Annotated in this window: 78 protein-coding genes and 2 pseudogenes; 49 read left to right on the top strand and 31 right to left on the bottom strand. The window is 36.8% G+C overall.

Annotated elements, in window-relative coordinates:
• Nucleotides 1-32: 32 nt before the first annotated feature.
• Together GWI59_RS02885 and argS are read right to left on the bottom strand one after the other, a co-directional pair.
• Nucleotides 33-1,375 (bottom strand): IS3 family transposase gene (locus tag GWI59_RS02885; RefSeq protein ID WP_442958892.1). Its coding sequence is split into 2 segments (ribosomal slippage): nucleotides 33-925 and nucleotides 925-1,375, totalling 1,344 coding nucleotides; the frame shifts between segments, so codons are not numbered across the junction.
• Nucleotides 1,376-1,466: 91 nt separating this feature from the next.
• Complete coding sequence (gene argS / locus GWI59_RS02880; protein ID WP_109847393.1) at nucleotides 1,467-3,197, bottom strand: arginine--tRNA ligase; 1,731 nt, start codon at nucleotides 3,195-3,197, stop codon at nucleotides 1,467-1,469.
• Nucleotides 3,198-3,369: 172 nt separating this feature from the next.
• Here argS and GWI59_RS02875 point away from each other — a divergent pair, with 172 nt between their 5' ends.
• Nucleotides 3,370-3,924: a VOC family protein gene (locus GWI59_RS02875; protein ID WP_006536584.1), complete on the top strand. Its 555-nt coding sequence runs from the start codon at nucleotides 3,370-3,372 to the stop codon at nucleotides 3,922-3,924.
• A gap of 154 nt (nucleotides 3,925-4,078) precedes the next feature.
• The gene (gene cutC / locus GWI59_RS02870; RefSeq protein WP_109400513.1) at nucleotides 4,079-4,831 is read left to right on the top strand and encodes a copper homeostasis protein CutC; all 753 of its coding nucleotides are present in this window, start codon (nucleotides 4,079-4,081) and stop codon (nucleotides 4,829-4,831) included.
• A gap of 56 nt (nucleotides 4,832-4,887) precedes the next feature.
• Here the strand turns inward: cutC and GWI59_RS02865 are convergent, their stop codons facing one another.
• The 5 genes from GWI59_RS02865 to GWI59_RS02845 form a co-directional block, all read right to left on the bottom strand.
• Nucleotides 4,888-6,462, bottom strand: coding sequence for an ATP-binding cassette domain-containing protein (locus GWI59_RS02865; protein WP_109847394.1), 1,575 nt, complete (start codon nucleotides 6,460-6,462; stop codon nucleotides 4,888-4,890).
• 235 nt (nucleotides 6,463-6,697) lie between these two features.
• Nucleotides 6,698-7,513, bottom strand: coding sequence for a hypothetical protein (locus tag GWI59_RS02860; RefSeq protein ID WP_006536590.1), 816 nt, complete (start codon nucleotides 7,511-7,513; stop codon nucleotides 6,698-6,700).
• A gap of 129 nt (nucleotides 7,514-7,642) precedes the next feature.
• Nucleotides 7,643-8,617, bottom strand: coding sequence for a tRNA 5-methoxyuridine(34)/uridine 5-oxyacetic acid(34) synthase CmoB (gene cmoB / locus GWI59_RS02855; RefSeq protein WP_109847395.1), 975 nt, complete (start codon nucleotides 8,615-8,617; stop codon nucleotides 7,643-7,645).
• Nucleotides 8,617-9,369: a carboxy-S-adenosyl-L-methionine synthase CmoA gene (gene cmoA, locus GWI59_RS02850; RefSeq protein ID WP_072064240.1), complete on the bottom strand. Its 753-nt coding sequence runs from the start codon at nucleotides 9,367-9,369 to the stop codon at nucleotides 8,617-8,619. Before cmoA ends, cmoB begins: the two co-directional genes overlap by 1 nt.
• 187 nt (nucleotides 9,370-9,556) lie before the next feature.
• Complete coding sequence (locus tag GWI59_RS02845) at nucleotides 9,557-9,955, bottom strand: MAPEG family protein (RefSeq protein ID WP_006536594.1); 399 nt, start codon at nucleotides 9,953-9,955, stop codon at nucleotides 9,557-9,559.
• 265 nt (nucleotides 9,956-10,220) lie between these two features.
• On the opposite strand from GWI59_RS02845, the gene aspS reads away from it, so the two are divergent.
• From aspS to ruvB, 6 genes are all read left to right on the top strand, one after another.
• Complete coding sequence (gene aspS / locus GWI59_RS02840; protein WP_006536595.1) at nucleotides 10,221-12,005, top strand: aspartate--tRNA ligase; 1,785 nt, start codon at nucleotides 10,221-10,223, stop codon at nucleotides 12,003-12,005.
• A 3-nt stretch (nucleotides 12,006-12,008) separates the two neighbouring features.
• Nucleotides 12,009-12,443: a dihydroneopterin triphosphate diphosphatase gene (gene nudB, locus GWI59_RS02835; RefSeq protein ID WP_161671505.1), complete on the top strand. Its 435-nt coding sequence runs from the start codon at nucleotides 12,009-12,011 to the stop codon at nucleotides 12,441-12,443.
• A 27-nt stretch (nucleotides 12,444-12,470) separates the two neighbouring features.
• The gene (locus tag GWI59_RS02830) at nucleotides 12,471-13,226 is read left to right on the top strand and encodes a YebC/PmpR family DNA-binding transcriptional regulator (protein WP_006536597.1); all 756 of its coding nucleotides are present in this window, start codon (nucleotides 12,471-12,473) and stop codon (nucleotides 13,224-13,226) included.
• 124 nt (nucleotides 13,227-13,350) lie between these two features.
• Nucleotides 13,351-13,872: a crossover junction endodeoxyribonuclease RuvC gene (gene ruvC, locus GWI59_RS02825; RefSeq protein ID WP_006536599.1), complete on the top strand. Its 522-nt coding sequence runs from the start codon at nucleotides 13,351-13,353 to the stop codon at nucleotides 13,870-13,872.
• A 103-nt stretch (nucleotides 13,873-13,975) separates the two neighbouring features.
• On the top strand, nucleotides 13,976-14,596 hold the full coding sequence (gene ruvA / locus GWI59_RS02820; RefSeq protein WP_072064017.1) for a Holliday junction branch migration protein RuvA: 621 nt from the start codon (nucleotides 13,976-13,978) through the stop codon (nucleotides 14,594-14,596).
• Between the two features lie 12 nt (nucleotides 14,597-14,608).
• Nucleotides 14,609-15,619 carry a Holliday junction branch migration DNA helicase RuvB gene (ruvB, locus tag GWI59_RS02815; RefSeq protein ID WP_161723926.1) on the top strand — a complete coding sequence of 337 codons (1,011 nt, stop codon included), beginning with the start codon at nucleotides 14,609-14,611 and terminating at the stop codon, nucleotides 15,617-15,619.
• A gap of 231 nt (nucleotides 15,620-15,850) precedes the next feature.
• Here the strand turns inward: ruvB and znuB are convergent, their stop codons facing one another.
• Together znuB and znuC are read right to left on the bottom strand one after the other, a co-directional pair.
• Nucleotides 15,851-16,636: a zinc ABC transporter permease subunit ZnuB gene (znuB, locus tag GWI59_RS02810; RefSeq protein WP_109847398.1), complete on the bottom strand. Its 786-nt coding sequence runs from the start codon at nucleotides 16,634-16,636 to the stop codon at nucleotides 15,851-15,853.
• Nucleotides 16,629-17,354 (bottom strand): zinc ABC transporter ATP-binding protein ZnuC, encoded by a 726-nt coding sequence (gene znuC / locus GWI59_RS02805; RefSeq protein WP_161669354.1) that lies wholly within the window; start codon nucleotides 17,352-17,354, stop codon nucleotides 16,629-16,631. Before znuC ends, znuB begins: the two co-directional genes overlap by 8 nt.
• A gap of 74 nt (nucleotides 17,355-17,428) precedes the next feature.
• On the opposite strand from znuC, the gene znuA reads away from it, so the two are divergent.
• From znuA to lpxM, 3 genes are all read left to right on the top strand, one after another.
• Entirely contained in the window at nucleotides 17,429-18,373 is a 945-nt protein-coding gene (gene znuA, locus GWI59_RS02800; RefSeq protein WP_006536605.1) for a zinc ABC transporter substrate-binding protein ZnuA, read from the top strand.
• Between the two features lie 12 nt (nucleotides 18,374-18,385).
• Nucleotides 18,386-19,711 carry a murein DD-endopeptidase MepM gene (gene mepM, locus GWI59_RS02795; protein WP_161723924.1) on the top strand — a complete coding sequence of 442 codons (1,326 nt, stop codon included), beginning with the start codon at nucleotides 18,386-18,388 and terminating at the stop codon, nucleotides 19,709-19,711.
• Between the two features lie 105 nt (nucleotides 19,712-19,816).
• Nucleotides 19,817-20,791, top strand: a complete 975-nt coding sequence (lpxM, locus tag GWI59_RS02790) for a lauroyl-Kdo(2)-lipid IV(A) myristoyltransferase (protein ID WP_006536607.1) — start codon at nucleotides 19,817-19,819, stop codon at nucleotides 20,789-20,791.
• 74 nt (nucleotides 20,792-20,865) lie between these two features.
• On the opposite strand, the gene pyk is transcribed toward lpxM, so the two are convergent.
• Nucleotides 20,866-22,308: a pyruvate kinase gene (pyk, locus tag GWI59_RS02785; RefSeq protein WP_072064013.1), complete on the bottom strand. Its 1,443-nt coding sequence runs from the start codon at nucleotides 22,306-22,308 to the stop codon at nucleotides 20,866-20,868.
• Nucleotides 22,309-22,539: 231 nt separating this feature from the next.
• Nucleotides 22,540-23,382 (bottom strand): MurR/RpiR family transcriptional regulator, encoded by an 843-nt coding sequence (locus GWI59_RS02780; RefSeq protein WP_006536609.1) that lies wholly within the window; start codon nucleotides 23,380-23,382, stop codon nucleotides 22,540-22,542.
• Nucleotides 23,383-23,734: 352 nt separating this feature from the next.
• Between GWI59_RS02780 and zwf the strand changes: the two genes are divergently transcribed.
• From zwf to GWI59_RS02760, 4 genes are all read left to right on the top strand, one after another.
• A complete protein-coding gene (gene zwf / locus GWI59_RS02775; RefSeq protein ID WP_109397573.1) occupies nucleotides 23,735-25,210 on the top strand; it encodes a glucose-6-phosphate dehydrogenase in 1,476 nt (491 codons plus the stop codon).
• 575 nt (nucleotides 25,211-25,785) lie between these two features.
• Nucleotides 25,786-26,226 carry a multidrug/spermidine efflux SMR transporter subunit MdtJ gene (gene mdtJ, locus GWI59_RS02770; RefSeq protein ID WP_072064011.1) on the top strand — a complete coding sequence of 147 codons (441 nt, stop codon included), beginning with the start codon at nucleotides 25,786-25,788 and terminating at the stop codon, nucleotides 26,224-26,226.
• Nucleotides 26,227-26,228: 2 nt separating this feature from the next.
• Nucleotides 26,229-26,561, top strand: coding sequence for a multidrug/spermidine efflux SMR transporter subunit MdtI (mdtI, locus tag GWI59_RS02765; protein WP_006536614.1), 333 nt, complete (start codon nucleotides 26,229-26,231; stop codon nucleotides 26,559-26,561).
• A gap of 314 nt (nucleotides 26,562-26,875) precedes the next feature.
• Nucleotides 26,876-27,739, top strand: a complete 864-nt coding sequence (locus GWI59_RS02760; protein WP_197939074.1) for an SDR family oxidoreductase — start codon at nucleotides 26,876-26,878, stop codon at nucleotides 27,737-27,739.
• Between the two features lie 34 nt (nucleotides 27,740-27,773).
• On the opposite strand, the gene GWI59_RS02755 is transcribed toward GWI59_RS02760, so the two are convergent.
• Nucleotides 27,774-28,118: a RidA family protein gene (locus tag GWI59_RS02755; RefSeq protein ID WP_006536617.1), complete on the bottom strand. Its 345-nt coding sequence runs from the start codon at nucleotides 28,116-28,118 to the stop codon at nucleotides 27,774-27,776.
• An 85-nt stretch (nucleotides 28,119-28,203) separates the two neighbouring features.
• Between GWI59_RS02755 and GWI59_RS02750 the strand changes: the two genes are divergently transcribed.
• From GWI59_RS02750 to rnd, 5 genes are all read left to right on the top strand, one after another.
• Nucleotides 28,204-30,147, top strand: a complete 1,944-nt coding sequence (locus tag GWI59_RS02750; protein WP_161723922.1) for an ATP-dependent DNA helicase — start codon at nucleotides 28,204-28,206, stop codon at nucleotides 30,145-30,147.
• A 92-nt stretch (nucleotides 30,148-30,239) separates the two neighbouring features.
• On the top strand, nucleotides 30,240-30,941 hold the full coding sequence (gene tsaB / locus GWI59_RS02745; protein WP_161723920.1) for a tRNA (adenosine(37)-N6)-threonylcarbamoyltransferase complex dimerization subunit type 1 TsaB: 702 nt from the start codon (nucleotides 30,240-30,242) through the stop codon (nucleotides 30,939-30,941).
• 92 nt (nucleotides 30,942-31,033) lie between these two features.
• Nucleotides 31,034-31,633 carry a Slp family lipoprotein gene (locus GWI59_RS02740; RefSeq protein ID WP_072064007.1) on the top strand — a complete coding sequence of 200 codons (600 nt, stop codon included), beginning with the start codon at nucleotides 31,034-31,036 and terminating at the stop codon, nucleotides 31,631-31,633.
• Nucleotides 31,634-31,934: 301 nt separating this feature from the next.
• Complete coding sequence (gene fadD / locus GWI59_RS02735; RefSeq protein ID WP_072064006.1) at nucleotides 31,935-33,623, top strand: long-chain-fatty-acid--CoA ligase FadD; 1,689 nt, start codon at nucleotides 31,935-31,937, stop codon at nucleotides 33,621-33,623.
• Nucleotides 33,624-33,721: 98 nt separating this feature from the next.
• Nucleotides 33,722-34,840, top strand: coding sequence for a ribonuclease D (rnd, locus tag GWI59_RS02730; protein WP_006536627.1), 1,119 nt, complete (start codon nucleotides 33,722-33,724; stop codon nucleotides 34,838-34,840).
• Between the two features lie 368 nt (nucleotides 34,841-35,208).
• Here the strand turns inward: rnd and minE are convergent, their stop codons facing one another.
• From minE to minC, 3 genes are read right to left on the bottom strand one after another with little or no spacing between them, the layout of a single operon-like run.
• Nucleotides 35,209-35,478 carry a cell division topological specificity factor MinE gene (gene minE, locus GWI59_RS02725; RefSeq protein WP_006536628.1) on the bottom strand — a complete coding sequence of 90 codons (270 nt, stop codon included), beginning with the start codon at nucleotides 35,476-35,478 and terminating at the stop codon, nucleotides 35,209-35,211.
• A 3-nt stretch (nucleotides 35,479-35,481) separates the two neighbouring features.
• A complete protein-coding gene (gene minD, locus GWI59_RS02720) occupies nucleotides 35,482-36,294 on the bottom strand; it encodes a septum site-determining protein MinD (RefSeq protein ID WP_006536629.1) in 813 nt (270 codons plus the stop codon).
• Nucleotides 36,295-36,316: 22 nt separating this feature from the next.
• Nucleotides 36,317-37,018: a septum site-determining protein MinC gene (gene minC / locus GWI59_RS02715; protein ID WP_072064004.1), complete on the bottom strand. Its 702-nt coding sequence runs from the start codon at nucleotides 37,016-37,018 to the stop codon at nucleotides 36,317-36,319.
• A 133-nt stretch (nucleotides 37,019-37,151) separates the two neighbouring features.
• Between minC and GWI59_RS02710 the strand changes: the two genes are divergently transcribed.
• From GWI59_RS02710 to GWI59_RS02695, 4 genes are read left to right on the top strand one after another with little or no spacing between them, the layout of a single operon-like run.
• Nucleotides 37,152-37,439 (top strand): YcgL domain-containing protein, encoded by a 288-nt coding sequence (locus tag GWI59_RS02710; protein WP_069369136.1) that lies wholly within the window; start codon nucleotides 37,152-37,154, stop codon nucleotides 37,437-37,439.
• A 24-nt stretch (nucleotides 37,440-37,463) separates the two neighbouring features.
• Nucleotides 37,464-38,591 (top strand): lytic murein transglycosylase, encoded by a 1,128-nt coding sequence (locus GWI59_RS02705; RefSeq protein ID WP_072064003.1) that lies wholly within the window; start codon nucleotides 37,464-37,466, stop codon nucleotides 38,589-38,591.
• A 52-nt stretch (nucleotides 38,592-38,643) separates the two neighbouring features.
• Nucleotides 38,644-39,300, top strand: coding sequence for a fumarylacetoacetate hydrolase family protein (locus GWI59_RS02700; RefSeq protein WP_006536634.1), 657 nt, complete (start codon nucleotides 38,644-38,646; stop codon nucleotides 39,298-39,300).
• Between the two features lie 36 nt (nucleotides 39,301-39,336).
• Nucleotides 39,337-39,780 carry a YcgN family cysteine cluster protein gene (locus GWI59_RS02695; RefSeq protein ID WP_072064002.1) on the top strand — a complete coding sequence of 148 codons (444 nt, stop codon included), beginning with the start codon at nucleotides 39,337-39,339 and terminating at the stop codon, nucleotides 39,778-39,780.
• 60 nt (nucleotides 39,781-39,840) lie between these two features.
• On the opposite strand, the gene fetB is transcribed toward GWI59_RS02695, so the two are convergent.
• The 4 genes from fetB to GWI59_RS02675 all read right to left on the bottom strand — a co-directional run bounded on the left by fetB (nucleotide 39,841) and on the right by GWI59_RS02675 (nucleotide 43,483).
• Nucleotides 39,841-40,620: an iron efflux ABC transporter permease subunit FetB gene (gene fetB / locus GWI59_RS02690; RefSeq protein ID WP_109847401.1), complete on the bottom strand. Its 780-nt coding sequence runs from the start codon at nucleotides 40,618-40,620 to the stop codon at nucleotides 39,841-39,843.
• Nucleotides 40,621-40,670: 50 nt separating this feature from the next.
• The gene (fetA, locus tag GWI59_RS02685) at nucleotides 40,671-41,321 is read right to left on the bottom strand and encodes an iron efflux ABC transporter ATP-binding subunit FetA (protein ID WP_006536637.1); all 651 of its coding nucleotides are present in this window, start codon (nucleotides 41,319-41,321) and stop codon (nucleotides 40,671-40,673) included.
• Nucleotides 41,322-41,465: 144 nt separating this feature from the next.
• The gene (locus GWI59_RS02680; protein ID WP_161706467.1) at nucleotides 41,466-42,386 is read right to left on the bottom strand and encodes an acyl-CoA thioester hydrolase/BAAT C-terminal domain-containing protein; all 921 of its coding nucleotides are present in this window, start codon (nucleotides 42,384-42,386) and stop codon (nucleotides 41,466-41,468) included.
• A 182-nt stretch (nucleotides 42,387-42,568) separates the two neighbouring features.
• A complete protein-coding gene (locus GWI59_RS02675) occupies nucleotides 42,569-43,483 on the bottom strand; it encodes a helix-turn-helix domain-containing protein (RefSeq protein ID WP_161706466.1) in 915 nt (304 codons plus the stop codon).
• A gap of 90 nt (nucleotides 43,484-43,573) precedes the next feature.
• On the opposite strand from GWI59_RS02675, the gene GWI59_RS02670 reads away from it, so the two are divergent.
• The 3 genes from GWI59_RS02670 (at nucleotide 43,574) to GWI59_RS02660 (ending at nucleotide 46,857) form a co-directional block, all read left to right on the top strand.
• Nucleotides 43,574-44,194, top strand: a complete 621-nt coding sequence (locus tag GWI59_RS02670) for a TetR family transcriptional regulator (RefSeq protein ID WP_109847403.1) — start codon at nucleotides 43,574-43,576, stop codon at nucleotides 44,192-44,194.
• Nucleotides 44,195-44,260: 66 nt separating this feature from the next.
• Nucleotides 44,261-44,737 carry an NUDIX hydrolase gene (locus GWI59_RS02665; RefSeq protein WP_109400495.1) on the top strand — a complete coding sequence of 159 codons (477 nt, stop codon included), beginning with the start codon at nucleotides 44,261-44,263 and terminating at the stop codon, nucleotides 44,735-44,737.
• Between the two features lie 521 nt (nucleotides 44,738-45,258).
• Nucleotides 45,259-46,857 (top strand): methyl-accepting chemotaxis protein, encoded by a 1,599-nt coding sequence (locus GWI59_RS02660; RefSeq protein ID WP_115065378.1) that lies wholly within the window; start codon nucleotides 45,259-45,261, stop codon nucleotides 46,855-46,857.
• 87 nt (nucleotides 46,858-46,944) lie between these two features.
• Here GWI59_RS02660 and GWI59_RS02655 read toward each other — a convergent pair whose 3' ends face one another.
• Nucleotides 46,945-47,943, bottom strand: coding sequence for a 2-hydroxyacid dehydrogenase (locus tag GWI59_RS02655; protein ID WP_109847404.1), 999 nt, complete (start codon nucleotides 47,941-47,943; stop codon nucleotides 46,945-46,947).
• 149 nt (nucleotides 47,944-48,092) lie between these two features.
• On the opposite strand from GWI59_RS02655, the gene GWI59_RS02650 reads away from it, so the two are divergent.
• Genes GWI59_RS02650 through GWI59_RS02640 form a run of 3 tightly spaced genes read left to right on the top strand, consistent with a single transcriptional unit; the run spans nucleotide 48,093 to nucleotide 51,275 of the window.
• Entirely contained in the window at nucleotides 48,093-50,729 is a 2,637-nt protein-coding gene (locus GWI59_RS02650; protein ID WP_161669339.1) for a YdbH family protein, read from the top strand.
• The gene (locus GWI59_RS02645; protein ID WP_006536650.1) at nucleotides 50,726-50,932 is read left to right on the top strand and encodes a YnbE family lipoprotein; all 207 of its coding nucleotides are present in this window, start codon (nucleotides 50,726-50,728) and stop codon (nucleotides 50,930-50,932) included. Before GWI59_RS02650 ends, GWI59_RS02645 begins: the two co-directional genes overlap by 4 nt.
• A gap of 10 nt (nucleotides 50,933-50,942) precedes the next feature.
• Nucleotides 50,943-51,275, top strand: a complete 333-nt coding sequence (locus GWI59_RS02640) for a YdbL family protein (RefSeq protein ID WP_109400491.1) — start codon at nucleotides 50,943-50,945, stop codon at nucleotides 51,273-51,275.
• Nucleotides 51,276-51,353: 78 nt separating this feature from the next.
• On the opposite strand, the gene GWI59_RS02635 is transcribed toward GWI59_RS02640, so the two are convergent.
• The 5 genes from GWI59_RS02635 to GWI59_RS02615 all read right to left on the bottom strand — a co-directional run bounded on the left by GWI59_RS02635 (nucleotide 51,354) and on the right by GWI59_RS02615 (nucleotide 56,301).
• Nucleotides 51,354-51,935, bottom strand: a complete 582-nt coding sequence (locus GWI59_RS02635) for a fimbrial protein (protein WP_161671513.1) — start codon at nucleotides 51,933-51,935, stop codon at nucleotides 51,354-51,356.
• Nucleotides 51,936-51,974: 39 nt separating this feature from the next.
• On the bottom strand, nucleotides 51,975-54,386 hold the full coding sequence (locus GWI59_RS02630) for a fimbria/pilus outer membrane usher protein (protein WP_161723918.1): 2,412 nt from the start codon (nucleotides 54,384-54,386) through the stop codon (nucleotides 51,975-51,977).
• The gene (locus tag GWI59_RS02625) at nucleotides 54,379-55,080 is read right to left on the bottom strand and encodes a fimbrial biogenesis chaperone (protein WP_109847407.1); all 702 of its coding nucleotides are present in this window, start codon (nucleotides 55,078-55,080) and stop codon (nucleotides 54,379-54,381) included. Before GWI59_RS02625 ends, GWI59_RS02630 begins: the two co-directional genes overlap by 8 nt.
• 109 nt (nucleotides 55,081-55,189) lie before the next feature.
• A complete protein-coding gene (locus tag GWI59_RS02620; protein WP_157955968.1) occupies nucleotides 55,190-55,768 on the bottom strand; it encodes a fimbrial protein in 579 nt (192 codons plus the stop codon).
• Between the two features lie 353 nt (nucleotides 55,769-56,121).
• Nucleotides 56,122-56,301, bottom strand: a complete 180-nt coding sequence (locus GWI59_RS02615; RefSeq protein WP_109847408.1) for a hypothetical protein — start codon at nucleotides 56,299-56,301, stop codon at nucleotides 56,122-56,124.
• A gap of 125 nt (nucleotides 56,302-56,426) precedes the next feature.
• On the opposite strand from GWI59_RS02615, the gene hrpA reads away from it, so the two are divergent.
• A complete protein-coding gene (hrpA, locus tag GWI59_RS02610; RefSeq protein WP_161723916.1) occupies nucleotides 56,427-60,323 on the top strand; it encodes an ATP-dependent RNA helicase HrpA in 3,897 nt (1,298 codons plus the stop codon).
• A gap of 249 nt (nucleotides 60,324-60,572) precedes the next feature.
• On the opposite strand, the gene GWI59_RS02605 is transcribed toward hrpA, so the two are convergent.
• Both GWI59_RS02605 and ydgH read right to left on the bottom strand, forming a co-directional pair.
• Nucleotides 60,573-61,967, bottom strand: a complete 1,395-nt coding sequence (locus GWI59_RS02605) for a basic amino acid/polyamine antiporter (RefSeq protein WP_109847410.1) — start codon at nucleotides 61,965-61,967, stop codon at nucleotides 60,573-60,575.
• Between the two features lie 264 nt (nucleotides 61,968-62,231).
• On the bottom strand, nucleotides 62,232-63,185 hold the full coding sequence (ydgH, locus tag GWI59_RS02600) for a DUF1471 family protein YdgH (RefSeq protein ID WP_161723913.1): 954 nt from the start codon (nucleotides 63,183-63,185) through the stop codon (nucleotides 62,232-62,234).
• A gap of 386 nt (nucleotides 63,186-63,571) precedes the next feature.
• On the opposite strand from ydgH, the gene pntA reads away from it, so the two are divergent.
• Nucleotides 63,572-65,101 (top strand): Re/Si-specific NAD(P)(+) transhydrogenase subunit alpha, encoded by a 1,530-nt coding sequence (gene pntA, locus GWI59_RS02595; RefSeq protein WP_006536661.1) that lies wholly within the window; start codon nucleotides 63,572-63,574, stop codon nucleotides 65,099-65,101.
• Nucleotides 65,102-65,112: 11 nt separating this feature from the next.
• The gene (gene pntB, locus GWI59_RS02590; RefSeq protein WP_006536662.1) at nucleotides 65,113-66,501 is read left to right on the top strand and encodes a Re/Si-specific NAD(P)(+) transhydrogenase subunit beta; all 1,389 of its coding nucleotides are present in this window, start codon (nucleotides 65,113-65,115) and stop codon (nucleotides 66,499-66,501) included.
• Nucleotides 66,502-66,579: 78 nt separating this feature from the next.
• Here the strand turns inward: pntB and uspE are convergent, their stop codons facing one another.
• Nucleotides 66,580-67,530 carry a universal stress protein UspE gene (uspE, locus tag GWI59_RS02585; protein WP_072063983.1) on the bottom strand — a complete coding sequence of 317 codons (951 nt, stop codon included), beginning with the start codon at nucleotides 67,528-67,530 and terminating at the stop codon, nucleotides 66,580-66,582.
• 141 nt (nucleotides 67,531-67,671) lie between these two features.
• On the bottom strand, nucleotides 67,672-68,430 hold the full coding sequence (locus GWI59_RS02580; protein ID WP_036936742.1) for an FNR family transcription factor: 759 nt from the start codon (nucleotides 68,428-68,430) through the stop codon (nucleotides 67,672-67,674).
• A 572-nt stretch (nucleotides 68,431-69,002) separates the two neighbouring features.
• On the opposite strand from GWI59_RS02580, the gene GWI59_RS02575 reads away from it, so the two are divergent.
• From GWI59_RS02575 to ahpF, 12 genes are all read left to right on the top strand, one after another.
• Entirely contained in the window at nucleotides 69,003-71,393 is a 2,391-nt protein-coding gene (locus tag GWI59_RS02575) for a DMSO/selenate family reductase complex A subunit (RefSeq protein ID WP_161723912.1), read from the top strand.
• Nucleotides 71,390-72,019: a DMSO/selenate family reductase complex B subunit gene (locus GWI59_RS02570; protein ID WP_072063982.1), complete on the top strand. Its 630-nt coding sequence runs from the start codon at nucleotides 71,390-71,392 to the stop codon at nucleotides 72,017-72,019. The genes GWI59_RS02575 and GWI59_RS02570 overlap by 4 nt, the downstream gene beginning before the upstream one ends.
• Complete coding sequence (locus tag GWI59_RS02565) at nucleotides 72,016-72,888, top strand: dimethyl sulfoxide reductase anchor subunit family protein (protein ID WP_109400481.1); 873 nt, start codon at nucleotides 72,016-72,018, stop codon at nucleotides 72,886-72,888. The genes GWI59_RS02570 and GWI59_RS02565 overlap by 4 nt, the downstream gene beginning before the upstream one ends.
• A 14-nt stretch (nucleotides 72,889-72,902) precedes the next feature.
• Nucleotides 72,903-73,787 carry a 4Fe-4S binding protein gene (locus GWI59_RS02560; RefSeq protein ID WP_109847413.1) on the top strand — a complete coding sequence of 295 codons (885 nt, stop codon included), beginning with the start codon at nucleotides 72,903-72,905 and terminating at the stop codon, nucleotides 73,785-73,787.
• Between the two features lie 128 nt (nucleotides 73,788-73,915).
• The gene (locus GWI59_RS02555) at nucleotides 73,916-74,935 is read left to right on the top strand and encodes an NAD(P)H-quinone oxidoreductase (protein ID WP_006536671.1); all 1,020 of its coding nucleotides are present in this window, start codon (nucleotides 73,916-73,918) and stop codon (nucleotides 74,933-74,935) included.
• Between the two features lie 515 nt (nucleotides 74,936-75,450).
• Nucleotides 75,451-77,286, top strand: coding sequence for a tyrosine decarboxylase (locus GWI59_RS02550; RefSeq protein WP_109847415.1), 1,836 nt, complete (start codon nucleotides 75,451-75,453; stop codon nucleotides 77,284-77,286).
• 421 nt (nucleotides 77,287-77,707) lie between these two features.
• Nucleotides 77,708-78,520, top strand: a complete 813-nt coding sequence (locus GWI59_RS02545) for a PadR family transcriptional regulator (RefSeq protein WP_006536675.1) — start codon at nucleotides 77,708-77,710, stop codon at nucleotides 78,518-78,520.
• Nucleotides 78,513-78,668, top strand: coding sequence for a hypothetical protein (locus GWI59_RS17370; protein WP_006536676.1), 156 nt, complete (start codon nucleotides 78,513-78,515; stop codon nucleotides 78,666-78,668). Before GWI59_RS02545 ends, GWI59_RS17370 begins: the two co-directional genes overlap by 8 nt.
• 607 nt (nucleotides 78,669-79,275) lie before the next feature.
• Complete coding sequence (locus GWI59_RS02540) at nucleotides 79,276-80,799, top strand: carbohydrate porin (protein WP_161723910.1); 1,524 nt, start codon at nucleotides 79,276-79,278, stop codon at nucleotides 80,797-80,799.
• A 215-nt stretch (nucleotides 80,800-81,014) separates the two neighbouring features.
• A complete protein-coding gene (locus tag GWI59_RS02535) occupies nucleotides 81,015-81,665 on the top strand; it encodes a hypothetical protein (protein ID WP_082147362.1) in 651 nt (216 codons plus the stop codon).
• Nucleotides 81,666-81,949: 284 nt separating this feature from the next.
• Nucleotides 81,950-82,513, top strand: coding sequence for an alkyl hydroperoxide reductase subunit C (gene ahpC, locus GWI59_RS02530; protein ID WP_006536680.1), 564 nt, complete (start codon nucleotides 81,950-81,952; stop codon nucleotides 82,511-82,513).
• A 70-nt stretch (nucleotides 82,514-82,583) separates the two neighbouring features.
• Nucleotides 82,584-84,149: an alkyl hydroperoxide reductase subunit F gene (gene ahpF, locus GWI59_RS02525; RefSeq protein WP_161723908.1), complete on the top strand. Its 1,566-nt coding sequence runs from the start codon at nucleotides 82,584-82,586 to the stop codon at nucleotides 84,147-84,149.
• A gap of 131 nt (nucleotides 84,150-84,280) precedes the next feature.
• Here the strand turns inward: ahpF and GWI59_RS02520 are convergent.
• A pseudogene (locus tag GWI59_RS02520) lies at nucleotides 84,281-84,806 on the bottom strand (tyrosine-type recombinase/integrase); the annotation flags it as partial.
• Between GWI59_RS02520 and GWI59_RS02515 the strand changes: the two are divergent.
• The 4 genes and pseudogenes from GWI59_RS02515 to GWI59_RS02500 all read left to right on the top strand — a co-directional run bounded on the left by GWI59_RS02515 (nucleotide 84,767) and on the right by GWI59_RS02500 (nucleotide 88,367).
• Nucleotides 84,767-84,967, top strand: a complete 201-nt coding sequence (locus GWI59_RS02515; protein ID WP_233053025.1) for a hypothetical protein — start codon at nucleotides 84,767-84,769, stop codon at nucleotides 84,965-84,967. The pseudogene GWI59_RS02520 and the gene GWI59_RS02515 sit on opposite strands and share 40 nt — an antisense overlap.
• A pseudogene (locus GWI59_RS02510) lies at nucleotides 84,967-86,060 on the top strand (phage late control D family protein). Before GWI59_RS02515 ends, GWI59_RS02510 begins: the two are co-directional and overlap by 1 nt.
• 52 nt (nucleotides 86,061-86,112) lie before the next feature.
• Nucleotides 86,113-86,331 (top strand): ogr/Delta-like zinc finger family protein, encoded by a 219-nt coding sequence (locus tag GWI59_RS02505; protein WP_161723906.1) that lies wholly within the window; start codon nucleotides 86,113-86,115, stop codon nucleotides 86,329-86,331.
• 263 nt (nucleotides 86,332-86,594) lie between these two features.
• Nucleotides 86,595-88,367 (top strand): ATP-dependent nuclease, encoded by a 1,773-nt coding sequence (locus tag GWI59_RS02500; RefSeq protein WP_161723904.1) that lies wholly within the window; start codon nucleotides 86,595-86,597, stop codon nucleotides 88,365-88,367.
• Between the two features lie 418 nt (nucleotides 88,368-88,785).
• On the opposite strand, the gene GWI59_RS02495 is transcribed toward GWI59_RS02500, so the two are convergent.
• Nucleotides 88,786-90,128, bottom strand: a protein-coding gene (locus GWI59_RS02495; RefSeq protein WP_442958892.1) for an IS3 family transposase whose coding sequence is annotated in 2 segments (ribosomal slippage) — nucleotides 88,786-89,678 and nucleotides 89,678-90,128 — 1,344 coding nt in all. Because the reading frame shifts where the segments join, the coding sequence is not laid out codon by codon here.
• Nucleotides 90,129-90,174 lie beyond the last annotated feature (46 nt).

Raw genomic sequence — 90,174 nt, 5'->3', positions numbered from 1 at the left:
TGAACTGACCCCAATTTATTGGACAGTTTAAATTAGTTAGGTAAAGACTGAGTTCGGTATTGAACTGGGCTCAGTCCTTTTAATTTTATCTTGATCCGTTCAGTATTGTAATACTTGATATATTCATGAAGCTCTTCTTCTAGTTCATCCAAATCTCTAAATTGCTTTGTATAAAAACATTCTGTTTTTAATATGCCAAAAAAATTCTCGATTACTGCATTATCTAAACAATTTCCTTTTCGTGACATACTTTGAATAATTCCTTGTTTCTTAAGGCTATTTTGATAATGGCTCATTTGGTATTGCCATCCTTGATCTGAATGCAGTATCAGCTCACCTCTCTGAGTCAATTTTGAAAAGGCTTGGGTAAGCATCTGCTCAATCATGTTGTAATGAGGACGTCTAGCTATCTGATAGGAAACAATTTCTTGATTAAATAAGTCAAGAATAGGCGAAAGATAAAGCTTTTCACCTTTTACCTTAAATTCGGTGACATCAGTAACCCATTTTTCGTTAGGCTTGCTGGCATTAAAATTTCTTTCGAGATGATTATCAGCAATTCGACCTAATTGGCCTTTATAAGAGCGATATTTTTTAGGTCTTACAATAGATTTTAGTCCCTGAACCTGCATTAACCGCTGTACTTTTTTATGGTTAATAACAACTTCATTTCGCAGTACAGCAGTGATCCTTCGATAACCATATCGACCTTTATGTTGATGATAAATCTCCTTTATTTTATCTTTTAATAATTTGTCTTTTGAATTATGACTATTTTTTTGGTGATAATAAAACGTACTTTTTGATAAAGAAAGCGCACGTAATAAAACCAAAACCGGATAAATCATTTTTAATTGATTAACGACAGCAACACGTTGTTTTACCGTCGTTTTGTTTCCTGCAATTCTTGTAACTTTTTTAAGCAAGCATTCTCAGCACGCAAATACTCAAGTTCCTTTAAAAGTTCTTTAACCGATTTATCTTTGTCATCCTTAGGTAATTCTTTTTTCTTTTTAGTCAATGTAGGTCTTCCTTTTTTCTTGGGGACTAGTGCTTTAATACCATGAATATCCATAATATTTTTCCATTCCAATATAGTGGTAAAGGCTGGAATATTAAAAAGAGCAGCTGTTTCTCTGGCAGAAAGCGAATGTTTTGTCATGTGAGACAATATATGCATTTTTAGCTCAAGAGAATAGATTACTTTGGATTTTCGAGGCTTAATTCCCTCAATACCATGCAATTGATAAGCGGAGCACCAGCAACGAACCTGAGAATCATTAATAGAAAAATGCTTAGCCGTCGATAGACGACTATTGCCTTTGAGATAAAAATTAATCACATTTAGTTTAAAATCAAGAGAATATTTAGCCATAGAAAAACACCCCAAAGTTGGTGTCCAACTTTTGGGGTGCAGTTCAATTAACCACCGGTTTTTTTATCACTATTATTAAAAACAGTGATGATTACATTCTATCTACTGTTTCAATACCTAAAGTATCTAAACCTTGTTTTAAGGTTTTCGCGGTTAAACGAGCTAGTTTTAGACGGCTTTGGCGAGTGTTTTCATCTTCAGCTGATAAGATAGGGCAGTTTTCATAAAAGCCAGAGAAAGCTTGTGCCAAATCGTAAAGATAAGCACACATAACGTGAGGTGTTCCTTCACGAGAAACTTGCATAATCGTCTCATCAAATTGGACTAAACGCAATGCAAGCTGTCTTTCATGAGATTGTGTTAGTACGATAGGTTGCGTTAGTGCATTTTCATCAATGTCTGCACGTTTGAAAATTGAAGCAACACGAGTATAAGCATATTGCATATAAGGTGCTGTGTTACCCTCGAAACTTAACATCAGATCCCAATCAAAGATGTAATCTGTTGTACGATTTTTAGATAAATCCGCATATTTAACTGCGCCGATACCCACAACACGAGCAACGTTATTTAATTCGTCTTTATCCATATCTGGATTTTTTTCAGCGATTAATGCGCGAGCTCTTTCTTGGGCTTCATCGAGTAAGTCGGTTAAACGAATAGTGCCACCGGAACGAGTTTTAAACGGACGACCATCTTTACCTAACATCATACCGAACATATGGTGTTCAAGTGACATTGAATCAGGGATATAGCCTGCTTTACGAACAATCGTCCAAGCTTGCATTAAATGCTGGTGCTGACGAGAGTCGATGTAATAAAGTACGCGATCAGCATGTAATGTTTCATGACGGTATTTTGCACAAGCAATATCTGTCGTTGTATATAGATAGCCGCCATCTTTTTTCTGAACGATAACACCCATAGGTTCGCCTTCCTTATTTTTATATTCATCAAGGAAAACAACCGTTGCACCTTCACTTTCTACAGCAAGGCCTTTTGCTTTTAGGTCAGCAACAATACCAGGTAACATTGGGTTATAAAGACTTTCACCCATAATGTCATCTTCGGTTAACGTGACGTTAAGACGCTGATAAGTTGCTTGGTTTTGTTGCATTGTGATATCAACAAGTTTGCGCCACATTGTACGGCAGTATTCATCACCACTTTGCAATTTCACAACATAATTACGGGCACGTTCTGCGAATACTTCATCTTCATCATAGTGTTTTTTCGCTTCACGATAGAACTCTTCGAGATCAGATAATGCCATATCAGCGGCATTTTCATTCTGCTTTTTCTCTAAATACGCAATCAACATACCAAATTGCGTACCCCAATCACCAAGGTGATTAGCACGAACAACATTATGACCCAAGAAAGATAAAGTACGTGCACTTGCATCACCAATAATGGTCGAGCGTAAGTGACCAACGTGCATCTGTTTCGCAACATTTGGGGATGAATAGTCGATAACAATAGTTTGAGGTTCAACGGGGGTTACGTTTAGGTGTTCATCTACTAATGCGTCTTCAGCTTGCTTTGCAACCCATTGCGGAGATAAAAAGATATTGATAAAACCCGGGCCTGCGATTTCAACTTTATCTGCAATATCCGTAATATCAAGCTTTTCTAAGATCTTTTCTGCGAGTTGTCGGGGTGGGATCCCCATTTTTTTTGCAGCTCCCATGACACCATTTGCCTGATAGTCACCAAATTGTACTTTGGCTGACTGACGGACAAGAGGTTCGCTATCAGCGGGTGCGCCAGCAGCACACATTGCCACACTGATTTTTTCTGAAAGAAAAGCCTGAATATTCACCGGGTTACCTTAAATTATTGAGAAAATAAAACCTGACGACAAGAGTCTGACAGGTTTCTTATAAAGAATTAGGATTAACCTTGAATTTATAACATATTCCGGCTAGAACATGCTACCATCTCGACCTTATCTTTAAGGTTTTTTCTCTGTTTTTTCATTAAGGTTATTCAAAATGGCGTTATTTTCTTCAATTTCTCAATTAAATGATTTAACTCGTGAGCTTTCTTTGTTTGAAGAAAATATGACACTATTGGCCGATAGTTTAGGTATGGATTTAGCTATTTATCCCACTGATCATGTGTCGTTACGTTGTCACGAATTGGCATTGGCAGAGCAGTGGCGAATAGGATTAAGTCAGTGTGGAAAGTGTATTTCTGATAATGTGATTAATGGGCGCCCAATATATCTATTTCAATTAGAGACGCCATTAACGATTTTAAATCAATCAGTTTCAATTGTTGAACTGCCTTTTCCCACAAATAAAAAATATGAATATCAAGGTTGGGAGCATATTGAGCAAGTGATCTCCGTCGAACCAAGCGAGTTAGTAAGTAGAGTCATGTCTTTTTTACCCCAAATGTTACCGGAGAATGTGAGCTTAAAAATCAGTGAACCTAAAGGTGAGAAAGAGCGTTTACCTAATCCAACGGTGGCTATTTCTAATGGAAAAGTCACTGTGAAGTATCATCCTTATTCGTTACTTGAAATCGTAGAAAGTGAGTGTTGAACGACACTTTCAGAAAATAGTTTGCTTGTGTCAGCACAAAATTCTGATAGTGGAATTGAATGAATCACGATATTCGACAACTATTGTTAGTAATCGCTGAGAAATGATATTTATTTTCTGATTACTTTCTTTATTAAGGATGGAGAGGGATGATATGGCTACATTGGAGATTTGTTGTTTTGGCGCTGAATGTGCGTTGGTAGCAGAACGAGCTGGTGCAGACAGAATAGAGCTGTGCACGAGTCCGGCAGAAGGAGGTATTACGCCAAGCTTTGGAATGCTAAGACAAGTCAGAGATCTGGTTCGTATTCCCGTTCATCCTATTATTCGCCCTCGAGGGGGAGATTTTTGTTACACACAGGCTGATTTTTCAGCAATGAAAAATGATATTAGTCTGATCCGTGATATGGGATTTTCAGGGGCAGTTGTTGGTCTTTTAAATGAAGAAGGGCATATTGATTTGCCTAAAATGGAAATTTTAATGGAACTTGCAGGTCCATTGGCCATTACTTTTCATCGGGCTTTTGATATGTGTATTAATCCATTATTAGCGTTAGAACAACTGACTCAGCTGGGGGTTTCTCGTATTTTAACGTCAGGACAGCAACCGAATGCAGAACTCGGTCTGCCATTATTACGAACGTTAAATGAAAAAACACAAGGCCCTATAATTATGGCGGGTGCTGGTGTAAGGCTTAGCAATATCCAAAAATTCCTAGATACAGGATTAAAGGAAATACATAGCTCAGCAGGAAAAGTGGCACCTTCAACCATGATTTATCGTAAAGCCGGTGTCACAATGAGCTCAGACAGTGAAGTTGATGAGTTTACCCATTATTGTGTGGATGAAGATACCGTTGAAGCGATGAAAGATATTATGAGTATTTATGCGCCATTAGCCTCTTAGTTTTAATTAACTTTAGTGGCCGATTTTAAAACTGCGCCTTTTATTGCGCAGTTTTTTTATGCAGTTTCATCTAATACTAAAGTATGTGTTATACCACAATGTTCAACAAAGGTTTCATCATGGGAAACCAGTAATAATGTGCCTTGATATTCAACGAGTAGATTTTCCAATAGTTGTTTAGATTCGATATCAAGGTGATTATCTGGCTCATCAAATAATAATACTGCAGGTGGCTTGGGGCTATGTGTTAAAGCCAATAATGTTGCTTTTAATTGTTCGCCACCACTTAGTTTTTCTAGAGGGAGTAATGATTTATCACCTCTGATCCTTAACATACCCAGCCGTGTTCTCCATTGCTCGATAGAAATAGCGGGTTGATATTGGTGTAGTGCTTGTGCAACGGGTAATGTTTTATCAAGTAAAGCAATATGTTGATCAAGATAACAAAAATCTTTGTTGAGACGAAATTCACCAGCAAGTGGTGCGCACTGCTCGATCAAACATTTTAATAACGTTGATTTGCCACATCCATTTTTACCTTTAATATGCCAATGTTCGTTTCCATAAGCTGAAAATGAAATAGGGTGTTGATAACCATACGGAAGCTGAAGATTATCCACAAATATATTTAAGCGATGTCCATCGCTTTGATAATTCAAGACTATTTTCTGCTGATGAACATGCATTTTTTCTTCATCGACACCTTGTTTTTTAGATTGCATATCTTCTATTACACGCAGATGCCGTTTTGCTACGGCTGATTGGCGTTGTTCTGCTCGATTTTTTTGCATATCTAATAAAAGTAAGCACTGAGAGCCACTTTTCCTAATTGACTCGCCTTGTCGTTTTCGTTGCGTTGTTTTTTGCAAGGTGGCTTGTTGTTGGCGTTTTTCATTTTTAATTTGGCTATTTAGTCGATCACTTGCTGCTTCCAACGATGCTATTTCTGCACGTTTTTGTGTCTCATATAAAGTATAATTTCCACCATATTCAAATAAACCTTTCTCACTTAATTCAAGAATGGTATCAGCATATGAAAGCAAGTTTCGATTGTGACTAACAATAAGAGAGCCAGCTTTGTGCTGAGCCAACTGTTTTACTAGCCATTGTTGACCTTGATAATCAAGGTGATTATCTGGCTCATCCAAAAGAAGAAAACTCTCTGTTTGTAAAAATACACGGCAAAGTGCTAAACGTGTTTGTTCTCCGCCACTTAAATGCGCAATAGGGGTATCTAATGCGACAGGAAGTTGTGCTGAATCTAATAAATTCTCCCACGTAACAGGAAGTTGCCATTTGCCATCAAGCAACTCAATATCTTCTAATGTAGCAATGCCTGCATCAACGCGTTGGAATGCTTGATAAATTTCATGAATATCTAACGCTTGAGCAAGTGTATTACCTTGTAATCGTGTTAATTGATCAACGTGAACAAAAGGCATATTCCAATTAACTTGCCCTGCTGAAGGCGTTATTTTTTGTGCTAATAATCTTAGTAGTATGGATTTCCCTTTACCGTTATGGCCGATTAATGCATTTTGCTGACAAGCCAATGAGCGAGTTAATGGCGGAAAAAGACGTGCTTGATTAAACTCGATAGTAAGTTGTGAGAAGTGACAGGCTATTGTCATAGTAATACCTCCTAAGCGAAATAGGTGGCAGACAGCCGAGATCTTTTTCTAGATGCGACGAAATAAATTATTGTCTGCCAGTAACAGAAAATGAATACCCAAAAAGGTATATGAAAAATTTTCTGGCAGAATTTAGTTCATCGTAGGGAAGTGCCTTCTTAAAAAGAGAAATAATTGAAGAGATTACGCATGCATTTAAGCATGAATAAAGATGAACAACAAGCTCAGAATAAGGTTATCTATGTGTGGCTCTTATTTTACGAGCTTTTATTCTGAATATTATGCGTTTATATATCGATGACATATTAATATAGGTAATGCAAGCTAAAGGAATACCGTAGAATAATGTGCCGTAAGCCATACCAACATGTGGAATATTAAAATAATCGCTATGCTGTGGAATTAAATAAAGATAGTTAATTTCATTTAAATATTGGGGCGTTAACCCACCATAAGGGACTAAGAACTTAAAAATCATGACAGAAAAAAGGCATAGCATAAAATTTAAAACTAATAGTGCAGAATAGAATAAATTCTTTCCCATTTCTTCTTTAGTTTTTACTTGATAACCACTGATAATTCGATTAGCAACAATTACAGCATAAAGCCAAATAATCAGGTTTTCATCACCCATAATCATACTATTTATGATAAGAGCAAATATTCCATAAAAGGGAATAAGAGCAAAAACAAGTTTAGTACGAGCAAATGCAGCCATAAAAACACCAGAATGCACGAGAATAAACTCAAATAAAAATAGAACGGTTAGATTATAAATTGTTTGAACTGAGAAATGTTCAGGAAACCACCAAACGGTAATAATAAACACGATATATAAAAGTTGTGTGGCATAGTCAAATAATGAAAAAAAGAGTTGAACACCTCGTTGTAATGGCGTTAATGGAAGGCGTTTTGCTGATGTGGTTTCGACAAAGGACGAAAAGATAGGATCATTATATTTCTGACGCTTATTCTTTTGTAAAAGAGCGTGTTGTTTTTTTTGTGTTATTTCTTTTTGAGTAGCAACTTTGCTCTTTGGTGTCTTTGCCATAGATTTCTTTAATCGTTCATCTGCAAAATAAGAGGGCGTATAAGGTGTCTTTAATAAAAAAACAAGATGAATATTATGAAAGAAAGGGATATTGAATAACTTGATATCCCTTTAGATCTCAATAAAAAATTAAGGCTTAGTGGCAATTAATATCGCACGTTTAGGGGCGGGATAACCTTCAACTGTTTTTGTTTTATCATCAGCATCTAAGAATGCCTCTAATGAATCGGTGACCATCCAATCTGTTTTACGTTGTTCATCCAGAGAAGTTGTGTTTTCATCGACAATACGCACATCTTTAAAGCCACATTTCTCTAGCCAAACTTTTAGCATTTTTGCAGATGGAATAAAATACACATTACGCATTTGCGCATAACGTTCACCAGGGATCAGGCATTGGAATTCATCACCATCCACAACGAGGCTTTCTAATATTAACTCACCGCCCGAAACTAATTGATTTTTTAATTGCCATAAATGATCAAGTGGTGAACGACGATGATAAAGTACACCCATTGAAAATACGGTATCAAAGGCTTTTAATTCCGGCATTTGTTCAATACCAACAGGAATTAAATGTGCACGTTGATCATTCCCTAATAATTTTCTGACGGCTTCAAATTGGCATAAAAAAAGTTGAGTAGGATCGATTCCCACAACAAACTGAGCACCTTCACCTAGCATTCGCCACATGTGATAGCCACTGCCACAACCGACATCTAATACTAAACGGCCTTCAAGAGGAGAAAGGTGAGGTAAAACACGATCCCATTTCCAATCTGAACGCCACTCTGTATCAATATCGACCCCATAAAGAGAGAATGGGCCTTTTCGCCATGGCATTAAGGATTTCAGAATATTATTTAAACCCAGTTGTTCGCCAGCACTTAATGAAGGTGTTTTATTGGCAATCACTCCATTTTTTAAATCAAGTTCTGTAGGGGTTATTTCGGGCAAACCATCGAGCATTCTTTCCCATGAAGAAAAGTGACCGTGTAACGCATTTGAGCGCCATTCTGATAATTGAGCAGGTAAAGTATCTAACCAATGAAATAAGCGCTCATCTTGCGCAATAAGTTGATAGAACGAGCCAAAATTAATCATTAGTTATTGCCTTTAATCGCTAAAAGAGAGCCGAAATTAAAACATTGGAACCAAACTTCTGCATGAGGGAAGCCAGCATTATGCAAGCGAGTTTTATGGGTTTCAACAGAGTCTGTCAGCATAACATTTTCTAACATGCTACGTTTTTGGCTAATTTCTAATTCGCTGTAACCGTTAGCACGTTTGAAATCATGGTGCATATTAAACAACAATTCACCAATTTCTTTATCTTCAAAACTGAATTTTTCAGAAAGTACTAACACACCACCAGGGTTAAGGCCTTGGTAAATGCGGTTTAATAATATTTGGCGATCACTTGGTGCTAAGAATTGTAAGGTAAAGTTAAGCACGACCATTGAAGCATTATTGATCTCAATGTCAAGAATATCCCCCTCAATAATATCGACGGGGGTATCTGCTTTATAGGCATCAATATGGCGTTGACAACGTTCTATCATAGCCGGTGAATTATCAACACCAATAATTTTGCAGCCTGTTACATCAATATTACGACGCATAGAAAGGGTTGCTGCACCTAAAGAACAGCCTAAATCATAGACTTGGCTATTGGGCGTAACAAAGCGGCCGGCAAGCATACCAATCATGGAGATGATATTTGAGTAACCGGGTACTGAGCGTTTTATCATATCCGGAAACACTTCGGCGACTTTTTCATCAAAGCGCCAGTCACCAAGGTTAGCAATGGGTGTTGCAAATAAGCTGTCTTGTTGTGATGATTTTGAATTCGACATAACTGAAATAGATTTAAGGAATAAAAGAAGCACGCATTCTACCAGAAGCGACGGTGCTCACAAAGTTGCATTATTTAGAAAGAAATTGGGAAAAATAAATAAACCTTTTTGATACCTTGCCGTTATTAGACACAACAGCAAGGATGTCAGTTTTGATCATGGATGATCATGTTATTTCCACGAGGACTTAGTAATAAAAGGAAAAGATTTGTATCCAAGGAAGGAAATAAATATTAGCAATGATCATCAATATCATTGATAAGTAAGTGGCTGCCATTCCTGAACGACGCCAGCTAAGTTCACGATGTTTTAATCCATAAGAGTGTAAAAAGCGACCTACGATTAAAATTGAGCCACAGATGTGTACCATCCAAACAAAAGCACCATTCATTTCCATCACCAGCAATAAGATCATGGAAATGGGGATATATTCTACTGCATTGCCGTGAACACGGATGGCTGTTTGTAATTCATAAAAGCCACCATCGCCATAAGCAACCCGATATTGTGTTCTGAGTTTTACGACATTGAGGGACAATTTAATCAATAACAGTGCGCCCAGTATGATATAAAGCGAGCTAACCATCTTTTCTCCATTGCCAAAGCCAAAAAACGGCGAATTAATGATAAACCTCAAAGCGACTTCTGTCGCTATAAATAATTATTATTAATTAATTGTTTGGGGATTAGCAAATCCTTGAAAAGATGTATCATATAAACTAGGTCTATACTCTTATCTCCGGAAAGAATTTTCGTTATAATGTCTGCCTTTTTTTTGACACTACTCGAAAAAGACTATTGCCAAAATTTCCGCAGCAGAAAGCACAACAAGCTGAGTAAAAGGATATTGTATGCGTACTAATTATTGTGGGCAGTTGAATAGCGCCCATGTGGGCCAAAAAGTGACTCTTTGTGGTTGGGTTAACCGTCGCCGTGATTTAGGTGGGCTTATCTTTATTGATATGCGAGATCGCGAAGGTATTGTTCAAGTCTTCTTTGACCCAGAGCAGAAAGAGGCATTTTCTCAGGCTTCAGAACTGCGTAATGAATTTTGTATTCAAGTCACAGGAACAGTACGCGCTCGCCCTGATAGCCAAGTTAATAAAAATATGGCAACAGGTGAAATTGAGTTAGCGGCAGAATCTCTGTCTATTTTTAACCGTTCAGAGCCATTACCGTTAGATAGCAATCAAACAAATACTGAAGAGCGTCGTTTAACTTATCGTTATTTAGACCTGCGTCGCCCAGAAATGTCAGATCGCTTAAAAACCCGAGCTAAAATCACAAGCTTTGTTCGCCGTTTTATGGATGGTGAAGGTTTCCTTGATGTTGAAACCCCTATGCTGACAAAAGCGACACCAGAAGGTGCGCGTGACTATTTAGTACCAAGTCGTGTACACAAAGGTAAATTCTACGCATTACCACAATCACCACAGCTTTTTAAACAGCTGTTAATGATGTCTGGCTTTGATCGTTACTATCAAATCGTAAAATGCTTCCGCGATGAAGACTTACGTGCCGACCGTCAGCCTGAATTTACACAAATCGATGTTGAAACCTCTTTCATGAGTGCAGATCAAGTGCGCGAAGTGATGGAGCGTATGATCCACGCATTATGGTTGGATATTCTTAATGTCGATTTAGGTGCGTTCCCTGTCATGACCTTTGCTGAAGCAATGCGCCGTTATGGTTCAGACAAACCTGATTTACGTAACCCAATGGAACTCAAAGATATTGCTGATTTAGTCAAAGATGTTGAGTTCAGTGTGTTTGCACAAGCAGCCAACGATGAAAAATGCCGTGTTATTGCATTGCGTGTACCAGGTGGTGCATCATTAACCCGTAAAAATATCGATGAATATACCCAATTTGTTAGCATTTACGGCGCTAAAGGCCTTGCGTGGATGAAAGTCAACGAAAGTGCTAAAGGCATTGAAGGGGTACAAAGCCCAATTGCCAAATTCCTGACTAATGATGTTGTTAACGCTATTTTAGAAACAACGGGTGCAACGGATGGCGATTTAATCTTCTTTGGTGCGGGACGTAAAGGCACTATGAGTGATGCAATGGGGGCTCTGCGTTTGAAAGTGGGTCGTGATCTTGAACTGACTGACTTAAATGCATGGAAACCATTATGGGTTATCGATTTCCCAATGTTTGAAGAAGATGAAGAAACCGGTAGTTTAAGTGCAATGCACCATCCATTTACTTCACCAAAAGACTTATCACCAGCTGAATTGACTGCACACCCAGTCGGTGCTGTGGCAAATGCGTATGATATGGTTATTAATGGTTATGAGGTAGGTGGCGGTTCAGTACGTATTCACCGTAATGAAATGCAACAAGCGGTATTTGGTATTTTAGGTATTACACCGAATGAGCAACAAGAGAAATTTGGTTTCTTATTAGAGGCTCTTAAATTTGGTACGCCACCACATGCAGGTTTAGCCTTTGGTTTAGACCGCTTAGTGATGTTGTTAACGGGTACTGATAACATTCGTGATGTTATTGCATTCCCTAAAACAACAGCTGCCGCGTGTTTAATGACTAATGCACCAAGCTTTGCTAATGAAGATGCTTTAAAAGAGTTAGCGATTGCAGTAACTCAAAAAGAAGTTAGCGAAGATAAAGAGTAAATGATGAAATATAAGCGCCCGATATCCGTTTTAGTTGTTATTTATGCAAAAGAAAGTAAACGGGTGCTTATGCTAAAGCGTCGAGATGATCCTGATTTCTGGCAATCTGTGACTGGCAGTTTAGAAGAGGGCGAAACCCCTTTTCAAACGGCGTTGCGTGAAGTGCAAGAAGAGGTTGGAATTGATATCATAAAAGAAAATCTTGAGTTGGTGGATTGCCATCGCTCAATTATTTTTGAAATTTTTGCACATTTTCGGCATCGTTATGCACCCGATGTTACTCATTGTCAGGAGCATTGGTTTACGTTAGCACTGCCCGCAGAGCGAGATATTGTGCTAACTGAGCATTTTCAATACCAATGGCTAGACGCGCCACTGGCGGCAAAACTAACAAAATCCGCCAGTAATCAGCAAGCGATTGAAGAATTTGTTATTTAATGATTAGACCACGTTTGGAGATATTTCATGGCAGGTCATAGTAAATGGGCCAATACAAAACACCGTAAAGCAGCGCAAGATGCGAAACGCGGTAAAATTTTCACTAAAATCATCCGTGAATTAGTTACAGCAGCACGTTTAGGTGGTGGTGATCCTGCAACTAACCCGCGTTTACGTGCGGCAGTTGATAAAGCATTATCAAACAACATGACTCGTGACACCTTAAACCGTGCGATTGCACGCGGTGTGGGTAATGATGAAAATGATAATATGGAAACTATCATCTATGAAGGCTATGGCCCTGCGGGTACTGCTGTGATGGTTGAATGCTTAAGTGATAATCGTAACCGTACTGTTTCCGATGTTCGCCATGCATTTACCAAAACAGGTGGTAACTTAGGAACGGATGGTTCAGTTTCTTATCTTTTCACCAAAAAAGGTGTTATTTCTTACGCACCGGGTGTTGATGAAGATGCTGTTATGGAAGCGGCGTTAGAAGCAGGTGCGGATGACGTTGAAACTTATGATGATGGCGCTATTGATGTATACACCACACCAGAATCTTTTGGTGAAGTAAAAGATGCGATGGATGCAGCAGGTTTTGTTGCTGAGTCAGCCGAAGTTTCAATGATCCCATCGACTAAAGCAGAATTAGATATTGAAACTGCACCAAAATTAATGCGTCTTATTGATATGTTAGAAGACAGTGATGATGTACAAGAAGTGTATCACAACGGTGATATCTCAGATGAAGTTGCAAAACAACTGGAAGATATCCTGTAATCGTTCTAACGATTATCGAAAATAACGGTGTTTAACGCTGTTATTAAAAGTGCGAAGAGAAGAGCAGAGCAGACTTTTTTGCTCTTTTCTCTCGCCATCGACCATATCGGCAACAGGAATTGATATGGCTATCATTCTAGGTATAGACCCCGGTTCACGTGTTACAGGCTATGGCGTAATTCGACAGCAAGGGCGACAACTTATCTATTTGGGAAGTGGTTGTATTCGCACACAAGTTCCCGACCTTCCTAATCGACTTAAACGTATTTATGCTGGTGTCAGCGAAATCATTACTCAATTTTCGCCAGATGTGTTTGCGGTTGAACAAGTATTTATGGCTAAAAATGCCGATTCTGCACTTAAACTTGGGCAAGCGCGTGGTGTAGCAATACTTGCTGCCGTTAATAACGATCTTCCTGTTTTTGAATATGCCGCTCGTCAAGTCAAACAGACCGTTGTGGGTACGGGTGCAGCCGAAAAAAGCCAAGTACAGCATATGGTGCGTTCAATATTAAAATTATCTGCCGCACCACAATCAGATGCTGCCGATGCGTTGGCGATTGCAATTACACATTGTCACTTTAACCAAAATTTATTACGTGTGGGTGATCCGCGTCTGGTTTTAACGCGAGGTCGGTTAAGATAAGTTGTTATCTTGGTAAATGTCTTTGGTTTTTCACAAGCTGGATATACGTCCAGCTTTTTTTATGTTATAAACTTGACGTAATTATTTTTGCGGAGGCGTTAGGGTGATAGGTCGTATCAGAGGAATTATTCTTGAAAAACAGCCACCAGTGGTGCTAATCGAGGCAGGTAATGGTGTGGGTTATGAAATCAATATGCCAATGACCTGTTTTTATGAACTGCCTGATATTGGCCAAGAAGCCATTATCTATACGCAATTTATCGTACGTGAAGATGCTCAATTACTTTATGGCTTTAACCAAAAACAAGAGCGTGCACTCTTTCGTGAATTAATTAAAGTCAATGGCGTCGGCCCAAAACTGGCACTCGCTATTTTATCGGGTATGTCGGCTCGTCAATTTGTGACCGCGATTGAAAATGAATCTATCTCTTCATTAGTAAAATTACCGGGTGTCGGTAAGAAAACAGCCGAGCGTTTAGTGGTTGAAATGAAAGATCGTTTTAAAGGCCTTAATGGTGATTTATTCGAAAATAGTGATATCGAGTTACCAGAAAGCACTCCATCTAAAGCACCAAAAGCGGCTGATATTGAAGCCGAAGCCTCTGCTGCATTAATCGCGTTAGGCTATAAACCACAAGAAGCTGCAAAAATGATCAGCAAAGTGGCAAAACTGGGTACAGATAGTGAGACGCTTATCAGAGAAGCGTTACGCGCGGCTATTTAGGAGTAACACATTGTGATTGAAGCAGATCGCCTGATTTCAGCAGAAATTCAACAACCTGAAGAAGAAATTATTGATAGGGCTATTCGCCCTAAATTTCTTGCCGAATATGTTGGGCAACCGCAAGTTCGAGAACAAATGGAGATTTTTATTCAGGCGGCTAAATTGCGTCATGATGCACTCGATCATTTGCTAATCTTCGGACCTCCCGGATTAGGTAAAACCACATTGGCGAATATTATTGCTAATGAAATGGGGGTTAATTTACGTACGACATCAGGCCCTGTACTTGAAAAAGCGGGTGATCTCGCGGCTATGCTAACTAACCTTGAGCCTCACGACGTATTATTTATTGATGAAATTCATCGTCTTTCACCTGTTGTCGAAGAAATTCTTTACCCAGCAATGGAAGATTATCAACTTGATATCATGATTGGTGAGGGGCCTGCGGCTCGTTCAATTAAAATTGACTTACCTCCATTTACCTTAGTAGGCGCAACTACAAGAGCGGGCTCTTTAACATCGCCATTGCGTGACCGTTTTGGTATTGTTCAACGTCTCGAGTTTTATCATGTTGACGATCTTCAACACATTGTTTCTCGTAGTGCTAGTTTTATGGGACTAGAGATGACAGATGAGGGGGCTCGTCAAATTGCTATGCGTTCACGAGGCACTCCGCGCATTACTAACCGATTGTTACGCCGTGTGAGAGACTTTGCCCAAGTAAAAGGCAATGGTGCTATTGATGAAGAGATTGCTTCTAAAGCGCTTGATATGTTGAATGTGGATGCGGCAGGTTTTGATTATTTAGATCGTAAACTCCTTTTCGCCATTATTGATAAATTTATGGGTGGCCCAGTAGGATTAGATAACCTTGCGGCTGCTATTGGTGAAGAGCGTGAAACCATAGAAGACGTATTAGAGCCTTATTTAATTCAGCAAGGTTTTATTCAGCGCACACCACGAGGCCGAGTTGCTACTAATCACGCCTATCGCCATTTTAATCGTATTGTAGAAGAGCCTTAATATTTATATCTGTATGAGGTTGAAGGTGATTTAAATGATAGAACTGACTCGAGGCAATCTTTTAATGGAACCCTTAACGGATGTTAGTGTGCTAATTTATGCTCCTATAGATGAAACAGAATTAAGTAAAAAATAGAAATATTAGTTTTCAGATAATTAATGAAAAAAGATAAAAATAAACCCCAATAACATAGCGTTGTTGGGGTTTATTTATCTAACAGGCTGGAAATATTACTGTTTAGTTGGTGCAAATAAACTTAAGATAAATAGACAACTCGCCGCTAAAACCACAGAAGGGCCTGCTGGAGTGTCATAGAAAGCAGAGAAGGTTAAACCGCCAGTAATTGCCAGCATACCAACAGCGATTGCAATCAGAGCCATTTGTTCTGGTGAGCGCGCAAAACGACGTGCCGTTGCGGCAGGAATAATGAGCAGTGAGGTGATAATTAATGCTCCAACAAATTTCATGGCTAAACCAATGGTTAGTGCAGTGATCATCATTAGTTTTAAGCGTTCTCGCTGAATATTTACACCATCAACAAATGCCATATCTTGATTAATTGTCATGGAAAGCAATGGACGCCATGAACGGATAATCACACATAAAACAATTACAACGCCAATAAAAATACTAATGACATCTTGATAGTTAACTGAGAGCAAATCACCAAATAGGTATGCCATTAAATCAACGCGCACATTGGACATTAAACTCACAACCACAAGCCCTAAAGAAAGCGCACTGTGTGCCATGATCCCTAAAAGAGTATCAACAGAAAGTTGAGGTTTTAATTCTAACCACACTAATAAAATAGCAAGAAGAAGTGTGACGGCAATAACAGCATAAAAAGGCTCGATATTAAACAGCAAACCAAAAGCAACACCAAGTAGTGAGGCGTGTGCTAGTGTATCACCAAAATAAGACATACGGCGCCAAACGACAAAAGAGCCCAAAGGGCCTGCCGCCATTGCTAAGAGCATACCGGCAATCCAACCCGGTAACAGCAACTCAATCATGACGACACTCCTTACTATGCTGATGATGATGACGATAAATACCAAGTTGCTCAGCACCACGACTTCCAAACATGGCAATAAATTCAGGGTGTGAAGAAACAACGTCAGGTGTGCCCGAACAGCAAATATGACCATTTAAACAGAGCACTTCGTCTGTTTTTGCCATCACAAGATGAAGATCATGAGAAACCATCAAGATGGCACAACCTAATTCATGACGGAGCTGATTAATTAAATCATAAAGTGCTAATTGACCATTAACATCAACACCTTGGGTGGGTTCATCTAAAACTAAAAGTTGAGGTTGATTAAGTAATGCTCTTGCTAACAATACACGTTGAGACTCACCACCAGAAAGTTTCTGCATAGGTTGATCAATTAATTTAGCCGCATTAACTCGTTCTAAAGCGGGGAGAATATCTTTATTATGGACACCCGGTTTTAGTGTCATAAAACGTTTAACGGTGAGTGGCATGGTTGGCTCAAGATAAAGTTTTTGTGGCACATAACCTACTCGTAGCGCGTTTTGACGCTCAACTTTTCCTGAGGTTGGATTTAATAAACCAAGAACTAAACGGATAACTGTAGATTTACCGGCACCATTAGGGCCAAGTAAAGTAAGAATACGGCCTGCTTTTAGATTAAAAGAGATATCTTTTAAAATTTCTCTTTCACCAAAAGAAACACAAACCGATTTTAAACAAATCAAGTCAGACATAAAATTAGCACTTGCAGAATCATTGAAACGTTATAATATAACATTCCCAATGATGATTCACGAGAATTCTTCCTATGTTACATAAAAACAACAAATTTGCGCATCGTTTTTTATTGAAATCATTTTTAACGACAGCGATGATAAGCTCATTCAGTGCTTCAGTGCAGGCTGATGTCGTCGTTTCCATTAGGCCATTAGGATTTATTGCGGCAGCTATCGCTGATGGGGTAACACCAACAGAAGTTTTATTGCCAGATGGGGCATCTCCACACGATTATGCATTAAAACCTTCTGATTTGAAAAAAATCACCTCCGCAGACCTGATGGTATGGGTGGGGCCTGATATGGAAGTGTTTTTAGATAAGCCATTAAATAGGCTTACTGACAATCATAAGTTGGCTTTAACGGAAACTAAAGAAATAAAGTCGCTTTTATTGAAAGATGAAGGTGACAATGTGCATAAACATGAGGAAAATCACGAACATCATTCTCACGGTGATTATAATATGCACATCTGGTTATCACCAGAAATTGCGTTGTCGTCTGCAAAACAGATCCACGAAAGGTTAATTACACTCTATCCAGATAAAAAAGAACTTCTGGACGTAAACCTAGGTAAATTCAGCGAACAACTCAAGCAAACTGATAAGAATCTTGTTAATATTCTGTCGCCTGTGAGAAATAAGGGTTATTTTGTCTTTCATGATGCTTATGGCTACTTCGAAAAACATTATAATTTAAAGCCGTTAGGTCATTTTACTATCAACCCTGAAATACAGCCGGGTGCACAGAAATTACATCAAATACGAACACAGTTGGTTGAGCAAAAAGCAACCTGCATTTTTGCTGAGCCACAATTTAGGCCGACGGTAATAGAAACAGTGGCGAAAGGCACTGGGGTTAAAATGGGTGTATTAGATCCCCTAGGAAGTGGGATTGCTCTGACTCAAGAGAGCTATATAAAATTCCTTACCCAACTAGCTAACCAATATGCGAGCTGCCTGAATGAAACACAATAAGGAATTAATAACGTGCAGCAGAAGAAATCCATTGCACAGGTATATTTAAGTTTACCACTCCCACATAAAATCATGCTTGGTTCATTAACTGCAGCAACACTGGCCGTCGCAATTTGGCGACCAGTGGTTCTTCAAAATGAGCAAAACCGAGAAGTTCCTGTCAGTATTCAAATGCCTTCCGCAGTACAAAGTGAAAATACAGATGACATTATCACTGACAGTAGTGATCAACTTACTGATGAAGGGTTGGTTGGTGCGGAAGATGGTACAGATACAAGCACTGCAGTTGCACAAGTCCCTCATACTTATATTGTCTCTAGTGGTGATTCACTAAGTTCAATATTGACTCAGTTTGGTATTGATTCTTCTGATATCGCAGCTATTTCTAATCAAAATAAAGATCTCAGAAATCTCAAGATTGGACAATCAATTAGCTGGGAACTTGATGATAATGGGTTGCTTCAAGAATTAAACTGGGGTGTTTCTCGTCGTGAAACTCGCGTTTATACCCGAACAGAAACGGGTTTTAAAGAAACCAAAGAGTTCCAAAAAGGGGAATGGAAAAACAGCGTTACCAGCGGTGTTATTCGTGGTAGTTTCTCTGTTAGCGCAACAAATGCAGGTTTAACTAATTCAGAAGCTCGTGCAGTGACTAAAGCATTGCAATGGCAAGTAGACTTTAAAAAACTACAAAGTGGCGATCAATTTGCTGCACTTTTTTCTCGTGAAGTGCTTGATGGTCGTACAGAGCAAAGTGAACTTATTGGTGTGCGTTTACGTAGTGCCGGTAAAGATTATTATGCATTCCTTGCTGAAGATGGTCGTTTTTACGATAGCCAAGCTGGTGGATTAGAGCGTGGATTTATGCGCTTCCCAACAGTGAAGCAGTTTAGAGTTTCCTCTCAATTTAATCCTCGTCGTATTAATCCTGTTACGGGACGTTTAGCTGCTCATAAAGGTGTCGATTTTGCTATGCCAGTAGGAACCCCCGTATTAGCAACAGGGGATGGTGAAGTTATTGTTGCGAAATACAGTGGTGCTGCGGGTAACTTTATCGCTATTCGTCATGGCAGCCAATACACGACACGTTATATGCATTTACGTCAATTATTAGTAAAACCTGGGCAACGTGTTAAACGTGGCGATAGAATTGCCTTATCAGGGAATACCGGTCGTTCTACTGGGCCTCATTTGCACTATGAGCTGTGGATCAACCAACAAGCAGTCAATCCACTAACGGCAACGTTGCCTCGAGCTGATGGTTTAACGGGTAAAGATAAACAAGAATATCTTGCTAAAGTAAAAGAGATTAAACCTCAATTAGTGCTAGCTGATTGACAATAAACATGATTTTAAAGACATAAAAGCGGATGATTGATATCATCCGTTTTTGTTTTAATGTTTTTTACGCCTATTTAGGGTATCAATTCAGAGAGTTATCTGATGAATAAAGAAAAAGATACAGATAGCAAAGCGGGTTATGTACCCACTTTTCACTGTGCTTATTTGCATCCTCGTCATTGGGGAACATGGTTAGGTGCAGGTGTATTAAGTGTTTTAGCTTATATGCCAGTAAAGTGGCGTGATCCATTTCTTGCTGCTATTGGTCGTTTTGTTGGACGTAAAGCGAAAAGCGCAAGACGTCGTGCAGATATCAACTTGAGATACTGTTTTCCAACATGGAATAAAACGCAGCGTGAAAATGTACTCGACAGCATGTTTGAAACTGCACCTCAATCCTTTGTGATGTTGGCAGAGCTTTGTTTAAGAGGGCCTGAGCACATATTAAAACGAACAAGCTGGCAGGGCTTAGAGATCATCGAACGTTTTAAAGAGCAAGGCCGTAATGTTATTTTTATGGTGCCTCATGGCTGGGCAGTAGATATTCCTGCCATGTTATTAGCCGCTAAAGGCCAGCAAATGGCGGCGATGTTTCACCACCAAAAAGATCCCGTGGCTGATTATTTATGGAATAAAGCCCGTCATCATTTTGACGGTCGATTACATTCTCGCGAAGCAGGTATTAAGCCTTTTATTTCTTCTGTGCGACAAGGTTACTGGGGCTATTATTTGCCAGATCAAGATCATGGCGCAGAGCATAGTCAATTTGTGGATTTTTTCGGCACCTATAAAGCGACATTACCTGCGATTGGGCGGTTAATGAAAGTATGCCGAGCAGCTATTGTACCGTTGTTTCCAGTGTATTGTCATAAAACACATCAGCTTCACATTATTATTCGTGAACCAATGGATGATATTGAAGATAAAGATGATACGTACATTGCACGCAGAATGAATGAAGAGTTAGAAGCACTCGTGACACCGACACCAGAGCAATATACGTGGATCTTAAAATTACTGAAGACACGTAAAGAGGGCGAAATAGAGCCTTACGCTCGTGAAAATATATTGGATTAGTCAGCTAATAAGTCAATATAAAAACGGGCACTTAATTAAGTGCCCGTTTTGCTATTAAGATTGACAACTCGGTATTATTCAACAGTCAAAATACGGCATGTATTAGTGCTGCCGATTGTACCCATTTGGTCACCTTGAGTGACTAACACTAAATCACCTGAGACTAAGAAACCCTTATCACGTAAACGACCTATTGCTTCATTAGCCGCAGCAATACCATCAGTATGCGTACTACAATAAACAGGGGTCACGCCACGATAAAGTGCCGTTTGGTTTAATGTTTTCTCATGGCGAGACATTGAGAAAATAGGTAAACCAGTACTGATACGAGACATCATGCGTGCAGTACGACCTGATTCTGTCATCGCAATAATAGCATTAACGCCTTTCATATGGTTAGCAGCATACATGGTAGACATCGCAATGGCTTCTTCCACGGTATCAAACACCATATCTAAGCGATGCTTAGAAACATTAGCCGCTGGCATTTTTTCAGCACCTAAGCAGACCTGTGCCATTGAAGCGACTGTTTCTGCTGGATATTGTCCTGCTGCAGTTTCTGCCGAAAGCATAACGGCATCAGTACCATCTAATACGGCGTTAGCAACATCCATTACTTCGGCACGGGTTGGCATTGGATTTGTTATCATTGACTCCATCATTTGAGTGGCAGTGATAACGACCCGATTAAGCTGACGAGCACGACGAATTAATTTTTTCTGTACGCCAACTAACTCAGGATCACCTATTTCAACGCCTAAATCGCCACGCGCAACCATAACTACATCCGAAGCAAGGATGATTTCATCAATGATTTCATCATTAGCAACTGCTTCAGCGCGCTCTACTTTTGAAACTATTTGGCATTCACAGCCTGCATCACGAGCTAAACGGCGAGCAAGGTTAAGATCTTCGCCCGTTCTTGGGAATGAAACAGCAAGGTAATCAACACCGATTTTTGCAGCGGTGATAATATCTTGCTTATCTTTTTCTGTTAATGCATCAGCAGAGAGGCCTCCACCGAGCTTATTAATGCCTTTATTGTTAGATAATGGGCCTCCGACAGTCACTTCAGTAAAGACTTTTAAACCATCTACTTTGAGGACTTTTAACTGAACTCGACCATCATCGAGAAGTAAAATATCACCTGGAACTACATCGGCTGGTAAGCCTTTATAATCAATACCCACTTGATTTTGATTACCTTCGCCTTTTTCGAGCGCTGCATCAAGTAAAAATTTATCACCGACATTCAGGAAAACTTTTCCATCTTTAAAGGTAGATACACGGATTTTAGGGCCTTGTAAATCCCCAAGAATAGCAACATGGCGACCTAATCTTGCAGCAATTTCACGTGTACGATTTGCGCGAGCAAGATGATCTTCCGCAGAACCATGAGAGAAATTTAATCGAACAACATTCGCACCAGCAATAATAATTTTTTCTAGGTTATTATCACGATCTGTTGCTGGGCCTAAGGTGGTAACAATTTTTGTTCTTCTGAGCCGTCTGGACATGTATTACTCCGTTGACCTTGAACGAAAGGTGTTGGCAATTGGATAAAACAGAAATCAGACTGTGTTTTGCCCAATATGTTAAGTGAAACGCTTCAAGCTAATTGCAACATACACTACTGTTTTCAGTATATGCGAGAGTTAGCTCGCAGATATGCTACCATTTTTCAAAAAGTTATCTAGTCAGGGGCACAATCGTAAGTGTGACAATACTAACAGAATAATTAAAAACGGTTACTTATCAAACCGTGAATCACGTAAAGCTTCTTTGACGCGCTTCAAGTTATCTCTGAATTTTGGTCCTCGGCGTAAAATAAATCCTGTTGCGAGAACATCAATAATAGTGAGTTGTGCAAGGCGAGAGATCATTGGCATGTAGATATCAGTATCTTCAGGCACATCAAGTAAAATAGGGAGGGTGGCTTCAGAGGCTAAAAGTGAGCCAGGTGTCGTAATAGCAATTACTGCGGCATCGTTTTCACGCGCAATTTTAGCTATTTCAATGAGATTTTTAGTGCGTCCTGTATGGGAAATAACAACGACCACATCACCATCAGTACTATTTATGCAACTCATACGTTGCATAACAACGTCATCAAAGTAAGTGACAGGAATATTAAAACGAGAAAACTTATTCATGGCATCGTGAGCTACCGCTGCTGATGCGCCTAAGCCAAAAAAAGAGATTTTCTTAGCTTGCGTCAAAATATCAACTGCACGATTGATTGCGGCGATATCAATATTATTTTTAACGTCCTCAAGTCCCGCCATTGCAGATTCAAAAATTTTATTGGTATAAGAAGAGACCGTATCGGAATCATCAATATTACGATTTACATAAGGCGTGCCGTTAGCAATGCTTTGTGCTAATTGTAATTTGAAATCAGGAAATCCTTTTGTTGCCATGCGTCGGCAAAAACGATTAACAGTCGGTTCACTGACATCAGCTGTTTTAGCCATTAAGGCAATACTTGAATGGATAACTGTTTGTGGCGCAGTTAAAACAGCCTCGGCGACTTTTTTTTCTGATTTACTCAAGATGTCCAGATTAGACTGAACCCTTTCCAATATATTCATTAAATATACAGATCCTTGGCTTTGCCAATTTCAATAAAAGGAGAAATCTATAACGGTTTTATGAAAATATACTACGCAAAGAACAAGGCTTGCAGTGTAAACCATCGGTAAACAGGGCTTTTTTCGTTAAAGTATGACGTGTGTCTAACTTTCAATACTGAAAACAAGAAACAAAACTGTAGTAAAGTTACAAGAAAATATAAAAACATGGGTCATAAAATGAAGCATTACAATATGTGTGGTAAGTTAGAGACTAAAATGTGCAAGTGTATTTACTGAATACATCCAAAAGAGTACATTAATACAAAATTCTGTAACAAAATTACAAAATCTCATCATGAGGAGACGTTCTATGGCAGCGATATCGACTGCTCAGGCTTGTGATCTGGTTATCTTCGGTACGAAAGGGGATCTAGCACGCCGTAAGCTCATTCCATCATTATATCAATTGGAAAAAGCAGGATATATTCACCCTGACTCTCGTATTATTGGTGTCGGCCGTGCTGATTGGGATGTTGAGGCATATAAAAATGTCGCTCATGAAGCGTTAAAAACCTTTTTAAAAGAAGAAATTAATCCTGAAATTTGGCAACGTTTAAGTGATCGTCTCGATTTTTGTAATCTTGATGTCAATGAAACAGACCATTTTATTGAATTATCAAAACACCTAAAACAAGATAAGTTACCTGCTATCTACTATTTTGCGATGCCACCTAGTACCTTTAGTGCAATGTGTCAGGGATTAGGTCATGCAAAATTAAATAAAGAGCCAAACCGCGTCGTAATGGAAAAACCATTAGGGACAGATTTAGCCTCTTCAGTTTCTATTAATGATAGTGTGGCAAAATACTTTAAAGAGAGCCAAATTTATCGTATTGACCACTATTTAGGTAAAGAAACGGTATTAAACCTTCTAGCTCTTCGTTTTGCCAATTCCCTTTTTGTTAACAACTGGGACAATAAAACGATTGATCATGTCCAAATTACAGTTGCAGAAGAAGTGGGTATTGAAGGGCGTTGGGGATATTTTGATCAAGCAGGTCAAATGCGTGATATGGTGCAAAATCACCTATTACAAATCCTAACTATGATTGCGATGTCTCCACCAGCTGATTTAACTGCTGACAGTATTCGTCAAGAAAAAGTGAAAGTTTTACGTTCATTACGCCGTATTGATAACACAAATATTCGCGAAAAAACGGTTCGTGGACAATATACTGGCGGCTTTGTACAGGGTAAAAAAGTACCCGGTTATCTTGATGAAGAAGGTGCCAATAAAACCAGCAATACAGAAACATTTGTGGCAATTCGTGCTGATATCGATAATTGGCGTTGGGCTGGTGTTCCGTTCTATTTAAGAACAGGTAAGCGTCTACCAAGTAAATGTTCAGAAGTTGTGGTTTATTTTAAAAAGCCTGCGCTGAATATTTTCAGTGAGACTTATCAAGAGTTACCACAAAATAAGCTGACTATACGTTTACAGCCAGATGAAGGGATCGATATCGAAGTGCTAAATAAAGCGCCAGGACTCGATCATAAACACCGTTTACAAACAACTAAGCTTGACTTGAGTTTCTCGGAAACATTCAATCAAACGCATTTAGCAGATGCTTACGAGCGTTTATTGTTAGAAGCCATGCGTGGCATTCAAGCGTTGTTCGTGCGTCGTGATGAAGTAGAAGAAGCATGGAAATGGGTTGATTCAATTATCAATGCATGGGAATGCGATAATGAGCTACCTAAGCCTTACCAAGCGGGTACATGGGGACCTGTTGCATCTGTAGCAATGATCACTCGTGATGGTCGTTCATGGAATGAAATTGAATAATTGGTTTTGATTGTCCATTCTCAAGAGAAAACACCCAGTTATGCTGGGTGTTTTTGTATTAGCTAAACACCTTTAAGCATAATTCCAGCAATTTAGATGAATAAAACTACTGAAGGAGCGTAAAACTGTTGATTAACTATGCAATCTGATTTTTGCTAGAAATTAAAACTTAAATAAAACCAATCAATTAACAAAAATATTTTGCGAAAAGGCATTGCTTTAAATAATTCGGCATGATAGAAATATGATGTAACATTTAACCATCTTATATGAGGGTTCGGAGTATATCGTGCGGATGGTCTGTGCGATGAAAGAATAAATAATCATGACTAGCGCCAAAAGCGTCAAAGTTAAACGTTCTACCTATAAGTTATTCCTTTCTGCTATTTTATCCAGCGAACACTACTGGTGTGGCGCATTATAGAAATCTCTCATCTTAATTCCTGACGCAATCAGGAAATGACGTTGCCTTAACGTTCGGCTTTTATTGCCGCCAGAAAGACTATCTACATATTCTCTATCTTCCTGCGCAAGAAACGTTTCGGCGTATTTCAAATGTGTATGAGAGATGAAAAATGATTTATTGGATATTTTTAGCATTAGCTATCGTTTGTGAAGTTATCGGTACTTTATCAATGAAGTACGCCAGTGTAAGCGGTGGTTACACCGGTATGATAGTGATGTGGTTAATGATTGCCACTTCCTATATCTTTTTAGCCATAGCCGTTAAGAAAGTGGCATTAGGTGTAGCATATGCACTATGGGAAGGTATTGGAATTGTCATTATTACGACATTCAGCGTTCTATGGTTTGGTGAATCGCTGTCACCACTAAAATTAGGTGGTCTAGCGATGTTAATTGCAGGGATCACGCTTATCAAATCAGGTACTAAAAAATCGACTGTTGCTAAGAAAACAACTGATTCGGTAAAAAGTATCGCCGGTAAAGCTAAGCACGTTGCCAGTGCTGTAAAAGGAGCAAATAAGCCAATTCCAGCTAATATCAAGGAGGCTTAATTATGTTAGCTCAATTTGAATGGTGGCATGGTGCATTCCTAATACTTGCCGTAGTGCTTGAGATTGTTGCGAATATATTCTTAAAAATGTCTAACGGCTTTAGCCGAATGGGATTAGGAATATTATCACTGGTTTGTGTGTTAGGTGCCTTTAGTGCGCTGGCAATGGCTGTTAAAGGGATAGAGCTTTCAGTTGCTTATGCACTTTGGGGGGCATTCGGAATTATTGCAACTATCGCCGCCGGTTGGATTTTATTTAATCAACGACTCAATTATAAAGGATGGGGTGGAATTATATTATTACTGGTTGGGATGGTAATGATTAAATTTGCCTAAATCTAACTAACTTAATGAGTGAGATATTGATAAAATAAAAAATCTAATTATCACAGCAAAATAAGTGACATTAAAAAGCTGAGTTCTTATGAATTCAGCTTTTTTTGTTCCACTTTTTTAAAATAATTAAAACTGATAGTTAAAATATTTGTTATTTCTCAGCCATAATAAATATTGAATTTTTAAAATAAAATAGTTTTTCTATCTTAAATAATAATAAATGAGCAGAAAATTTTTCATGGAAAAACTCTATTGCTATTATTTTATTATTGGTGTTATTTTTTACTGATAAAATTAAAAAGATAGGAATAGAGATGAAACGGATATTAGTTGCAGGTGCAACGGGTTATTTAGGGCGATTTCTTGTACAAGCATTAAAAACTCAAGGTTATTGGGTGCGTATTCTAGTCAGAAATCACTCTCAAACAACGCTATTTACTGATGTTGATGATATTTTTATTGGTGAGATAACAAAGCCTGAACAATTAAAAAACAGTACAAAAGATATTGATTGTGTTATTTCAACAGTAGGGATCACTCGACAAAAAGAGGGGTTAACCTATATGGATGTGGATTATCAAGCCAATGTAAATCTGTTAGATGAAGCAATAAAATCACAAGTTAAACAGTTTATTTATATTTCAGCGATCGATGGTGATAAATATCGGCAGTTAAAGATTTTTGAAGCTAAAGAACGGTTTGTTGATAAATTAAAACAATCTACATTATCTTATTGTGTTATTCGACCTAATGGCTATTTTAGTGATATGGGTGACTTTTTACATATGGCGACTTCAAATCGAGTTTATTTATTTGGCTCTGGTGAACAGCAAATTAATCCTATTTCTGGAAAAGATTTAGCACAATTTATCATTAAAATGATTGGACATAATACAAAAGAAATTTCCGTCGGTGGACCTGATATTTTATCATTAAATCAAATTGCTGAACTGGCAGGTGTAGCATTAAATAAAAAAATAAAGATCATCCATTTGCCTGATGCATTAAGAAAGATGACTATTTTTATATTGCGCCATGTTACTTCTCAAAAATTTTATGGGCCTTTTGAGTTTTTCTTAACATTTATGGGTACGAGTCATATTGGTGAAGTGTATGGTGATGATCATTTATCAGACTACTATCTTGATTTAGCCAATAAGTTTAATTCAAAAAAATAAGCACCCATAAAATTGGGTGCTAAGTATAGTGTGGTTATAGTGCTGCAATAATTTTAATTTCGACTTTATACTCAGGGTGCATTAATTGTGCTTGCACAGTACAACGTACAGGCGCACTACCTTTAGCAACCCAAGCATCCCATGCTTGATTCATACCTTCAAAATCGGCTTTATCAGCTAAAAAGATTGTCGCATCAAGAATTTTAGTTTTATCAGAACCTACACGCTGTAACAAAACGTCAATTGCCGCTAATGTGTCTGCTGTTTGTTCAATTATATCGTCTGATAAATTTTCTGGCACTGCAGTGTAATAAATTGTGTCGTTATGAATTACCGCTTCGGACCAGCGATCTTCAGGGTCGATACGCTTAATTGTCATTATGATTTCTCCTTTGTATTAACGGCGTAGGTGGTACTTTAGGCTATCCACTGGCATAATTTACGTCTTATTTTATAAAAAGAGTATGCCTGTGTCAGACGATTTTGCAGAAAACGGGATTTTAACCCGCACTATTCCTGGATTTCATCCCCGTGAAGCTCAACGACAAATGGCGAAATCAATAACGGAAGTTATTGATAAGCAAGGTGTACTTATCGTTGAAGCGGGTACAGGTACAGGAAAAACATATGCTTATCTTGTGCCTGCGTTGCGTTCGGGTAAAAAAACCATTATCTCAACAGGTTCTAAAGCCTTACAAGATCAATTATATAGTCGAGATTTACCCACAATCATTGACGCGATTAATTATGATGGTAACACCGCGTTATTAAAAGGGCGCTCTAACTATCTCTGTTTAGAACGACTTGATCAGCAAATGCTTAGTGGTGGTGATCTTGAAGCCGAAGTTTTGTCTGATGTCATGTATGTACGACAATGGTCAACACAGACCGAAGATGGTGATGTTAGCCGTTGTCATAGTGTTGCGGAAGATAGCCGAGTTTGGCCCTTAGTCACGAGCACTAACGATAACTGTTTAGGAAGTGATTGTCCTCGCTATAAAGAGTGCTATGTTCTGAGCGCACGTAAAAAAGCAATGGATGCAGATATTGTCGTCGTCAATCACCATTTATTTATGGCGGATACGGTCGTTAAAGATACCGGTTTTGGTGAGCTAATTCCGGAAGCTGAAATTATGATTTTTGATGAAGCTCATCAAATTCCAGATATTGCTAGCCACTATTTTGGGCAACAGCTTACCAGTAGACAGCTTCTTGATCTCGCCAGAGATATGACCGTGGCTTACCGTACAGAAGTCCGTGATCAAGCTCAGTTGCAAAAAAGTGCCGATCGATTAACTCAAATGGTAATGGATTTTCGTTTAGTATTAGGTGAAACAGGTTATCGAGGGAATTTACGTGAACTGCTACAAGGTGGTGAAACAAAACGTTTTCTTACGTTACTGGATGATGCTTTAGAACTGAGTTATGACGTAATGAAACTTTCGTTAGGGCGAAGCCAATTACTCGATAGTGCTTTTGAACGCGCCACCGTTTATCGCAATCGCTTAAAACGTCTGATTGATACCTCAATTCCGGGTTATAGCTACTGGTTTGAAAGTTACGGTCGCCATTTCTTACTGGCTATTACGCCACTTTCTGTCGCTGATAAATTTCGTGAATTAATTAAATCACATAAAAGCAGTTGGGTATTTACCTCGGCAACACTCTCTGTGAATGAGCAAATGTCTTATTACACAGATAGATTGGGCTTAGAAAATGCGACAACACTAATTTTAAACAGCCCGTTTGATTATCAACATCAAACATTACTCTGTGTACCACGTTATTTGCCACCATTAAATCAACCGTATACGGCGAAACGTTTAGCGACTATGCTAACGCCTGTTATTTTAAAAAACCAAGGTCGCTGTTTTTTTCTCTGTACTTCGCATGTCATGATGCGTGGACTTGCTGAAGAGTTTAAAGCCAGTTTGCCATTACCCGTATTGATGCAAGGTGAGATGAGCAAAACACAATTACTGCAAAAATTTGTCTCATCAGGAAATGCGCTTTTAGTTGCGACCCAAAGTTTTTGGGAAGGTGTTGATGTACGTGGCGATACACTGTCTTGTGTGATTATTGATAAATTACCCTTTACTGCACCTGATGATCCTTTATTAAGGGCTCGAATTGAAGATTGTGAGTTGCGGGGCGGAGATGCTTTTAGAGATGTCCAAATTCCTGATGCAGTCATTAGTTTAAAACAAGGTGTTGGACGATTAATTCGAGATGTGCACGATTATGGCGCAATTATAGTGTGTGATGATAGATTGGTTTCTCGTGCATATGGCGAGATTTTTTTAAGCAGTTTGCCTTCATCACCACGCACACGCTCACTCGAAAAAACAATGAAATTTTTGAGCCAACGCGCACAGCAGAATAAAATACAAGAAATATCGGATTCATAATAGCGATCGCACAGAATGTGTGTTTATTCTGTTGAACACTATTATGATATTATTCTTCCTCTTTTAATTATCGAATTTGCCGGAGTTATGGCGTGTCACTGCGAATTTTAGCAATTGATACTGCGACAGAATCTTGTTCAGTTGCAGTTTGGAATGAAGGCGTTGTTGCTTCACGTTTTGAGATTTCTCCTCGTGAACATACACAAAAGATTTTACCTATGGTGAAAAGCGCCTTAGAAGAAGCAAACATCACATTACAATCATTAGATGCACTTGCTTTTGGTCGAGGTCCAGGAAGTTTTACTGGCGTTCGTATTGGGGTGGGGGTTGCACAAGGTATTGCGTTAGGTGCTGAATTGCCAATGATTGGCATTTCATCACTTGCCACAATGGCTGAAGGTGTCTTTAGAACAACGGGTATTAAACAAGTTCTCGTAGCAATAGATGCGCGTATGGGTGAAATTTATTGCGCTCGATATCAGCGTAATGATGCAGGTGTTTGGGTGGGAGAAGACACTGAAGCGGTGATGAAACCTGAACAGTTTATTGAAACATTACAATCAACGATGGGAACATGGGCAATGGCAGGTACAGGCTGGCAAGCTTACCCTGATTTAAAAGAGACGCTGCCTTTTACTGTTGTTGAAACTGAAATTATGCTTCCTGCTGCACAAGATATGTTACCCCTTGCTGTAAACGCTTGGCATAAAGGTAAAGCAACGAAAGTTGAAGACGCTGAACCTGTTTATTTACGTAATGAAGTGACGTGGAAAAAACTGCCTGGCCGTGAATAAATTTATGAGTATCTATTAGACGCCTAAAAGTAAAGCTAAGCTATAATATTATTATAGAGTAACGTTAATATTGACTTGCAATGAGGTGGTTTATGAACAGACAATTAAACTACCGTTTGGTAAGCAAAGCGCTATTTCTATCTGGTGCTTTGTTTCTGGCGGGATGCGTCTCTATACCTGAATCAATAAAAGGTACATCAGCAACGCCTGTTACTGATTTAAATAGAGTTTTTGTTGCACCTGAGCTTTATATTGGTCAAGAAGGGCGTTTTGGCGGACGTGTGATTGATGTTAAAAATCTTCAATCATCAACACAGCTAGAGATTGCTGTTATGCCTCTTTCTCAATATGATGCTGCCCCCGAATTGCGACAGCCTTCTATTGGGCGCCTCTATGCTAATGTTATGCATTTCTTAGATCCTACCGATTATAAAAATCAGTATGTAACAGTTGTTGGTACTATCAAAGGTGTTGAATCAGGTAAAGTAGGTGAGGCCACTTATCCATTTTTACGTATAGATGTGACGGGTATGAAACGTTGGACACTGACACAGCAAGTCATTATGCCAGCACCTGTTATGACATGGGGATATTATGGAGATGGTCCATATTGGTGGGGTTATCACAATGGATATGGCGGTTATGGTGGATATCCATATGGAGCTGGTCAGGTTGTGCCCGTTTTAGAATAAAAATAGGGTATCAGGTTATATGACGATATAATATTTTATCTCTATTCGCGTGAAACGGTGTATAATCAACATCTATAATATATTAGGTAACTATCTAATAGCGTTATTAAAGTTGAATAAAAATAAAAGAGAGGGCGGTTTTGACCGCCTTCTTTTTTTGTTAATCTAAAAATAAAATATTTAGTGACACACTTCGCATCTTCACAACAGAAAATTGTTTGTGCTGGTAGGATGAGTTAATACTTTGTTAAAAAGAAACATAATATTAACCCAAGAAGTGCGATTAATCAGGAGTACTACTTTGGAAAAAGTCTGGCTTAAACGTTATCCGGCAGATGTTCCGGCTGAAATTGACCCGGACCGTTTTGCATCCCTTGCTGAGATGCTTGAAAACGCTGTCGCAAATTACGCAGATCAACCCGCCTTTATCAATATGGGCGAGGTCATGACTTATCGCAAACTTGAAGAGCGTAGCCGTGCATTTGCAGCATATCTGCAAAACGGCTTAGGATTAAAAAAAGGTGATCGTGTTGCCTTAATGATGCCTAATTTATTGCAATATCCTATCGCACTTTTCGGTATTCTTCGTGCAGGCATGGTTGTCGTAAACGTAAATCCACTTTACACGCCAAGAGAACTTGAACATCAGTTAAATGACAGCGGTGCAAGTGCTATTGTAATCGTTTCTAACTTTGCACATACGCTCGAAAAAATCGTATTTAATACCAATATTAAACACGTTATTTTGACCCGAATGGGTGATCAATTATCTCGCCCGAAAGCAACACTCGTTGATTTTGTTGTTAAGTACATCAAACGATTAGTACCTAAATATAATTTGCCTGATGCCATTTCATTTCGTAGAGCAATGCATTTTGGCTATCGTATGCAATATATTAAACCTGAAATTACAGGAGAAGATTTAGCCTTCTTACAATACACAGGTGGAACAACGGGAATAGCTAAAGGTGCGATGTTAACGCATCGCAATATGTTGGCAAACCTTGAGCAAGCAAAAGCGGCTTATGTCCCAGCACTAAATATAGGAAAAGAGCTGGTGGTTACAGCGTTACCTCTGTATCACGTTTTTGCTTTAACCGTAAACTGCCTACTCTTTATTGAAATTGGTGGTAAAAATTTACTTATTACCAATCCGCGTGATGTGAAAGGTACTGTTAAAGAACTAGGGCGTTACCCTGTCACGGCAATTACGGGTGTAAATACTTTATTTAATGCTTGGTTACACAACCCAGAATTCCGTCAGCTTGATTTCTCCAAACTAAACCTCTCTGTTGGCGGTGGTATGCCTGTACAAAGTAATGTTGCCAAAGAGTGGGAAGAGTTAACAGGTAAACATTTGTTAGAAGGTTATGGTTTGACTGAATGCTCTCCGTTAGTCACTGGTAACCCTTATAATCTGAAAAAATATAGTGGTAGCATTGGATTACCGGTACCTTCAACAGACGTTAAGTTTATTGATGATGAAGGTAACGAAGTTGACCGCACCGTAGGCGGTGAAATGTGGGTTCGTGGTCCTCAGGTCATGAAAGGTTATTGGAACCGTCCTGATGCAACTGATGAAGTTTTACATGATGGGTGGGTTGCGACTGGTGATATCGCTACAATGGATGATGAAGGCTTTATCCGCATCATTGATCGTAAAAAAGATATGATCTTAGTTTCCGGTTTTAATGTATATCCTAATGAAGTGGAAGAGGTTGTCTCTGCCCATCCTAAGGTTTTAGAATCGGCTGCGATTGGTGTACCAAGTAAAAACTCGGGTGAAACAGTTAAAGTTTTCATTGTGAAAAAAGATCCATCATTAACAGAAGATGAGATAAAAACACATTGTCGTCGTTACCTAACAGGTTACAAAGTACCTAAAATTATTGAGTTTCGTGATGAATTACCTAAATCAAATGTTGGTAAAATTTTACGCAGAGAGTTAAGAAATGAAGAAAAAGAGTTGAAAACCTCAACTGAATCTTGATACAACACTCAATAACCTTTTTCAATTTCGCCGGTTTATACCGGCGTTTTTGCGATTAAATAAAAAGTCATTAGACATAAAAATAAGAGAAACCTGTTTTGAATTATCAATTGATTACGACAGACACAGCACTAGATACCGCCTGTAAAGCCGCTTCAGAGGCTTCACAAATTGCTTTAGATACAGAGTTTGTCCGCATACGTACCTATTACCCACATCTTGGTTTGATCCAGATGTATGACGGTAAACAGATCTCTCTTATTGATCCATTAGCAATTAAGGATTGGACTCCTTTCGTTGAGCTATTAACAAACCAGGGTATTATGAAGTTTCTCCATGCTGGAAGTGAAGATCTTGAAGTCTTTTCTCACCAGTTTGGCTGTGTTCCAACACCGATGATAGACACTCAAGTGGTTGCTGCATTTTTAGGTCATCCCATTTCTTGTGGTTTTGCGACATTAGTTGAGAAATATGAAAATGTTGCACTAGATAAAAGTGAATCCCGCACAGATTGGTTAGCGCGCCCTTTAACTGAAAAACAGTGTCAATATGCCAGTGGTGATGTTTTCTATTTGCTACCTTTAGCTGAAAAATTAATTAAAGAAGCTGAAGAAGCAGGCTATATGGATGCTATTGCAGATGAATGCGAAATGATTGCAGAACGTCGACAAGAAACTGTAGTACCTGAACTAGCCTACCGTGATATAAGCAATGCATGGCAATTAAAAGGTCAACAGCTAGCATGTTTACAAATGCTTGCCCAGTGGCGTTTAAATCAAGCTAAATCTCGTGATATGGCATTAAACTTCGTTGTAAGAGAAGAGCATTTATGGTCTGTTGCTCGTTATCTTCCTTCATCATTAGCAGAGCTAGATGCATTGTCGCTTTCAGGCCAAGAGATCCGTTGCCATGGTCGTCGTTTATTAGATTTTGTTGTTAAAGCTAAAGAAATTAAAGATGAAGATTGTCCAGAGCCTATTGGCAATTTAATCGAACAACCAAACTACAAAAAAGCGTTTAAAGCGATTAAAGCAGTTATTCAAGAAATTAGTGAAGATAAACGTTACAACCCTGAGCTGTTAGCGTCAAGAAGACAGATTAACCAATTATTGAGCATTCACTGGAAAATAAAAGAAGGGCAACCTGAGTTGATCTCACGCTGGCGTAAAGCCTTATTAGAAGAGAAAGTGACAGAAATTCTCGCGCAATATCCATAGTCTTACTCATTGTTTATTTTCTAATCCCTAATATCCTAAATAATATAGGGTTGCTAGTTCAATAAATAAACAATAATAAATAGGAGTCTCTTTTGAGGCTCTTATTTTTTATACACGAAAAAACACCTAGAAAAAGTGAAGGCACTAAACAGGTTAAATAAATTATGCGTAAATAGAAGAGATGTTATTGCGAGATAACTTGCCTCCTTTGACTTATCACCAATGATGAAAATAGTAGCGAGATATAGCGCTATTTTCGCGTTCAGGTGAATTCAAATTGTATATAATTAAACACAGAGCCAATCAAATTAATTATAGTTCATGGTTGGCTCTGTGAATAATGACTTATATAAAGCGTAAAATATGATTTACTTTGTAGGTTCTTCACTCTCAGGTAAAGTCACATTGAGCTCTAATACAGAGATATCATCGCCTTTTTGTTCAAATTGAACTGAAAGCATATCTGGATCTATCTGCACATATTTACAGATGACACCTAATAAATCTCTTTTCATATCAGGTAAATAAGCTGGCTCGCTATCACCACGGCGACGTTCTGCTACGATAATTTGTAGACGCTCCTTGGCAATATTAGCTGTCGACTTTTTACGCGACAGGAAAAAATCTAGTAAAGCCATCTTTTACCCCCCAAAAAGGCGTTTCAGAAAGCCTTTTTTCTCTTCTTCAATAAAACGGAATGGATGTTCTTCCCCTAACAAACGATTTACTGTATCTGAATAGGCTTTACCTGCATCAGATTCGCCATCTAAAATAACAGGTTCACCTTGGTTAGATGAACGCAAAACAGATTGATCTTCTGGAATAACACCCAATAGTGGAATGCATAGAATTTCAAGGACATCTTCCATACTTAACATATCACCGCGGCTAACACGACCAGGATTATAACGAGTTAATAGCAGATGTTCTTTAATTGGATCTTCACCTCGTTCAGCACGACGTGATTTAGAGGCAAGAATGCCTAAAATACGGTCGGAGTCACGTACAGATGATACTTCTGGGTTTGTTGTGATAATCGCTTCATCTGCGAAGTAAAGGGCCATTAATGCACCACTTTCAATGCCCGCAGGAGAATCACAAATAATAAAATCAAAACCCATCTCATCGAGTTCATCTAATACTTGTTCGACACCATCACGGGTGAGAGCGTCTTTATCTCTTGTTTGTGAAGCAGGGAGAATAAACAGATTTTCTGTACGCTTATCTTTAATCAAAGCTTGATTTAAAGATGCATCACCCTGAATAACATTAACAAAATCATAAACAACTCTACGTTCACAACCCATGATAAGGTCTAAATTACGTAACCCAATATCAAAGTCGATAACAACCGTCTTATGACCTTTTTGAGCGAGGCCGGTAGAAATGGCCGCGCTGGAAGTTGTTTTACCAACCCCACCTTTACCTGACGTAACAACAATAATGCGTGCCATGGAGTGATTCCTTGTCGATGCTCTAAATTAAGTTCTCGATTGTTAATTCATTCTCTTGCAGACTCAGTTGTACTGATTTACCAACAAAGTCTGTAGGAATTTGGTCGCTTAGCCAATATTGACCAGCAATAGAAACAAGTTCAGCAGACAGATGTGTACAAAAAATATGGCTCTCATTATCACCCGATGCGCCTGCAAGGACACGTCCACGCAATACGCCGTAGACATGAACATTACCATCAGCAATTAATTCAGCGCCTGCACTCACATTACTAATAACGACTAAATCGCTATTTTGAGCATAAATACGCTGACCTGAACGAACAGGAGTATGGATGATTTTTGTTTTTTGACGAACAGCTGTCGGTGCTTCATTCGTTTTATCGTTATTTGCCTGAGTGCTTGGCTTTACTATTTTACCTTCATTTAAGATAGGTAACTGTGCGGCAATTATCGCTTCTTTCTGTTGGGCGTCTGAACTACCACTAATTCCCACGACTCGTAAGCCAGCATCTTCTACAATTCGCCTCAGTTTTTTAAAATCAATATTTTCATCTGCTAAAGCAGAAACATTGATAACTACAGGTGCGTTTTTCAGAAATTGAGGCGCTTGTGCAATTTTTTCTGAAATAGCCTGACGAATAACTTTCGGTGTTCCATCGTTTAAATGGAGTACTGAAAGGGTAAAATTACTGCCTTTTAACTCAATGGGCGTGTTTGACATCTATCTGACTCAGTAAATTTTTTATAATCTGGCACAAAAAACCAGAGACGATATTACGAAAGTATATAAGCATGTTATATTTACTAAAATATTCAGGCAAGTCGCTTATTTTAATAATTAGAGTTTAATGAAAATGATTTGTGCAATTTACCGTAGTACCAAACGTGATCAAACTTATTTATACATCGAAAAAAAGGATGATTTCTCTCGAATTCCGGACGAATTATTACAAAGTTTTGGCGAGCCGCAGTTTTCAATGTTGCTTAATCTCGCGGATAGACAGCGTTTAGCGCATGCTGACATTGAAAAGGTCAAAAAGGCATTAGTTGAGCAGGGTTTTTACTTACAAGTTCCACCACCTGTCGAAAGTATGTTAAATGCTTATTTAGATGAATTAAAAAAATCAGAAAAAACTGAATAAATCATCGAGATAAAAGGAGCATAAATGTTCAAATATTCATTCATCGCTGTGATTGTTTCCGGTTTAATGTTATCTGCGTGTACAAATAGCCAACAAAAGTTGGCTGAAAGACAAATTATCCCACCAGAGGCAACGGCAGTTGAAGCACAAAAAACACCTCGATGGAAACAAGTGGATGTTGCATCGTTAGAACAAGCGTTTCCTAAAGAAACTCGTACTTCTGCACAATTTCCTGCTTATGTTGACGCGTTAAAATTGAAAGCAGCTCAGTTGGGATATAAACCAGAAACAATAGATTTTGCTTTTTCAGAAGCACATTTTATTGAACGAGTGATTAAATCAGATCGTAATCAACCGGAAAAGAAAATTACACTCGATGTTTATTTACCACGTATTGTCACCAATGGACGTTTAAGCCAAGGGGCTAAGCTTTATCAAGAGCATCAAGATACCTTAGAGCAAATCAGTAAAAAATATGGTGTGCCTGCTAACTATATTGTTGCGTTATGGGGGCTTGAGAGTGGCTTCGGTAAAGTGCAAGGTAAAGAGGATGTTGTTTCTGCACTTGCAACGCTGGCATTTGAAGGCCGTCGAGAAGCGCTGTTTACTCGTCAATTGATGGCTGCATTAGAGATTATTGAAGAAGGACATATCCCTCAAGGACAACGCCTCAAAGGCTCATGGGCAGGAGCAATGGGACAAACTCAGTTTATGCCATCATCCTTCCTAACTTATGCTGCAGATGGCAATGGTGATGGAAAAATCGATATATGGAATACTCAAGAAGATGCATTTGCTTCGGCTGCTAATTATTTAGCGACTGAAGGTTGGGAAAGTGGACTCCCTTGGGGAGAACAGGTTACTTTATCGGTAGGTTTCAACCAACAGCTTGAAGGCATTAAGACTGAACAGAAAAAAACGGTCGCACAATGGAAAGCATTGGGTGTTCAATTACCTGTAAATAGCCAATTAAACGATGCTATGTCTGTATGGTTAATTATTCCTGATGATGATTTACATAGAAGCTATTTAGTGACACAGAACTTCCGTACGATTATGCATTGGAATAGCTCTTACTTCTTTGCCCTTAGCATTGTCACAATGGCTGATGGCGTTGCTAATAAAATAAATTCATTGCCTCACGCGAGTTAATTGCGTTTTGCCGTGAAATAAAACACAGCAATTTACCTAAAAGGAACACAATATGTATCAACATCGTGATTGGGAAGGTGCGTTACTTGATTTTCCTGTTAATAAAGTAATTTGCGTTGGCAGTAATTATGCAAATCACATTAAAGAGATGGGTTCGGTTCGTTCAGAAGAGCCTGTGATTTTTATCAAACCAGAAACAGCTATGTGTGATATTCGCCAACCTATTGCTATCCCAAGAGATATGGGAGCGGTTCATCACGAAATTGAATTAGCAGTACTTATTGGTCAGCCACTTAAGCAAGCTAATGAAGATAGAGTTGATCGTGCAATTGCGGGTTTCGGTATTGGTCTTGACCTGACATTACGTGATTTACAAGGTAAATTGAAAAAAGCAGGGCAACCGTGGGAAAAAAGTAAAGCGTTTGATGGCTCAGCACCTTTATCTGGTTTTATCCCTGTCAATTCATTTGGCGATCCGCAAAATGCAGACTTAATGTTACGTGTTAATGGCGAGATTCGTCAGCAGGGTAATAGTCGTGATATGCTAACGCCTGTTTTACCCCTTATCAGCTATATGTCGCGCTTTTTCACCTTACGTCCTGGTGATGTGATTTTAACGGGGACACCAGAAGGTGTGGGTCCTCTTGAATCAGGTGATATGTTGGTATTAAGCGTTAATGAACATCAGCTGACAACACGGGTTATTTAATTCGTATTAGATGAGCAATAAGGTAATAACGTAGAGATGACACAGGCTTTTTGGCAGACTAAAACATTAGATGAAATGAGTGATGATGAGTGGGAATCGCTCTGTGACGGGTGTGGACAATGCTGTTTACACAAGTTAATGGATGATGATACTGACGAGATATACTTTACCAATGTCGCTTGTAATCAGCTAAATATTAAAACTTGCCAATGTAGTAATTACGAAGATCGTTTCCGTTATGAGCCAGATTGTATCAAGCTTACGCGGTATAATTTACCAACATTTGAGTGGTTACCAATGACTTGTGCGTATCGTCTGTTAGCTGAGGGCAAAGCGTTACAAAGTTGGCATCCTTTAATTGCTGGTAATAAAGCAAGAATGCACCAAGACAACATTTCAGTAAGATATATTGCGGTGCCAGAAACCGAAGTTGAAGATTGGGAAGATCATATTCTTAATCGCCCGAAAGGACGTGGTTAATTTCTTATTTTTATGAAAAAGGTCACTCAATGGGGTGACCTTTTTCAATATAGTTAATAACTATAGTGAGCGGCTCTCAAAGTTAATAAGCTGGTGGCGCTGATTAAAAAACTTCTTATAGGTTAAATAGCAAGCAATAATGGTTGAAATACTGGCTGTTGCCATCAACATAAAAGTCACCATAATTTGATATTTAACGGCTTGTAATGGATCAACACCAGCAAAAATAAGTCCTGACATCATGCCTGGTAAACTTACAATACCCACAGTTTTCGCCGCATCAACGGTCGGAATTAATGAAGATTTAATGCTATCTCGAATAATACTCATTGAGGCTAGTTTAGGTGTAGCACCAAGGCTTAACATTTCTTGCAATTGCTGTTGTTGATTTTGAAAACGTTGACCCAAATTATTATAACAGAGCCCTGTTGCTATCATGGCATTACCGGCAATCATCCCTGTAATAGGAATAATTTGAATTGGCGTAAAAGCAATTGAACTGGTGAGTAATAAAATCGCTAAAGTTAATAATGCCCCAGTTGTAATAGCAGTAAAAGAGATCAGAAAAATATCTTTAACGTATTTACTTCGCTTTTTGGCATTATAAGCTGCGTTATAGCAGATAAATAACACCATTAAGAAGGTGAGTATAAAATGGTCGACATGGAAAATATAGGTCAAGACATAGCCAACAATTAAGAGTTGAATAATGGCTCTTGCTGTACTCCAAATAATGTCTTTTTCTAAAGCTAGTTTTTCTTTGCGACTAATAAAAATAGCCACGAGAACTAATAAAAGCGAGAAAATCAGAGATTCATTGCTTATCGTATGTTCGTTCATAATATTATGTTCGCTCATAACAAAAGGGTGGCTGATAAAGAAATAAAAAATCAGGCATCATTGTGAGAAGATAATGAGATCACATCATCAGCATGTTTTATTTCATTTTGATCGTGCGTGACCCATAACACGGCGAGATTTTGATCTTTAACGTAGTGGTGAATAATATTATTCACTTTTGTTTTATTGTTTTCATCTAATGCACTTGTGATCTCATCAAGTAATAAGATTTTTGGCATAAATTGTAGATTTCTTATCAGTGAAATACGTTGTTTTTCACCCCCTGAAAGTTCATTAATTCCTTTTTTCATAATCGATTCAGGTAAACAAAAATAATCCAAATCATGTGCCAATTTCTTATCATCCACTGGGAGTTTTCGTAAGAAATAAGGAAATTTAAGGTTATCGTAAACAGTCTCACCAAATAACATGGGGGTTTGGGTACAATAAGAAACCTGTTGGCGATATTCTTCGGGGGACAACGTTAAATAGTCTTTATTTTCAAAGAAAATTGAACCACTTGTGGGTGATAGTAGTGAAGCGACAATCTTGAGTAAGGTACTTTTACCACAACCTGAGGGGCCTGTGATAAGTTTAAATTCAGAAGGTTGAAGTTCAAAATTGATATTGTCGAGGATAGTTTTGTTATCAATTCGATAACTTACTTTATCAAGACGTAAAAGTGAAGTCGTACTTTCCATTCTTATCCCAAACTTAAAAAAGAAAATAATTATCATTATATAGAATTAACGATATAAAGATCCTGCTTTAAATCAGTTAGTAAGCAGTTCTATTACTCTTTCAGTATAGGAGAATGGGAATGTAAGCCAACATAAAAGATAAATTTATTTCGTGTATTGCGTATACCATTGTTGTATATCATTAATTATTTTATTCGTTAAACGCTCACCTTGTTCATTATAAAACCCATGATCTAATTTCTCATATTTAATAAACTTCACATTAGGCTGGTTAATATCTCGGCTTAGTTGATAAAATGCATTAACATTTACATTAGTGTCATTAAGCGTCTGAATAATTAATACTGGGGTGTGCTGATTACTTTTAATGACTTTAAGTAAATCGATAGTAAAAAATTGTTGCCACCATATTTTACTGTGCTCGCTTATAAATTGTTCATCATCTATTTGATTGTTTTTTATTGCGTCAGCAAATTGCTGGAAGCTATTTATAGCATCTTCAACATGCTCTTTGGGTGTGGTATGACGGATATTATAAAGAACATCATCAAGAAAAAAACGTCCTCCGCCATTTAGCGCGATAGCGGCTTTAATATCATTGCGTTTAGTTACCATCAAATGCACTATCGTCGCGCCTTCACTTCCACCAAGTAAAATAATATTTGGATACTGTGAAGATAATTTATCTAACACTGCCTCATAATCTTCGGTTCGTTGCTTAGGATTATCATGACGTTGATAGCTTTTAGGGCAATCAATACGCTCACCATCATATTGCGAATAAGGTAATTGAGCGGTAATACCGTATTTTTCCACCATTAAAACATCACTATTTGGTAGCCAGTGACCAAAGGTTTCTTGGATAAACACATTATTTTTAATGCTGTTACAATCAGAGCCTTGCATTAATACTAATAGAGTTTGATTTTTTTCAGCTCTTTTATCCATGTAATAGCTAATTTCACTGCCATCTTTCCGTGGGAGTAAATGTGTTGATATTTCTGCATAACTTGCAAAAGAAGGAAGTAAAAAAGCAGAGAGTAAAAATAGAAGCGAAGTGCGCATGATCACCTTATTTGTTTTTGTAGGGATGTAATAAGAAATTTTTCAATAATTAGTAAACAGCTGACTTAGTGAATTATTTATTGTACAGAAAAAAGCGATAAAACAGTTATCGCACAGTAGCCTTTATAAAATGAATCTACTCTTAATAAAATAGCCTGAAAACTCAGGCTATTTAAAGATCATTAATGAATAGGAACAAAATAATCAATTTCTAAGGTTTTGGGTAATTCCATTAAATCAATATTAGTTTCTATACTGACGTATCTTTCAATATCAGCGCCTAAGCGACGACATAAACCTAATGCGGGCAGGGTATAAAAATAAATTTTCATCGCAAATTGTTTATATTCTTCCAGTGTTCCTTTAAATTGGAATCTGACATAACGTCCTGCCTCAATCACTCTTTTTCTAAAACCGCTGGTTTTTGTAAAATGATCTAAACTATTTAACCCAATTTCATAATCAATCTGGATTTTATTTTTACGTAATGTGTTTGGTTGGTATGAGATAAGCACAGTACTCTCTATAAAATTTTTGTCCGTATACAGTAAAAAATCATTCCAAAATTGGTGACGTATATCTTCGTGCAATTTACCTATATCTTCGATAGAACAAAAATATTGATATTGCATCCCATAAACATAACTTTCAGGTAACTCCATAATTTTAGGAATAGGTAAATCAACAACATCAAAATTGATTGGTGGCTGAAAATTATTGCCACAAAGATTATCAAGTTTACGGTATTCTGTGGGTGTGACACCAAATGTGGCTTTAAAACGACGTGTAAATGATTGCTGAGAATCAAACTGATAACGTAATGCTACAGTCAGAATAGGCAATTTGGTCAAACGTAATTCTGTCGCTGCTTTTGTTAAGCGTCTTCCTCGAATATACGAAGCAAGTGTTAATCCTGTTGCTTGCTTAAATACGCGTTGTAAGTGCCATTTGGTATAACCAGAACGGATCGCAACATCATCAAGTAGCAATGGTTTTTCCAAATTCACCTCAATCCAGAGAAGAAGTTCTTTGATAACTTCTATATTAAAAGAGGATAAGGTATTTGAGGGGATAAGCCCATTGTACTGAGATGACATGATAATTTCCTGAAAATATTTTGTTCAGTTTACACGAAACTGATACCCATATATTATTACATACTTATGGTATGTATTTAGGGTTTTATCATGGAAATAAAATCACGGCAACAAGAGAATTCAGAACAAACGCGTTCTGCATTACGTGAAGCCGCACAAGAACTATTTATAAATCAGAACTATTGTGATGTTTCCGTTAATGAAATATCACGTCACGCAAGAGTAACTAAAGGGGCTTTCTATCACCACTTTAGTAATAAAAAAGCGCTATTAAAAGAGTGCTACCTTTTTCAGGTTGATAAAGTCGTCGAAAAACTCGTTCAAATTCCTACCTATGATGATCAGTGGCAAGAGTTAGAAGTTATTTTTAGTGTTTGTGTTGATCATATTTATCAACATAAAGATAAGCTTATTCCTTTACAAGAAATAATTTCGGTTCTAGGTTGGAAGGAATGGGATGCGATTGATTCACAAATTCTTATTCCTCGAATTAAAAAATGTGTAGATGTTCTCTATGAACAACAAGAAATTTGCACTTATTCTTCTGATATTGTTGTGAATTTGATTTATGGATTTATCACGCATATCACGATTAATTTAAAGAATGAAGCTACATTACCTGAAAATGCTTGTAAGGACTTTAAAACGATATTTTCTGATTTTTTGATGGGGATAAAACAATCTTCGATAAATGCGAAAAACCATCAATAGTACAAACATAATGATAGATGCGATGTAAATTGGATAAAAATAAATAGAGCAAAGGATCAGAGTATTATGACAATAGAAGTACCTAAGAGTCATTTCACAGCAACGGGCGTTGTATTCGATGGGCAGGGCAAATTCCTTCTTCATTTACATTCTAAAATAGGCTGTTGGTTACCACCTGGTGGTCATATAGAAGAAAATGAAGAGCCACAAGATGCAGTATTAAGAGAAATAGAAGAAGAAACAGGTTTATTGTGTGAGTGTCTTTGTTATCAACCTGAATTTAGCCTTAACCTAAATAACGATGATGTTATTGAACTTGTAAAACCTCTCGCCATTTTAAAAGAACCCATTCACGATAAAAAACAAGGGTTTCATTATCACATCGATATGATTTATCTTTGCAAACCGTTAAAAAATAGCCAATTAACAAATAAATCTTTCCAATGGCTTTCTTTAGAAGAGGTTAAAAAAAGAAAAACGCCATTAAATGTGATAAGACTTATTGAACTAACTGAAAAACTATTAATAAAAAAAATTATTTAAGTTTCTTAATAAAACTAAATGGCTCATAATAAATAAACAATTAAAGCGGTTTTTAGAAACTGCTTTATTATTATTGGAAATAAAAAATTTTAAAACTCACTATAAATTAATATTAGAATTAAATAAATTAATGTTAATAAGTAGATATACCTATTAAAGCTTAAGATAAAAATATACAAATAAAATTATAAAAACTAAAAAATAATTAATAAATTATCTTTTTCTGAGTGAAATCACCTTCATCGCAGGATATTATGTGAGTAATTTGTCTGTGGATGGATAAAGTAATTGTTTATTTCATAAATGAAAAATGGTTTTCACTGTACTCTAAAGTTTTCCCTCATTATTACCGACATTATAAACGAAGGCAGATCCTACGAGCCTTTATATTCTAATGAATAAATTTTAGCCTTATTTTATTTACACTAGGGAATATGCTCTTTGTCAGAGAAAAAGAGTGCATTCTGATATCTTACAAATGTACAGATAAAAAATTCTGTATATTTTGATGGAATATGACCATGTTTAAAAATATCAGTATAGAAAAGACCGTTAAGGTCATGCTGGCCATTTTATTTGCGTTGATTATGAGCATTATTTATTTTAGTTATGATGCTTCCACTCGATCTTATAATAATTTCGTTTCATCAAATAGCCTAAGTCAGCAAATGTTACTTATGGGCAAAGCGCGATATCAAATGGCCGTGATCAGGGCAAATATTAATGGTTTAGATGGGCAATTAAGGGTTAATGAAAAACCATCCGCAAAATATTTTCATCAAACAGCCGAGTATATTGCAATTACCCGCGAAGAGATCCATCGTTGGGCAGATACGGAAAAACTCACTTTAGAGGGGCGAGAATTAGCTGATGATATGACGAAGCGTTTTGATGAACTGCTTGATATTTTCACCGGTGCATTGGATAGACTACGTAAAGGTGAGCTAACAACACACTCGGCCAGCGCTAAAATGGACGAGTTAAATGATATTACTATGAAATATTATGCGGTTGCTAATGGTATTGAAAATAGTTATATCGATATTGCAAAAACATCTCAAGAACGCTTGATGATGGTGTCAATTTCTACTGGTACTATCGTTATTCTCTTATTTATCTTTATATTGCGTTGGTTTTCCCATACATTTATTAGCAATATTAGAGTGTTAATCAATATCTTTAGTAAAATGAGCCAAGGCGATTTAAGTATGCGTGTAGAGAATCACGGTACTAATGAATTTGGTCTGTTATTCAATGAAATGAATAAGATGAAGAATTCATTAAGCCATATGATTTCTTCCGTAAAGAATGCCGTTAATACCATTAGTATTAGTGCAAGCGAAATCGCGACAGGAAATACCGATTTATCTTCCCGTACTGAAGAGCAGGCGAGTGCATTACAAGAAACGGTTGCGAGCATGGAGCAAATTAAAACAACTGTTGAAAAAAATGCGGATAATTCACGAGAAGCAAGCAAATTAGCACTAACAGCAACGGCATCTGCTCAAAATGGTGAAAATGTGATGGACAGTGTGGTTGAGACTATGCATTCAATCTCTGAAAGTGCGAAGAAAATTGCAGATATCAATGACATTATTAACAGCATTGCTAATCAAACGAATATTTTGTCATTGAATGCGGCAGTTGAAGCGGCAAGAGCGGGTGAGCAAGGTCGTGGATTTACCGTTGTCGCATCTGAAGTGCGCAATTTAGCCAGTCGTAGTGCGGAAGCTGCGAAAGAGATCAATGAGTTGATTACGCACTCTGTTAATAAAGTGAATGTTGGTTCGCAGCAAGTTGCGCAAGCTGGACGTTCAATGTCAGAGATTGTTACAACAATTAATCAGGTGAATGACTTTATGCAACAGATTGCTCTTGCTTCTAATGAACAGAGTATGGGCATAAATCAAATTGCGTTAGCTGTCAGTGAAATGGATACGGTTACTCAGCAAAATGCAGCATTAGTTGAAGAATCAGCGGCTATCACAGCGAATATGGATGATGAAGCTCATCAATTAGCTAAATTGGTTTCACAATTTAAAGTAGATGAAGAGAAAAAAGTCCTTTCACGTTCTGATTCAATACAATCAACAGAAGCTATCGATATTCAAGAAAAATAAGTGTCGTATCGATAATAAATAAAATAAGCCCCTTGGCTAAATAATGCGAAAGGGGCTTTTTATGATTTTTATTCTTAATACTTAGAACTAAGCTTTGATCTGATTAACGCACTCATTGCCTGAAGCAACTTCTTTAATGTTGTGCAGTGTCGTTTCACTAATACTAATTAAGGCTTCTTCTGTTAAGAAGGCCTGATGTCCCGTAAACAACACGTTATGACAAGAAGAAAGACGACGAAAAATATCATCTTGGATCACGTCATTTGATTTATCTTCAAAGAAAAGATCGCGTTCATTTTCATAAACATCCATTCCCAATGCACCAATTTTGCCTTGTTTCAATGCATTAATTGCAGCTGCAGAGTCAATTAATGCACCACGACTAGTGTTAATAATCATCACACCATCTTTCATTTGTGCAAAAGCTGTTTCATTTAATAGATGATGATTATCTGCGGTTAATGGACAATGTAATGAAATGACATGAGAATTTCTGAAAATTGTCGCTAAATCGACATATTCGGCACCTAAATCCAGTACTGCTTGATTTGGATAAGGATCATAAGCTAGTAATTTCATGCCGAAGCCTTTTAATATGCGTAATGTCGCTAATCCTATTTTACCTGTACCAATAATACCGGCAGTGCGATTATGCATATTAAAGCCAGTTAAGCCTTCTAATGAGAAGTTAGCATCACGAGTACGTTGATAGGCTCTGTGTATACGACGATTAAGTGATAGCATCATGCCAACAGCATGTTCTGCAATAGCTTCTGGCGAGTAAGCAGGGACACGGACAACAGTTATGCCTAATTCAGTGGCAGCTTCTAAGTCAACGTTATTGAATCCTGCACAGCGTAATGCGAGGATACGTATATTAAGGCTAGCAAGTTCTTGTAAAACCGCACGATTCGCATCGTCATTGACGAAAATACAGACAGCATCAGCGCCAACGGCATTTTTTGCGGTTTGTTCTGTTAAATTAAAATCGAAATATTCAATATCATAATGATATCCATTATGTTGATTGACCCATTCCATGTGCTTACGATCATAATGTTTAGTACTATAGGAAACGATTTTCATTCAGTCTTCTCTACTCTCGATTAAATTTTTATTCAGAGACTGGAAAAACAAGAATTATCCAGCCCCAATATGAAAGAAATTAATACTATCATTATAAACAATTTAACGAGGTAATTGGATGATTCAGGTTTGTTTAAAAGGAATATGATGTGTTGTTAAGAAAAACAATCAAATGGACAGGGATGATACTACTAGGCACAGGCCTAATAGGCACTGCTTTATGGGTATCTATTCCTCGTTGGTTGCCAGTTGTTGCCGATTATTACTTACCTGAAGGTGTAACACTTTCTTTATCACAGCCCAAGTTACAGCGTATGGGTGTTTCAGTTGACAATATCGCATTAAAGACAGAAAGCTGCACTTTAGCTAATATTGATAACTTCGCGTTCTCTTATCAAAAAGAGCAGATTGATAAACTTCAATTTAATAGCCAGCAACTTGCCATTGATGAAAAATGTTTTTCAATGATCCCTACAAGTAAGCAAGAAGAAACGGCAACTATTCCTCTTGAAATAAATTCACTACTAACCTCAATACCTCATTTATCTGTCAATATCGACAATGTGCTTTTAAAAGAAAATAGCCGTTACCAAGGTGAGTTACAGCTAAAAACCCAAAATAATGGGCGTTTAATTTCTTACCAAGGGAAAAATGCTCAACTTGCTATTTTTATTAGAGATAATAAGTGGCTTGATATTAAACAACTTAAAGTGAATTTACCTGATGACAATAATATTGAACTTGCTGCTGAAATAGCGCTTCCTCTGGATATTGCGTCATTACCTGAAAAAGGAACCATTAATGCCACGCTATTAGCTTCTCAATATGCTCATCCTTTAGTTTTTATTCTTGAATGGATAGGACAATCGGGCACTATTTCCGTTGCAGAACAAGGCGGTGGTCACGCATTGGCTTTATTACCATGGACAGTCACATCTGAAACTATTGTTATTGAGCAAGGCCGTTGGGAATGGTTTGGATTAGACCAACCTTTGCGAGGCGGTGTAAATATTAATATTGCTCAATGGCAAAAAGGATTGACGGATTTAAGATTAACTGCACGATTAAACGTGATGACAGAAGGTAAAGCGGGGAAAGGAAACTTAGTGATATCGATCCCTGAAACAGCTGTTAATTGGTTAGATGCTAAAATCCCTATTCAAATCACAGGTATTATTAATAAAGAGTTAATGCAAGCTAGTGCACAATTGCCAGTTAAAGTTACTGGTATGTTGACTAATCCTACTATTGAATTTCAATCTGGTTCTTTATTTCGTTTTAAAGGACCCGTCACTGAAACGCTCACTGTCACAGATGCTCGTTTACCTTTAGCTGGAACCACTCTTTCATCAAAAGGTTTTAATGGGCGTTTAAATGCGATAGTTGTTGCCCAAGATAGTATTTGGGGGGATTATCGCATTCATTTTCAAGGTAAAGCCAGTGACTTTTTACCTGATAATGGAACTTGGCAATGGCGCTATTGGGGGGATGGGAATTTACTACCATTAAAAGCGCGTTGGGATATTGCAGGGACAGGTTATTGGGCTGATAAATTAGTGAGTTTTGAAAAACTCAACACAGGTTTTGATGTTTTAAAATATCAACATACCGTAATGACGGCACCACGATTATCTTTGCTGAGCCCATTTCATTGGAACAGAGATGATAAAACCTCGACATTTAATGGAAAGCTAAAGTTAACGAGTCAGCGCATTGATTTTCCTGCTGGTGGTTTTTTAGATAAGACAGATTTTATTGCTACGGTTAATGGTGAATCACCTTTTAATTTTAATGTAAAAGGTGAGCTAAGTGCTAAGCCCAACATAGGACCAATTGCAATTAATACACGTTGGGATGGTGCAAGATTAAGAGGTCAAATGCGTTGGCCGTTACAGCCAATTAATGTTTTTCAATCACTTATCCCCACAGATTTAGGAATTACTCTTGATGAAGGTGAACTCTACACTCAAGCAGATTTTTCTATTGCACCAGAACAAGGACTTGTTGCTGGTGGACATCTTGTTGTTAAACAAGGTGGAATGTGGCTTAAAGATGGAGTTTTAGAAGGGTTAGAATTTATTTTACCTTGGCGTTTAAACGGTGATGAATGGCAACTTGGTGTAAAAGAGCCTGTTCAGTTACGAATAAAGCATGTTAATAATCTTTTTGAAATGACCGATATTACAGCCGATCTTCAAGGTTTTTATCCAGCAACTGAAAGTAAGCCATTAGTCTTATCTAACGTTAATGTAGCAATGTTGGATGGAACACTATCTTTAGCAAAATTAGTAATACCACAACATGATGCAGCGATTATTTCTATTGATAACATTCAATTAAGTCATCTGTTTACTTTATTAAAAGTGACTCAGTTTGCTGCATCAGGTAAAGTTAGTGGTGAATTTCCATTTTTTATTAACAATAATCAATGGATTATTAAAGATGGTTGGCTGGCTAATTCATCTTATTTAACATTAAGACTTGATAAAGATTTTGTTGATTCAATCGATGATAATAACATGTCAGCTGGTGTTGCTATGGCATGGTTGCGTTATCTAGAAATCAGTCGTTCTTGGACTCGAGTGAATTTAAGTAATTTAGGTGAGTTAGTGCTAGAGGCTGAGATTCAAGGAACAAATCCCCTTGAAGATAAGCGTCGTCAGGTTAATTTCAATTATCGGCATGAAGAAAATGTCTTTCAATTATGGCGAAGTTTACGATTTGGTTCACAATTGGAAGAGTGGTTAGAAAAAAGCTTATCAGATTTAGGGAGTGAGTCAGAGTGAAACCATTATTCTTAAAAAATCTATTTTTATTCACGATCATGGCAATGGGAATATCAATTTTAACCGGATGTATTCGACTAGAAGTCGCAACACCTGATAAACCGATAAATATTAATATGAATGTAAAAATCGAACATGAAATTAATGTAAAAATAGATAGACAAGTAGAAGATCTCTTAAAAAATAACAGCGCCATTTTTTAAAGGATAAATGATGAATTATAAAAAATATCTCTTAAGCTTTGGTTTAATGATAGCTTTAACGAGTGTTAATGCCATAGCATTGACGCTTGATGAAGCGAGAGCACAAGGGTTAGTAGGAGAGACCTTTAGTGGCTATATTGAGCTTGTGCAGACAAACAACAAACAAGCTCAACAACTTGTTGATGAGATAAATCAAGCTAGAAAAGCAAAATATGCTGAAATTGCCAAAACCAATCAAATAACACCCGATTCTGTTGCTCGTCTTGCAGGTGAAAAATTAGTCGCAAGAGCTAATGAAGGTGAGTTTGTAAAAGGAATTAATGGGCAGTGGATTAAGAAATAATATCCACTACCCAAGTAGTGCTGTAATAAAAAAATAGACTAAATTATTATCTTATAATTAATATACGTATAATATTTTTTAGTCTTCTTGATAACCTATGTCTATTATTTTATCTGATTCAATAATCTGATCGTTCGCTTCCATATTAAACATGATATGAGTAGTTATACTTCCTGGCATTGGAGGAAGATCATCTTTCTTGACATAATTTAATAAAAAATGAAAATGTACTTCATTATGCTCATCAATAGTTTTGGTGAATTTATTTTTCTGGTTTAAATTGATAGGATTATTTTCATCATCAATCAATTGAAATGTAATATTGTTACTTGCCGTAGGGCCAGTTGCGTGATTTATAAAGTAGCCATTATTAAAGTCAATACTTTTATTATCAATACTTACTGTTATTTCAGTATTATTTTTCGAACAATTTTCAAATGATAGCAGAATAACTTCACTATAGTCTTCATTAGCTAATGTTCCTGCATGAGGTGTTGTAAAATCATCAGAAGTTATATTGCTAAATACAGTAGTATAAGGTATGTAAATATCACAGCTTACTGGAGGTGGTAAACTTCCTCTTCTATTTTCAGATAAAGCAATAAAAGGGAAGTATAGTAATAATAGAGGGGTTAAAACCATTATTTTTATTGATTTCATATAAAACTCTTCAATAAATATGTAAGAATAAATTATTAATTATTGACAGCTAATTTCTTTTTTAATAATTGAGTTATTTTTTATTTCATTTTTTATGTCATAACGGAAGATACATTGTTGTTCTTCTGTATCCCCCCATTTTACTTGTACCCATCCAGTTTCTTTTATTCCCGAGAGGAAAATTCTATTATGATCATAGACAAAATCAGTAGAACTGAGATTATTATTGTTATCAAATACCATTACATTTGCAGCAAACGGAATAGGTGTATTTGAGGTAAACAAAACATTATAGCCCATATTTATAGGGAAATTGACTTTTGATACTGCACCTAATGTAGGAACGATAATTTTACTTTGAGTTTTAGTACTACTAAACTCGGGTAACGAATGTATATTTAATCCAATAATATTTTTACGATATGGAGTGATGTTTGATAATATTAAATTACCATTGTTGTCAGTAGTGGTTTGTGACGAGTTATTAGTTTTAATTCCGGCTATGCCATTAGTATTTACAATAGCAAAAGTGTTGCCTAAATTAGGTGCTAAGGTTATTCCACTTTGATGTATAACTATCGCGCCATTAACTCCTAATCTTAAAAAGGTGTTATTAGGTGAGTTAGTTGTATTAATAGAATAAGATTGGTATTTTCCTCTATATTGAGCATTTACTGAGGTATGATGGTTAACATTTGGGTTGCTAAAATCCCGTTGGTAATTAATAGAGTATCCTAAACGATGATGTTCTAGTAAACTCCCACCTATAGTTGTACTATTTACATAACTTTTATTATTTGAGTGATAATTAAATTGATTGTTTATCCAATGATAAGAATGAGATTTACTTATTAATGGGATATTAAAATTTAAAGAAAAATGATTGTCATTATAACGCCCTTTATTTTCATATTGATATTTTATACTATAATTTACTTTTTTTATAGAAGATGATAGAGAAGTATTTATCATAAAATTATTTTTTCTTTTTGTGAAAGAACTTTGATGGTAACCAAGGGAAAATGTACCAAAATATTTAATGGGTTGAAAAAGAGAAATTGAATATCTGTTTTTTATTTTATCTTTTTGACTTTTTTTATTGCTATTATCATCATCTTTTACTGATTGGTAATGGCTAGAGGATATATTTAAAGAAGTACCAGTATTGCTCCAGCGTTTATGATAGCGTAATTGATATTTTAATAGGTTATTATAGTTAAAATAACTAATGTCGCTCGCTAATCCTCCCCAAGGACCTAAATCCAATGATAATCCTGAAAAGAAGGTATTGTGATTAAGCATTTTTCTGATTGCACCATAAGCTGTTATTTTTTGATTAATGCCATAAGAGAATTCACTCAGTAAAAAAATAGGCTTTTCATTTGAATTGTTATGCTGATTGTATCTATCATAAGAATATCCAGAAATAAAATTATATTGATAACGACCTTTTTTTAATTGATTTGGCATTGTAGTAAAGTAATGCGTACTTTTTCTTGTACGCCCATCAGCCTCTTTTATTTCTAATACTAATTCATTGCTACCTATAACAGGTAAATCATTTAAAACAAAAGGACCTGGAGGAACAATAGTTTCATAAATTGTTTTTCCTTGCTGTTTCACTTTAATTTCAGCATGAGATTCTGCTATTTCTTCTATGATAGGGCTGTTCATATAAAGGTCATTGCCAGAGAGCAAATTACTTGATATGAGTTGGAATCCAATCAATTTATCTGTCGATAACATTCTACTTGTTGGCCGAAACTCACCCATATTCAGAGTTGCCAACATCGTATTTAATTGGCGATAAGCATATAGTGAGTATAATTTGAACTGCTGTTGTTTATCAGTGTAATGATAATAACTTTGACTGCGTACCCGCCAAGCACCTAAATTAACACCTGAATTAAAATTGATTTTGTGATCTGTTTTATTTTGGTTGTTATATTTACCAAAATAGGAATATGAGCTAAATAAAGCAGGGACACCATCATCCCACAAAACTTGATCTGATATTCTATTTTTTTTACTTCCTAATGCTTTTTGTGGAATAGTTAAATATAATGATTGTGTTGAAAAGTTATATTTAAAATCAATATTATAATCGCTTAATAAGAAATCAGAATTTAAATCTAAAGGAATTTTATAAAAAGATGGTTCGATATTTAAACGAATTAAATTATCAACATTAATCCTTGGTGTTAATATTTTATCTTTATTTTCATAATATAAAAGAATAGTTTCTTTTTTCTGGTTGTTGATATAGAAATTCGTTGAGTAATAGCCCTCAGGATGCTCATTAATTAATAAGCTATCGATGATTTTATTGTCAATGTTGGATAACACTTTTTTGTATAAAGGGTGAATATTACTGTGAGCAACAGAAAAAAAAGGGTATACATTTAATACTAATAGTAAAGATGTTTTTAGTTTAAAGTTTATCTTACTCATAAGTAAGTTCCTTTGGTGTACCAGTAATGGTCTCGCCATACTTATTTGTTTTTTTCCAATACACTTTTTTATCTTTTATATTTTTAGTTATATTTTTATTTTTTATTTTATAATATTTAAATGGCGATATGGTTATTATTTTATCCAATATATTAATATTGTTTATGGTTGTTTCTTTTATTGTAATAAAGTAGGGAGTAGGGTTGTTTATTCTAATAGAATCATCATCATTAATAAAAAATTCAATATCTTTGTTATTATCTTTATTTATAATATTTTTCGGTGTGTAGAAAAGATTATATATTGAATTTAAAGAGATAAGAAGAATGTTTTTATCAATCATTTCATTATCTATAACTGGAACTAATTTTATATTTACTCTATACACAGACTCTTGATTAATTTCTTTTATATCACCCATTTTTATGATTTTTAATGTGAATTTTTCATTTGGTGCTAATTTTATTAAACTAGGGGAGATGATAAATGGTGTCTCAGCACTATTTTCTTTTTTATAGTGTGATACCCAGCTATGAACAATATATGTATTTTGTTCATTTTTGTTTTTTATATCAAATAGAATTTCTTTATCTTGTTCTTTATAAAAAAATTCATCCTGACTTATTTGAATAGAAGCATAAGATGAGAATGTAAGAAAAAATGATATTATATATATGATATGTTTTTTTAGCATAAGGTTTTAATCAACTTTCAGATAAAATAATTAATTACATTAATCTAAGAATAAAAAGCCGGCATTCCGGCTTTTTATTTAGTTAAAGTTCAAAGAGAAATAATGCTTATTACAAGTCGCCATTATCTATGACTTCTTCAATTTCTTCAGCGATATTATCATTGATGTAAGCATCAAAAGTTAAACTAGAGGTGAACAAACCGGCTTTAATTTCCCCGTCATCTGGTGCCTTATAATTTGCTTTTAATATAAATTCAGCATCACCACCAATAATATCCTTTTTTAAAGTAAGATTATCGTCTTGATTTAATAAAATTTGACGATTATCTTCATCAAACAACTGAATGGAGACATTGGTTTTATCTTCCCCTTGATGGGTATTTTTTAATATAGGATCGTCTTGTCGTTGAAGTTTAATAGAGATTTCTTTAGATCCATTAGGAACATCGCAACTAGAAAAATTTATCTTAAATTCTTTTGTCTCAGAGTGCTCAATTTCATCAGCGTAAATATTATTTAATACAACTGGCTCTATATTATCTAGGGTGCAAGTTGGAGCCTTTTTAATTACATTACCTCGGATAGATATCTCATTATTAGCATGAATAAGATAACTATCTTCTGCAATAGCTTGATTTGACAAAGAAAGAGTAGACAGAATTAACAGTGAAAATAATGATTTTTTCATTTTAAAGTCCATTTAAATATTAAAATTAGTTACAAGTTTGCTCATAATTAAGAGCGAGATAATAATATTTATTTACGTAAAATTTGGCAAGTTATATGTAATTATAATTAATATTGTTTTATTAAATAATTAGCAAAGAATACTTTCTATGATAGGTGACTTAGATTTAAATTTCGAAGTATAGGTAAGGCGTGAAGGATTTATCTGTTGAGGGTTTTTTTAAAAAAAAGTAGAGGTGTTTTTTTTATAATTGTATTTATAAATAAATAGCACCTTGATCAAAAATACTAATAAATATAGCTTTATTTTATCATTATTTCTTTATTAATAATTAAGCGAATTTATTTTTCTTCTTAATTATGTGACGGTTGTGCATATTTTTCGCCGATAACAGCACCTTCGATTAAAATAAATTGTACATTATTAATATCAATAAATAATAAAAACAGTGTTAGGAAAGGAACAAACAGATCAGAAGGTTGTTCTTTATAAAAACTGCCATGGTTGGTTAATCGTTCAAATATGCTATTCAAATTTATTGATTATATACATTTATGTAATAAGAAAATTCATCAACCCTTTATGTGCAAATTGGCTGTTGTGATATCATAACTACAATATTATTTGGTTAAATAAACCTCAAAAAGGATAGCAAAAGGTGGCATTATCATCTGCGGTGCTCTACAAAGAAATAGAGCAACTTTCGTTGCGGGATCAGCAACGATTAAAAAAACGTCTACGTGGCGTCGCTAAAATTAATAATGAAGAGTCTAAACAAGCGGTATTAAGTGCAATTAAAGACAATATTACCACAGCACAACAGATGATAATTCACCGTCGTGCTAATTGTCCTGAAATTACTTATCCAGAAAATCTTCCTGTTAGTCAAAAGAAAGGCGCTATCTATAATGCAATAAGAGATAACCAAGTCGTTATTATTGCAGGGGAAACAGGCTCAGGTAAAACAACACAAATCCCTAAAATTTGTCTTGAGTTAGGACGAGGGATCAAGGGTTTTATTGGACATACTCAGCCTCGTCGTTTAGCTGCACGTTCAGTGGCTGAACGTATCGCTCATGAATTAAAAAGCACGCTAGGAGGAGCTGTCGGTTATAAGGTTCGTTTTAGTGATCATGTCGGTGATAATACCCTCGTTAAGCTTATGACAGATGGTATTTTATTAGCTGAATTGCAACAAGATAAACTATTACTACAATATGACACTATCATTATTGATGAAGCCCATGAGCGTAGTTTAAATATTGACTTTATTCTTGGCTATTTAAAACAGCTATTACCTAAACGTCCTGATTTAAAAGTCATTATTACGTCAGCAACCATTGACCCTGAGCGCTTTTCTAAACACTTTAGTCAAGCTCCAATTATTGAAGTTTCTGGTAGAACTTATCCTGTTGAAGTGAGATATCGCCCAATTGGTGGCGATGAACTGGATAGCGATAAGGATATGACAGATGGGATTATTGATGCTATTGATGAATTAAGCAGAGAAAGTGCGGGTGATATTCTTATTTTTATGAGCGGTGAGCGAGAAATTCGCGATACTGCTGATGCTCTGAATAAACTACAACTTCGTCATACTGAAATATTGCCTTTATTCGCTCGTTTATCTAATAGTGAACAAAATCGAATTTTTCATCCTCATAGTGGTAGGCGTATTATTTTAGCAACTAATGTTGCTGAAACTTCATTAACTGTACCGGGTATTAAATACGTTATTGATACCGGTTTTGCACGTATTAGTCGCTATAGTTATCGTACTAAAGTACAACGACTGCCAATAGAGCCTATTTCACAAGCGTCAGCAAACCAAAGAAAAGGGCGTTGTGGACGTGTTTCTGATGGTATTTGTATTCGCCTTTATTCAGAAGATGATTTTATTTCTCGTTCTGAATTTACTGATCCTGAAATATTAAGAACCAACCTTGCATCTGTTATTTTGCAAATGACGTCGATAGGGTTAGGAGATATTAGTGCTTTTCCATTTGTACAGCCACCTGATAAACGTAATATTCAAGATGGTGTTCGTTTATTAGAAGAGCTAGGTGCATTACAAGAGGGAACAGATAATAAAGGTGCTTATCGTTTAACCCCTATGGGAAAACAACTTGCACAACTTCCTATTGATCCTCGTTTAGCAAGAATGGTACTTGAAGCGCGTAAATATGGTGCTGTTAAAGAATTGATGGTCATTACTTCCGCACTTTCAATTCAAGATCCTCGTGAAAGACCGATGGATAAACAACAAGCTTCTGATGAGAAACATCGGCGATTCCAGGATAAAGATTCTGATTTCTTGTCTTTTTTAAACATGTGGGATTATTTAAAAATTCAACAAAAAGAGTTGAGTCATTCTCAGTTTAGAAAACTGTGTCGCCAAGAGTTTTTAAATTTTATGCGTGTTCGAGAGTGGCAAGACGTTTATACGCAATTACGACAAGTTGTGAAAGAATTAGGTTTTCCTGTCAATAGTGAGCCAGCTGATTTTAGAAGTGTTCATGTTGCACTCCTAAGCGGTTTATTATCGCATATTGGACAAAAAGATGCGGATAAACAAGAGTTCACGGGTGCAAGAAATGCGCGTTTTTCGATTTATCCAGGCTCAGGTCTATTCAAAAAACCACCTAAATGGACAATGGTGGCGGAGCTCGTTGAAACATCTCGTTTATGGGGGAGAATTGCAGCTCGGATTGAACCTGAGTGGATTGAACCTATTGCTGAACATTTGGTGAAACATCAGTATAGCGAACCTCATTGGTCAAAAGCGCAAGGCGCTGTAATGGCAAATGAAAAAGTGACCTTGTATGGTTTACCAATTGTTGCTTCTCGACTTATCAATTACAGCCAAATTGATCCGCTCTTATGTCGTGAGCTCTTTATCCGACATGCGTTAGTGGAGGGAGATTGGCAGACTCGTCATGCATTTTTCCGTGACAATTTAAAATTACGAACAGAAGTTGAAGAGTTAGAGCATAAATCTCGTCGTCGAGATATTCTTGTTGATGATGAAACAATGTTTACTTTTTACGATCAACGAATACCTCAGGATGTTGTTTCGTCTCGACATTTTGATAAATGGTGGAAAGAGGCTCAAAGAGCATCACCTGATCTGCTTAACTTTGAAAAAAGTATGCTTATTAAAGATGATGCTAAACGTGTTAGCGCATTAGATTATCCAAATTATTGGCATCAAGATAATCTAAAATTACGTTTAACCTATCAATTTGAGCCGGGTACTGCGGCTGATGGTGTCACTGTTCATATACCATTACCTATTTTAAATCAGGTAAAAGACGAAGGCTTTGATTGGCAAATTCCAGGTATTCGTCATGAATTGATTGTGGCCTTGATTAAGTCATTACCAAAACCTATCCGTCGTAATTTTGTACCAGCACCTAACTATGCTTCTGCTTTTTTAGAACGAGTACCCCAAGTTGAAGGTAATTTACTCGATAGACTTGAAAAAGAATTACGTCGTATGACGGGAGTGTCGGTTGATAGAGAGAGTTGGCAACTTGACCAAGTTGCTGATCACTTAAAAATGACATTCCGTGTTGTTGGTGATAAAAATAAAACGCTGGCAGAAAGTAAAGATCTCAATAAATTAAAAGAGAATTTAAAGGAAAAAGTGCAAGAAACATTATCAGCAGTAGCTGATGATGGTATTGAACAACATGATTTACATATTTGGAGTTTTGGTGATTTACCTCAGCGTTATGAGCAGAAACGAGGTGGTTATTCAGTGAAGGCTTATCCTGCACTGGTTGATGAAAAAAACAGTGTAAGCATTAAGCTTTTTGAAACAGAATCTGAACAACAATTTTCGATGTGGGAAGGGGTAAGGCGATTACTATTATTAAATATTCCATCACCGATAAAATATCTACATGAGAAATTACCGAATAAAGCAAAACTTGGTCTTTACTTTAACCCTTATGGCAAAGTATTAGAGCTAATTGATGATTGTATTGCTTGTGGCGTTGATAAATTAATGGCGTCTTATGGTGGTTTAATTTGGCAAGAAGGTGAATATCAAAAACTGCAAGAATATGTCAGATCTGAATTAAATGATGCGGTGGTTGAAATAGCAAAACAAGTTGAAGCGATTTTAACTCAAGTGTTTGCTATCAATAAACGTTTAAAAGGGCGGGTGGATATTAGCGTTGCTTTTGCATTATCTGATATTAAAGCTCAACTTGGTCAATTAGTTTTTCCTGGTTTTGTTACCTCGCATGGATGGAAACGTCTGGCGGATATTCCTCGTTATTTGAGTGCAATTGAAAAACGAATGGAAAAATTGGCCATTGATCCTAACCGTGATCGCGCTCAAATGAGTCGAGTTGAAAATGTTATTCAACAATGGCAACAGTGGTTAGGTAAGTTATCAGAGAAACAAAAACAGCAAGAAGAAGTGCAAAATATTCGTTGGATGATAGAGGAACTTAGAGTAAGTCTGTTTGCTCAGCAGATAGGTACACCATATCCAATATCAGATAAACGTATATTGCAGGCAATGGAACAAATGAGTTTTAACTAATTTAATAGTGAGATGTTTTTAGGCCCACGGGAACTTATACTTCCTGTGGGTTTTTTATTATCTAGCTTATTAATAATTACCTACTAATTAGTTACAACATACTATATATTCCATACTTTTTAAGTACCTAACCAACTGTATTAAAAATAACAGCTTAGCAGAAAAAATTTGATTTAGGTGGGATCTTGGGAAGTAAAGAATGATAAGAGTAGGAGAGGTACTGTTTCTCTAGTACCTCTCAGATTGTTTTTAGTAAATAATTAAGTAACCTAATGCCGGAATTGCGCCAAATAAGACAAGAGCTAACAGGATCTTTTCACTCAATAATAGCGGATTTTTGTCTTTATATTGTTTTCGTGTGTATAGAAATATCAGAATACCAGGTGCATACAAAACGACAGAGAGCAATAAATTAATAACACCTGATGCATAAAGTAGCCATAAACCATATAAACTTGCAGGTATAGCTATTAATAATAAAGCACGACTGCTGCGTGCGATTGCGACTTTAAATAAAAATGCACCGACAAGAAAGTAAGGGACAAGGATCATCTCTGATGCAATAGTCAGTAATGTATTGTAGTTACTTCCTGTCAACCAAATTAAAACTAAAGAGAATTGGACAGCACAATTGGTAAACCATAATGAAGATGAAGGAGCATCATTTTTATTCTGTTTTCCTAATTGTTTAGGGAATGAGTGATGCAAAGCAGCAATATACGGCACTTCTGCCGCCATGATAGTCCAGCTTAAATAAGCACCACATACAGAGAGAATAAGACCTGCTGCGATAATTATCTCGCCTATGCTACCAATAAGCTGAACCAGTAACGGCGCCATTGATGGGTTTTTCATCGTTGCTAATTCTGCTTGGCTAACTAAACCTTGCGATAATAAAGTGACAAGAATATAGATAATTAATGCGATAACAACGGCAAGTACTGTTGCTAAGCCAACATCACGACGATTTTTGGCTCTTGCGGAGACTACGACTGCACCTTCAATACCAATAAATACCCACAGTGTAATCAGCATGGTATTTTTGACTTGGTCCCAAACGGGGACACCCATATTTACACCTTTAAAATCAAGAGTAAATATATCCATATTGAAAGCCAATAGAGCAACAATAATAAATAATCCTAAAGGAAGGAGTTTTGCCATTGTCGCCATTAAATTAATGCTGGCTGCAGTTTGAACACCACGTAAAACAAGAAAATGGACAACCCAAAGTAAAATTGATTCTCCAATTAATGCCTGCCATGTATTCCCATCACCAAAAATAACGTTCTCTGGTGTATCTGTAAAAAAACTAAAGGCAGCAAAGACAATAACAAGATAAGAAACATTAGCGACAACTGCACAGACCCAATAACCCCATGCAGAACAAAAACCAATAAACTCACCAAATCCTTCTTTAGCGTAAGTGAAAATACCACCATCAAGATCGGGTCTAAGGCGAGAGAGAAGCAATAAAGACGTGGCAAGAAAGAGGATCCCAACACCCGTTATTACCCAGCCAATAATCAATGCAGCAGGGCTAGCAACTTCAGCCATATTTTGAGGCAAACTGAATACACCTGCACCAACCATTGAGCTTAATACTAACGCGGTGAGTGATATTAAGCCAAGTTTCTTATTCAAGGATAATTACCTACGTGATTAAAATTGTAAATAAATAGCGTATTTTCTTGTTTTTCTGTCAATAAATAGAATAAATATGAATATCTCAAATTTAAATAAAGATAAAAACACTAAAAAACAGCGAGATTTTACGGAGAGTTAACTTGGTTGTCTATGCATTAAATCATAAAAATTATGCACTTTTACAAAATGTAGTTTGTTTGATTATATTTTGAGTAAAAAAAACCTTGCTTATGCAAGGTTTTTTTTAATTAGGGCATTTTATTACTTAAATAGGTCAGCAGTAATAGTGACTGTACCACCATCACTTTGCCATTCATTTGTAATATGGTAATACTTGGCACCTTTTGCGGCAGCACGTTTAGCAACCTGATAAGAAATTTCTGGTGAGTTTACAAAGTATCCGCTAAAGGTAATGGTATCAAAAGGATCCATTAACGCAGCGGCTGCTTTATTGACTTCTTGGATTTCAGTGCCATCAGGTAATGTTACAGTGTAACGACCACTTGCACCCGAAGTTTGTGTCTCAGCAAATGTACCTACGCTTCTATCAAAATCAGTGTTTGATGCAAGACCTGGCTTCTCAACTTTATTGGCAGCAGCTCCGCCTTCTGCAATAAGAGCGCGACCAGCATCAGAATCATAGGGAACAACCGCTTCTGGTGCTTGAATAGCGCGTTTAGGTGCATCTTTTTTGTAGATATAAGCGGTAACTTCTTGGTTGCCACCATCATTTGTCGATACATTACGTACAATAAAGAATGATGCAGCACCTTTTTTAGCAGCCGCTTTTGCAATTGCATCGTTAATATCAGGTGTTGTTGGGAAATAACCACGGATAGAAACAGTATCAAAGGGTTGTAACAGAATTGCTTCAGGTTTTGGTAATTCAGTTACGCCATGAAAAACACGATAGCTTTCTTCTTCTGCTTGTGGTGCATCTTTATGGTATAGATCAGCAGTAACACTCATGTTGCCACTATCACTGATATCATCTAGACCTTGAATATAGAAACCATCAGCACCGACTTTATCCGCACGACGAGAGACCGCGTCAGCGGCTTCATAAATAGCGTTAAAACGACCGATAACTGTAATTCTCTCAAATGGTTTTAGTTCTGCAGCTTGTTCGGGTGTTAATTCCTGAGCAGCCTGCGCAACAGTGATATTAGTTAAAGACAACATCGCTGCTGCGATGACTGAGGTTTTCAGCTTCATACAAAATCCTTCCGCCTTGCGCAATTAATATTGGTCATGTGCTGAACGTAGTGGTTTATCACATAGAGATTAATTATTACATGTAATAATAGCATTTGTCGCATTATTTTATTTAGTGAATCACCAAAGAGTCAAATGACCAGTATATGTTACCAGATATTTACCTGAATATAGTGAATAATTCATAAATATGCCTTTTCGACTAAAATGATCCAATTAAGTTCAATTTTAGCTTTACACAGATATAGATTATTGGTTTTATTTTCAGTAGGTTATTAGAGCTCCGATTAATGGCATGCATATTATTATTTTTAACATTTTTTTTGCATGAATGTGAAGTTAATGGAGAAATTTTAACAGATCTCTATGGATAAGAAGGGAAAATTATGCGAATTGGTATACCCAAAGAGCGACTTTCTAATGAAACAAGGGTTGCGGCAACACCTGCCACAGTAACTCAACTCATAAAATTAGGATTTACAGTCGCAATTGAAAATGGTGCTGGTATTGCTTCAAGTTTTGAAAATAACGCTTATCAGGAAGCTGGCGCTGAGATCCTCGACCTTCAAAATGTTTGGCAATCAGACATTATTTTAAAGGTAAATGCACCACTGGATAATGAAATTGAGTTACTACAAGATGGCGCGACATTGGTGAGCTTTATTTGGCCAGCTCAAAATGCGACATTGCTTGAAAAGTTGGCTAAAAAGAATATTAACGTTATGGCAATGGATAGTGTGCCACGTATTTCTCGTGCACAATCTCTCGATGCGTTAAGTTCTATGGCAAACATTGCAGGTTACCGTGCTGTTGTAGAAGCTGCACATGAATTCGGAAGATTCTTTACCGGACAAATTACTGCTGCTGGTAAAGTACCACCAGCTAAAGTGATGGTCATTGGTGCGGGTGTTGCTGGTCTTGCTGCTATCGGTGCCGCAGGTAGTCTTGGTGCTATTGTTCGTGCTTTTGATACTCGCCCTGAAGTTAAAGAGCAAGTTCAAAGTATGGGTGCTGAATTCCTTGAACTTGATTTTAAAGAAGAAGCGGGCAGTGGTGATGGTTATGCTAAAGTAATGTCAAAAGCATTTATTGATGCTGAAATGGCATTATTTGCAGAACAAGCAAAAGATGTTGATATCATCATTACAACCGCATTAATTCCAGGAAAACCCGCCCCTCGTTTAATTACGAAAGAGATGGTTGATTCAATGAAGCCGGGAAGTGTTGTCGTTGACCTTGCAGCTCAAAATGGTGGTAACTGTGAATATACCGTTCCTAATAAAATCTTTACGACAGAACACGGCGTAAAAATCATTGGTTACACTGACTTAGCCGCTCGTTTGCCTGCACAGTCATCTCAACTCTATGGTACTAACTTAGTTAACCTATTGAAATTATTGTGTAAAGAAAAAGACGGCAATATCAATATTGACTTTGATGATGTTGTTATTAGAGGAGTGACTGTTATTCGTGCTGGTGAAGTAACATGGCCAGCGCCACCTATTCAAGTTTCTGCACAACCGAAAGCTACTCCTGCTACAAAACCACAAGAGAAACCCGTTGCTAAACCTGTTTCACCTTGGAAAAAATACAGTTTATTAGCGGTAGCCTTCTTATTATTTGCATGGCTTGCAAATGTTGCACCGAAAGAGTTTTTATCTCACTTTACTGTATTCGCACTTTCTTGTGTTGTAGGGTATTACGTTGTTTGGAATGTAAGTCATTCATTGCATACGCCATTAATGTCAGTGACAAACGCAATCTCAGGCATTATCGTTGTTGGAGCTTTGCTCCAAATTGGTAGTGGTGGCTGGGTTAGCCTATTTTCGTTTATTGCAATATTGATTGCGAGTATTAATATTTTTGGTGGATTTACTGTTACTCAACGTATGTTGAAAATGTTCCGTAAAGGATAAGGGAGACAATTATGTCCAGCGGCGTTGTTACAGCGGCATATATTGTCGCCGCGATATTATTTATTTTCAGCCTTGCCGGCTTATCAAAACATGAAACCTCTAAACAAGGTAACTATTTTGGTATCGCAGGGATGGCAATTGCATTGTTCGCAACCATTTTCGGTCCTTATGCTGGTAATGTGGGTTGGATCATTATTGCAATGGTAATCGGTGCCGTTATTGGTATTCGTTTAGCTAAAAAAGTCGAAATGACTCAAATGCCAGAATTGGTCGCAATCTTACATAGCTTTGTTGGTTTAGCGGCGGTTTTAGTGGGTTTTAACAGTTATCTTGACCACAATACGGCAATGGATCCTGTCATGGTGAATATTCACCTAACAGAAGTTTTTTTAGGGATCTTCATTGGTGCGGTTACATTTACTGGTTCAATTGTCGCTTATGGTAAATTAAGCGGGAAAATGTCATCTAAACCGATGATGTTACCTAATCGTCATAAATTAAACCTTGCAGCTTTGGTTGTTTCTTTTTTATTGATGATTTGGTTTGTTAAAACTGACAGTGTTGGCTTACAAGTTTTCTTAATCATCATAATGACTGTGATTGCCTTGGCTTTTGGTTGGCATTTAGTTGCATCGATTGGTGGTGCAGATATGCCAGTGGTTGTCTCGATGCTGAACTCTTATTCAGGATGGGCAGCAGCGGCAGCAGGCTTTATGTTGAGCAATGACTTGTTAATTGTAACAGGTGCATTAGTGGGTTCTTCAGGTGCTATCCTTTCTTATATTATGTGTAAGGCGATGAATCGTTCTTTTATTAGCGTAATAGCAGGTGGATTTGGTACTGATGGCTCAGCTTCAACAGAAGACGGTGAAATGGGTGAGTATCGCGAAACAACCGCTGAAGAAGTGGCTGATATGCTGAAAAATTCAACCTCAGTTATTATTACCCCAGGTTATGGAATGGCGGTTGCTCAAGCACAATATCCTGTGCATGATATTACGGAGAAATTACGTCAACGTGGTGTGAAAGTGCGTTTTGGTATTCACCCAGTAGCAGGGCGTTTACCAGGTCATATGAATGTGTTGTTAGCAGAAGCTAAAGTGCCTTATGATGTTGTATTAGAAATGGATGAAATCAATGATGATTTCTCCGACACTGATACGGTTTTGGTGATTGGCGCTAATGATACAGTAAACCCAGCAGCACAAGATGATCCAAATAGCCCAATTGCAGGTATGCCAGTATTAGAAGTGTGGAAAGCGCAGAATGTTATTGTGTTTAAACGCTCAATGAATACAGGTTATGCAGGTGTTCAAAATCCACTATTCTTTAAAGAGAATACACAAATGTTGTTTGGCGATGCTAAAGCCAGCGTGGATGCAATTTTAAAAGCGCTGTAGCTGTAATAGATACAGATAGCGAATAGCAAAAAGCCAGTCAAAATTTGACTGGCTTTTTTAGTATACAGAGTAATAAGTCTAATCGTGATCACTATCAACAGTAATAGGGCAGGTAAAACCATCAGGTTTAATGGCCAATAAATCACATTTGATATGGTCTATTAGTTGTTCTGCGGTATTCCCTAAGAAGGCTGCTGAAAGTCCCGTTCTTCCTAAAATACCTAAAACAACAATACCCGCATTTAACTCTTCACAAACTTGAGGAATAACTTGTTCTGGTAATCCTTCTTTTACATGTGTCTTTTCTTCAGGGATGCCGAATTTCTGACGAAGTTCTTTCATCGCAATAAGATGCTGACCACGAAGTGCATTGTTATAAAGATTAGGATCAAAATCAGGTAACTCAATCGCTATATTGATAGGTGCAACAGGGTAAGCGCTGAGTAGATGAACATCAGGATCTTTTTGTATGCGATGAGACAAATCAGTTGTCAATTCAATCAGTTTTAAGTTAAGTGCATCATGATACGATTCTTCATTTGATAAATTGGCTGCCACGACAATTGTGCCATATTCAGGCCACTCTTTATCTTTGACCATCCAAACAGGGCAAGGGCATTTTCTAAGCAGTTGCCAGTCAAGGGGGGTAAAAATAAGCGAGCCTAATTTGTCATGTTGGTGAGCCATTTTAATTAGCAAGTCATGTTGATGTGCAACGACTTCTTCAATAATTGCCTCATAAGGGCGATTATGCCAAATGACTTTTATATCAATCTCTATACCAGCTTCAAGGTAATAGCGTGCTTGTTGTTTGATCCAAGCTGCCTTTTGGCTGATAACACCTTTACGCATTGCATTACGTTCATCGGGAGATAAAAGGGTTGTCATGTCATAAGAGAGATCATAAACAGGTAGAAAAGCTTTTATCCGCCCACCATTACGCTGAACGATATAGACAGCACGGCGAAGTGCTGGTTGGTCATCTTGGTTAGGATCAATGACAACGAGAAGGTTTTGATATTTTTCCATTGTAATATCCTCTTTAGGGCTGGATTTATCCATCTACAATTTAAAGATAACCCAAGAAGATAAAATGCAATAGCACAAAATAGAAAACGGGGCACAAATTTGTGTGCCCCGTTATAAAATTAGCGAGTGAAATGTAACAGATTAAACTTCAGCTGACGAAGGAAGTTTACCAGCTAGTTCACTTAATAACGTACTATCTTCAATAGTAATGTATTTGCCTTTAACGCTTAACATGCCACTTTTCTGGAAGCGACCAAGTAAGCGACTAATCGTTTCTACGGTTAAACCTAAGTAATTACCGATATCACCACGAGTCATGGTTAAGCGGAATTCACGAGGCGAAAAACCACGCTGTGCGAAACGACGAGAGAGGTTATAAATAAAAGCAGCCAGACGTTCTTCTGCATTCTTTTTCGATAACAGTAAGATCATTTCTTGGTCGCCTTTGATTTCACCACTCATTAGGCGCATCATTTGTTGACGTAAGTTAGGCATTTTGCCTGACAGGTCATCCAACGTTTCGAAAGGAATTTCACAAACCATAGAGGTTTCTAAAGCTTGTGCGAAACTTGGGTGTTCAGTATTAATAATGGCGTCAAAACCAACCAAATCACCAGCAAGATGAAATCCTGTTATTTGCTCGTCGCCTTCTTCCGTAATGGTATAACTTTTAATTGTACCGGAACGTATGGCATAAAGTGATTTCAGCTCATCACCTGCTTTAAACAAGGTTTGACCTTTTTGGATGGGCTTTTTACGCTCGATAATATTATCGAGTTGATCAAGCTCATGCTCGTTTAAAGTAAACGGGATGCAGAGCTGGCTAATACTGCAATCCTGACAATGGATTGCACAACCGCCAGATTGGATTCGGCGAACGACGCGTTTTTCTGGGATCATAAGCTTGCTCATTACAAATAAAAATATTGATATGCGTCAATTTTAACACATATTGAAGTAATTAGTAAGGGAAATAACGGTACGTGTGGAAATAATTCTGAATGTAACAAAACAGGTATCTTGATAAAAACAATGTTTTGCTTAAAGGTTTATTTAGAACAATTTGCGCTAACCCTATACTCAATTGGTATATTATTCGATTTTCTGACGAAGTCATAGTGCTATTACTAAATTATCCGTGTCAAAAGCCAAAAATGAAGGGGTGCTTCAATATTTTCTATCTTTATATTGACATTTTATTTACGGCTTTATCTTATCTTTGTATTTTTTATGTATAACTCGTTATTTTTATAACAAAAAATTAGGAAAATCTAACTTAATGTATTTTTGATGCAACTTAATGCTACCTTGAGTTAGCTTTTCCTTATAAAAGATGGGGAAACTGCAAAGAAGTGCGGAAAATTGAAACATTCTATTACCTCTTTAGTGGTATTGATGTGCATCAATGATGGTTTACCACTATACCCTATCATTTTTACTAATGAGAGTTGTTATGTGAGAATGATAAGCTAATGAAAAAAATAGAAAAAAATAAGGAAAACAAAGGGATGATGTCGTTAAGTCGTCGCCACTTTGTTCAATCAAGTGCTGCATTAGTGACAGTGCCATTTTTCGCACGAAATGCACAAGCTAATGTAGATGAAAGTTTACCCATTGCAAAAATAAATGGAGAATCTTCTACTGTTGTTGCTACATGCAGTACTTTTGACTGTGGTGGTAAGTGTGATATTCGTGCACATATAAAGGAAGGTATTGTTACTCGTATTACTACGAGACCAGATAATGAATTAGATGAAGCCATGCCTGTTATGAGGGCATGTGTACGTGGACGAGGTTATCGCAAGTTTTCTTATCATGCTGATAGATTGAAATACCCAATGAAAAGGGTCGGCAAACGTGGTGAAGGTAAATTTGAACGTATTTCATGGGATGAGGCAACAACGCTTATTGCGGAAAATGTGACACGTTTAACGGAGAAACATGGTGCTGCAAGTCGTTTTTTAACAGTGAGCACAGCAGTAACAGGGGGGATCTTCTCTGGTGATACCATGATGAAGAAACTCTTTAATTTAACAGGAGGCTATCTTCCTTATTACCATTCAGTTAGCTTGGGTAACACCTTAAAAGTAACGCCTTATACTTATGGTATTGCAAAAACAGGTAGCTCTTTAGACACCCTTGAAGACACACCACTAGTGATCTTATGGGGTCATAACCCTAATGAAACCATTTTTGGGCATACTAACCATTATTTTCAAAAGATGAAAAACAATGGTACTAAATTTATTGTGGTCGATCCTCGTTATTCTGATACCGCCCAATCTCTTGCTGACCAATGGATACCGCTTTTACCAACAACCGATAATGCTTTAATGGATGCAATGATGTATGTCATTGTCACCGAAAATCTTCATGACAAATCTTTTATTGATAAATATGTTATTGGCTTTGATGAAGAGCATATGCCAGAAGGTGTTCCTGCTAATGAGTCTTTGGTCGCGTATTTGACAGGTAAAAAAGACGAAATAGAAAAAACACCTGAATGGGCAGAAAAAATTACTCGAGTACCTGCAAATACTATTCGCCAACTTGCACGTGAATATGCCATGACAAAACCTGCCGCCTTAATTCAAGGTTGGGGGCCTCAACGTCATATTTGTGGTGAACGCAGTGCCAGAGGCTCATCATTACTCGCCGCCATTACAGGAAACGTTGGTAAGAAAGGTGCGTGGGCAGCTGGATATGGTGGTATTGGTAACCGTCAATCTATTCGTGGTCCTAATATTGGCGAAAATCCAGTAAAAGCTAAAATCTCTATTATGAACTGGATGCAGGCTGTTGAAGATGCAAGTAAAGTTCGTGTTGAAGATGGTCTTTTGGGTGTTGATAAACTCGATACCAATATCAAAATGATCTTCTCATTAGCGGGTAATTATTTAGTTAACCAAAATCCTGATGTGAATGCAGCTGCAAAATTATTAGCAGATGATTCAAAAGTAGAATTTATTGTTGTTAGTGATCTCTATTTGTCACCTTCTGCAAAATATGCCGATCTTGTTTTACCTGAAACCAGTTTTCTAGAACGTTGGAACATTGGTAATACATGGGGGACGGGTAACTATTTTCTTCTGTCTGAAAAAGTTATTGAACCCGCTTTTGAACGCCGTTCTGATTATGAGTGGATTACGGAAGTTGCTGAAAAAATGGGTGTAAAAGAAGCGTTCACTGAAGGTCGTAGTGAGAAAGAGTGGATTGCTCATCTTGTTGATACCAACAAAACACGTTTTGAAGACAGACCTGATTTTCCTAATTTTGACGAGTTACAAAAAACACGCCGTTATCTTTTTAAAGATAAACCTTTCGTTGCCTTTGAAAAAAACATCAGTGACTTTGAGAATAATCCATTCCCAACACCTTCAGGTAAAATTGAGATTTTTTCTAAACGTCTTTATGACATGAATAATCCGGATATTCCGGCGTTGTCTCATTATGTGCCAGCAATTGAAGGCCCAGAAGATAAGTTAACAGAAAAATATCCATTACAAATGTTGACTTGGAAAGGAAAAAATCGAGCTAACTCAACACAGTATGCTAATCCTTGGTTACAAGAAGCTCAACGTCAAGAGGCGTGGATAAATCCAATTGATGCTGAAAATAGAGGTATCAAAAATGGTGATATGGTGCGTATTTATAACGACCGCGGGATCACTGAGATCCCTGCATTAGTAACACAACGCATTATTCCTGGTGTTGTTGGTTTACAAGCTGGTGCTTGGTGGGCTCCCGATGAAAACGGCGTTGATCATGGGGGATGCCCTAACGTTTTAACATCGACACGAATGACACCATTAGCACATGGTAATTCACATTTAACTGTTTTAGTTGAGGTAACCAAAGCATGAGTGACTTTAAAGAATATGCACCGGTAAGTGATGAACAGCTCGGTTTCTTTATTGATTCCTCTCGTTGTTCTGGTTGCAAAGCTTGCCAAGTAGCGTGTAAAGATAAAAATAATTTAGAAGTTGGTCGCCGTTTTCGCCGTATTTATGAAGTAAAAGGAGGCGGTTTTGCACCAACAGGGCAAGGTGGTCTGGTTAATAATGTGTTTGCATATACATTAACGATTTCTTGTAACCACTGCGAATCGCCCGTTTGTGTGAAAAACTGCCCAACAACAGCAATGCACAAACGTGAAGGTGATGGCATTGTTCGTGTTGATACCTCTAAATGTGTAGGTTGTGGCTATTGCGCATGGTCATGCCCTTATGGCGCACCACAAATGAATGAAGAGACCGGACAAATGTCAAAATGTGATTTTTGTATTGATTTACTATCAGAAGGCAAAAATCCAATTTGTGTTGATACATGCCCGCTAAATGCGATTAAGTTTGGAAAAATTAAAGATCTAAGAGCGAAATATGGGCATTTAAGCCAAGTTCAAGGATTGCCTGACTTTACGATGACAAATCCAAATTTAGTTATCAAACCTCATACTGGTGCGACGAAAAAGGGAGGAGTTCAAGCATGAATGAATGGCCATTAGTGACCTTTACTTTATTCGTCCAGAGTTCTGTTGGCGTAACACTTTTTTCAGCTCTTTATTTTTGTTGGTTAGAAAAAGAGATTGGTAATCAAAGAGCCACGGTTGCTATGCGACCCGTGTTATTAACTGCCGCTATTTTAGGATGTTTAGGATTATTAGCATCAACACTACATATGGGATATCCATGGAATGCTTTTCATGCATTACGCCATATTTCTTCATCATGGTTGAGTCGTGAAATCATATTTGCTGCCGTTTATCTTGGTGCGTTATGCCTTTATACCTTAGTGGTTTTGATTAAAGGGCACATGAACAAAACTTTATTAGCGGTTATTGGTTTGCTTGGCATCATCGACATAATTTGTATGGCATCATTGTATTACAATACTTCGATGCTGACATGGATGCACATTAATACTTACTTTATGTTTATAGGCGCACTATTTTCAACAGGGGCGGCTATAGCGCTATTAATTACTGCATTTCGCGTTAAAGCCTTTATAAATAGTGAACTAGCAAAAAGAATTGTCATTAGTGCATTAGTCGTTATTTTTCTTGCAGTGACATTACGTATGGCGGAACAACCCTTTTATTTAGAATGGATGTCATCAGTCATTTCAACAAATGATGCAATAACGTTCCCTCATACGCCTATCATTGCGTATAATGAAACATTCGGATTAAGAATATCTGCATGGATTTTGTCAATTCTTGGTATGTTAATGATGGGATACAGTGTATGGAAATATCGTAATGCTGTATTTACTTCAGGATTGCGTATGGTGTTAGCAAGTAGCGCAACAATACTGGTTGCAGAAATTCTCAATCGTTTTGCATTCTTTATTGTAAAGTAGTGGAGTAGTGAAGTATGAGGCGTTTTATTAAGGTGGATCTTCCTCCTGAACCAATTATTAATGATAAATGTGTGAGAAAACGCCTCAAACAAAGCCTATGTGATAGTTGCTCTAAAGTTTGTCCTGTGGGCGCTATCACTTTTGCTCATTTAGATGTAAAAATAGACAATGAACGCTGTTTTCAATGTGGCAATTGTCTATTTACTTGTCCCGTTGATGCGATAGAAAATATCGCGCCTCATGAAAGAACATATCAAGATAATTACCTTGTTGTTAATCATGATGAACCATTAGCAAGCACAGAAGAATTGTTAGTGTGGCACCGCCAATATCAAATTAGAGGAATGAAGATAGCACAGCCTTTAGTGGATAAATGGCTTCCTGTTTTAGCCAACTTAAATCTTCAATTAAAAACATTACAAGAGCCTATTTGGCAATTAATTATCACAGAACCTACTGATATTGATAGTGGGCGCCGCTTTATGCTTTTTCGTCAAAAACTAGATGAAAAACCACTTAATAAAGATCAAGTAAGAACAGGATTAAATGCAAGAAAACAACTTTATCCAGAAGACAGTTGGTTTCAAATTCAGTTAGATACCGAAACGTGTATTCTTTGTTCCGCATGTGCAAAGGTCTGTGATGAAGGTGCGATTGAACTTGAAAATAATATATTCACGCTTGATGAAAAACGTTGCACTGGTTGTATGAGTTGTGAAGTGGTTTGTTTTCCTAAATCTATTCATGTTAAAGAACATGTCGCTAAAAATAATGAACCCATTCTTTATCACTATTATGAAGCCCACTGTGAAAAATGTCGGTTAGCTTTCTTATCATGGAAATCTGACGCAACATTATGCCCGATTTGCATACAACATCAGAAGCAAGGTTGGTTATAATCTCTCAAATACACTTAGGTTATTTATTGCTGGATAATCGACTATCCTGATTAAAATGAGAAACAGCGTGTTGATTTTGTTTATTTATCATTAAATACGAGAGTGATTAAATAAAATGGGAGCCTATGATGAATACTGTTTTACCTGCGGATATGTTAGAGATTGCCATTACAGAGCCTGGCGGTATAGATAAATTAAAACCCCAACGATCACCGATACCTACACTTCCTCCTCATTATCTTTTAATTAAAGTTGCCGCCTCAGGTGTTAATCGACCCGATATCTTTCAAAGGCAGGGAAGCTATCCGCCACCAGCAGATGCTTCACCTATTCCAGGCCTTGAAGTTGCTGGAGAAGTTGTCGCATTAGGGGACGGTTGCACTAAATGGCAATTAGGAGATAGAGTTTGTGCATTAGTTGCTGGAGGTGGTTACGCTCAATATTGTATTGCACATGAAGACATTGCATTACCGTCAATGAATTTAACGGATATTGAAGCCGCTGCATTACCTGAAAATGTTTTTACTGTTTGGGCTAATTTATTTCAGTTAGGGAAGCTAAAACAGGGGGAATCTGTTCTGATTCATGGTGGAACGTCAGGAATTGGATCAACGGCTATAATGCTTGCTCACACAATAGGTGCAACAGTCTATACAACGGTAGGCTCTGAAGAAAAAGCTGCCGTAGCACGTGATCTCGGCGCTGATTATGTCATCAATTATAAACAAGCCGATTTTGCTAAGGAAATTCCTATCTTAACTGAAGGGAAAGGTGTTGATGTTATTCTTGATATTATTGGTGGGGATTACGTAGAAAAGAATTATCAAGTTGCCAGTAAATTTGGGCGCGTTATACAAGTGGGTATGATGAAAGGAATGCCTAAAAATTTAAATATGATGCCAATGATGATTAAGCGTTTAATTCATACTGGTTCAACGATGCGATCTCGCTCAATAGAAGAGAAAGCACAAATAGCTCAAGAACTAAAACAGCAAGTGTGGCCACTTATAGCTGAAGGAAAAATCAAACCCATGATTAATGCTATTTTTCCATTAAAAGAAGTGGGGAAAGCACATAAATTAATGGAGTCTGGTGATTTGATTGGTAAAGTGATGCTTGAAACTTTGTCTTATAACGAAAAAGAGTAAAATTAAGGGTGTTTGAAACTTATTTGATATAAGAGCCAGAACTTATTTTACTTTCTAAAAAACGAATATTCCGAAAAACACATGTCCATATTTCATGTGTTTTTTTATATATTGAAGAAAAAATAAATAACATTTAAATAAACAAATTCTTATTTTAGATAAGTAATTCAATATCTGTTCTTTTTAATAGCAGTTAAGCGATAGAAATATTCATTAATTCTTATTAAGGTAGATTTAAGTATCGACCTTAGCAAAAATAATATCACATTTATAGTAATATAACTTAAATCAAAATTGATAATAAATTAAAGAAACTAACAAATAAAGCTAAATCATTTATCATCAAAACATCATTTAATTAAATCAAATTAGAAAAATATTAACTGATATCAATAAAATAAAGAAGATTCTTACTCATCATGTAGTATATCATTTGAATAAAGATTAATTATTGACGATTAATAAACACAATTCTCATTAAAACAGATAATAAAAATTTATATATAGGTGCGATGATGGCAAATTACAAACAAACCTGTCTGAGTGCTACAGAACGTGTATACCATACCCGAACCATTGATACTCTCACATGTTATTACCGAGAGATGATAAATATACTAATGGATAGTGAGTATTCTTTTCCTAAAGCAAATAAAATGAAAAGAAATAATAGCGAGAGTTTAGACGCTAAAATAAAAAGTAACACTATTGAAAAAAAAGCAGTAGATAATGCTTATGAAAGTATTTTAGAGCCTTTAAGGCAGCAAAATAATTATAATCAATCTGATATTGAACCTTATTTTTCCCATCATCATTCTCAAGTGATGCAATTAGCGAAATTCGGTTATCTTTCCGCATTAGCATACAATTCAGATAATGTTTTTAATAACCACTCCCCCTTATTAAAAGAACAAGAAAAGAAAATTACAGATGATCTCTGTAGATTAATCGGTTTCTCATCAGAAGAAGCATTTGGCCATATCACAACAAGCCACACTCTTGCTTGCTATGAAATATTATGGGCGCTCAGAAATTTAAAGACATTACCTATGGCAATTGCTCGTCACCCAAAATCACGCGATTTAGTTGCAGATAAAAAAGCCTTTGAGTTATTCAATATGTCTGTTACGGATATTTTAGCAATCAGCGAACAACTCAATGAGCGTGGGATTTTTGATGATGTTAGCCATTTAACATGCCGAGGAACGGGCATGACAAAAACAATGCATTTAGGAAAATTGCTTGTTCCAGTTTCCCGTTTTGAATTTTGGAAAAAAGCAATGGATATACTTGGTTTAGGGTATGACAACCTTATCGCATTGCCTATTGATGAAACATTTAAAACTGATATTGAAAAAACACGTAGTATTGTTTTTCGTTTGATTGAACAAGGTGAGCCCATTCTAGGCGTTATAGGAATATTAGGTGCACCGTCTTATGGCTGTGTTGATAAGTTAAAACCACTTTTTGAATTAAGAAAAGAGTGCGAGGAAAAATACAATAATTCATTTTACATTCATATTGATGCTTCGCAATTTGGTTATATGAAAAGCTTATTTCTTGATGATAATTATGATCTTATCCCTTATCAGACTTTATGTAAGAAATTAAAGAAAGAAGCCCCATTACTCGAGTTGACACCTGAAATATATGAAAGCATTACACAACTTTCTCTTGCCGATTCAGTTTCTTTTGAACCATTTCAAGCTGGATTTTCACCATATCCTACTGGTGTAGTATGTATTAAAGATGCACGTATTAGTCGTTTTTTAAGCAATCCCCCTAAATTATGTCCAGAACAAGACGATGATGTTCCTGAAATTGATGGTATTCAATCCGCACCAGCGGTAGCGTCAATGTGGAGTGTGCATCAACTTTATCCTTTTACTTCATCTGGATATGGAAGATATGCACAAATTCAATGGGAAACACGCATCAAACTTGAGCAGTTTTTTAATCAAGCAGCTGCTTTCGAAAAAGAAGGTGAGCACTATTATATTCGTGTTTTATCTGCATCTGACTTTAATAAACTAAATTTTGCTATTGTAAAGAAAGGAAATAAGGATCTAGAAGCACAAAATAATCTTAATAAAACAATCTATGAAAACTTGGTGATAAAAAGCCATCATAAACAAGATTTAAGTTTATTAACGCTTTGTGCTCGCAATAGCGATGATGCGCCCGTGCAGTTTTGTTCTGAGTGTGGTTTTGATAACAATGAGTGGGAAACTATCAAACACTTAAACTTGCTGCAGCTTACTATAAAAAATACTGAAATCTGTGATGAACAACAAATTGAGGCAGGATATCAATATATTAAGAAAGTCGTTTTGTCCGCATTAGACAAGTAACAATATTTCGCTTTTGTTATATTTTCTCAAATTGAAATAAATTTTGTTAAAAAGCGAAGTAGTGGGTTATTACTCATTATCTTCGCTTTTTAATAGATAAAGGTGACATTGTCACTTATCGTATTCTAAATATCTTTTATTGTTCTGTGTGCATTTTAAGCTAAAAGTGCCTGTTTTTTATTCCTCTTTATTAATAATCTTCTTTTATTTTCATCGATAGCACATAAGAGCAAATTAGAGAATGATAATCATTCATAATTAAGCTCGTGCCTGAATAATATAATCATAGATAAATCATATTGTTAATAAGATAATCGATTTAAATGCGTATTTAGATATATCTAAAACTTGATCATTTAGATATATCGGATTATATTGCACGGTATAAATTCGATATATCTAAAACAATGAGGGAATATTTATGATGATTCGAGCATTAAACTCACTATATCAACAACGTGCTGAAAATGGTGAATATGGTCATGGTCACGGAAAAGGGCGTTGCGGTGGTAAAGGTAAACATAACCGACACCAAGAAAATCATGGTGAGCATTGTTGTCATGGTGAGCATAGTCATGCACACGAAGGTCGCGGTGAGTGTTGTCATGGTGGACATGATCATGGACACGAAGGTCGTGGTGAATGTTGTCATGGTGAACATCGTTCTGATGGACATGGAAAGCAACGTGGCCGTGGATGCGCTGGTAGGGGGAAAGGGCAAGGTCGCCAGTTAAAACGTATGTTTGATCATGGTGATTTACGCGTTCTGCTACTTAGTATGATCTCGAAAAAGCCAAGTCATGGTTATGAAATTATTAGAGAAATAGATGAGGCTTCTTCAGGATTATATGTACCTAGCCCTGGTGTGATTTATCCAACGTTAACACTACTTGAAGAGCAAGATTTATTAGTTGCTACGATTGCTGAAAAAGGTCGTAAAAACTACAGCATTACATCTGAAGGTGCTGCATTTTTAGCAGAACATCAAGATATAGATGCCAATATCCAAAGAAAACTGGCTTATGCGAGAGATTTGTCTCAAAACGCGGGTGGTGTTTCTGAGGAAATTGAATCTGCTGTTGGTAAATTAAAAGCAGTTTTACGCCATAAATTAGTGTTAAAAGAGCTCTCTGTGGAAAGAGCTGGACGTATTGCTTCTATTCTTAATGAAGCAGTTGAGAAAATTGAAGCTATCAATGAGGCATTGATCTCAGAGGAAAGGGAAGATGAATAAAGCAGATACTCGGTTACAAAATTCAAGAAGAAATAATGAAATAGATAAAGAAGATTTAGAAAACAATCCAGCAGTAAAAGAACAAATTTGCCCGAAAATGCCGGTTTCTTATTTTCGTAGAGCATTACGTAAACCTGGCAGAATATAATAATAATGGACAGAGGTTATAATGATATAATCTCTGTCACTTTCCCCTCTATTATGCAATTTCTCTCCATTTATCACCTTATAAAATATATTCTAAATATCAAAACGTCTCATTCCTGATAAAACATTTCTTATCTCTATTTACCTGTAATACATCATTTTTTGATGGGTGGTTACATTGATTTTCTCTGGTTATTGTACTGACCTCAAAAAAATCACAAATGATTGTGGAAATGTTCCACATTAGCGATTATTTTATTTAGATTAGTGAACCCATTATAAAATTTGAAAACGAAAACCAGAGATATGTTTGAAATAATAAATTAAATACCGAATAAAAATAATAAACGTTTGTAAGTACTTAAACGAGAATAAGTACCTTTGCTCAAACGTAGCCTTACTTATGATGTTGGAAGATAATCAACATATCGGTTTATTTATTATTAAGAATATAAATAATGATGCGAATAACTGATTGATATTTATAAAAATATTATCTAATCACTATAACAATACGCTCATCAGATAGAGCAATCGACCAACTAAATTGATTGCTATGCATTTGCCGTACCTGTTAAGCCAACATTTGCTAACTTAGGAATATTCGAATGAAAGTTAAAGCATTATCTGCTGTGATAAGTTTAATCCTCACCGCGCCATTATGTGCAAACGCACAAACCGATATCAGTGCAATTGAAGCAAGGTTAAATGTACTTGAACAACGAGCAACCGCCGCTGAAGCTAGAGCCGCAGCAGCAGAACAAAAAGCGGCTCGCCTTGAGCAATTAATTAATTCCAACAGCTTATCTCAAGAAAAGAAAGCATCAAATAATGTTACAAACGTCAACATGGAGCAACGCGTTGCTCTATTAGAAAAGCAATCTGATGAGGCTCAAGCCAAAGTAGATATAACACAAACGCAACTTAATGAAATCCAGCAAAAACAATCAACTCAGCTTGCTAGTACGAAAAGTAAAGACGGTACAGGTTTTTTCTCTACCAATACAAATTGGGGTGATCTCAAATTATATGGTGACGTTGAATATAATATTGATGCAGCTAGTAAGAAAGGGCAACTAACATCGATGAGAATGATGCCCGGTAATCAAAAAGATTTTGATGATAATGAAAAATGGTCACTTAATGGGCGTATTTTAATTGGTGTGGATGGTGAACGAGAATTAAAAAACGGTAATTATGCTGGTTTTCGGGTTCAGCCTATGGCTGACATGACAGGTAAAATGAATCTCGATGATGCTGTTTTCTACTTTGGGCAACGTGATAAATGGCAATATAAAATTGGTCGTTATGAAGCTTATGACATGTTCCCTCTAAACCAAGATACATTTGTTGAGTATTCAGGTAATACAGCAAATGATTTATATGGTGATGGCTTTGGCTATATCTATATGATGAAAGAAGGACGCGGTCGTAGTAGCGATGGTGGTAGTATGATGATTAATACATACTATAACGACTGGTATTTTGAGCTAAATGCTTTAGTTGAAGATGGAACTTCTGTTTTTAAAGATGGTGAGTATCATGGGCGTAAACTTGATAATCGTAAAAATGTTATTTATATGCGGCCTGTTGTTGCATGGCAAAAAGATAACTTCACGATTGCGGGAGCAATAGATGCGAATGTGATAAGCAAAGCTTATGGCTATGATGATGAAAATGGAAAATTCCAAGATCAGTCACGACGTACAGGTTATGGCTTAACGGTCAAATGGGACACTTTAGCTGATGATCCTATTAACGGTATTGTTGCAAATTTAAGTGCTGCGTATCTCAACGCTAAAGATGAAAATGATTTTTCTATTGGTAGTAATGTGTTGTGGCGCAAATTTCAACTTGGTTATATTTATGCTCATAATGATATTAAAGCTTACTATCAAAAAAGCGAAAACGGCAGTGGTCAAAATGACACCTATTTAACACTTAATCCTGGAAAGTACAATATCAACACAGTATTTGCTTCTTATGAATTACCTAATATTTTAGATATGGATAATTTCAAGACTTATTTAGGTGCTTATTATTCACATATAGATGGCAAAGATGATATTAATGTACATAGTAGTGATAAAGATCGTTATGGGGCTCGAGTCCGCTTTAAGTATCTATTTTAACTCTATTTTTAATACTTATAGTTAGAGATTGATTTATATAAAGACTTCAAGATACTGAGTATTGTTGGTTAATTGAAGTCTTTATTTTTTATATAGTTTGCATCGTTGTTGGAGCTAGATAGCTGATTTTTCTCGTGCTATTGTTTTATTTCCTGCGATAATCAGTTTAACGTTTACAAACGTATTGTGGGTGATATTTATCAGGAAACAATTCAATGCCTTTCTATATACAAAGCAGCAATTTAAATATCGACAAGACCTATAAGAAAAATAGAATAAAAACACTATTAATAGGCTTATCCTTAATTCCTTCATTTGGGTTTGCTCATGATCTTTCTCAATTACCACAAAAGGAACGCGTAGCTTACTTTACGCAAGCTCAGCAAGCAGGGATCACCGGTGTGGCAATTAAAACCAAACCTGTTCTAGCAAGACCCGCGAAAGAAGGTGAGATCATCACAACTATAATTAAAGGTGAAGGGATTGAAACAATTTCAGAACCCGCAAAAGTAGGAGATTGGGTAGTACAAAATATTTGTCCAGAAACAGGTAATGAGGAGATCTTGGTAAGAAAAACCAAATTCGCTCAACGTTATAATATCGCAGAGAAAAGTGAAATTAATTTAGCGTCTTATCCTAGTAATTATCGGCCTTTTACTCCAAAGGGGATCGAAATGAATTACTTTATTATACCGGATTCTACACCTCCATTTGCAATGAAGGCACCTTGGGGAGAATTGCAACGTTTTCAATCGGGCGATGCTGTTGTGCAATCCACAATAGATAGTCAAGATATTTACCGTATTCAAAAGGCAGCATTTGAGTGTACTTATACTATCCTTAAACCTGCTAAATTAGCACAATAATATTAAACTAATCTGTGGTAGATTGAATTATTATTTTTATAATTCATAATGTTATAATCATATCGCCATTTAAGGCAAAGATGTTAAATAGAGAGAGTAGTTGATAGTAAGTAAGGCATATTGCATGGTTGTTTAATTGCATTAATAGCTACATTTAGTTAACCTATCTCTATCAATTTCTTCAACTCATTAGGTAAAACCTATTGAACTGATAGTAGGAATGTATTAGCTATTCTCAAGTGGAATAGGTACATTAGTTCCCATACCAAACAGGAGGAAATACAATGTCTTTAATTAATACCCCAATCAAACCATTCAAAAACATGGCATTTAAAGACGGTCAATTCGTAGAAGTGACTGAAAAGGACGTCGAAGGAAAATGGAGCGTTTTCTTCTTTTACCCTGCAGACTTCACTTTTGTGTGCCCAACCGAATTAGGTGACTTAGCTGATCATTATGCTGAGTTCCAAAAAATGGGCGTAGAAATTTATTCAGTTTCTACCGATACACATTTTACCCATAAAGCATGGCACAGCAGTTCAGAAACTATCGGTAAAATCAAATATGGCATGATTGGCGATCCAACTGGTGCATTAACTCGTAACTTCGAAAATATGCGTGAGAACGAAGGTCTTGCAGACCGCGGTACTTTCGTTGTTGACCCACAAGGTATCATCCAAGCAATTGAAATTACTGCTGAAGGTATTGGCCGTGATGCATCAGACCTGCTGCGTAAAGTTAAAGCGGCTCAGTATGTAGCTAGCCACCCAGGCGAAGTTTGCCCAGCAAAATGGAAAGAAGGTGATGCAACTTTAGCTCCATCACTGGATTTAGTTGGCAAAATCTAAATAAGAATTAAGCCACTAAAAAAGTTATTTATCGGGTGTTTCGGCACCCGATTTTATTGAGGGTGCAAAAATGTTAGATAATAATTTAAAAGCTCAATTGAAAGCTTATTTAGAACGATTAACTCAGCCAGTTGAGTTAGTAGCAACATTAGACGACAGTAAACATTCAGCTGATATTCAAGCGCTATTAAAAGAAATCGAACCATTATCTGATAAAGTCACTTATCGTGAAGATAATAATGCTGATGTGCGTAAACCATCTTTTCTTATTACTAACCCAGGAAAAGAAACGGGTGTTCGCTTTGCTGGTTCGCCATTAGGCCATGAATTTACTTCATTAGTTTTAGCATTACTACAAACTGGCGGTCACCCATCAAAAGAAGCGCAAGAATTACTTGAACAAATTCGTCAGTTAGACGGTGAGTTTCATTTCGAAACCTATTATTCGCTCTCTTGTCATAACTGCCCAGATGTTGTTCAGGCATTAAACTTAATGGCGATTTTAAATCCGAAGATCACACATACAGCGATTGACGGAGGCATGTTCCAAAATGAAATTCAGGAACGTAATATCATGGGCGTTCCTGCTGTATTCTTAAATGGCGACGAGTTTGGTCAGGGTCGTATGACCTTAGCTGAAATCGTTAACAAAGTAGACAGCAATGCAGAAAAACGTACTGCAGAATTGTTAAACCAAAAAGATGCATTTGATGTACTAATTGTGGGAAGTGGCCCTGCTGGTGCGTCGGCAGCTGTTTATTCAGCTCGTAAGGGTTTGAATACTGGCCTTATTGGTGAACGTTTTGGTGGTCAAGTTCTTGATACTGTTGATATTGAAAACTACATCTCAGTACCAAAAACTGAAGGTGCAAAACTTGCAGGTGCTTTAAAAGCCCACGTTGATGATTACCAAGTGGATGTGATTGATAGCCAAACAGTCAGTCGTTTAATTCCTGGCGCATCAGAAGGGGAATTACACCAAATTGAAACAGCATCAGGTGCGATTTTAAAAACCCGTAGCTTAATTATTGCCACAGGTGCTCGCTGGAGAAATATGAATGTTCCCGGTGAAAATGAGTACCGTACTCGCGGTGTAACTTATTGTCCACACTGTGATGGTCCACTATTTAAAGGTAAAAGAGTTGCTGTTATTGGTGGTGGTAACTCAGGTGTTGAAGCGGCAATTGACTTAGCTGGCTTGGTTGAACACGTAACAGTATTAGAATTCGCTCCAGAAATGAGAGCCGATGCGGTATTACAGAAAAAACTGCGTAGCTTAAGCAATGTAGAGGTTATCTTAAATGCCCAAACTACAGAAGTGTATGGTGATGGTACTAAATTAACCGGTCTCAAATATAAAGATCGCACCAATGATTCTATGCACGATATTGCGCTAGCTGGTATTTTCGTGCAAATCGGTTTATTACCTAATACACAGTGGTTAGAAGGTACCGTTGAGCGTAATAAGATAGGCGAAATTATTGTTGATGCTCGCGGTGAAACCAATATTAAAGGTGTATTTGCTGCGGGTGACTGTACAACAGTGCCTTATAAGCAAATCATCATTGCTGCAGGTGAAGGTGCAAAAGCCTCATTAAGCGCATTTGATTACTTGATTCGCACGAGTGCAAAATAAGTAAATCAAAGATAATCAATAAGTTATAGAGAAAGGCATCTTTTTTAAGATGCCTTTTTTTGTACATAAAACCATCAAAAAGGGCTGAAAAGTGCCCTTAAGTGTTCAAGTGTGGACAATATGTGGACACTCTAAACCAGTAATTCTGTGCTACCTTTCAAAGGGTTATATTGAATGGCATCTTGCAAAGTGTGCATAGGTCAACGTTTGTTGCAAATTAGTGTGTCCTAAGATGCGTTGTAACGTAATAATACTTCCGCCGTTCATCATAAAATGGGTGGCGAATGTATGGCGTAATGCATGGGTTGCCTGACCTAATGCCATACTCGGTTTCACTTTTTTAATTGCTCGACGAAACATGTGATAAGACGTTTCAGTAAAGAGCAATCCTGATTTCTTTGTACAAATCATGTCAGCAACAGCTTGAGAAATTGGCACAATTCTTGGCTTATTGGTTTTGGTGTATGTAAATCGCACCTTATTTTGGATCACATGTTCACGTTTTAGCTTGAGCGCTTCACCCCAGCGGGTGCCAGTGCTTAAACAGAGAACGGCAACTTTTAGGTTGTCACCTTCCAATAATGCTAATAATTGCTGAATTTCATTATCTGTTAGATATGACATTTCAGTCGTTTGCTGTTTTAACCGTGATATTCCTTACCGAATTTTTCCAAGACGGTGCGGCAAGAAAAATTGATTTCTCGCTGACATTGAAACGGGTGGATGACTCTATCAGTCAGATGTTGGGGGATTTAAGCGATCAATTAGGCATGATGACCAATGGTGCCGGTGAAGCGATGAAAGGAGTTTTATCATAATGTTGCCAGAAATGATCACCGATAAAAGTAGCATACCGGCTTTCGTGTTAATTGCCGGTGACGAAGATATCAGCGCCAAAATTCAAGGGCGATTAATTTCGCTTTCATTAACGGATAATCGGGGCTTTGAAGCTGACCGGCTTGATATTGAGTTAGATGATTCTGACGGCGCATTAATGATGCCAAAACGGGGAGAGATATTAACCTTGCATCTTGGTTGGCAGGGTGAAAGCCTTATTCATAAAGGTTCGTTTACGGTCGATGAGATAGAGCATTCAGATGTACCCGATAAAATGACATTGCGCGCCCGTAGTGCGGATTTTAGGGCAACGCTCAATGTACGCCGCGAAATGTCGTACCATCAAAAAACATTAGGCGATATCGTCAGAACCATTGCAGGGCGTAATAATGTCACGGCGGTGGTTGATCCTGGTCTTGATACGATGAAGATTGAGCATATCGACCAGACCAATGAGTCAGACGGCAGTTTTTTAACGCGCTTAGGGCAATTAAACGGTGCCACCGCCTGTGTTAAAAACGGCAATTTGCTGTTTATGGTGCAAGGGGGCAACACTACCGCCAGTGGTCAAGCATTACCGTTAGTACAAATCACCCGTAGTGTGGGGGATGGGCACCGTTTTTCATTAGTGGATAGAGGCGCTTACACTGGCGTGACCGCCAATTATTTAAACACTCGTAAACCGCAAGAGAAAACACAATCACAAATTCGCCGCAGAAAACCAACCACTGATAAACCGAAAAAAGAAGAAGAAAAACAAGAGGAGTATCTTGTTGGTGAAGAAGGTAATGTGATGGTGTTATCTCATACTTATGCGAGTAAAACCAATGCCGAACGTGCCGCTAAAGCCGCATGGGAAAAAATACAGCGGGGCGTTGCCTCTTTTAGTCCCTTGCAAAAGGACGTGCGGATCTCTTTCCTGAATTACCGGTACAAGTCAGCGGATTTAAGCCTGAAATTGATGAAGCCTATTGGACGTTGGTCACAGTGAGTCATTCCCTGAACAATAGCGGATTTACCACCTCGTTAGAATTAGAAGTCAAAAGCAGTGAGATAGATATGGATAAGGAATAGTGCCTGTGTATAATTACAGGTAATTTCCACATCATAAAGAGGTAACCCGTTTATGATGATTTGTCCCGTTTGTGGTCATGCCGCGCATACTCGTAGTAGTCAGCAAATATCTTCCGATACCAAAGAACGTTATAACCAGTGCCAGAATATCAATTGTGGCGCGACGTTCGTCAGCCATGAAACCGTAACGCGGTTTATTTCAAAACCTCAATTGATTGAACGAGTAGAGCCGCATGTTGATAAGTATTGCCAACAGGCATTAGCGATTTGATGAAAATGCCCGGAGTGTTCCGGGCGTTGTTTATATCTGAAGTGTTTTATTTGTATTAGCTAAGGCCCTGTCTGGCAGGTTTTGTTGTTAGAACATGGCTAGATACTGGTTGTATAATAAGTAAATGTTAAAGACAAGTGTGACTTAATTCATTGTATTCTTGCATCTTACATGGCAAAGTCAATTCATCAAAAATGCTTAAGTATATTTAGAAAGAAAATTGACAATTAGTCGAACCTAACTAAATTAAAAAGGATAGTGAGATGACCGTTCGTTTGATTAAAGTTTCAGTCACTAATTTTAGATCTTGTAAATCGACAGAAGTTGTTCTAAGACCATACACTGCATTGGTTGGCTATAATAATGCAGGAAAATCAAATATCATACTAGCAATAAAATGGCTATTAGAAGGCTCTCTACTAAACGATGCAGACATGTACGATCCAAAAAAACCAGTATTAGTTAAGGGTGTTATAGAAGGAATTACTGATGGTGTCCTTAAGCTTCTAAGTGACGAGAACCAGAAAAAAATTGCTCCATTTATAATTAATGAAACTTTAACGTTTGTAAGAAAACAAGAAACTGAAGTTGTAAAGGAAGAAAAAACAAAAGTAAACAAAATACTTGAAGTTTTTGATGGAGAAACATGGAAGAAAAACCCTGGTGGAATTGATGGGGCTATCTCAAATCTATTTCCTGAACCTATCCACATACCCGCAATGTCTGATGCTGTAGAAGATGCAACAAAAAATAAATCTGGTACAACAATAGCAAAAATATTAGCCGCAATTGTAAGTGAAATTAAGAAAGAATATGAATCAAAATTTTCGGAAAATATTTCTGAAATAAGTAAATATCTTTCTCATGATGGTTCAACTAGATTAGATAGTTTGGAGCAAATTGATAAAGATGTAAGCCAAAAAGTTAATCAGTTTTTTCCTGATGTAAGTGTGAAACTGCATTTTCCGACACCAACTCTTGATGAAATATTCAAATCAGGCACATTAAAAGTATTCGAACAACGAGCTGGATCTTCTATAATGCAAGATATAGGTCGATTTGGTCATGGAACTCAACGTTCAATTCAAATGGCATTGATACAATATTTAGCTGATATAAAGAAAGGCAGTAGTGATACAAAAAAATCTAACACACTGATCTTTATTGATGAACCAGAATTATATTTACATCCAGCAGCAATAAATTCTGTAAGAGAATCTTTAGTTGCTTTAAGTGAACTTGGATTCCAAGTAATAATTTCAACTCACTCAGCCAGTATGTTTTCAGCAAAACATGCTTGTAATGCTATACAAGTGTATAAAAGTTCTGAGGGAACTATTGCTCGGAAAACTATTTCTGAAAAAATACAAGAGCTACATAAGGCATCGTCTCCGCAACTCCATTCTGCATTTACTCTATCTAATTCTTCATACTTTTTATTTTCAGAGCAGGTTTTATTAGTTGAGGGTAAAACTGAGACTAATGTTTTACGTGCACTATATAAGAAAATTAGAGGATGTGAGCTCAATTCGACTAAGACAAGTATTGTTGCAGTAGATGGTAAAGGTAGTTTGTTAAAGATGGCGGAAGTTATTAACTCTATAGGTATAAAAACGCGAATTCTTGCTGATTGTGATTTTCTATCAATAATATTTATGACACCTTATTTCCAAAAAATGTTGGGTGATGAATGTGATGGATTACTTTTATCTTTAGATAATTTATCAGATCCACAGAGTTTGCAACTTACAAATACCATTACTTCTTTAGACTCATTTAAAGGTAGTTCAAGTAAAGATTTTATTAAAATATGTAATCATGAAGAAACCAAAGATTATATTCAAAAAATTCATCAAAAATTAAAAGATGAAGGTATCTATATTTGGAAGTCAGGAGATATAGAGCAAGTATATGGATTTGGTAAAAAACAGCTTGAATGGGATAAATTAGTGGAGTGTTTAAGTGATGATGATAAAGATGCTCAGAGTGTTATTACAAATTATGATGAAATGGAAGATTTTATTATGTGGATCTAACTCTCTAACTTTATCTCTTAGCTAAAAGTTAGAAAAATAAAAAAGTATTATAAATTAATTTATTAATGATTAGTGTGTAGTAAGGCTAGTAGTCTTTTTTTGATACGTAGCGATCAGTTAGATTAGTCTAGCTCTGTGTGATAATGATATCATTTAGGTGTATAAAGTAATATAAGTTGTTCTAAGTAAAGCCTCTCTAGCAAGAGGCTTTCCGAAATGTGGTCAACATGTGGACATTGGCGCTGATTAAATCCTTTTATATCAATAGATTAATGCAGTATAAAAAGCCTCATTAAGCGCCTTTGATTACTTGATTCGCACGAGTGCAAAGAATTAAAAATTAGTTATTAGTATTGCTAGCATTGTATGTAAAAAGCATCTCATATTGAACTGACCCCAATTTATTGGACAGTTTAAATTAGTTAGGTAAAGACTGAGTTCGGTATTGAACTGGGCTCAGTCCTTTTAATTTTATCTTGATCCGTTCAGTATTGTAATACTTGATATATTCATGAAGCTCTTCTTCTAGTTCATCCAAATCTCTAAATTGCTTTGTATAAAAACATTCTGTTTTTAATATGCCAAAAAAATTCTCGATTACTGCATTATCTAAACAATTTCCTTTTCGTGACATACTTTGAATAATTCCTTGTTTCTTAAGGCTATTTTGATAATGGCTCATTTGGTATTGCCATCCTTGATCTGAATGCAGTATCAGCTCACCTCTCTGAGTCAATTTTGAAAAGGCTTGGGTAAGCATCTGCTCAATCATGTTGTAATGAGGACGTCTAGCTATCTGATAGGAAACAATTTCTTGATTAAATAAGTCAAGAATAGGCGAAAGATAAAGCTTTTCACCTTTTACCTTAAATTCGGTGACATCAGTAACCCATTTTTCGTTAGGCTTGCTGGCATTAAAATTTCTTTCGAGATGATTATCAGCAATTCGACCTAATTGGCCTTTATAAGAGCGATATTTTTTAGGTCTTACAATAGATTTTAGTCCCTGAACCTGCATTAACCGCTGTACTTTTTTATGGTTAATAACAACTTCATTTCGCAGTACAGCAGTGATCCTTCGATAACCATATCGACCTTTATGTTGATGATAAATCTCCTTTATTTTATCTTTTAATAATTTGTCTTTTGAATTATGACTATTTTTTTGGTGATAATAAAACGTACTTTTTGATAAAGAAAGCGCACGTAATAAAACCAAAACCGGATAAATCATTTTTAATTGATTAACGACAGCAACACGTTGTTTTACCGTCGTTTTGTTTCCTGCAATTCTTGTAACTTTTTTAAGCAAGCATTCTCAGCACGCAAATACTCAAGTTCCTTTAAAAGTTCTTTAACCGATTTATCTTTGTCATCCTTAGGTAATTCTTTTTTCTTTTTAGTCAATGTAGGTCTTCCTTTTTTCTTGGGGACTAGTGCTTTAATACCATGAATATCCATAATATTTTTCCATTCCAATATAGTGGTAAAGGCTGGAATATTAAAAAGAGCAGCTGTTTCTCTGGCAGAAAGCGAATGTTTTGTCATGTGAGACAATATATGCATTTTTAGCTCAAGAGAATAGATTACTTTGGATTTTCGAGGCTTAATTCCCTCAATACCATGCAATTGATAAGCGGAGCACCAGCAACGAACCTGAGAATCATTAATAGAAAAATGCTTAGCCGTCGATAGACGACTATTGCCTTTGAGATAAAAATTAATCACATTTAGTTTAAAATCAAGAGAATATTTAGCCATAGAAAAACACCCCAAAGTTGGTGTCCAACTTTTGGGGTGCAGTTCA

Source organism: Proteus sp. G2673 (assembly GCF_009915125.1).
Lineage (GTDB): Bacteria > Pseudomonadota > Gammaproteobacteria > Enterobacterales > Enterobacteriaceae > Proteus > Proteus penneri.
This window is presented reverse-complemented; position numbering and strand designations above follow the sequence as displayed.

Coding starts and splice junctions, on each gene's coding strand:
- GWI59_RS02875 (WP_006536584.1), top strand. CDS start 3,370: ATGGCGTTATTTTCTTCAATTTCTCAATTAAATGATTTAACTCGTGAG.
- cutC (WP_109400513.1), top strand. CDS start 4,079: ATGGCTACATTGGAGATTTGTTGTTTTGGCGCTGAATGTGCGTTGGTA.
- GWI59_RS02865 (WP_109847394.1), bottom strand. CDS start 6,462: ATGACAATAGCCTGTCACTTCTCACAACTTACTATCGAGTTTAATCAA.
- GWI59_RS02860 (WP_006536590.1), bottom strand. CDS start 7,513: ATGGCAAAGACACCAAAGAGCAAAGTTGCTACTCAAAAAGAAATAACA.
- cmoB (WP_109847395.1), bottom strand. CDS start 8,617: ATGATTAATTTTGGCTCGTTCTATCAACTTATTGCGCAAGATGAGCGC.
- cmoA (WP_072064240.1), bottom strand. CDS start 9,369: ATGTCGAATTCAAAATCATCACAACAAGACAGCTTATTTGCAACACCC.
- GWI59_RS02845 (WP_006536594.1), bottom strand. CDS start 9,955: ATGGTTAGCTCGCTTTATATCATACTGGGCGCACTGTTATTGATTAAA.
- aspS (WP_006536595.1), top strand. CDS start 10,221: ATGCGTACTAATTATTGTGGGCAGTTGAATAGCGCCCATGTGGGCCAA.
- nudB (WP_161671505.1), top strand. CDS start 12,009: ATGAAATATAAGCGCCCGATATCCGTTTTAGTTGTTATTTATGCAAAA.
- GWI59_RS02830 (WP_006536597.1), top strand. CDS start 12,471: ATGGCAGGTCATAGTAAATGGGCCAATACAAAACACCGTAAAGCAGCG.
- ruvC (WP_006536599.1), top strand. CDS start 13,351: ATGGCTATCATTCTAGGTATAGACCCCGGTTCACGTGTTACAGGCTAT.
- znuB (WP_109847398.1), bottom strand. CDS start 16,636: ATGATTGAGTTGCTGTTACCGGGTTGGATTGCCGGTATGCTCTTAGCA.
- znuC (WP_161669354.1), bottom strand. CDS start 17,354: ATGTCTGACTTGATTTGTTTAAAATCGGTTTGTGTTTCTTTTGGTGAA.
- znuA (WP_006536605.1), top strand. CDS start 17,429: ATGTTACATAAAAACAACAAATTTGCGCATCGTTTTTTATTGAAATCA.
- lpxM (WP_006536607.1), top strand. CDS start 19,817: ATGAATAAAGAAAAAGATACAGATAGCAAAGCGGGTTATGTACCCACT.
- pyk (WP_072064013.1), bottom strand. CDS start 22,308: ATGTCCAGACGGCTCAGAAGAACAAAAATTGTTACCACCTTAGGCCCA.
- GWI59_RS02780 (WP_006536609.1), bottom strand. CDS start 23,382: ATGAATATATTGGAAAGGGTTCAGTCTAATCTGGACATCTTGAGTAAA.
- zwf (WP_109397573.1), top strand. CDS start 23,735: ATGGCAGCGATATCGACTGCTCAGGCTTGTGATCTGGTTATCTTCGGT.
- mdtJ (WP_072064011.1), top strand. CDS start 25,786: ATGATTTATTGGATATTTTTAGCATTAGCTATCGTTTGTGAAGTTATC.
- mdtI (WP_006536614.1), top strand. CDS start 26,229: ATGTTAGCTCAATTTGAATGGTGGCATGGTGCATTCCTAATACTTGCC.
- GWI59_RS02760 (WP_197939074.1), top strand. CDS start 26,876: ATGAAACGGATATTAGTTGCAGGTGCAACGGGTTATTTAGGGCGATTT.
- GWI59_RS02755 (WP_006536617.1), bottom strand. CDS start 28,118: ATGACAATTAAGCGTATCGACCCTGAAGATCGCTGGTCCGAAGCGGTA.
- GWI59_RS02750 (WP_161723922.1), top strand. CDS start 28,204: ATGCCTGTGTCAGACGATTTTGCAGAAAACGGGATTTTAACCCGCACT.
- GWI59_RS02740 (WP_072064007.1), top strand. CDS start 31,034: ATGAACAGACAATTAAACTACCGTTTGGTAAGCAAAGCGCTATTTCTA.
- minE (WP_006536628.1), bottom strand. CDS start 35,478: ATGGCTTTACTAGATTTTTTCCTGTCGCGTAAAAAGTCGACAGCTAAT.
- minD (WP_006536629.1), bottom strand. CDS start 36,294: ATGGCACGCATTATTGTTGTTACGTCAGGTAAAGGTGGGGTTGGTAAA.
- minC (WP_072064004.1), bottom strand. CDS start 37,018: ATGTCAAACACGCCCATTGAGTTAAAAGGCAGTAATTTTACCCTTTCA.
- GWI59_RS02710 (WP_069369136.1), top strand. CDS start 37,152: ATGATTTGTGCAATTTACCGTAGTACCAAACGTGATCAAACTTATTTA.
- GWI59_RS02705 (WP_072064003.1), top strand. CDS start 37,464: ATGTTCAAATATTCATTCATCGCTGTGATTGTTTCCGGTTTAATGTTA.
- GWI59_RS02700 (WP_006536634.1), top strand. CDS start 38,644: ATGTATCAACATCGTGATTGGGAAGGTGCGTTACTTGATTTTCCTGTT.
- GWI59_RS02695 (WP_072064002.1), top strand. CDS start 39,337: ATGACACAGGCTTTTTGGCAGACTAAAACATTAGATGAAATGAGTGAT.
- fetB (WP_109847401.1), bottom strand. CDS start 40,620: ATGAACGAACATACGATAAGCAATGAATCTCTGATTTTCTCGCTTTTA.
- fetA (WP_006536637.1), bottom strand. CDS start 41,321: ATGGAAAGTACGACTTCACTTTTACGTCTTGATAAAGTAAGTTATCGA.
- GWI59_RS02680 (WP_161706467.1), bottom strand. CDS start 42,386: ATGCGCACTTCGCTTCTATTTTTACTCTCTGCTTTTTTACTTCCTTCT.
- GWI59_RS02675 (WP_161706466.1), bottom strand. CDS start 43,483: ATGTCATCTCAGTACAATGGGCTTATCCCCTCAAATACCTTATCCTCT.
- GWI59_RS02670 (WP_109847403.1), top strand. CDS start 43,574: ATGGAAATAAAATCACGGCAACAAGAGAATTCAGAACAAACGCGTTCT.
- GWI59_RS02665 (WP_109400495.1), top strand. CDS start 44,261: ATGACAATAGAAGTACCTAAGAGTCATTTCACAGCAACGGGCGTTGTA.
- GWI59_RS02660 (WP_115065378.1), top strand. CDS start 45,259: ATGTTTAAAAATATCAGTATAGAAAAGACCGTTAAGGTCATGCTGGCC.
- GWI59_RS02655 (WP_109847404.1), bottom strand. CDS start 47,943: ATGAAAATCGTTTCCTATAGTACTAAACATTATGATCGTAAGCACATG.
- GWI59_RS02640 (WP_109400491.1), top strand. CDS start 50,943: ATGAATTATAAAAAATATCTCTTAAGCTTTGGTTTAATGATAGCTTTA.
- GWI59_RS02635 (WP_161671513.1), bottom strand. CDS start 51,935: ATGAAATCAATAAAAATAATGGTTTTAACCCCTCTATTATTACTATAC.
- GWI59_RS02630 (WP_161723918.1), bottom strand. CDS start 54,386: ATGAGTAAGATAAACTTTAAACTAAAAACATCTTTACTATTAGTATTA.
- GWI59_RS02625 (WP_109847407.1), bottom strand. CDS start 55,080: ATGCTAAAAAAACATATCATATATATAATATCATTTTTTCTTACATTC.
- GWI59_RS02620 (WP_157955968.1), bottom strand. CDS start 55,768: ATGAAAAAATCATTATTTTCACTGTTAATTCTGTCTACTCTTTCTTTG.
- ydgH (WP_161723913.1), bottom strand. CDS start 63,185: ATGAAGCTGAAAACCTCAGTCATCGCAGCAGCGATGTTGTCTTTAACT.
- pntA (WP_006536661.1), top strand. CDS start 63,572: ATGCGAATTGGTATACCCAAAGAGCGACTTTCTAATGAAACAAGGGTT.
- pntB (WP_006536662.1), top strand. CDS start 65,113: ATGTCCAGCGGCGTTGTTACAGCGGCATATATTGTCGCCGCGATATTA.
- uspE (WP_072063983.1), bottom strand. CDS start 67,530: ATGGAAAAATATCAAAACCTTCTCGTTGTCATTGATCCTAACCAAGAT.
- GWI59_RS02580 (WP_036936742.1), bottom strand. CDS start 68,430: ATGATCCCAGAAAAACGCGTCGTTCGCCGAATCCAATCTGGCGGTTGT.
- GWI59_RS02575 (WP_161723912.1), top strand. CDS start 69,003: ATGAAAAAAATAGAAAAAAATAAGGAAAACAAAGGGATGATGTCGTTA.
- GWI59_RS02570 (WP_072063982.1), top strand. CDS start 71,390: ATGAGTGACTTTAAAGAATATGCACCGGTAAGTGATGAACAGCTCGGT.
- GWI59_RS02565 (WP_109400481.1), top strand. CDS start 72,016: ATGAATGAATGGCCATTAGTGACCTTTACTTTATTCGTCCAGAGTTCT.
- GWI59_RS02560 (WP_109847413.1), top strand. CDS start 72,903: ATGAGGCGTTTTATTAAGGTGGATCTTCCTCCTGAACCAATTATTAAT.
- GWI59_RS02555 (WP_006536671.1), top strand. CDS start 73,916: ATGAATACTGTTTTACCTGCGGATATGTTAGAGATTGCCATTACAGAG.
- GWI59_RS02550 (WP_109847415.1), top strand. CDS start 75,451: ATGGCAAATTACAAACAAACCTGTCTGAGTGCTACAGAACGTGTATAC.
- GWI59_RS02545 (WP_006536675.1), top strand. CDS start 77,708: ATGATGATTCGAGCATTAAACTCACTATATCAACAACGTGCTGAAAAT.
- GWI59_RS17370 (WP_006536676.1), top strand. CDS start 78,513: ATGAATAAAGCAGATACTCGGTTACAAAATTCAAGAAGAAATAATGAA.
- GWI59_RS02540 (WP_161723910.1), top strand. CDS start 79,276: ATGAAAGTTAAAGCATTATCTGCTGTGATAAGTTTAATCCTCACCGCG.
- GWI59_RS02535 (WP_082147362.1), top strand. CDS start 81,015: ATGCCTTTCTATATACAAAGCAGCAATTTAAATATCGACAAGACCTAT.
- ahpC (WP_006536680.1), top strand. CDS start 81,950: ATGTCTTTAATTAATACCCCAATCAAACCATTCAAAAACATGGCATTT.
- ahpF (WP_161723908.1), top strand. CDS start 82,584: ATGTTAGATAATAATTTAAAAGCTCAATTGAAAGCTTATTTAGAACGA.
- GWI59_RS02515 (WP_233053025.1), top strand. CDS start 84,767: ATGACATTTCAGTCGTTTGCTGTTTTAACCGTGATATTCCTTACCGAA.
- GWI59_RS02505 (WP_161723906.1), top strand. CDS start 86,113: ATGATGATTTGTCCCGTTTGTGGTCATGCCGCGCATACTCGTAGTAGT.
- GWI59_RS02500 (WP_161723904.1), top strand. CDS start 86,595: ATGACCGTTCGTTTGATTAAAGTTTCAGTCACTAATTTTAGATCTTGT.